We start from the raw sequence: 115,343 nt of genomic DNA, 5'->3' as shown, positions 1-115,343 counted from the left end.
TCTAAAATGGTCGCTTTCTTTATAAAAGCGCTTTACAGTAGCTTCACTATCTTCAGTCATGGCAACAACAATTTCGCCATTTTCAGCAGTGAATTGTTTTTTAACAATTACAAGATCGCCATTCAAAATACCAGCATTGATCATACTATCTCCTTCTACTCGAAGCATAAAAACTTGTTCGTTAGATGGAGCGACAGATGTCGGTAAAGGGAAATATTCTTCTACGTTTTCGACTGCTGTAATTGGAATACCTGCAGTTACTTTACCGATTACGGGAATGTTAATAATATCGTTATAGATTTCACTGTATGATGCTTGTACTTCATTTACAACCGCAGCTGTATCGCCAAGAATCTCGATTGCACGCGGTTTCGTAGGGTCTCTTCGAATATAGCCTTTTTGTTCTAGTCTCTCTAGATGACCATGTACTGTAGAGCTTGAAGCTAAACCAACAGCCTCAGCAATCTCTCGAACTGAAGGTGGATAACCTTTAATTTTTACTTCGTCTTTAATATAAGCTAAAATTTCTGCTTGCCTTTTCGATAGTTTGTTCATTCGAATTTCCCCCTTGCCTATAAAATAGATAATACGTTCCTCTTTATTTTTTTCATTATATCATGATAGGATATGATATACAAACGTTAGTTCTATTTTTTATTAAAGTAGTTTTCGTGTTCGTATGGAGGGAACAGTTAATGAATGCAATAATTTACGCGAGAGTAAGTACAGCAAAGGATTCACAAGAAACATCATTACATAGACAAATAAGTGAACTAACCGAACTAGGTGAGCGGATGGGAATGTGTATTCTAGAAACAATAGGCGAACAGGCAAGTGGGTATGAAGTAGAACGAGAAGGGCTATTCCAGCTATTCCAAATTATAAAAGAGCATCAAGTTGATGCTTTGTTAATACAAGATGAAACAAGATTAGGAAGAGGTCATGCAAGAATTGCTTTATTACATTTTTTAAAAAGGGAAGGAATAAGATTATTTACCTCTTCTCAAAATGGACAATTTCAATTAAGTGAAAGTGATGAAATGGTTTTAGAAATTTTAAGTATTGTAGAGGAATATCAACGGAAAATTCATAATATGAAAATAAAAAGAGGTATGAAAAAGGCGGTTGAAAACGGGTATAAGCCTCAAAAAAACTTAGAAGGTAGTTTAAACGCAGGTGGTAGAGATAAGTTGGAATTACCGATTTCCGAAATTGTAAGATTACGTCAAAACGATCTAACATTTGAGGAAATTGCAGCTACCTTAAAAGGATTTGGATATAACGTTTCAAAGGCAACTGTTAATAGAAGGTATATTGAACATATGAAAGAAATCTCCAATATTGAAAGCTAATGCAATTTATTGTAAGATGAGATACATTGAATAGAATATCAAACTCTGACTAACGATCGCTTTCTTCTTTGCATAGCCTGCTAAATGCGGTGCTCTTTTACACCAATGGTAAAACAGCACGACTTTAGACTTTCTCGCAAAGAAAGAACATACAATTAATCGTCTAATTATCAAAGTGATGGAACTAACAATGAATAGATAAGTTACAAATAAAGGAGAGGTTACTAATGGTTACTAAAAAAACTTTAGATAGAATAAATGAATTATCAAAAAAGTCAAAAGAAGTAGGGTTAAGTCCTGAAGAGAAAGTAGAACAAGATCAATTAAGAAAAGAATATTTAGCAGATTTCCGTTCTCGTATGGTCGATGAACTAACTTCAATTAAAATTGTTGACGAAAAAGGGAATGACATTACACCTGCAAAGTTAAAATATGAAAAAGCAAAGCGTAAAAATAACTTACATTAAAAAGTTTTATCAATATAAAAGTTCATATTTTGTTAAAAATAACAGAAAAAAGCAGAAGAAAATTCTGCTTTTTTCTATTTCTTGGAAAGAATTTGTTAAAAATGTCAAAACTAAGTGTTAGTTATTGTAATAAATCATGGTAAATTATATGATAATATCTATGAATAAGCTAAAGGAGCGAAATTTATGTCTAATAATATTGAACAATTAGCAATTAATACGATTCGTACATTATCAATTGATGCAATTGAGAAATCTAATTCTGGTCACCCAGGAATGCCAATGGGTGCTGCACCGATGGCATATGCATTATTTGCAAAATTTATGAATCATAACCCAAAAAATTCAAAATGGTTTAACAGAGACCGATTTGTGTTATCAGCAGGCCATGGTTCAATGTTACTTTATAGCATGTTACATTTATCAGGCTACGAAGTTTCAATTGAAGATATTAAAAACTTCCGTCAATGGGGAAGCAAAACACCAGGACATCCTGAATTTGGACATACACATGGTGTTGAAGCTACAACAGGTCCATTAGGACAAGGTATTGCAATGGCTGTTGGTATGGCTTTAGCAGAGCGTCATTTAGCAGGTACATATAATAAAGAAGACTTAAATGTAGTTGACCACTTTACATACTCAATTTGTGGTGATGGAGATTTAATGGAAGGTGTTTCTGCTGAGGCGGCTTCATTAGCAGGACATTTACAATTAGGACGCCTAGTAGTTCTATATGATTCAAATGATATTTCATTAGACGGAGAATTAAATCGTTCATTCTCTGAAAGTGTAGAAGATCGCTTTAAAGCTTATGGATGGCAAGTTATCCGCGTAGAAGATGGTAATAACTTAGATGAAATTACCTCAGCGATCCAAAAAGCTCAAGAAGAATTATCAAAACCAACTTTAATTGAAGTGAAAACAACAATCGGTTACGGTTCTCCAAATAAATCTGGTAAATCAAAATCTCACGGTGAGCCACTAGGAAAAGAAGAAACGATTTTAACGAAACAAGCGTATGCTTGGGGTTATGAAAATGCATTCCATGTTCCAGAAGAAGTGTATGCACATTTTAATAAAGTAATCGTTGAAGCTGGTGCAAAGAAAGAAGCAGAATGGGATGCTACATTTGCAAAATACGAAGAAAAATATCCTGAATTAGCAGCTCAATTAAAGAATGCGATTGAAGGTAATATTACTGTAGATTTAGAAACAGCACTACCTAAGTATGAAGTAGGTAAAAAAATTGCGACTCGTTCATCTTCAGGTGAAGCAATTAACGCTATTGCAAACGTATTACCTAGTTTCTTTGGTGGATCTGCTGACTTAGCTGGGTCTAACAAAACGTATATGAATGGTAAAGGTGACTTTACGAGAGAAAGCTATGACGGACGTAATATTTGGTTCGGTGTACGTGAATTTGCAATGGGTGCAGCCTTAAATGGTATGGCTCTACATGGTGGCGTTCATGCGTTTGGCGCGACATTCTTTGTTTTCTCTGATTACTTAAAACCAGCAATTCGCTTAGCAGCTTTAATGAATTTACCAGTTACTTATGTATTTACACATGATAGTATCGCAGTTGGTGAAGATGGACCTACTCATGAACCAGTTGAGCAACTAGCAGCATTCAGATCAATGCCTAATCTGAATGTAATTCGACCAGCAGACGGAAATGAAAGCTCAGCAGCATGGAAAGTGGCAGTAGAAGCCAAAGACGCACCTACAATGTTAGTATTGTCTCGTCAAGATTTACCAACTTTAGAGGGGACTACTACTGATATTTATAATAAAGTGTCTAAAGGTGCTTACGTTATTTCTCCTGCTAAACAAGATAAAATTGATGTTGTATTAATCGCAGCAGGTAGTGAAGTACAATTAGCAGTAGGAGCACAAGAAAAATTAGCGGCAGAAGGAATTTCTGCATCGGTTGTTTCGATGCCTTCAATGGACTTATTTGAAAAGCAATCTAATGAATATAAACAATCAGTACTACCTAAAGAAGTTACGAAACGAGTAGCAGTAGAAATGGGTTCTTCATTCGGCTGGCATAAATATGTAGGATTAGATGGAGAAGTCATTTCAATCGATACATTTGGCGCTTCTGCTCCAGGAAACCTATTAATGGAGAAATTCGGATTTACTGTTGATCATGTCGTTTCAGCAGCAAAAAAAGTATTACAATAAAAGGTAAAGTTGGGAAAAGTAGGGAAAGAATTTGAAATTCTTTTCCTATTTCCTAAACCTTTTTTCAATATAATGCTTTATTAAAGATTTTTCGACAAAACTAGTTGATTTTCACTCCTTAAAAATGACAAATATTTTGAATGGAATTTTATATAATTTTCCTTACAGATAGTTGTTGGGAGTGGACAAGATATGAGGGAATATAAAATTTTTTTAATTCGAGAACCACTGTCTATAGAATTTTATGGGAAAGAGCATAAAATATATCAACTAGTATATGAGTATTATTACTCATCTATTGAACTAAGGAAAATAATCGAAAAACAATTAGAATATATAACAGAACCAATACCATTATTCGAGCTACATACATTTATTCGCAAATTTGATTCTCAACAGATTTACTTTTATGAGGAAACTGGAGAGTATCTTCTCGAACTTGATGATGGGGCAAAGGCTCAGCTAAAACTATATCCTCACGAACTAATTTTATATGCAGAAGGATCATTAGAGGCAGAAACAATATTCTTTGAGCTATTAAGAAAATTTCGTTCAACATTCATTGCAATTGATGTGAAGGATCAGCGATTTGGCTGGCTACGACCTATCGCCTATCAAAAGTATATTTAAACGATTAAATTGCAGTTTGCTCTTGTATAAACTGGTTAGTTTTAGTAAAATTGTTTCTAGATGATTTTAAGGAGGAAGCAATAAAATGTGGGTATACTTTCTAGTCGGCATCTTAGCATTAATTGCAGGTGTAGCGATTGGATTTTTCATAGCTCGTCAATATACAATGAACTACCTAAAGAAAAATCCACCAATTAATGAACAAATGTTAAAAGTAATGATGGCTCAAATGGGACAAAAACCTTCACAAAAGAAAATTAACCAAATGATGAAGGCAATGAACAACCAAACAAAATAATAAATCCTTTTAACATATAAGGCTTTATAGCTTGTTACGAAATAAATATTGAACACTTTCTTTAGGAAACAGCTCTTTTAATACTGAATCCTTCATCAAGAATTTGTAATTATTTAAATCATGAATCATTTTACTAATCTGAAACCACTTATTCTGTTGGAATTAACCAATAGGAAAGTGGTTTTTATGTTTTTAGAGGAAAATTTTAATAATACAAAAGAAATTAGCCCTAAACTAGAGAAGAAATTAAAAAGTTTAAAACACCGACTTCACGTGAAGTGCACCCCAAATTTACACCATCTAACATTTGAGGCGCACTTCAGCGAAAAGTTGGTGTTTTTTAATCTTTTTTCATTTTGAATTTAGAAGAATTCGAAATTAATGCAACACTCCATTACAACTTGGTTAAGAAATGTAAATTCTTTAATCGTTTAGTACATCAGTAAATTATTTTAGAACAAATATTTTTATACAGAACACGCCAAAACCCACAAACAGTTGACAATAATTTAGAAATTTAATTGTTTAATACGTCGATTTCTAATTATTTAACAAGTTCCATGAAGAAGAAAGTCGATAAAAATGCTAAAGGTGGTTCCGATATTTGTCAAAATATTCATTATTAAAAGATTAGAATTATTAATAAACTATTAAATAATTTATTATGCTTCATCATATTAGTACATCTAGAAAACTATCAATGAAGTCTATTAATTAGTATAATGTTAGGCTTTTTCTAAATAGTAGATTTCAAGAAGGAGGAGTAAATTATAAGGGGGGATTAAGTACTTAGCATAACCAGAAGGTGACGTTAAAGAGCAAAAAAGAAATGATGACATCACATAATCGACACGGCAAATTCGAAAACGAAAGCTACATAAATTATAGGTTATTTTACAAGTGAGAGGAGAATCTATTTGAAGCGTAGATTTAAGATTGCTGTATTATCAACTACTTTTTTGATTTCGATGTATTCAACAGCCGCATTTGCTGCTGAACCAGGGCTAGATAAAATGCCGGGACCAGTAGATCCACAGTCTTGGGTGAATCCAGAAGATATGACATGGAATGATTATAAACCAGTCCCGGGTATTAACTGGAGTACCGATAAGAGTATTCAACCGGAAACAAACCTTAAAGGAGCATTGATTTTGGTTGACTTTCCAGGTCAGGATTTTATCTTGACTTTGCCTAAAGGTAAAGATCTTATCGGTAATCCACAAGTCGATGCTGTTCCCCGAGAAAAGCTTGGGGAGTTTTGGACGAATTACTTAAATGTACCGAGTGAGTTAAATCATTATCAGACAATCGATGGCTTTTGGAAAGAGAACTCTTATGGAAAATGGGGCGTAACACTTGATTCTTATGGTCCTTACCGCTTGGATAAATACGAATTTCAGTATGGGCTAGATAGTTTTAATTCTGGTTTTCTGCCAAGTAATTATAAAACCGGAAACCTCTTCCAAGACGGCATAAATGCGGCAACAGCTGATATTATAGCATCTGGAAAAAACTATGACTTTGCGTTTATTGTACATGCAGGCTATGATGAATCAACTGTTTGGCAAGAACTTGGTGAAATGAAGTTTATGAATCAGAACTCGGTACCTGCTGCATTTGGTCCTCCAAATTTAACAGGATTTGAAAATATGCCAACTTGGGCAAAAACCCGTTATGTACCTTGGACTTCTTGGTTTGCAGCTAAATCGATTTGGTCTGCTGCATCTAGTGCCACATTAAACGGCAAATCGATTCGTGTTTCTATTCAAGGAGAAAGTGATGGGATGTCCACATTTGCTCACGAATTTGGTCACCTTAAAGGACTAGGGGATAACTATAATAATGCAGCTTTAGATCCTCGAACCTATGCAGGGTATTGGGAAACGATGAGTCGTGGGTCTTTTAATGGTCCAGGTGGAACGCACACTCGCTGGATGATTCCAGCTACCCTAGGTTCTTCCTTACCGGCACCACATACGCTTCGAAATAAGATGAAACAAGGGTTTTTATCTAATGATGAAGTCCTGCAACTTAATCGTGATGAATTAAAAGTGTCTGGTCCGGCGTTTGCGGATATTATCGCGCGCGAAGTACCAATCGGCAGTAAATTCGGCAGAAACGGACTCCATGGGATTAACATCAGTATGACTGATTTAACTCCAAGTAATTACCTAAGCGGAGACTGGCGTAACGATATGATCGGTAACGTAAATAACGCTAAGTACAATAACTACACCCTTGAAGTTGTAGATCGAGTTGGAGCGGATTCCTTTGCTGCCGATTCAGGTGTATTGATTTCTAAAACGAAAAATGCGGAGACTGCACCGTTTATCTGGCCAATTGATTCACATCCTGAAGATATCGCATTGAAGGACTTTACAAAGCCCGACGGTACAACAGTTTCGGTTACAAAAGGTGACCCAAGGCAAACCTTGGATTCTTTATTCCATGCAGGGAATGGAGCTAGTTTGGTTAACGGAAAATTCGATGGGTCTATTGGCAAAGATGATGTAGTTAGTGAGTACATCGATCCTTACAATCATCTTCAGTTCTATATTTTAGGCAAATACAAAGGTAATGACGGCGTACTTCATTATCAGGTTGCAGTTCGTAACACGGAAGGATCAGGTACCTATAAACGCGGCGTTAATGTAAGTGCAGGCACAATACAACCGGCCATTGCGGGGAAAGTGGCAGTTTACCATTTTAATGTTACAAATACCGGCGAAGCAAAGGATCTTATTCGAGTTAACGCTTCAGCAGGTGAAGATTGGACGGTTCAACTTGATAATAATATTGTTGCAGTGGAACCGGGGAAAAGTGTTGATGTACCTGTGTATGTGAAAATTCCTAAAGGTATGACAGCTCCAGCAAACATTAACTTTACGGCAACTTCAGAAACAGACACAAACCAAAGCGCTACTGATAGCAATCTTTTGCTAAGCGATCTGAATGCAGCTGGTGTAAGTTCTCTAATCGACAGCTTCGACAATGTAGGAGCTTTCAAAGCAGGTTCAGCGCAAGCGTTGAAGGCACATTTGAGGTCTGTAGAGCAATTTGAAAAGAAAGGTTCTGCGGATAAAGTTGTCAAACATATTAATGATTTTAAAGGATTTTTAGATAATGAAAATGCTTCGAAAAAGGTTTCTGCAAAAGCGTACAATAGTTTAAAAGCGTACGCTGACGGAATGATTGAGGTTTGGAAATAGGTAGATTGACTGTTCAGGATAGATTACCTGTGACGGGGATAAACTAGTAAGGGTAGCAGCAAACTAAACCACTTTCTATTGGGAAACGAACCAATTTAAAGTGGTTTTTTGGTATAAATTAAATTTGTAAAAAACAAAATTAAAAGGTCTCTGGTTAAATATCGGTGCCCTAATAAAGTACCAGTTGAGAGGAATTCAACACTTAACTAATTATTTTTTTAAAATTTATCTATTTCATCTTTTATTTTTTATTCAAGTTTAGTAATAAACTATTATCTTTAGTACGTTTTGGTAAAGTACCTGAGGGCTTGTTCGTTAAAAAGGGGCTTTTTTGCTTTTTGTCTCTCATTCCATCATCTCCCATACAGAGCTTTATTCAAATATATTATTTGTATGGTCAAACTATGAAAGGTTAAAGTAAAAAGTAGAGTTTTATTCGTTGATACGATTTTCTTTTAAACGGTTTAAGGCTTCGTCACTTCTTTTAAATAATTTACTTGTGAAAAGAGATGGAGATGTACGTGGGGTTGTTCTTGTAGTCGTTTCCTGTAAGAATGGAGACTTAACTCTACCTTGTCGATTTACATTCTCCGCTAAATTTGTATTAGTTGATACTGAATTATTAGGCATTTTTCCACTCCTTTTCAAACTAATATTATAATTCTATCAAACTTACATTTTATTATCTATAACACTGTCCTCCATTCTGATTCCTCTATTCTCGAATATTTTCCATAATTCACCTCCGTACTTAAATTTTACCATATTCGTGAGTGGTTTTTATGCTAAGTAAATTCGGTTTTTTGTCTATGTATTTAATTTTTATAACGATAAATATCTTTAGTTTTACCGAAAATTAACAACCATTTTAAATAAGCAGATTATTAAAAATTATTTAATTTTTATGTTATAATGTACACTGTGTTTTGAGTTTTCTAAATATTGTAAAATTAAGTTTGATAGCATTGCGGGGGTGAAGGAATGTCAGTTTTTAAAGATTTGTTTTGGTTTTTTAAACAAGAAAAAAGAAGCTATGTATGGGGAATATCTCTTTTAGTAATCGTTGCAATTTTAGAGCTACTACCTCCGAAGGTTATTGGTTATGTAATTGATGAAATGGTAAAAAACTCACTTAATAGTAAAAACTTACTTTTTTGGGTAGGTTTAATATTTATTAATGGGTTACTTCTTTATGCATTTCGATATTGGTGGAGGAGATTAATTTTTGGTTCTTCTTTAAAGTTAGCCAGACAGCTTAGAGATGATTTATATAATCATTTTACAAAAATGTCTCCGTCTTTTTATCAAAAAAATAGAATAGGAGATTTAATGGCTCACGCAACAAATGATGTTCAAGCAGTACGCGAGACAGCTGGTGCTGGGATCTTAACTTTTGTTGATTCGATTATTTTAGGTGGATCGGTACTAATAATGATGGCAGTGTCAATAAGTTGGAAGTTAACGCTTATTAGTCTATTACCATTACCAGTTATGGCCATTTTGACTCAATATTATGGTAAATTATTGCATCAACGTTTTCATTTAGCGCAAGAATCATTTTCAGAATTAAATAATAAAGTTCAAGAAAGTATGAGTGGTTTAAAGGTTATTAGAAGTTTAGGGCAAACAAAAGAAGATGTAGCTGCTTTTAAAAATCAAGCAGATTTAGTAGTGAAATACAATATGAGAGTTGCTAGGATTGATGCACTTTTTGATCCAACAATTATGTTAGTTGTTTCGATTTGCTATATTATTGCGGTTGTTTATGGTTCTAGATTAGTTATAGCAGATGATATTACTGTTGGACAATTAATTACATTTGTTACTTATTTAGGCATATTAATTTGGCCAATGCTTGCAATTGGATGGTTATTCAATATTGTTGAAAGAGGGCGTGCTTCTTATGATCGAATCCGTTCTTTATTAAGTGTTGAACCTGAAATTAAAAATACAAAAAATGCATTAGAAAAACTTCCAATGGCTGAAATAGCTTATTCAATTGATTCATTTAAGTTTAATGAAGAGTCAAATTTTGAATTAAAGGATATCTATTTTAATGTGCAAGAAGGTCAAACAATTGGAATAGTTGGTAAGACTGGTCAAGGAAAAACAACGCTTTTAAAACTTTTATTGAGAGAATATGAAGTAGTAAACGGGAGTATTTCGGTTGGTGATTTAGATATTAAAGAGACAACTTTATTAGCTCTTAGATCACATATTGGTTATGTACCTCAAGAACATTTCTTATTTTCTTCATCGGTTAAGGAAAATATTGCGTTTAGTCAAATTGATTCTTCAATCGAAACAGTACACAAAGCTGCCGAGATTGCTAATATTCATGCAGATATTTTAGAGTTCCCATTAGGCTACGACACGATTGTAGGAGAAAGAGGGGTATCATTATCTGGTGGCCAGAAACAAAGAATTTCAATCGCTAGATCTTTAATTAAAAACCCTAATATTTTAATATTAGACGACTGTTTATCCGCGGTAGATGCAAAAACAGAGGAAAAAATATTACGCTCTTTAAAGGATGAAAGAAGTGGGAAAACAACATTTATTACTTCTCATCGTATGAGTGCTGTCATGCATAGTGATTTAATCATCGTTTTAGACGAAGGAAAAATTATTCAAAGAGGTAAACATGAAGATTTAGTTCAAATTGATGGTTGGTACAAAGAAATGTTTGAAAGACAGCAACTAGAAGAACTAGTAGAGCAAGGGGGGAGATAAAATGAATCAAGAGATTGAAATCGATGCAAAAAGGCAGAAAAAAGATTTAATTCGTCTTCTTTCATTTCTAAAAAAATATAAAGTTTTACTGACTTTTGCATTTATTTTCTTATTCCTTGCAACAGCATGTGAAATGTATGGTCCAATTTTAGTTAAAAGATTTCTAGATGATCATTTAATGAAAAGGTATTTTCCAAAAGATACAATCATAACGTTATTTTCTATATATGTTTCAATTACAATCGGCAAAATTGTATTATCATATTTACAGCTTTTAATGTTTCAACAAATTGCTTTTAAAGTTGTTCAAGATATAAGAATGAAAGTTTATGAGCATGTACATTCATTAGCTTTTTCATTTTTTGATAAAACGCCGATTGGAAGTATTGTATCAAGAATTACAAATGATACAGAAGCTATAAAAGATTTTTACGTTAGTGTACTGGCAACTTTTATCCAGCAAATTGTCTTTTTAGTGGGAATTATTATTGCGATGTACTCATTAGACGTTAAATTAGCAACGATTTGTGTTGGGTTAGTGGTAATTGTTTATTTTATTATACTAACCTATCGTAAAAAGAGTTTTCCATTTTTTATGGAAACTAGAGGGCAGTTAAGTAATTTAAATGCTAAATTAAACGAACACTTACAAGGTATGTCAATCATACAAGCATTTAACCAACAAAAAAGATTACAAAATGAGTTTGAGGGAGTAAATAGGTCTCACTATAATGCAGGTGTAAAAACAATACGATTAGATTCTCTGTTTTTAAGACCGGCAACAGATTTAATTTATACAATTGGAATCATGTTTGTTCTTAGCTTCTTTGGCATTACTTCCTTTAGTAATCCAGTTGAGATTGGTACAGTTTATGCATTTGTAAGTTACTTAGAAAGATTTTTTGAACCGATTACGCAAATGATGATGAAATTATCTTTATTACAGCAAGCTGTCGTATCATCATCTAGAGTATTTGACTTAATGGATGAAGAACAAAAAGCTCCTACTAAAGTTGGAACTGATTTACCAAAAGTAAAAGAAGGAAGTATTGATTTTAAAAATGTATCATTCGCATATGACGGAGTACACAATGTAATACATGATATTTCATTCTCCGTTAAACCTGGTCAATCAGTTGCTTTTGTTGGTCATACAGGAAGTGGTAAGTCAACAATCATGAATTTACTATTACGTTTTTACGATGTGAAAGACGGGGAAATTCAGATTGATAATCAAAAACTTTCAACATTTGAAGAAAGTGAATTACGTTCTAATATTGGTTTAGTTTTACAAGATCCATACTTATTTGTTGGAGATATAAAAGGAAATATCTCTATGTATAATAGCAAAATAACTGAAAGAGAAATTAAAGAAGCATCCGAATTAGTTAGAGCGAATGAATTTATTGAAAAATTACCAAATGGGTATGATGAGGCAGTTGTTGAAAGAGGTTCAACTTTATCAAGTGGACAGCGCCAATTAATCACATTTGCAAGAACGATTGCAGCTAAACCTACTATTCTTATTTTAGATGAAGCAACAGCAAATATTGATAGTGAAACAGAAGAAGCAATTCAAGAAGCTTTAACTGAGATGAGAAAAGGTAGAACTACTGTTATCATTGCACATCGACTATCAACAATTCAGGATGTTGATTGCATATATGTATTGCACAAAGGGAAAATCGTAGAAGAAGGCAACCATCAACAGCTTCTTGCCAAACAAGGATTGTACTATAATATGTATCTATTACAAAATAAAGGGTCTTTATTATTGGCCGAGTAATGAAAAGTAGCTAGATTTTCTAGCTGCTTTTTTTATAGAACCATATTCAGAGGGATATTAATAAAAATTAATGCATTATTAATATTTTCATAAAGTGGAGATAAATTAATCAAATCAGTAGTTAACAGTTTAAAGTGATAAATTATCCTAGTAAATAATACAATACATAAGTTTTTTAGTTGATCATAGAACTAATAAATTTACAAATAGTAGAATAGTACCAAAACGGATAGGAAAAAGAACTTAATAATAGTTCAAATATAGGGTGTCTTGAAGATTAGAAAGGTAGAGCGAAATAAAATATGTTAGTGTGAAAGCACCGATTTTTACTAGAATCTGCTTAAAATACTAAATGTTTATTATTTTATAATAGTTAATTTTTTGTTAGATTAAATAATTTTACGTAAAACCTTAATTAATTTTTTTTAATTAAGGTTATTTATGCATTATTTAAATAAGGAAAATATTACTAAAAAATATAAGGAATTTGTTGTAATTGTTCGAAAAGTGGAGATTTTTAGTGTTTTATATCGAATATTATTTCTTTTGTTAGACTATTTCGAGAATTATAATCGATATCAGAGAATAAATTTAATATATTTGAAATTAAAAATAAAAATAAAAGTGTATTAAATTTATTATTCTACCATACTAATATTTTTATTTAGGAGTTTTCGTACTCAACAAGGAGGAATATGCTTTGAAAAACTGGAAAAAACCATTAATGACAGTAGCAGCGGCAAGTTCTTTATTATTAGTTAATGCACCAACATTTAAAGTAGCCGCTCAAGTAAATAAGGAAGTAGCCCAAGGTACAGGGGCTGCTGTACTGGATGGAACAAATTATTTTGGAGACATGGATCCTACAACTACTTTATCAATCGATTTTGTTTTGAAACTTCAAAACAAAGATGATTTAGAAAAATATATTAAGGAAACAGTTACACCATACTCTCCTCATTATCGAAAATATTTAAGTGTAGATGAATTCAAAGCTAAATATGCACCAAATCCAGCTTATATCCATTCTGTTACGTCTTACCTGCAATCATATGGTATTAAAACTGATGTTCATGCAAATAATTTAACGATTACAGCAACAGGAACAGTTGCTCAATTAAATAAAGCCTTAAGTGTCGATTTAAAATATGCTAGTTTTAAAGGGAAAAGCATTCATGCTACAAAAAAGAACCCAACTTTACCAAAAGTAATTTCAGATAATATTTTATGTATTATAGGTTTAAATAATTATTCGAATTTAGAATCAAGAGCTGTTAAACAACCAGCAATAATTGATAAGCAGGACGTACCAACTGGTCCTCTTAGTTTAACACCGCAAGATTTACAAAGCCATTACAATGTTAATCCACTTTATAAAAAGGGAGCAACTGGTGCTGGTCAAACAATCGGTATTGTTACTTTAGCAGAATTTAATACAGATGATGCATATAAATTCTGGGATAATGTTGGAATAAAAACAAAGCCTAATCGTATTAAAGTAAATGAGGTAGATGGCGGTTCTGGGTGGGATGGCTATGAAGAAACTACTTTAGATGTTCAGCAAGCGGGTGCAATTGCTCCTGATGCAAATATTAATGTATATGTAGGTCCGAACTCGGATACTGGATTTGTAGATGCATTTTCAAATGCAATTAATAATAATGTAGCTAAACAAATTTCAGTAAGTTGGGGATCAAGCGAATTAAGTATTGATTCATACGTACAGCAGCAAATGGAAGCACCAGAGTATGAAGATACATTTAATCAATTATTCATGCAGGCAGCAGCACAAGGAATTTCAATGTTTGCTGCAGCTGGTGATGCAGGTGCTTATGATGAAACTAGAGGTTCAGATAAAGTATTTAAACTCACAGCTGATTTCCCAGCAGCAAGTCCGTACATTACAGTAGCGGGTGGAACGACATTACCTTTCCAATTCCACTCTAATTCAACAGGCGTCGATGTCAAAGTAGGGGAAGAACGTGCTTGGGGTTGGGATTATTTAAATGAATATTACAAAGCTAGAAAACTACCAGATACTAACTTAATTAATGGTGGTGGTGGAGGTTTTAGTACTCATTTTGATACGCCAGATTATCAAAAAGGTGTTAGCGGAGTTAACCAGTTTTCTGCAGTAGATGAGTTTACTATTTCACCAGATTTATCAAATGTAACATACAAACAACCAACTGTTATTTCAGGACAAGGTACAGGCCGTAACCTTCCGGATTTATCAATGGCTGCAGATCCATACACTGGATATTATGTTTATTTAAGTGAACCAGGTAAACCAGGTACAAATTCAGGATATGCTATATTTGGTGGAACTAGCTTCGTTTCACCTCAATTGAATGGTTTATCCGCATTAATTAATAGTGCAGATCATACTCAAGTAGGTTTCTGGAATCCACAAATTTACCGTTTTGCACAACAAAGTTCTTCGCCTTTCACACCATTAAATAAAGCAGGCGCTCAAAACGATAATCTATTCTATTCTGGTACACCAGGTACGCTTTATAACCAAGCTACAGGACTTGGAATACCTGATGTAGCAAAATTAGCTGATAATTTCAGTACTACAGAAAAATAAAGTTCAATTAGAAAAAGTCGCATCTTTATGCGACTTTTTTTATACTTGATTGATGAAACTTGCCTATGAATATAGAAAAATTACTAAATAAAATAAAGCTTCATCACTAAAACCGTTCCGATTGCTCCAAAAACAACGAAAATAATATGTAATCTAAGTAATGCTAGGATAATGGCAACTAATCCACCAATCAGTCCAACACTCATATTTCCTTTTTGAACACTTAATATCCCTGGGAAAATTAATGCACCCAGTGCAGCATATGGAACACCTTTTAACCAAGAGGATACCCAATTTGGAAATTGAATCCGATCAACAATAAATACAGGAATTATTCGGGGAATCATTGTCACTAGGCACATACCAAAAACAAGTAAAAAGACAATCATTCTTTGTGATCTCCTTTCATTAATCCAATTGCAAGTAAACTAGCAAAAATGGAAGACAAAATTAATGACCAGCCTTGACTTAAAAAAGATGAAAGGATGAAATTTAATAGCATACTCACTACTACGATTAAACATGCTCGCCAATTTGTACGAATGGCTGGTGTTAATAACCCGATAAACATAGCGTATAAAGATATTCCCATGCTTTCGCTAATTATCTTTGGAATAAGTTTGGAAAAAACTACTCCTAAAATAGTACCGCTTATCCAAGTACAATAAGCAATTGTATGTAATGTAATCAAATAAATAGACGAATAACTTGCTGAACTGCTTTTTTTACCTAAAGTAGTTACAGCAAAATTTTCATCAGTAAGCGTTATTGATAAGTAGACTCTATGCCAAAATGGAAGAGTTTTAAATTGATGATTAAATGATAGACTCATAACGAAGTTTCTAAAATTTAAAATAAATGTAGCGATATAGATTTGTAAAAAACTCACTCCAGCCAAATACATTGATAAACCCATAAACTGACTAGCACCTGCATAAACTAGCGCACTAAATGAGAGAGTATTTAGCACATCAATGTCAGCTTGCTTTGCAATTAATCCAAATGTAAAAGCAACAGGCAAATAGCCAATAATTAAAGGGACAGACGCTAAAAATCCTTCCTTCATTTCCTTACTACGATTCGCTTTAGTGTGTGTAGTTTTTGATTGTTGCAAAACAGTAGACATATTAAGTTATAAACTCCCTTCAATTAAAGTAACCTTTAGTAAGATTAGAACAATCATGTGATCTAAAATTAAAATGGCAGTTATCTAAAATGTTTTTAGACACTTTATATTTTCGAATTCATACTTGTTTAGAGTTTGGAAAACGATTGGACATAAAAGATTATCATATGATTATACTATATAATTAAGAGAATTTTCATAATACTAAAAATTTAATTTATCTACTATTTGGGATCAGTATTGAAATTAAAAAGCATTTGAAGATAAAAGTGGGGTTTTTGGAAATGCCATAAATAATTTTTGTCTTATTCATGAAATTTATAAATTATAGGTAATATTTTCCAATAGTATATGATAAGGATTAATAATAATAAAAAACTTGGCCATATTTTTTTAAACATGTTTCCACCTTAATAATAAATTAGTTTATTAAGAAGTGTGCCGAAATTTTAGTGAAAATATTCCAATTTAATCACTTTTCTTCATTTTTTTGGTAATGAATGAGTGATTAGAGATTCTTAAAATATGTGTATGATGCGGTCTATTAACTACTTTTAATACTAAATAAAAAGCAATTCTGTTATAATATTATCTAGAATGAAGATGGGAAGGGATGTAAGTTAATGGGGGATTTAAATATTGGTATTGCATTTGGAGCGGGATTTCTCTCCTTTATTTCTCCATGTTGTCTACCGATTTATCCAGCGTTTTTATCGTATATTACAGGGGTATCTTTAAGTGATTTACAAAATGAAAAAAGAATACATAAAAGTAAAATTTTATTACATACTTTGTTCTTTTTACTTGGTTTTACAATTATTTTTGTTGTTTTAGGTTTTAGCACTTCCATAGTTGGTTCCTTTTTTATGCGTTACCAAGATTTTATTCGTCAAGTTGGTGCGATTTTAATCGTATTTTTAGGCTTAGTCGTAACGGGTATTTTTCAACCGAAGTTTTTAATGAATGATCGTAGGTTTCAATTTTCAAAACGTCCTTCAGGATTTTTAGGTTCTACTTTAATTGGATTAGCATTTGCAGCAGGGTGGACACCTTGTACTGGACCAATTTTAACTTCAGTATTTGCACTTGCTGTAAGTAACCCAGGTTCAAGTCTATTTTATATGTTAGCATATACACTTGGATTTTCTATTCCATTTTTTGTATTGTCGTTTTATTTAGGATCACTAAGTTGGATTAAAAAGTATTCACATAAAATCGTCGTTTTTGGAGGATATATCATGATCATTATGGGAATCATGTTATATTTTGATTGGTTGACTAAAATTACAATTTATTTTACAAGATTTTTTGGCGGATTTACTGGGTTTTAAACATTATTTTTCCAATGTAAAAAATTGCAGGATTTGAAGTTATTGGATTTGCATCGATGTGGTAGAAGCAGTATTATATAATCAGTTTATATGATAAAAAGTGAGCTTTGTATTCACAAAAACTGTCGTTATCAGTTATTAAATGCATATAAGAAATTGTTATTCTTTAAGATTGAGAAAAAAGGTAGTGAAAAAAATGAGTAAAGATATGAGTATAATTTTTAGCACAGTATTAGCAACTTGTATGGCTTTAGGTGTAATTGTCGTTAGACTAAAGGCTGCTAAAAAGCCGACAAACCTTAAAAAAATAATTTTACCTCCATTTTTTATGAGTAGTGGAGCTTTAATGTACTTAGTACCAGAGTTTAGATTGACGGGATCTGAAGTATTAGAAGCTGTTTGTTTGGGAGTATTTTTTTCGTTATTTTTAATTAAAACATCTAAATTTGAAATTGTAGAAAATGAAATTTATTTAAAAAGATCAAAAGCGTTTGTTTTTATCTTACTTGGTTTATTAGTCGTTCGAATTGTGATGAAGTTATATTTAAGTTCATCGATCGATGTAGGCCAATTAAGTGGTATGTTCTTCTTATTAGCATTTTCAATGATTGTGCCTTGGCGCTTAGCAATGTACAAATCATATCAAAAAATGAGAAGACAGCTTCCTTCAAATACAATTATCACATGAAAAAACGTGTACCTTTTCGGGTACACGTTTTATTTTGCAAGTAAATGCTTAAAATCGGCAAAATCGATTTCTTTTTTCTTTAGTGTTTTAACTAAAAATGCATGATCTCGCTTAGGGGTTGCTTTAATATATCCTTCAATAATTAAGCCTTGTGTAATTTGCGAAGCGTTATTTAATAACGCCAATTCACCAATTTTTCCAGCTATTTTATCTCGAGCTATATCTCTAAATAATGATGGAACAGGTTTTACTAATTCTTCAAGCAATTCTTTCTGTTCAGTTGACCACAAATGTCTTGTTTTTTGTAAATATTCTTCCTGCCAATCTAAAATCGATTTCCCATCCTCTTTAGGTAATCTTTTCAAAAACTTTCTGAACATAAAGTATCCGCCGATTGACATCATTCCTAACAAGAAAATTGTCCATAAGACAATCATAATTTGAGAAAAGAACGAAAACATATGTATCCTCCTTGTATTAGGTAAACATACCACTATTATAGTAAGAAAATATGACAAGTATCAAGCAAGTACATATGTTTTTTGTCAAAAAATGACCATTTATTTTTAAGTACTAGTTTCATTTTAAGTATTTGAATCATATAGTAGAAAAAATAAAGAAAAAAGTCGTAGAGGAGGCGAAAGAATGTGAAACAAACTAAATTCTCTTCTCACTTTACTTTTCTAAGTATTTTATTTTATATGGCAGCCAGTTCAATATTCCTGGTCATTCTGTACAAGTTAATATCAATGCTTGTAGGAAACGGAAATGATTTAAAAACCTATCTGCAAATCGCTGTAGTCGTAATTGTTTTAAGTATTACAGCTTTCCGCCTAATAAGAAGCGATATTGTTTTAATCCAGGATGAAATTATTATTCATAAAGGCATTTTAACAGTTAAACTTAAGGTCAATGATATTACAGAAATAAAGCAACTAGTCGAAGTTTATGGAAAAAATAAAGAAATAATAACTTTATTAATTCATATTAACGAGTCAGTACAACCAATTATTTTAACCCTCGAAAATCCAAAAGCTTTTATAAGAGAACTGTTAATTTTAAACACTGACATTATATTTGATGAAGAATTGATTATTTTAGTCAATAAAAATAACTAATAAATGAAAGCCAAGTTTATTTAATTGTAGACTTGGCTTTTTTTTTTAGAAAATTGAAGTCTTTATTTAGTGAAATCTGATTCCAGGTTGGTTGGAAAAGAAATGTGTGAAAAATAATATACCAAGGTATTCAGATTTGATAAAATTGTACAAGAATAGGCATTATGCAAGAGGAAATGAAAATTGTAACGGATTTATAAAATTAATCTTTTATTTAAAAATAATATAGATAATAAAGGAAAATACAAAATGAAATATATTAAATTTTGTTATTTTTCAGTTCAAATTGATTAGTTGCATTATGAGCATAAATTTTTATATTGAAAAGTATCACAGCACTCCATTTACTTTTGATCGGATATATTTTGGAATTTTACAGGTACCATTCATTATTCTAATTATTAAATTATATAGTCGTTTCAAATTTAGAACGCAACGAATAAAAATCTTGTTAACAATGTTTTCTGGAATTACATCTATTTTTATTATTGGGATTATTTTTGGAAAAGTGATATTCAACTAAAGCATTGCTAAGTTCAATTTCATTCTTAATGTCTTAGAAAGGGTGATAAGTAAAATGCCCAAAGTAGGATTGTTCCATTAGGTTGAAGAAGGAGATTTGTTCGGTAGTTGCAATAGAACTAATGATGACTCAAATAATAATGACTGGTACGTACCATATGAACTAGAACTTGAGAAAGATGGTGTACCTATAGATTACTTCAATCACAAAATATTTAAGTATATGACTCATTGATACCACTAACACTATAATTAAATGGAATTAATAAGTTTTTTGCAGAGTGGTAGGTATTTTAAACTAAATATTGAAATGAAATGAATACCATTTAATGATGAATTATTTTATAAGTTTTTAATGTTTTTAGTGATATCTGCAAGGTTAAGCATTATAATAAGGTTTTCTACAGTAAAATAATGTATATTATATTTTGTTGAATAGATTCTCTTTAAAGACAGAAAAGTAGGTGAATAAAGTGGGAAAATATCAATTAGATACAAAAGGTCAGATGGCTGTGTCAAAGTTTCATGAAAAACAGACGCCTGCCAAATTTGATAAAAAGCAGCAACTTGAAAAAATGCGTGCGGAGTATTTGAAAAATAAGCAAAAACAAACAGATAAATAATTTGGATGAAAGCATAGGAAGACTAAAATCTTCCTATGTTTTTCTTTTTCGAAGTACTTTTTTCAATTATGATATAGTTTATTAATTCTATAAATTTTAGATTCGGTGACAAGAAACTCGTCCTCAGATAGCCATTTCCTCACAAAAATTTCAATTGAAGTTCAATAGACTAGTTGTGTTGGGTACTCCAGTAAACTCCAACAGGAATTTTTCTTTTAATGGGCTGTTTCTTTTTTATTTGTCGCTGCTTTTCCCGCTTTGTACATAAAAGTAAGATACAGAAGGGTCATAACGCGTTCAATCCATGTCAAAGAAAAGTTCACAAACAAAAAGGCAATGATTTCGACGATAAATGAAACGAACGTAAATGAGATCGCACCAACGAAAAATAATTTGTACCACTGGCGGTACGTTAAATGAATGTCCTTTTTTCGTGCAGCATACTTATACACAAGTGAAAACAAGACTGGCATCATCACTGGAATGATTAGTACAATAAGTGGGATGACAATCAGTAGAAACAGCTCAGCATTGTCTCCGAATCCATTTTCTAATACCGTCCATAACGATGTCGTATCCGATGCTATATCGAAATTCATCAAGAGTTCAAATAGCCCCGCACTTAACACGAAACTGGCGAGTAAATAGTAACCGATGATACTTCGTTTTTTCGAATGAAGCACTTCATTGTACTTACTCGGCTGAAAGCTTGATAGCATGATTTTAAACATAATTTTCCTCCAATTTTCCAAATCATTTTCCATTATACAGGTGAACAAGCTTTCACATGACTAGAAATTTTTAACATATCATTAAGGAAAAAAGCTTTGAAATAATTCTTATGGTGGATGGATGTTGTGTGACTAAAAAATAATTATTTTTAAGTTGCTACTTATGAATCAAATAAGAATTTTAAGTTTTTAGATGATCTATATATTAAGAATAATTTTCAATTACGAGGGTTATGAATAGTTAGCTTACTTTAGTTTATGTTACAATAATATACAGTACATAATCGTAGGGGGAATATAGCACTAATGAGTAAAAAGAAAAAATCTAATAGTAATCAAACGTTTGCTATTTCTGTATTTGTTGGAATAGTTGTTTTAGTTGGAGCATTATTTTTAGTTTCTAAAATGCAAGATAAAAAGACTGAAGAAGTATATCCAACAATTGCTGGAGTAAATCAAGTGAAAGTTGATGGATTTGACACAAAGGATCAACCAACATTTAGCAATAAAGATGCAAAAGTCGAAGTAGTTGAATTTGGTGATTATAAATGTCCAATTTGTGCTCAATGGAATAAAGTAGTTTTTCCACAACTTAAAGCCGATTATATCGATAATGGCTTAATCAATTTTTCATTTATTAACTATCCGTTTATTTCGAAGGATTCTAATTTAGCTGCACTTGCTTCAGAAGTAGTTTATAAAACTCATAAAGATTCATTTTGGAAGTTTCAAGAGCAAATCTATTTAAAACAAGAAGATGAAACTACTACTTGGGCTACACCTGATAAATTAGCAAGTATTGCAAAATCTGTTATTCCGAATTTAGACGAAAAACAATTTAAAAAAGATTTATACAAAAAAGATGCAATGAAACAAGTTGCTAACGATGTTGCAATTGCTAACCATTATGGTGTTAACGGAACACCTACAATATTTGTAAATGGTAAAGCAGTGGACAACCCTAGCTTAGAATCAATCAAAGCAGCTATTGACGCTGAAATAAATAAATAATTAAAAAAGGTATGCGAAACGTATTCGCATACCTTTTTTGTATAGCAAATTACATTTTTTTCTTTACTCGTGCATCCGCTTGAGCTGAACGTTCTTGTGCCTCTACATCATCATGATCTGCTAGTTCCGCTGAATACTCGACATCAAGTCCATCAGGCTTTACATTCTTATTAAAATTTGAATTGTAAGTACTTTTCTTGTTCTTCAAATTAAACCCCTCCATTATAACTAATTAATTTAACTTACATATCGTGGTGACTATGTTTTTTCTGTCTTGTATGATTTTGGTTCTTCACTTTATGAGAACCACTTAATGGTTTTGGTTGTCCACTTTCATGGTCAATCGGGCTATTTCTTTTTGACGATTTGTTTGTCATTCTTGTCACCTTCCTTTACAAATAGCTTTAGTTGTAATCAAAAAAATATGCCAAAATGAAATATTTACTAATTTATAATTGAAAGCGTTTTAATCATTTTTTTCTAATAATTTTCGATAACCATTTTCCATATATATAAATAAATTAATGAAAGGGAGGTATTTCTTATGATCTAATTCATCTTATATAAATTATAAAAAATGAATGTTGAGAAAATTATTTTTCATAATAAAAAACGACAAACAACAAATAAATCTAAGAAATTAATAGAGTAAAAGTTAATTTTTTTAGTTTGTCTGACTCTTTTGATGTATGAAACAAGTAATTTGACCAATACTAGTAATAGTCAAAATGAAAGAGGAGACTGATACTGATTATGCAAATACTAACAGTTTGTCTTATATATTCGGGTGTGATCGTACTCTATCTCTTGTTCAAGAAAGTTCAATATAATAAGAGACAAAAAAATGTGATTAATTTTTTCCTATACTATAATCGAAGAAAAAGTAATGTTAATAGAGATACGAAAAGAACAGGAGATATTATTTATTTAATGCCTCAATCGACGCTGAACAAAGGTGTTTTAAGAAAGCGGAAAGACGATTTTGAGTAATGATCAAAAAATATAAAAAATAGCAAGCAATTCCTATAAATTGCTTGCTATTTTTTTATTGTCTTTTTTTTGTCTTTTTATTGTTTAACTTATAATCAGCTGAAAGTGGCTCTTGCGCTGTTTCTTCATTAAACCCAGCTGCTTTCCCTTGCTCGATTGAAGCTGACATTCCGCTACCAGAATTATTTTTACGTCTAGACATGATTATACCTCCTTATATAAGGGCATTTTCGCCAACACTTTTAATGAATTGGTTTGAAAACTGCCTTTTATAATCGATATTCTTTCCTATATTTTTTTAAGTACACTAAAAAATCATTGGTAAATAATGTGATAGTCATTTTTAAATTGTTTAATGTCTGCATCTTACAATAGGTGTTTTTTATGTTTGTAGTTGATGGAATTGACTGGAATTTAACTAGGTTTCAAAAAATTAACAGGAATTAAGACTTTTCTGGGAAAAAAACGGAAACTTGTGGACTATTTATTCAAACGAAATTTCAATTTTGTGAATATATTGGCTTATGTGAACAATTAAATGGTTAGTTAGAAGTATTCAAAGTATGAAAGCAAGCGATGTTATTTACCGGGATAAGTCTTCCTAAGTAGATTGGCTTTTTAAATTTATTTAAAAGGAGAAATCATTAAATGACAAATCCAACTTATCACGAAAGAAATTTATCAAATATAAATAAGCTAGCTCCTAATACAAAGCAAGCAGCTTTAAAATGGTACAATTATTGTATAAAAAACAATATCGATGTTTTAATTTACGAAACGACACGAACAAAAGAACGTCAAGAAGAACTAGTTGATAATGGTAAGTCCCAAACTAGAAAGTCATATCATCTTGTAGGTCAAGCATTAGATTTTGTTCCAATTGTAAATGGTAAAGAAGGGTGGAACTCTTACGATACTGAACCATTTAAATCGGCAATTAAATATGCAAAATCCATTGGCTTCACATGGGGTGGGGACTGGAGTAGTTTTGTAGATGAGCCACATTTACAATTTGAATACAAAGGATATGGTACTGATAAAGTATTGGAAGCTAAACCACCTGCATATCCAGGAACGATATTAAAATCAGGTTCAAAAGGAAATAGTGTTAAATTAGTTCAAAAAGAATTAGGAATAACCGCAGACGGTATTTTCGGTCCAATTACGGATCGTGCAGTAAGAAATTTTCAAAAGAAAAATGGCCTGACCGTAGATGGAAAAGTAGGCCCAAAAACTTGGGCAAAATTATTTGACTAAGAAAAAATAAAATCTCATGACTATTTTTAGTTTAAACTAAAATTAATTTACCATTCGAAATTTCAAAATGTAAAAATAAAACTACATTCAAACCCTGTATCAGTATTATACAGGGTTTGTTTTAATATTTGACAAATCAAATCCTTGGCAGTAAATGGGTTTTTAACGGATAGAGCTTAATATAATATATGATTGTAAAATTTTACATCCTCCAATATGATGATAAATGGACAAAAAACTTATTATTGGTGCTTGAAGCATTTCAGGGGGATATGGATGAAACGATTTATCGAAATAGATATCGCAAGGGGGGTAACTATATTTTTGGTAGTAATGGGACATACGGCTATTCCAATCTGGTTAAATGACATTTTAAGAGACTTTAGAATGCCGTTGTTTTTTTTTGTATCAGGTTATCTTTTTAGTAGCCAGAGGTATTTAAATGATATGCGGCTATTATGGATCAACAAATTTTATGCTCTACTAGTACCGTACTTTACGGCAGGGATTCTATCTTATTTTTACTGGTTAATTTTAAACGCAGTAAACCCTTTAAAATATGAATTTATTTGGTATAAACCTCTTGTTGGCATTTTTTATGGCAATGGGGTTAATGGCTGGTTAGGATACAATACACCTATATGGTTTTTAGTTTGTTTATTTTGCGCTCAATTACTTTATTGTTATACTCAAAAAATCATTGGCAGTTTTAGCCTTTACATACAAATCGGTATTTACTTAATTTTAGGATATGTTGGCTATGCGATAAGTCGTTTTGTATTTTTACCGTGGGGATTAGATATCGCTTTGGTCGCTCTTTTATTCATGCATTTTGGAAATAAATTTAAGTATTATCAATTATTAAATAAACTAAAACCATTTGGTATTATATCAATTTTATCTCTCCTTATATTCGGAATTGCTACGTATTTCAACAATGCAGATATGAACTACAGGATTTATGATAACCTTTTTGTATTCTATACAGCTGGCATTTCCGGAAGCATAGCAACACTATCGATTGCAAAATTATTGTCTAAAATGAAGTTTCCAACAAAGTTTTTTACCTTTCATAATCATTTAAATAAAAAAGCCCTGTGTCCTTTTGGGATACAGGGTTGTTATTCGTAAGTCAGTTATATATCTTATAATTGCTGAAGCACTCAATATTGGTTGAGTGCGTTTACTAATTTTGATTCTTTTATAACTTGTCTACTAATAAGGGTAAGGTTTCTTTCTCATTCCCACATTATTAATTTGAACGTCGACATCCACTGACACTTTTGACTTTTTAAATGTATCATTCCAATTTCCTTCATATTTTTTATAAATTTTAGGATTAGACATATGTAATTTTTCTCCAAATCCAAATGCATCTCCACCGAGTTTTTTTACTTCAGATATTCCTATTTCGATTGTTCGTTTTATAACATTTTCAGCTAATTTTTCATATTTATCGAGCGTTATTGCCTTATCAAAATTGTCATTACAAAGTACTTCGTCAATATGACCAATCGAGTTAACTTTTATATTTATTATTGGAATATTACCCTTCATTTTAATTTCAGTCTTTGATTTTAACCGAGTAATCTCCATCGAATCATATTCTTTTTTATTGCATGGTATTTGTATATTCGTTTCCTTGATCAGATTATCAATAATTTGTATTGATTTTGCCTGTGGCCCATCTAACCAACCAACTAATTTCCCTTCTCTAAAAATACCAGTGCCATTTATCTTATCATAACTTGATTTGACTTTTTCCATATTTTCAAGTGTCTGTGATGTTTTACTTTCATTTTCTAAACTTGCACCATTTATTACTGGTTCTCTTCCACTACTAGAAATTGCAGAAACTGCCTCACGCATTAAGGTTTCTTGGTTTTCACCTAATAGAGATGATGTATTTTTAATTTTTCCTACAATTGATTTAGCCGATAGTTTATCAAGTGATGCTATGTTATTCATCACTTTATTTACGTTTTTATCTCTTGCAATAATAACTGGAATATTTACACGAATTTTAGAATCTCTTTCAAAAACATCGAAAATAAAATTTAATGATTTTTCTTTTGCTAATGTTTCTCCTATTATGACAAGTGCTACATGAGAATAAATATTTGTTCGAGATCCTTTCTTTGACACATTTCGTGCTGCTTCTGATATGGTTCTACCTTTTTCTTCTAATGCAATAACTGGAATACCTTGAGAACCTGTTTGTGTTGCAATTGCACTAGGATTAATAATTTGAATGATCACTTGATATTTTTTTTCTTTTGGTAAGTAATCGATCCCCATTGCATTCACAATCGATATTTGATTTAATTCTTTATAGTTAGAGCAACTACTTAAAAGTATACTTACGCTAAGAAATGAAACGATAAATTTCTTTTTTAACATTTTATTCTCCAATATATTGATTTTAAGCGTTTTATTTGATTCATAATATATTTTTCTATTTTTTTGTAATTTAATGTACCATTTTCCAAAATAGATATTATCTACATATAAATGCCTCAATAAAATCCTAAGGCTATTCTCACAAGTATTAACAAGTTGATCGCCTTTAGCATCAATTGCAATGTCTATAATTGGTTCTAAGATGTTAACAAATTAACAACTAATTAGGCAGACTGAAAAAAGTATATGAGGTTGCTGTCGTTAAAACTGCTTAAGATTAATTAATAGTAAAAGAAAAATTAAAATACAAGTAAGCCTACTGATGTAGAAAATTCATTTTTGGTAATCATGAAAATTTGAGGAATTAGAAGTACATGGAGCGTTATTGAGAATAGAGTAAGAATCGCAAATATGCCTATTTTATAGAAAATAACGCTCCGTATCTTAATAAGGTACATTGCGTTTTTTTCTTTGTACATTAATGTTTCTGATCCGATACAGTTTTTGTTATATAAATCATAATTTAGATTCTAAATGGTAAAAATAAACATGATATAAAAAAGAAAATAGAGGAAGTTAGGATTAAATGATGGTGCAATAATGAATCGTAAATTAAATGTAAGTGGTTTTCAATTATTATGTATGATTTTTATGTTTATTAACGGTACATCCCCACCAGTTGAAATATATTCTTTAGCCAAGCAAGATGCAGGGATGAGTTTATTATTAGGACTTACTGCGGGGTGTCTATTATTTTCTGTATATATAAAGTTATATTCTTTTTTTCCTGATGTACCATTTACAAAATATATACAATATATTTTAGGGAAATATATTGGAAAACTGTTAGCTCTAATCTATATATTATATTTTATTTATATAGGTGCACGAGTTTTGCGTAATTTTGAGGAATTAATGGTTATTACTCTTTACAATGCTTCATCACGTATTTCAATTGGAATATTAATGATGATTATAGTCATATATGCATGTCATAAAGGAATTGAAACATTTGCACGTTCGAATGAATTTATTTTTTTATTTATAATGTTTCTTATGTTTATAATTATTGGATTAGAAATTATTTCTGATTTAATCAAAATTAATAATTTAAGACCTGTATTAGAAAGTGGATGGAAACCAGTGTTAAAGGCAACTCCGATATTAATTGCAAATCCTTTTGGTGAGATATTTACATTTACTATGATTTTGCCATTTTTAAATAAACAAAAGAAAGTAGTACAAGTAGGAATAACATCATTACTATTTTCTGGGCTTATATTGACTTTATTTTCAATGTTAAATACTTCCATATTGGGTGTTTCTGAAATAGAAAGGATCATCTATCCACTTCTTTCAGCAGTTAGTTATATTAATATTGCTGATTTTGTTCAAAGAGTTGATACCTTTATTATAGTGATTTCAGTATGTAATTATTTCGTGAAGATTACGATCTATTTCCATTGTGCGGTGTCAGGAGCAGCAGATTTATTCGGCATTAAGGAAAGCAAGCAATTAGTTTATCCTACATCCGTTATAATGTTGGTTTGTTCAATGTGGATGACTACGAATTTTGTTGCATTACGTAATGAAGCAAGGGATGTTGTCCCCTTCTTACTACAAATACCTCTACAAATTATTATCCCAATTTGTTTATTAATAATAGTGCTAATAAAAAGGAAACTAAAATACCCAGCCTTATAAAAGAAAATCCCAGTATTTTGAATTGCACGCCAAATGTTAGACACAGTTTAAGACTAAATGCTGCAATAGTTTAAAGAAAAATAGCTAAGACCACATTTTTGTGGTCTTTTTCTTTTGCTAAAAAATCAATATTTGAATTTAACAAGGTCTTATTTTTAGAAGGGAAAAACTTATGAGTAATTATAGTGAAACTAGTAGTAATCAATTTGGAAATACCTTTTGTACTTCGATTTGTACTGCATTAAAACAATTAAAAGCAATGACTGAAAACCTTTATTTCAAATTGATGAATCGATTTCTAATCTAGATCCAAAAGAAATTAAAATTTACATGTACTGTGAACTTTTAGTTGATGCAAGAAATAAACAGGAAGAAGAGAGAAACTCACAAGTTAAGTTTCTCTAAAAAATAGGTGATATTGGAAAAAAATTAAAAACAAAATGTAATATTAAAATAATATCAATAGTTCTTGTTATATGCCTTATAATTTGGAAAATTATGTAAGTTGAACTGCATTATGATAAATAAGAAAATCAGTAAAATACAATGCTTGGAAAAAAATTATTAATTAAATACCTAAGAACTCAAAGTTATTATAAATTTTAAGGGAAAAATTGGAAATTTATGTTAAAATATTTAGGAATTAAAGAAGGTTCTGTCCCTTTAATTGGTTGTTATAATGAATGCATATTGAATAATAAATGGGAGGTAATATGAACAATCGGTGGAATAAGTTGATATACAAAATTTGGTCTCGTTTATATGATAATTTTTTTAACACTGGGCGATTCCTCCACGCAAGGAAAGAGGTTTTCAGTAATACAAATTTCTTGAAAAATCAAAAGATACTATTTGTTGGAGTAGGAACTGGTGCAGATTTGGAACTGATTAATCACAAACATTTAGATATAACATCTATAGACTATTCAGATGATATGCTTAACAAAGCTAAAGAAAAATTTAAAGACTCATCAATAAAATTTTTAAAAATGGACGCTCAAGACATGAGTTTGAGTGATTCCTATTTCGATGTTGTTATAGGCAGTCTTGTATTATCAGTTGTTCCAGATGCAGATAAGTGTCTTAAAGAGATGTTGAGAGTATTGAAACCAAGTGGAGAAATTATCATCTTTGATAAATTTGCACCAAAAAACAAAGGACTTTCGCCATTTAAAAAAGCAATTAGACCTTTAATAAAATTATTAGGTACTGACATCGGAGTTAACTTTGAAAAATTGTATGAGAAGAATAAAGATCATTTAATTGTTAAAGTAGATATTCCAATAATGTTTGATGGGATGTACAGAAAGATTATTATAAAAAAAGTGAATACTGATGATATATTATTATAGGACGCTATCAGGAAATATAAATAAGAAAAGCTCAGACCATAAAGTCTGAGCTTTTTGTGTAATACGTGGTGAGTTTACCTTTGCATTAATCATTTTAATCTAAAATCTTAATCTTAATTTAGAATAAATAGATTGTCTATTAAAATTATTCATCTACAAGTTGAGGTAGAAATTTTATTATTTAAATGAAAAAACTTTATTATATCTAAAATAAAAATAGCCCACCGAAGTGAGCGACATTAATTATTTAATGGTAATTTGATATGTGTTCTTTTGCAAAACCACCTTTTAATTCTTCTAGAACAAGCCTCATTTTTTTGCAATTTTAATAATTTCATTGGTATTAAAGTATATAGTTCAAAGAGGAAGAATAATTGTGTAACCTCTTATTTTATATTTTATTTAAATGTAGAGTGATATTAGTTTTAAAAGCATACTCTAATGCATCCTTAGTAAATCCTGAAGAAGTAATATAATATCCTCGTTTCACACGATCAGCACTCATGGCTCCTTCTAGTTTTTGGATAGCAGGTCTACCCACATTACCTTTCCAGTGCTTATTTTACAACTGAATAGTAAGTGCTTCTTGATCATAGCATTAAAATCTCTTAATTTTATACAAGTTTTTATACAAAAAAAGAAGGTAAATAAAATAAGTAATACTCATAGCCTTGCTATTATGTAAACTTCACATGAATACAACGTGCATAATTTTTATTCTTTTTTGGAAATGTAAAATTGTACCGTTTATAAGAAGAAATTGGAAAAATGAGAAGTTATAAGCCATCAGAAAGTATTTATCCTGAATTGTGAATAAGGAAGTGACCTGCGATGATTACTAGCCCCAAAGACCGTATTACAACAATTCAAGCAGTTATTATCATTAGCAATTATATACTTGGAACGGGAATTCTGACCTTGCCACGGGTAGCTACAGAGAAAGTGAATACACCAGATACATGGTTAACTGTAATTTTAGGCGGGCTGATTGCGATGGTGGCAGGAGTTATTATGGTCAAATTAGGACAACGGTTTCCAGGAAAAACCTTTTATCAATACAGCCAAGAAATTGTAGGGAAATGGATGGGGAAGTTACTAAGTCTAATCCTTGTATGTTATTTTGTAATGATGGGTGGATTTCATATCCGTGCATTAGTTGAGGTAACAAGTTTATTTTTGTTGGAAGGTACCCCATATTGGGCCATCGCGATGCCATTTATGTGGATAGGTCTCTATTTAATTATGGGCGGCATAAATCCGATGGCACGTCTGTTTGAAATTATTCTCCCCATTACGGTCGTCGTTTTTTTGGTGATTGCTTTTATGAGTTTTAAAATATTTGAAGTGGATAATTTGCGCCCGGTACTGGGGTTGGGGATCATGCCCGTACTAAAAGGAATAAAAACAACGGCTCTCTCATATATAGGTTTTGAAAGCCTGTTGATTATAATGGCGTTTATGAAAGAGCCAAACCAAGCAGTAAAAGCTGTTTTAGTTGGAATTTCCATCCCACTGATCTTTTACGTGATAACTATCGTAATGGTCATCGGTGCACTATCCGTCGATGGTGTGGTAACCAAAACTTGGCCAACGATTGATCTCATGCGAGGTTTTGATATGCCTGGTTTGCTATTTGAACGGTTTGAGTCTTTGTTGCTTGTAATGTGGATTATGCAAATGTTTACTTGCTTTAACGTGAGTCATTATGCTGCTTCTTTGGGGCTTGCCCAACTCTTTAAAAAAAACATTCATCCATTTATGTTTGGCTTACTTTCGGTTATTTATATCATTTCCATGACCCTGAAAAATACGAATGACCTATTTAAACTTGGGGATACAATGGGCAATGTTGCGTTTTTTTTATTTGGTATACAACCGCCGCTACTTCTGCTTGTCTTAAAATTGAAAAAGAGGAAGAGTAAAGCAATATCATAACAAAGTATGGTTTCTTTTAGTCTAACTGTGTAATGTAAATGGTGGTTCTGTTCAAAACAGTTACAGAAATACTGGTGAGTTTAGATATACTGAATCTGATTGTATTTATTACAGTGGTATCGGGTACAACATCACTGAGAGATGGGAAGAGGTGGAAGAAGAGTTTTCGGATTAAATGCAGTAATATTGATATAATAATTATATAAAAATAAAGACTCCTAGTAAGATTTAGGAGTCTTTATAAATGTTCACAGTTTTTTGTGCCTCACACACTCAATGCATACATTATGCTCACAAAATGCTCACTAACTAAAAATAACTCAAACGAATTAAATTTTGATTTAAAGGGTCATAAGTAATACTTATTACAAATGATAAGTTACTTGTTATTTACTTATGATATACATTGTAATAATATATTATTGTAAGGTATTGAAAAGTTTGGATATAAAATATATTCAGACATTTTTTGCTTAATAGGGGGAAGAACACATGGGGAAAAATGACGTTTTCCAATCTCGTTCGACATTTACTGCGAACGATAAAACTTATCATTATTATCGCTTAAAAGCAATTGAGGAAGCTGGAGTAGCTAAAATCGGTAAATTACCTTATTCGATTAAAGTGTTACTAGAATCAGTTCTTCGTCAAGTAGATGGAAGAGTAATTACAAAAGATCATGTTGAAAATTTAGCAAAATGGGGAACAAACGAGCTACAAGATGTAGATGTTCCGTTTAAACCTTCTCGTGTTATTTTACAAGACTTCACAGGTGTTCCAGCTGTAGTTGACTTAGCTTCATTACGTAAAGCTATGGCTGATATGGGTGGAGACCCTGAAGTAATTAATCCAGAAATTCCAGTAGATCTAGTAATTGACCACTCTGTAATGGTTGATAAAGCTGGTTCAGTGGATGCATTAGATTTCAATATGGATTTAGAATTTTCTCGTAACGAAGAGCGTTACCAATTCTTAAGCTGGGCTCAAAAAGCATTTAATAACTATCGTGCAGTTCCACCAGCAACTGGTATCGTACACCAAGTTAACTTAGAATACTTAGCAAATGTAGTACATGCAATTGCAAATGAAGATGGTGAAGTTGTTGCATTCCCTGATACATTAGTGGGTACTGACTCACATACTACTATGATTAATGGTATTGGTGTATTAGGTTGGGGTGTAGGTGGTATTGAAGCTGAAGCAGGTATGCTTGGTCAACCATCATATTTCCCAGTTCCAGAAGTTATCGGTGTTAAATTAATCGGTGCTTTACCAAGTGGAACTACTGCAACTGATGTTGCGTTAAAAGTTACTGAAGTTTTACGTAAAAAAGGTGTAGTAAATAAATTTGTTGAGTTCTTTGGACCAGGTTTACAAAGTATGCCTTTAGCAGACCGTGCTACAATTGCAAACATGGCTCCTGAATACGGTGCAACATGTGGATTCTTCCCAGTTGATGCTGAGGCACTTAACTACTTACGTTTAACAGGTCGTTCTGAAGAGCAAATTCAATTAGTTGAAGCTTACTGCAAAGCAAATGATTTATTCTATACAGCTGACTTAGAAGATCCTACATTTACTGATTTAGTAGAAATCAATCTTTCAGAAATTGAATCAAATCTTTCTGGTCCAAAACGTCCACAAGATTTAATCCCATTATCTGAAATGAAAAAAGCATTCCAAGCAGCAGTTTCTGCTCCAATGGGTAATGCAGGATTCGGTTTAACTGACGAAGCATTAAATAAAGAAGTAAACGTTAAATTTGAAAATGGTACTGAAACAACATTTAAAACAGGTGCAGTAGCAATCGCAGCAATCACAAGTTGTACAAATACTTCAAACCCATACGTTATGTTAGGTGCTGGTTTAGTAGCTAAAAAAGCTGTTGAAAAAGGATTAACAGTACCTGCTTATGTAAAAACTTCATTAGCTCCTGGATCTAAAGTTGTTAGTGGATATTTACAAGAAGCTGGATTAATTCCTTTCTTAAATCAATTAGGCTTTAACATTGTTGGTTATGGATGTACTACATGTATCGGTAACTCAGGTCCATTAGCTCCTGAAATGGAAGCAGCTATTGCTGACAATGATATGTTAGTAACATCTGTACTTTCTGGTAACCGTAACTTCGAAGGACGTATTCATCCTCAAGTTAAAGGTAACTACTTAGCATCACCACCATTAGTAGTTGCTTACGCGTTAGCAGGTAATGTAAATATCGACTTCTCAGTTGAGCCAATCGGTCAAGATAAAGATGGAAACGATGTGTTCTTAAAAGATATCTGGCCAACATCTGCAGAAGTTCAAGAAGTAGTTGCATCTACAGTTACTCCTGAATTATTCAAAAAAGAATATGAAAGAGTATTTGAAGATAACAAACGTTGGAACGAAATTCAAACAACTGATGATTCTTTATACAAATGGGATAGCGAATCAACTTATATCGCAAATCCTCCATTCTTTGAAGGATTATCAAAAGAGCCAGGTGTAGTTAAACCATTAGCTGGTTTAAAAATCGTTGGTAAATTCGGTGATTCAGTAACAACTGACCACATTTCACCAGCTGGTTCTATTGGTAAAACAACTCCTGCAGGACTTTACCTACAAAGTAAAGGTGTTAAACCTGTAGACTTTAACTCATACGGTTCTCGTCGTGGTAACCACGATGTAATGATGCGTGGTACATTCGCTAATATCCGTATCCGTAACCAAATCGCTCCAGGTACAGAAGGTGGATACACTACTTACTGGCCAACTGGCGAAGTTATGTCAATTTATGATGCAGCAATGCGTTATAAAGAAGATGGTACTGGATTAATGATCTTAGCTGGAAATGACTACGGTATGGGAAGTTCTCGTGACTGGGCTGCTAAAGGAACAAACCTTTTAGGAATCAAAACAGTTCTTGCTGAAAGCTTCGAGCGTATCCACAGAAGTAACTTAGTATTAATGGGTGTTTTACCACTTCAATTTAAAGATGGCGAAAATGCTGAAACATTTGGATTAAACGGTAAAGAAGTATTTGCTGTTAATGTAGATGAGAATGTTAAACCACGTGATCTTGTAAAAGTAACTGCAACAAAAGAAGACGGCACAACTGTTGAATTTGAAGTAGTTGCTCGTTTCGACAGCGAAGTTGAAATCGACTACTACCGTCATGGTGGTATCTTACAAATGGTATTACGTGATAAATTAAATAATTCTAAAGTAACTCATTAATATAGAAAACACGGTCTTTTTTGGACCGTGTTTTTTTGTTTTGGGTAAGTAGCATCGCAATTTAAACGATGTCATTGCAAATAAAAATCAGAAATCGCAATTAAAATATGTCATCGCAAATAAAAACCAGTAATCGCAATTAAAATGATGTCATCGCAAATAAAAACCTGTAATGGCAATTAAAATGATGTCATCGCAAATAAAAACCTGTAATGGCCATTAAAATGATGTCATCGCAAATAAAAATCAGAAATCGCAATTAAAATATGTCCATCGCAAATAAAAACCGATAATCGCAATTAAAATGATGTTATCGCAAATAAAAACAGGTAATGGCAATTAAAATGGTGGCATCGCAAATAAAAACCAGTAATGGCAATTAAAATGATGTCATCGCAAATAAAAATCAGAAATCGCAATTAAGTTATGTCTTCGTAAATAAAAACCGGTAATGGCAATTAAAATGGTGGCATCGCAAATAAAAACCAGTAATGGCAATTAATATGATGTCATCGCAAATAAAAACCGGTAATGGCAATTAAAATGGTGTCATCGCAAATAAAAACCAGTAATCGCAATTAAAATGATGTTATCGCAAATAAAAACCGTTAATCGCAATTAAAATGATGTTATCGCAATTAAATTTGTAAAATCACAATTAAAATCAGAATATCAGTAATTAATCGGATTGAAGCGATCAACCTAACACTAAAATGGACTAAATGGATAAAAAAATTACGAATTAATAGGCCATTCCTGTAAAAAATATAATGAAAGTGGATCTATATTAAGATAATTTGAATGGAAAATAGTAGTTAAAAGATAATCCAAAGAGATATTGTCTAAGAACATATGTGAGCATGTTCCACTTTTGTATTTATTATGGTTAAATAGAGATAGTTCATTAAAAGGGTGATTTGTATGAAAAAAGTAATTCCTTTGCTGATTCTTTTTGTAGCGTTAGGGTATTCAATTTTTCAATTATATGAGAAAAAAGAAGAAGAGAAAAAAGTCAGTAACAATAATGATGCTTATATTGCTTCAATTGAAAAATTAGGTGTTCAAGTTGGACAGCAGGCACCTGATATACAATTGATGACTTTGGATGAAAAGAAGGTTAATTTGTCTTCATTTAAAGGTAAGAAAGTAATCTTAAACTTTTGGGCTACTTGGTGCCCTCCTTGTCAAGACGAGATACCAGCATTAGAGAAATTCCATCAAGAGCATAAGGATATTGAAATGATTGGTGTTGCGGATTATATTGGCGAGAAAAAGGATTTAAACTTTATCAAGAATTTTGTTAATAAAAATAGTATGAATTATCGAATTTTAATTGATGAAAACGGTGATAATTTTCGTAAATATGGTGTAATTTCAATACCAACTACATACTTTATTAATCCGAATGGAGAAGTAGTTTTTAAACAAATTGGACCATTAACTGAAAAACAATTAAATGCATTTTTAAAATAAGAAAAAATTTACTAAAATGTAAGAAAACTCTTTTTTTTGGCAATACTAACATAAAAAGAAGAGGTGATTGTTTTGAGAAAGAAAAGACATAAATCGTTTCAAGAATTAATTCTAGAAAATAAAAATTCACTATTAAATGATGAAGAAGCTTTGAATAAAATATATGATCGACTAGAAGAACGTTTAGAAAGAAAAGCTAAAGCGGAGTAAATTAGTCATTATAAAAATCAAATTTTGTTTATACAAAAGAAGGAATTATTTCCTTCTTTTTTTGTTGTCAAAATTGGTCATTTTTTAATTTCCTTTTACATATTTACAGCAACAAAACTCATACTATCGCTAGGGGGCGATAAAATGGGAAATCCAAAAAAACATCCTAAAGATTTTGTACCAAATCATGTAGGTACTCAAAACAAAGCAGCTGGTGGGAATAAGGGTAAACAAATGCAGTATAAAGATCCTACTGGCAAACAACCAATTGTAGATAACGGGTAAAATCAAAAACACAAAAACAAATTTTGAATTGGAGTGATTTATGATGGAATATACAAATACACCAAAGCCAGATGATCGTAGTGATAATGCAAGAAAAATTCAAGATAATATAAACAATACGAGGGAAAATATTAACGAAGCAGAAGCTTCTATGAAATTCGGAAATGAGCAAGATCGTCAAAATGCATTAGCTAAAAATCAACGTCGCGAGGAAGCTATAGCAGCATTAGAAAGTGAACTAAAAGACGAGCAAGCATTTAATAATACAAATGACTAATTAAAAAAAGCTAGGTATTTTGAGTTAGCCTCATAAATACCTAGCTTTTCTTTATGCTCTTTTAACTACATTAAAATTAGCTTCAAGAAGCTCCCAATTTTGAATAAAAGGTAATCCTAATTTCCAATACGAGATCCCACGTATATTCTCTTGTTTTATTAAGTTAAACTTGGCTTGAATTGATCTTGCATCTTCGAACCAAACTTCATGTTTTTGACCATTTGATTCTGTATATCGGAAATGAGGTGCTTTTGCTTTGTTATCAAAAAGGATTTCGTTTGTCATTTGAATTGCTAAATTTGTCGCAGCTTCAGCACTTAATGCTTTAGCCATGGTACCTTGTTTAAATGGAACTTTCCAGTCAAATCCATATAGATTTTGACCCATTACAATTTTTGGTACAGGAATTACGGTCTTTGCATAGTTGATTACTTTACGAACTTGATCAATAGGTGATACGGCCATAGGAGGACCGCCTTGCCAGCCCCAATCATATGTCATGATGACAACGAAGTCCACAACTCTACCTATGTTAGCATAATCATGAGCTTCGTAAAATCTACCTTTTTGGTTTGAACTTGTTTTAGGTATTAATGTAGCACTCAAAATGAATCCTTGAGGCAGTCTTGATTTTACTTTATTTAAAAAATTAATATAAGCTACACGGTCAGTTGAGGCAACGTCTTCAAAGTCTATATTTACTTCTCTAAATCCATATTTATTAGCAGTACTAATAATTGTATTTATCAATTTATCTTGAACTGCTGGACTTTGTAATATATCGGTTGCGAGTGATGTTGAAAACTGTCCATTTTCAAGATTAGAGACAACCATCATATATATACAGCGATTATCCCTTGCGATTTGAGGAATGTTTCCAAGTGGTGGTTCTGTTAATGTACCATCTCTTTTCGCATCAAAGCTAAAATGTGCTAAATAGGTTAAAAACTTACTTTCTGTTCGAGCCGATTCTTCAAGTGCTGGTTTAATTGGGTTTGAAGTAGGTTGTAAATAGCCAATTGATTCGATATTTCTTTTTTTTCGTGGTGGAAGATGTAGCTTTTGGCCGACATTTAATGTAGCATATGGACTAATTCCACTTAAAGTTGCAATTTGACTTGATGTTACACCATAGGTTAAAGCTAAATCATATAAGTTATCACCGGGTTGAACAAAATATTCATTTCCTGTAGTTGGTACAACAAGCGATTGACCTTTTATTATTTTATAAGGAGCTACAAGAGCATTTGAATTAATGAGTGCTTGGCGTTCAACTCCATAAAAATCTGCAATACTCATTACTGTTTCTCCACTTTTTACAACATGAATTTGCATCAAGTTTATCTCCTTCCATTAAACGTAGATATTCGTCTCTATTAAATATATGCCAAAGAGTTTGGATTAGAAGAGAATAGGTGGAAAAGCAAATTGAAAATAAAAAACCTAGCCGAAAGCTAGGTTTTTTAGCACGAATATTTATTTTTTTGATTCTTTATCGCTATTTGGATCAAGTGGGAATTGAATGATATTTGAGTTACTTCCTGAAACAGTAGGGAGTTTTCCATCCCATTTTTCTGCTTTTTTGTATTCAATTAATTCATTGGTTAACGTTTGTTGGATTACTTGGTTCGCTTTTGCTTGACCTTGTGCTCTGATTAGTTGTGAATCAGCATCAGCCTTTGCTTCTACTTTTTTCTTTTCTGCTTCAATTCTAGCCGTTTCTAGTTCAATTTTTTTACGATCATTTTCTTGGGCAGCTTGAACACGTGCATCAATTGCATCCTGCGTTTTTGCATCGGGTTTTGGCGTTCCTAGTGTTAAATTTTCAACAAAGAATCCAAGTACTTTTACATCGTCTTTATAGATTGTTTCGATATCAGCTGAGGCATTACTTGATTTCTCGCCGTATAATTGTAAAACTGTGTATTTTGATACTGCAATTCGTGCTGCATCTTGTAGACGTTTCTTTAAATATGTTTCCTCAATTTCCTCGATCGACACAGGTCCAAACTCGTTAAACATGGATACTACTTTAGAAGGGTCAATTTTATATGTATAGGATAAATCCATTTCGATTCTTTTACCGTCTGAAGTAGCTAATGCCACGTCTTTATATTCTACTGTACGAAGACGGACTGGATACTCGGTTACTTTATCGAATAAACCAACGAAATTCCAACCTTGTGATAATGTGTTTTTCTGTATTCCTCCATTTGGTGAGTAGACAACTCCTACATAACCAGGTGTTATTTTTTCAATAAATAATGTTGGAATTGTTGTGATTAAGATCAGCGCAATACCCGCGATGATTCCTCCAATTAGTTTACGATTGAATAATGATTTCTTTTTTTCATTTGGACGAATTTCCATTATTTTTGTCCCCCTTATCCTTTAAAATATTTTTTACTTTCGCTGATTTCTCGCCAATTTTTTCAAATGTTGGAGAAAGAAGAAGCCATACTCCGAATAAAAAAAGAAGGATGATTAAGATTGAGCCTACTAGAACCTTCAAGAAGTTCGACCTCCTAATTTCTAATGTTAGAAAATCATTAGATTATTATAAGAAAATTATAACATTTAGGATAAGTTAAAAAATAGAACAATTATTAATTTTTTGGTAAAGTATTCTGTAGAAGAATAAGAGGTGACTTTATGTTTATTTCAGAAAAATTAGTTGAAGTAAGATATGTAGAAACAGATGCAATGGGTGTTGTCTACCATGCAAATTATTTAGTGTGGTTTGAAATTGGACGTACTCAATTAATAAAAGATTTGGGCTTTAATTATGCAGAAATGGAATCACAAGGTGTTATTTCTCCAGTGATTGATTTGAATGTTTCATACAAGAAGAGTCTTCGTTATGGACAGACTGCTATAGTAAAAACAAAAGTAAAATCACTCACACCACTTAAAGTGATTTATGAATATGAAATCCTTAATGAAGAAGGGGATATTTGCTGTATAGGAAATTCAACACACGTCGTTGTTCATAAAGAAACATTTAGACCGATTAAATTTAAGAAGGTGTTCCCTGACTGGTATGAAGCATATGAGAAGGCGATGGGGCAAGATTAAAGGTTAGAAGAAGCAATAAGAGCATGAATAAATAAAAGATTAGAGAGGGAGATCATTCATCTTCATTCTCTAATCTTTAGCTAATCATGCTTTTAAAATTTTACTTTTGGTTCTGTTTTGTCTTTAATTCGTTTTATATTTGGACGATGTTTATATACGACAAAGATTGTAAGTACGATTAAAATATAAGTTATGATGTACCCATTGTCTTTAATTAGACCAGTGTATTCCATTATAAAAGCTAAAATTGTACCTAAAAATGCTGTTAACATTGACGAAAGTGAAACATATTTTGTTGTTTTTAAACTAATTGCGAAGATAATGATTAAGCAGACAAAAAGTAGTGGTGATGCATATAATAAGATCCCTGCAGAGGTTGCTACCGCTTTACCACCTCTAAATCCGGCAAATATTGGATACATATGTCCAATAACAGCAACTAGACCGATAATTAATGGGTGAATTCCATGATAATGGAATAATACAGGTAATGAAGCTGCTAGTGTTCCTTTTAAAATATCTCCAAGTGTTACAATAATACCTGCTTTTTTACCTAATGTGCGGAATGTATTTGTCGCACCAAGATTTCCACTACCGTGTTGACGGATATCTACTCCGTAAAATATTTTTCCAACTACTAAACCGAATGGTACAGATCCGATTAAATAGGCTAGTACAATAATGACCAAACTCATTTTCTAGCTCCTTTTCAAACAATAATAAATTAGTGCAGTATCATATGATTTTATCACAATTTTAAGCGAATATATAGATAGTTGCTTTAGAATATTAATTCAAATCAGGAAACAAAGGACATTTTATTTTAGGTAAAAGTTCTAATATCTATCAATTTTAATGGAAGGAAAAAAATATGAACCCGACAGTTTTAATCATTGAAGATGAAAAAAGATTAAGAGAAATCGTAAAAGAGTATTTTGAAAACGATCAATTTACTGTAATCGAAGCAGAAGATGGAGAACAAGGTATAAAGAAATTTAACGAAAATCAAGTAGATTTAATTATTTTAGACTTAATGCTACCAAAATTAGATGGATGGGAAGTTTGTAAGTTAATTAGAGAGCAATCAAGTATTCCAATCATTATGACCACTGCTCGCTCAGAAGAAGAAGATCAATTACTTGGTTTTGATATTGGAACAGATGAATATGTGACAAAGCCATTCAGTCCTAAGATTCTAGTAGCGAAAGCAAAAAGTGTACTTAGAAGAACGGCTGATTTAAAAGAAGATGATAAAGAATCTAAAACGATTTGTGGAATTACGATCAATACGTCGTCAAGGACAGCTTCAATAAATAATGAATTATTACAACTTACGAATAAAGAGTTCGAATTACTATGCTATTTAATTGATAATAAAGGCATCGTATTAACAAGAGATCAATTATTAAATAATATTTGGGGTTTTGATTATTTTGGTGATGGAAGAACGGTTGATACACATATAAAAAAACTTAGACATAAATTGGGAGACAAAGCAAAGCATATAGCAACAGTTATTAGAGTAGGCTATAAGTTTGAGGAGTAGAAAATGAAAAATAGTATAGTCCGTAAACTTTTTTTATCCATAACGTTATTATTAGTTATATTTTTATTAATTGTATTTGTTGGTCAATCAATCTTTATGCAATCTTTTTATACGAATAAGAAAGTAAATATTGTAACAGAGGAACTTACACAATTTGCTAAAGGTTATAAAGCGGGTAAATTTAACAACAATCAGTTTCAACAAGAGCTATCTAAACTATATTCCAAATACAATACAACTTTAGCAGTTTTAGATAAAAGAGGCGTATTAAAAGCTGAGAATAATTTTGATTTAACCGTCCTTACGAATGAAGGAAAAAAGGTATATGTACCTTTAAATAATTTATTATATTCGGATCAAATAGACAGTATTTTAGGGCTTAATATTAAAGAAAATTCAAGGATTACAATCCGAGGTTATGTTCAAGATGATTATTTTATTCCACTTTATATAAAAACGAATATGGGTGTTTGGCAAGAGGAAAATCAACCTTCTAACACGATTCAACTGTCAACTAAAAATAATCTTCAGGAATTGGTGAATATTGAAATTAAAGGGAAAGTTGTTAATTTACATTTACCAATTGCAAATCAATATACATATTCAGCTCAAATGAACTCATTAATGGGTGCAATAACTGATTGGGCAAAGAGTAATGAAGATTTTTCTAACTATTCTGAGGAGGATTTCCCGTTAATTTATCGTTACTTAGACCGCGCAAATGGATTAGAAAATAAAGTTTTTATTTACCCAATTAATACGAATAAAGGTTCAAAAGAAGTTATTTTTGCCATTACTTCCCTACAACCAGTAAATGAAGCGATGTACGTTTTAAAAGATTTTTATATTTACGCTTTTATTATTGCTTTATTGCTGATTGTGATCGTTTCTTTTTACTATTCGAAATTGATTACGAAACCATTATTGAAAATGAATTCTGTAACAGATCAATTAGCAAAATTAAACTTTAACGAGAAAATTGATATTCAATCCGATGATGAAATTGGACAATTATCCAAATCAATAAATTCATTATCTGAGAATTTAGCTAGTACGATTGAAAATTTACAGCAGGCAAATGTTAAATTAATGAAGGATATTGAAAAAGAAAAACAGTTAGAACAAATAAGAAAAGAGTTTATTAGTGGAGTATCTCATGAGCTTAAAACGCCATTAAGTATTGTGCAAAGTTATGCAGAAGGTTTAAAAGATGGATTAAATATTGAAAAAAATGGTTATTATGCAGATGTAATCCTTGAAGAAGTTGATCGGATGAACGGGTTAGTTGTCGATATGTTAGAACTTTCCAAACTTCAATCAGGAACATATACACTAAAAAGTGAACCTTTTTTAATTGTGGATTGCATAGAAAATGTGATTATTCGCATGTTTGAAAATAGTAATATTCATTGTCATTTCAATTTTAATCTTGATGAGGATACGCTCGTAATAGGTGAAAAAAGAAAAATAGAACAAGTAATTATTAATATCCTATCAAATGCAATCCATTATGGGAACCCAGGTAGTGTTATAAAAATGAATTTATTAGATGAAGGGGATAATGTAAATATCTCTATTTTTAATGAAGGTAATCCAATCCCTGCTGATAAAATTGATAAAATTTGGGATCGCTTCTATCGTATTGATGAATCTAGAAACAGACAAAATGGTGGAACAGGTTTAGGTTTAGCAATCGTAAAAACAATCCTAGACTTACATCATTCAACTATAAAAGTTCATAATAAGGAAGATGGAGTTGAATTTATTTTTAATTTGAAAAAATATTTGAATTAAATCAAAAAGTTCACAGCAAATACACATGAGTGGGTTAAATTAATATCAATAAAAGATACCTACATATTGGAGGAATGAATTATGGGATATTATGATGAAACAGATTTATACGATGATAATAATCATAAAAGACAAAAGAGAAGTAGACGTGGAGGATATCCACTTGTTACAGGCTTTATTGGAGCGATAATAGGAGCTGTAACGATCTCAATCGTATCCCCGGATATTTTTAATTTAACTAATAAACCTGCAAACTTAAATAATGATACTAATACAGTACCAACACAAGTTATTAATGTATCAAGAGAAGATTTAACAACTACGATCCAAAATGCTCGCAAATTTGTAGTAGGAGTTAATAATTATCAATCATCAAATCCATTTTCAATGGAAACTGAAGAAGCTGGATCTGGTTCAGGTGTAGTTTATAAAAGAGTAGGAAATAAAGCTTTAGTAGCGACAAATAACCATGTTGTTGCTGGTGCAAAACAATTAAAAGTAAAAATGGCAGATGGTCAATTAATTGATGCTAAGCTTGTTGGAACAGATGAATTATTAGATTTAGCAGTTGTAGCAATAGATGCAAAATATGTTACAAATATCGCTAAATTAGGTGATTCAGAAAAAATTAACGTTGGTGAAACTGCTATTGCAATTGGAAATCCACTTGGATTTTTAGAAAGTACTGTAACAGAAGGAATTGTAAGTAGTAAAGCTCGTGAAATACCACAAGATATCGATGGAGATGGAGTTGCAGATTACCAAACTCAAGTAATTCAAACGGATGCAGCGATTAATCCTGGTAATAGTGGTGGTGCTTTAATCAATGCAAAAGGTGAAGTAATCGGGATTAATTCAAGTAAAATTGCCGAACAAGCTGTTGAAGGAATTGGATTTGCAATCCCAATGAATATTGCAAAACCAGCTTTAGATCAAATCGAAAAATTTGGTGAAGTGACTCGACCTGTAATGGGTGTAGGCTTAAAATCACTTGATGAAATACCGCAATTTAATATCGAAGAAACATTGAAATTACCTGGTTCAGTGACTAAAGGTGCAGTTGTTACACATGTTGATCCAAATACTCCTGCTGCTAAAGTTGGAATGAAACAATTAGACGTTATCGTTGCACTTGATGACAAGCCAGTAAGTGATGTCATTACTGTCAGAGAATACTTATATTCACATAAAAAAGTTGGAGATAAGTTAAAGATTACTTATTACCGTGATGGTAAGTTAACTAATTCAACATTAACATTAGCTTCTAGTCAATGATTGACAGGCAATTGACTTAGGAAATATGATAAAAGAATACAAAATAAGCGAAAAGTTAATCTTTTCGCTTATTTATGCAAACAGAAAGGGTGACTAGCAAATGAGTAAATACCCATCAAGAGAAGAAATTGGCAAGATTTTAAAATCAAGTAAAGTAATTGCAGTTGTTGGATTATCAGGGGACCCGTCTAAAACGTCTTATATGGTAAGTAAGGCTATGCAAGATGCTGGATATAAAATTATTCCAGTAAATCCAACAGTTGATACTGTTTTAGGAGAAAAAGCAGTAGCAAGTTTGACTGAAATAAATGAAAAAGTAGATATTGTAAATGTATTTAGAAGACCTGAACACCTATTACCTGTAGCACAAGAGTTTCTTAAAATTGATTGCGATGTTTTCTTTGCGCAGCTTGGTATCGAAAACGAAGAAGCATATCAATTGTTAAAGGAAAATGGTAAAACGGTCATTATGGATCGTTGTATTAAAGTTGAGCATGCAATGACAAGATAGTCCGTTAAAAAAGCTCACTGTTTTATACTGGTCATCAGAAGCTCGTTTTCTTCGTGCTTTACCTGGCTGCAATGCTAAATTACCGCATAAGGTAAATTTGGTCACCACTTGCCTTCGTGACTCGAAAGTAAAGCGTTTTCGACAAGTCTGATAATCAATTTTTTTAATTTGTTTTAAAATCTGGCTCACTGTTAATCAGTGAGTTTTTTTAACGGAAGATCGAGTAGGGAATAAGTACATTAGGGTAAGCTTAAGAAACTGTACAGATATGCATCAATTTAGAAACGCAATTAGTCCAATTTGCAAGTTCTGTAAAATAGAATTTTGTTAAGTTAAATTATCAATTTTCAACCTTAAACCTGCATTTTCTTGATTCTAAAATCCAGTTTCTTATAAAGTTTTCCGATATTTTTTTTCATGTTCGACTTGTAAGTTAGGAAAAAAACCATTAACATGAACGATTAGAAGAAACATTTTATTTATAATATGATATAATGGAACAGATGTTCTTATGTAAGTGTTTAGTTAGAAAGGAGAAATGGTGTTGGCAAAGAATGAAACAACATATAACGAAGATGCGATACAGGTACTAGAAGGTTTAGAAGCTGTACGTAAACGACCTGGAATGTATATTGGCAGCACAGATAGTAGAGGTCTGCACCATTTAGTTTATGAAATCGTAGATAACTCTGTAGATGAAGCATTAGCTGGTCACGGGACTCAAATAGATGTGGTTATTCATAAAGATAATAGCTTAAGCGTAAAAGACCATGGTCGTGGGATGCCTACTGGAATGCACAAAATGGGAAAACCAACTCCAGAAATTATTTTAACTGTATTACACGCAGGTGGTAAATTTGGACAAGGCGGCTACAAAACAAGTGGTGGTCTACATGGTGTTGGTGCATCAGTAGTAAATGCTTTATCAGAATGGTTAACAGTTGAAATTCACCGTGAAGGAACAATTTTCAAGCAACGATTTGAAGCTGGAGGTAAAGCAGTCACTTCATTAGAAATCGTTGGTAAGACAAGACGAACTGGTACGACGATCCATTTTAAACCAGATCCGACTATTTTTAGTACTACAAATTTTAACTTTGATACTTTATGTGAAAGACTTAGAGAGTCAGCATTTTTATTAAAAGGCTTAAAAATTACAATTAAAGATGAACGACATGATACGTTCGAAGAGTTTTATTATGAAAACGGTATCGAAGCATTTGTATCGTATTTAAACGAAGAAAAAGAAGCATTACATCCTGTTGTATTCTTTGAAGGATTACAAAATAAAATTGAGGTTGAATTTTCATTTCAATTTAATGACGGTTATTCGGAAACGATGCTTTCTTTCGTAAATAATGTTCGTACAAAAGATGGTGGTACGCACGAAGTTGGTGCAAAAACTGCTTTAACAAGAGCGTTTAATGAATATGCAAGAAAAGTAAGTCTCTTAAAAGAAAAAGATAAAAATCTAGATGGAGCGGATATTCGTGAGGGATTAGCTGCAATTGTATCAGTACGAATTCCTGAAGAGCTGCTTCAATTTGAAGGACAAACAAAAGGTAAATTAGGTACTAGTGAAGCAAGATCAGCTGTTGATTCAGTTGTTTCGGATCAATTAGCTTATTTCCTGGAAGAAAATCCAGACATTGCAACTTCATTAGTAAAGAAATCGATAAAAGCTTATCAAGCAAGAGAAGCAGCAAGAAAGGCACGTGAGGAAGCAAGAAGTGGTAAAAAGAGAAAACGCACAGAAACTTCATTAAGCGGTAAGCTCACACCTGCACAATCTCGTAACCCACAAAAAAACGAATTATACCTAGTTGAGGGTGATTCAGCTGGTGGTAGTGCTAAACAAGGTCGTGATCGACGATTCCAAGCAATCTTGCCCCTGCGTGGTAAGGTTATTAATACCGAGAAGGCAAAACTTGCTGACATAATGAAAAATGAAGAGATTAATACGATTATTCATGCGATTGGTGCAGGAGTAGGTAGTGATTTTGATATTGAAGATGTGAACTATGACAAAATCGTTATTATGACCGATGCTGATACAGATGGAGCGCATATTCAAGTACTATTACTAACATTCTTTTACCGTTATATGAAGCCTTTAGTAGAGGCTGGTAAAGTTTATATTGCCTTACCTCCTTTATTCAAAGTAAGTAAAGGTTCTGGAAAAAAAGAAGTAATCGAATACGCTTGGTCAGAGGTAGACTTACAAGATGCAATCAAAAAAATCGGTAAAGGGTATATGATTCAGCGTTACAAGGGACTTGGTGAGATGAATGCTGACCAACTTTGGGATACAACGATGGATCCAGAGACTAGAACGCTTATTCGTGTGAAAATTGATGATGCTGCAAGAGCGGATCGTCGTGTAACTACTTTAATGGGTGATAAAGTTGAACCTAGACGTAAATGGATTGAATCGAATGTAGTATTTGATTTAGATGAAGAGGACAAAATTTTAAACAATGAGCAAGTTGAAGTAGAATCAGAAGGGAGCAAAGTCTGATGCAATCATCGGAAAAATTATATAATATCCCTTTAGAAGACATAATTGGTGACCGCTTTGGTCGATATAGTAAGTATATTATTCAAGAACGTGCATTACCTGACGCTCGTGACGGGTTAAAGCCAGTTCAGCGCCGTATTTTGTATTCAATGCATGTTGAAGGAAACACGCAAGACAAGCCTTACCGTAAATCTGCTAAAACAGTCGGAAATGTAATTGGTAATTACCATCCTCATGGTGATACTTCTGTTTATGATGCGATGGTACGACTAAGTCAAGATTGGAAATTAAGAAATGTTTTAATTCAAATGCACGGAAATAACGGTAGTATCGATGGAGACCCTCCAGCAGCTATGCGTTATACGGAAGCTAGGTTATCAGCGATAGCAAGTGAACTATTAAGAGATATTGATAAAGAAACAGTTGATTTTGTGCCAAACTTTGACGATACGAGTATGGAGCCAGTTGTTTTACCATCAATGTTTCCAAATTTATTAGTTAACGGTAGTACTGGAATCTCTGCTGGATATGCAACTGAAATACCTTCGCACCACCTTGGAGAAGTAATCGATGCGACCATTATGCGCATTGAAAATAAAAACTGTTCAGTAGATGAATTAATGACCGTAATCCACGGACCAGATTTTGCTACTGGAGGGATCATTCAAGGTGTAGATGGAATAAAAAAAGCTTATGAAACAGGTAAAGGTAAAATCATTATACGAAGCCGTGTTCATACCGAGGATTTACGTGGTGGTAAACAGGCATTAATTATTACAGAAATTCCTTCAGAAGTGAATAAAGCGAATTTAGTAAAGAAAATGGACGAGGTTCGTCTTGATCGAAAAGTAGATGGAATTACGGAAGTACGTGATGAAACAGATCGTACTGGACTACGTATTGTCATTGAACTGAAAAAAGATGCAAATAACGAAGCGATTTTAAATTATTTATATAAAAACACTGAGCTTCAAATACCTTATAACTTCAATATGGTTGCGATTTATAATCGTACACCAAAACAGATGTCATTACCGGCAATTCTTGATGCGTATATTGAACATCAAAAAGAGGTCATTACAAATCGTTCAAATTTTGATTTAAGAAAAGCTAAAGCTCGACAGCATGTTGTAGAAGGTTTAATGAAGGCTTTATCAATTTTAGATGAAGTGATAACAACAATCCGTTCTGCAAATGATAAACGTGATGCAAAAGATAAGTTAATTGTTCAATTTGCGTTTACTGAACAACAAGCTGAAGCGATTGTTATGTTACAGTTATATCGTTTAACAAATACTGATATTACTGCATTACAAGAAGAAGCAGATGAGTTAGATAAAAAGATCAAACAGCTTGAAGCAATTTTAAACAGTGAAGCAAAATTATTGTCAGTTATCAAAACAGACTTAAAGAAAATTAAGTTGAAATATGCAGACGACAGACGTTCGACAATTCAAGAAGAAATCGAAGAAATTAAAATTTCTAGAGAAGATATAATTGCTCAAGAAGACGTTATTGTCACCGTTACTAGTGAAGGATACGTTAAACGAACAAGTCCAAGATCTTATTCAGCTTCGAATGGTAAAGATTACGGTATGAAAGAAGGCGACCGTTTAATTTATCAAATAGAAAGTACAACGACAGATACACTAATTTTATTTACTTCAAAAGGTAACTATTTATATTTACCAATTCATGAAATGCAGGATATCAGATGGAAAGATATGGGGCAACATGTTGCTAATATTATTCCTATTGAGCGTGACGAAGCAATTCTTTCTGCTACAGTCGTAAATAATTTTGAAGAAAATAAAGATTATATATTATTTGTCACTAAAAATGGTGTTGTAAAACGTACAAGTATACAGCAATTAAAAGTACAACGATATTCTAAACCACTTGTCGGTATGTCAATTAAGTCTGATGATTCCTTAATTTTTGCTGGTGTCACTTCAGAAACTGATCAAGTGTTATTGGCTACAAGTTCAGGATACACATTGGTATTTACTGTTGAAGAAATTAGTATTCAAGGATTAAGAGCTGGTGGAGTTAAAGGAATAAATTTAAAAGATAATGATTTTGTTGTTTCTGCAGATACGATTAATAATGAAGTGAAAGAAATTTTCTGTGCAACACATCGAGGGGCAATTAAAAAAATGAAACTTGATACGATCCCTCAAAGTTCTCGAGGTACTCGAGGTGTTAAAGTACTTCGTGATTTAAAAAATAATCCTCATTTGTTAATTGGGGTATACGCAATAAACCAAAATGATATGTTTGCTTTATTAAGTAAATCTGGTCAATTTGAGACAGTTGACCCAACTGATTTAAGAAATAGTGATCAATATAGTAATGGATCATTTGTTATGGATACAGATGATTCTGGTGAAATAAAGACGATCATTCGATATAAAAAAGAAGAAAATAATTAAAATTTGGCCTATTCCGAGCTTTTTGGAATAGGTTTTTTTGTCGAATTTGTCGAAAAACGTAAAATAATACTAGGAAAATATTTTTTTAAGATTAACCTAGTAAAATACATTAAAATCTTTTAATTTTATATTTCGAAAATAAGGAAATAAAGTTTTTAATGATATTTTAATGGGAATAATTACCTAAAATAACGAAGAATCGACAGAATTGTCGAAATATTTTGAACCAAAAGAACTTGTCTAACGAAAAAATATAGCTTACTATTTTCTTAAGAATTTTAAATTTTCAAAAAAATAGGTTTTTAAGGGGGCGTACATATGGTTTTCAAGAAGGGATTTGCAATTTTAGCATCAGTATCGTTAACTGCGGGTATTTTAGCAGGCTGTGGTAGTAATAGTTCAAAGGATGGGAACCAGGTCATTAAAATTGCGACAAATACACCATTATCTGGTAATAATGCAATTTTAGGTGAATCCATTAAACTTGGAGCTCAACTTGCATTAGAGGATCAAAAAGCAGCTTTCAAAAAATTAGGCTTTGATTTAAAGATTGTACCTTATGATGACCAAGGGGATCCAAAAAAAGGTGTAGCAAATGCTGAGCAGTTAGCTGCAGACAATAAAATCCTTGGTGTTGTAGGACACTTAAACTCTGGTGTAGCAATTCCTTCTTCTGTAAAGTATGAGAAAGATCATATCGTAATGGTATCTCCTTCAAATACTGCAAATGAAGTAACTGATCGCGGATTAGGAGTAGTTAACCGAATTTGTGCTCGTGATGACTTCCAAGGTCCTGCAGGTGCAAATTTCGCTGTTAATACTTTAAAAGCTAAAAATATTTTTATCATTCAAGATAAAACACCTTACGGAACTGGTTTAGCAAATGAATTCAAAGCTGCTGCTCAGAAATTAGGCGCTAAAATCTTAGGTGAAGAAGGGATCTCAATCGGAGATAAAGATTTTAACGGAGTACTAAATAATGCAATTGCGAAAAAGCCTGATTTAGTATTCTTCGGTGGACTTTATGCTGAAGGTGGAATTTTATTAAAACAAGCTCGTGAAAAAGGGTTAAACATCCCATTCATGGGTGGAGATGGAATGGACTCTTCAGGTTTAGTTGATATTGCTGGAGATGCTGTTAAAAACTTCTACTATACTTCAGTAGCAGGTGATACGTTAAAAACAGATAAAGGTAAAGCTTTTGCTGACGCATATAAATCTAAATTTAATAAAAACATCGAATCGTTCTCATCTTACGGTTATGATTCTGCAGGCGTTTTATTAGAAGGATTAAAAAATGCGATCAATGATAATAAAGGAAAAACGCCAACACGTGAACAAGTCGAAAAAGCAGTCCGTGCGATTCAAGATTATGATGGAGTAGTAACGAAGGTTGGCTTCGACGATAAAGGAGACAACAAATACGCGAAAGTATTTATTTATACGTTTAAAGAAGCTAAATATCCTGGTACTCAAGAAGGCGAAGTTACTAAACCTTAATTAGGAACTATGCCAACCAGAAAAAGAAAAGAGTATCCCGTAAAAAACGAGATACTCTTTTTCTCTCAATATGTTGAGAAAATTGTAAAAATTTGGAAGTTACTAGGAAGTAAACTACATTATTTATAGGAGGTCTTATACATGAATGAAGTAATCCAAACTCTACCTCAAGTTCTAATAGACGGTCTTGTTTTAGGAGCAGTATATGCAATCGTAGCACTCGGTTACACGATGGTTTATGGGATATTGGAACTAATTAACTTTGCACATGGTGAAATATTCATGGCAGGTGCGTTTATTGGTACTGCGATATTAATTACATTTACTGGGTTAGGTTTATTAAGTAGTTTACCTGCAATTATCGTATTAGCAATTGTTCTAATTATTGCTTCATTAGCAACTGGATTCCTTGGAATGGGGATCGAAAGGGTGGCGTATCGCCCATTACGTAAAGCACCAAAGTTAATTACATTAATTACAGCAATCGGTATTTCATTTTTACTACAAGATATCGTCCGTTTTATTGCTGAATTAAAAGAAGGAAATTACATTATTACTGGCCCATCACTATTTTCAGGACAACACCAAATTAAAACTAGCTCAATTCTTTCTTCATTTGGAAATGCACAAATTAAATCAGCATCAATTATTATTTTAGTCGTTGCAGTTGTAATGATGATTTCATTAGATTACTTCATCAATAAAACAAAATGGGGTACAGCAATGCGTGCAGTAGCACAAGATCGTGAAACTGCATCATTAATGTCAGTTAATGTTAACAAAGTCATCTCTTTAACATTCTTTTTAGGTTCTGGATTAGGTGGTGCAACTGGCGTGCTCTTTGCATTACAATATAACACAATTGATCCATACATTGGTTTTATTTTAGGCCTAAAAGCATTTACGGCAGCAGTATTAGGTGGAATCGGAAATATCCGTGGTGCAATGTTTGGTGGTTTATTAATCGGTGTAATCGAAGTGTTTGCGGCAACAAATTTATCAACTTTAACACATGGTATTTTCCCATCAGAATATAAAGATGTTGTTTCATTTGGAATATTAATTCTAGTTCTAATATTCAAGCCAGAAGGTTTACTAGGTAAACCAGTAGCTGAGAAAGTGTAGGTGAATTTGATGAAGAGCTTATTAGAAGGGTTAAAACAATCAAACAAACTACAAGGAATTTTCTTAGGAGCATATATCGTTGTTACATCATTGGGATTATACCTTTTACAAGAATCCGTAACGGCATTTCTACTAATCTTGTTCTCACTTTACTTATTATACAAAACAAATTTTCCAGTCAAATTAAAATGGAGCATCGGAATTCTAGTTTTAACAGTGATTATGCCTTATGTTGCATCACAAGGAACAGCATTTGAATCATATATGGGTGTAGCGACTTTAGTTGGAATCTATGTTGCAATGGCGCTTGGATTAAACGTAGTAGTTGGGTTAGCGGGGCTGTTAGATTTAGGATTCGTTGCCTTCTTTGCAATCGGTTCATATACTTATGCAATTTTTTCGACTAAACAAGTTACGAATTTCTTACATTTTGATTTCCTTCCTTTTTCAGGAAACTCATTCTGGGTATTTATCATAATCGGTGGTATTATCGCTGCAATTGCAGGCGTATTATTAGGTATTCCAGTACTACGTGTAAAAGGTGACTATTTAGCAATTGTAACACTTGGATTTGGAGAAATTATTCGAATTGTATTCAATAACTTAGATAAACCGATCAATATTACTGGAGGGGCACAAGGTATATCTTCTATTCCAGCTCCTACTATTTTTGGATTAGAGATCGATAATTCTGGTCAATTTTATTATGTCGTGTTAGTTGTTTTAGCAATCGTCATTTTAGCAGTAACTAGATTACAAGATTCTAAGCTTGGACGTTCTTGGAAGGCGGTACGTGAGAATGAAATCGCTGCACAAGCATCAGGTATCCACTTAGTACGTACGAAATTAATTGCATTTGCAATCGGTGCATCTTTCTCAGGAATGATGGGAGTAGTTTTCTCTGCAAAGCAAATGTTCATTGACCCAACAAGCTTTACACTACTTGAATCGATTACGATCTTGGTAATGGTTATTTTAGGCGGAATGGGTAGTGTTCCAGGTGTGATCCTTGGAGCTGCACTTGTAACAATCTTAAATCTACAAGTATTAACAGAAGTAACAAACTATTTAAACCAATTAACATTAGATGGAGTTATTAATTTACCACCGGCTCTATCACCTTCTAAAATGCAACGTATGATTTTCGGACTTATTTTAGTACTTGCAGCAATTTTCAGGCCAAAAGGATTATTGCCTGCCAAAAATAAGGTTGTTCCAAAAGAAGACGTCGTAGATCAAACTGTAGTCGAAGAAAAAACACGCACAGTTTCATTTTAGAGAGGAGGTTATCAAATGTTAAAAATAACGAATTTAACGAAAAGCTTTGGCGGTTTAACAGCTGTGAATAATGTAAATATTGATATTAAAGAAGGCTCAATTACAGCGGTAATTGGACCAAATGGAGCTGGAAAAACAACATTTTTTAATATGATTACAGGTGTGTACACTCCTAGTAGTGGCGAAATTTTGCTAGGGAATGAGAGTTTAGTAGGGCTAAAGCCGCATACAGTAAATAAAAAAGGGATCGCGCGTACATTCCAAAATATTCGTTTATTTAATAGTATGACTGCATTAGAAAATGTCATGGTTGGAATGCATCAGCATTTAAAGTATGGTGTTTTTTCAACAATATTCCATTTACCTAAATTTAAAAAAGCAGAAAAATTGGCAATGAAAGAAGCGTATAAATGGTTAGAATACGTCGGATTGGCTGATGTTTATAATGAGGAAGCATCGAGTCTATCATACGGTGCACAAAGACGACTTGAAATCGCTCGTGCATTAGCTTCTCAACCAAGAATATTACTTTTAGATGAGCCAGCTGCAGGGATGAATCCGAAAGAAACGAAAGAATTGACTGATTTAATCTATCAAATGAGAGATGACCTTAACTTAACAATCGTCTTAATCGAGCATGATATGAAGCTTGTTATGGAAATATCCGAGTATCTATTTGTACTTGATCATGGCGAAAAAATTGCAGAAGGAAAACCTCTTGAAATTCGAAATAATCAAAAAGTAATTGAAGCATATTTAGGAAAAAGTGCAGTGACTACTGCATAGTGAAAGGAGTACGAAAAGATGACGCTATTACAATTAAAAGATATTAACTCTTTTTACGGTGGTATTCAAGCACTGAAAAATATCAACATTGAAGTAAATGAAGGTGAAATTGTAACATTAATTGGAAGTAACGGTGCTGGAAAATCTACTACTCTAAAAACGATTTGTGGCCAAGTTAAACCAAAATCTGGAACGCTTATTTATAAAGGTGAAGAAATTATAAAGCTACAATCTCATGAAATTGCCTTAAAAGGAATCGCTCATGTACCAGAAGGAAGAAGAATTTTTTCTAAATTAAGTGTAAAAGAAAATTTAGAGATGGGTGCATTCTCTGTTAAAGATAAAAAACTAATCGCTGCACGCATGGAAATGGTATTTGATTATTTTCCAAGACTAAAAGAGCGTCTAAGCCAAAAAGGCGGTACGATGAGTGGAGGAGAACAACAAATGTTAGCGATTGGTAGAGGATTAATGATGGGACCATCATTGCTAATGCTTGATGAACCATCTATGGGTCTTGCTCCAATTATCGTTGAACAAATATTTGAAATCATTGAACAACTAAACAAACAAGGAATGACAATCTTATTAGTCGAACAAAACGCATACCAAGCATTACAAATTGCTCACCGTGGCTATGTAATTCAAACTGGTGAGATCCAAATGGTTGGTGAAGGTAAGACATTAATGAATAATGAAGAAGTGAAAAAAGCTTATTTAGCTTAATGAATCTGCTAATCAAAAATAGATAAATGAAAAGGGGATGTATCATGAGTCAGGTCAACTGACATGTGAACATCCCTTTTTTGATGTGAATGCTTGGAAAAGTTATAGACAGAGAGTATCTGAGAGGTACTGATCATTTTAAGTCTATTTTATAGACTTTATTAAAGATAAAATGCAGATTTGAATTAATATTTTATTGCTTAAGAAGAAATATGCTAGAGTTATACTCGATCGTATCCACATTGATCAAATAAATCAGCCGATATACCTTTACGGGTATAGGTAATTATTTTTTTAAATTGCAGATAAGCTGATTTTAATTGCAGTTTCGGTAATTTTAATTGCAGATTCACTGATTTTAATTGCAGTCCGCCATTCATTTGCAAGTTTTCAACGTTTGTTTGCATAGATAGGCCTCTTATTTGCTGCTCTCTATGTTTCATTTGTAGCTCAGTCGTTCAGTATTTACTACAGTTTCTCAACACTAATAAAAAGAGGGAACCCCTTATGGATTCCCTCATTAATATGAAATTATTATTTATTAGAAATAAATTCCGAAACTTTTAATTGCTCTTCACTTGACGCATTGTTAATTGAAGATTGAAGTGATTCCTCTAGTAAACTACGATTCTTGTAAAAATCTTCATGTTTACTATTATAATAGTACTTCACTGCTTCTAAATCTGAGAAAAACTCTTTTCCAAGCTTTAGAAGAAATGTTACTGGAAGTCCTTCGATCACTACTGTATTTACATTTTCAGAAATTTCATTTACCGTACTGTTTGAAGTTGAAATCATTTCCTCGTTTAATTCTTTAACAAGTAATTGTTCGAACCCTTTTATTTTATTGTTTCTTTTGTTCACGATTCGCTTTTTGTTTGTCTTTAATAAACGAATGGAATGATGTTTATCAAGCAATACTGCTGAACGTTTCTTTTTCTTTAGAAAAATGCTGCTACTCAAAACTAGCACTCCCTTCTGATAGTATAGTATATAAATAAAACAACTTTTCTATCATACCAAGTAATGCTCATACTGTAAAGGTTTTATCTTTACATGTTAGCTTTCCAAAAATAATTCAAAAAATTCACGGTATTTTTTTATCAAAATTGTTCATAATAATATTTGACTTAATCATTGACACTTTGTTAAAATAACAACATATTATTTATTACATATAACGTTGACGGAAAGAAGTAACTAAAGATTATTTTGTAAAGCGAATTGAGGATGGTGTGAGCTCAATCAAAACCTTTGGCGAAAGGCATTCCCGAGTTAATTTTTAAAGTGGACAATTTTTTTAATTGTCAACTAGGGTGGAACCGCGGGTGCAAACACAGCTCTCGTCCCTAGGCAGAAAATGCCTAAGGATGAGAGCTTTTTTATTTCATTCTTGCATTTTCAAAAAAACAATTGAAAATTGGAGGCAAATGAAAATGTCAGAAAAATCGATGGATGTCGTAGTAAGTCATGCTAAACACAGAGGTTTTGTATTTCCAGGATCTGAAATTTACGGTGGTTTAGCAAATACGTGGGATTATGGACCACTAGGTGTTGAATTAAAAAATAATGTGAAAAAAGCTTGGTGGAAAAAGTTTGTTCAACAAAGTCCATACAATGTTGGATTAGATGCTGCAATCTTAATGAATCCACGTACATGGGAAGCTTCAGGTCATATAGGTAACTTTAATGATCCAATGATCGATTGCAAAAATTGTAAAGCTCGTCATCGTGCAGATAAATTAATCGAAAATGCACTTGAAGAAAAAGGAATGGAAATTATCGTTGATGGTCTTCCATTTTCAGAAATGGCTAAATTGATTGAGGAGCATAAAATTGCTTGTCCTGATTGTGGTAGCCATGATTTTACAGATATTCGTCAATTTAACCTAATGTTTAAAACATTCCAAGGTGTTACTGAGTCAAGTACGAATGAAATTTTCTTACGTCCAGAAACAGCACAAGGTATTTTCGTAAACTTCAAAAATGTTCAACGTACAATGAGAAAGAAAGTACCATTTGGTATTGCTCAAATCGGTAAAAGCTTCCGTAACGAAATTACACCAGGAAATTTCACGTTCCGTACTCGTGAATTTGAACAAATGGAACTTGAATTCTTCTGTAAACCAGGTGAAGAGTTAGAGTGGTATTCTTATTGGAAAGAAACTGCTAATAAATGGCTTTTAGCTTTAGGTATGAATGAAGAAAATCTTCGTTTACGTGAACATAGTGCAGATGAATTATCACACTATAGTAACGCGACAACTGACTTTGAATATAAATTCCCATTTGGTTGGGGCGAATTATGGGGCATTGCGTCTCGTACAGATTATGATTTAAAACAACATATGGAATATTCAACAGAAGATTTCACATATCATGATCCAATTACAAATGAAAAATACGTTCCATATTGTATCGAGCCATCATTAGGTGCAGATCGTGTTACATTAGCATTTTTAATTGATGCATATGAAGAAGAGGCATTAGAAGATGGTACATCTCGTACAGTAATGCGTCTACATCCTGCGTTAGCACCATATAAGGCTGCGATTTTACCGTTATCTAAAAAATTATCTGAAAATGCACAAGAAGTGTTTGCTTCTTTAGCAGAAGATTTCAATGTTGATTTTGATGAAACTGGTTCAATTGGTAAACGTTATAGACGTCAAGATGAAATCGGTACTCCTTTCTGTATTACTTACGACTTCGAATCAATTGAAGATGGTAAAGTAACAGTTCGTGACCGTGACACGATGGAGCAAACTCGTGTTGCAATAAGTGAATTACAATCATTTTTAGCAAATAAAATTAAATTTTAATTTAGTTTTTTGAAATAAGGTGTCCTTTTGGACATCTTTTTTCATATATTTTACTAAAGCTTGTTTAAAGTTTAAGAAATTTACTAAAAATGGTAAAATAAAGGTATAAAATAAAGGAGGAGTTTAAATGAGGAGTTCAAATCCTATCTTAAATTCTGAACGATTAACGAAATCAAGGCATGCTGCTAAAGCGATGACGATCGGTGGCACAATTGGCAAAACAATTATCGCATTAATCTTACTAATCGCAACTGCAGGATACTCATTTTATCTAACGGCAACTGGAACACTTAATTCTAAAGTGTTTATTGGATGTTTAATCGTTGCATTCATTATTGGGTTAGTAACATCTTTTTCTCCTAGAATTGCGCCGATTACTACACCTATTTATGCAGCAGTTGAAGGGATTCTAATTGGTAATATTTCAGCAGTTTACGAAGCAACATATGGAATGATTGTTCTTCAAGCAGTTCTATTAACAATTGCAATTATAGCAGGAACATTAATTTGTTATGCTACTGGACTAGTTAAAGTAACGCACCGTTTTAGATCGATTGTTTTCGGTTTAACAATCGGAGTGTTTATATTTTATTTACTAACGATGGTCCTCCAACTTTTCCATGTCCCAATTCCATATATCCATCAATCTGGTCCAATCGGAATATTTGTTAGTTTAGCGATACTTGTTATTGCTTCATTAAATCTATTCTTGGATTTTGATCTAATTACAACAAGTGTTAGACAAGGTGCACCAAAAGAGTTCGAGTGGTATTGTGCTTTTGGTTTATTAGTAACAGTCATTTGGGTTTATATTGAAGCACTTCGATTCCTATCGAGGCTTCGCGATTAAAAAATTTTAGTCAGTCAGACCTTACTCTCAAATGAAAGTAAGGTTTTTTACTATATTTTGATTAGAATTCGATCATGTTTAGATAAATGACTATAGTAGAAAGTAGGGAAATAGATGAGTAAGAAAAAATTTGAAGTCTTTGAAAATGAAACAATTAATGATTGCTTAGAGAGAATGGAAAAAGAAGGCTATATACCTGTTAAAAGAATGGAAGTACCAATATTTTCAGAGCAAATGGTTAATGGAAAGGTAGAAATTGAACCGACTGGAAGAAAGATCGTATTTGAAGGCAAATTAAATACGAATTAATATGAATAAAGATAATAATTTAATGGAATAGTAACCTTATATGAATAAAATGAGGTGAAAAAATGCATAAATTAGCATGTCCACGCTGTAAAACAAACAAAAGTAGATTTTATTTAATCGAACAAAACCCAAAAGCAGTTAAATTAAATGCTCAAAGCGGAGATGTTGAAATAGAAGAATATGTTTCAAGTGGGCTAGATCCATTTTTTGTTCCATATAAAGGTCCAGAATATTTAGTTCAATGTGGAACTTGTGGTTTAATTGATCAAAGTGTAATGTTTGAAAAAACAGCGGATTCATTGAAATTTTAAAATCAAAAAACTAAGTGCGAAGGCACAAATAGAATTAAAATAAGATGATCTCTATCCAGAGATCATCTTATTTTTGTTGGTTAGCTTTTGAAGTAGATAGTTTTTCTTTTTATAACGAGTATTTTTAGAACCAATCTTTTTTCTTGAACCACATCACTAATCCAAACACGATCAATAGCATAATCACCCAACAATAATAATAACCATATTTTAATTGAAGCTCGGGGATGTGAACAAAATTCATTCCATATACTCCAACGATGAATGTTAGTGGCATGAACACAATTGAGACAGATGTTAACATTTTCATCGTTTTATTCATTTTGTGTGAGTTTGTTGAAATATAACTTTCTCTAATGTCATTTGCCATTTCCCTGTTATCTGCTATGTCATCTATTAATTTTACTAAGTGATCGTAAACGATTCGCAATTTTTTTGTCGTTTCTTTGTCAATTTCAACGTGGGTTGAATTTAAAATACGATAAATTAAATCTTTTGTTGGTTTAACTGTTTTTCTTACTTTTGATAACTTGCTTAATTGTGTTTTAATTCCATCAATCATGCTTAGATCGGAATTAGATCCTAATTCATCAATCTCTTCGATGTCATCTTCAATTTTTTGGACGATCGGAAAGAATTTATCAACAATTTCATCACAAATGTGATACAGAATTCTTTCTGGTTTTATTCCTTTTATACTCTTTAAGCCTTTTAATTTATTCCACACAATTTGTATCGCATTTGACTCCTCCCAACAAAATGAAACGATGTACTTGTGGGACAAAAAGAGATCGATTTCAGCTTGTTCCATATTCTCCTGTAATGATTGTAGAATGATAAAACGATAGCCATCGTAATAATCCATTTTCGGTCTTTCTTTATAACTGACACAATGTTTAATTGCGATTTCATCGAAGTGGAATTGAGTTTTCAATAAGTCAATTTCTTCTTTTTCAGGTTTTCCAAAATCGACCCAAACCCAATCAATTTGTTCGGAATTTAATTCTTCAATTGATACATCAAACGCATGGGTTCCGTCCTTGTATACAGCCATCGTTTTGATCATTTTGGCACACCCTTTTTCTCGTTAATTTTCTCAAAATCAGTTTAACACAATATTCTTCAATAGTTTTTAAAAAAATTATGAGAAAGTTTTAACGATTAACAAAAGATTGTCTAAAAATAATAGCTGCTTTTCTTTCCATATTGGCGGAAAATAGTGAAGTTGATAAAAAGATATTTTACTATCAAAAGGATCATTAACTTTGTCATTTAGACGTTTTTGTTACCTTTGTAATACGGAACTTAAATTAAATAAAAAATAAATTTAAGAAAACTTTGACTTTTTAGTTGTCGATGGATATAATAAATAACAATTAAAGCACACAAATGAATTCAATGACGAGAAAAGTAATTTTCGTTACTGTTCTACAGAGAGCCGGGGAAGCTGAAATCCGGTGAATAGTACTTAAATGAAGATCCTCTCCGAGAAGTCAAACTGAAAACATAAGTAGGTTTGAACGGGTGTCTACCGTTAAAAGGAACGCGTATGATTGTACGTGACTAGAGTGCTATTGAAGAGCGGACTGTTTTCAATAGAATTAGGGTGGTATCGCGGTTAAACCCGTCCCTTATTATAGGGGCGGGTTTTTGTGTGCTTTAAAAAAATAAGAGAGGCGATATCATATGAAAAAAGAAAATATGAAAGAATCTGTTCAAAATCGTGAAAAAAGGATTAGTGAACTTTGGTCTAAAGAAAATATCTTTATTAAATCAGTTGAACATAGAGAACATAATCAATCTTTTGTTTTTTATGAAGGTCCCCCAACTGCAAATGGACTGCCACACGTTGGTCACGCATTAGGTCGTACGATAAAAGATGTTGTAGCTAGATATAAAACAATGGCTGGTTTCCAAGTTGTTCGTAAAGCTGGATGGGATACTCATGGTTTACCAGTTGAACTCGGTGTTGAAAAGATGTTAGGCATTTCAGGTAAGGCAGAAATTGAACGATATGGCGTAAAAGCTTTTCTTGAGAAATGTAAAGAAAGTGTTTTTACTTACGAGAAACAATGGCGAGATTTTACTGAGCAATTAGGTTATTGGGTGGATATGGATGATCCATATGTAACATTGGATAATTCTTATATCGAAAGTGTATGGAATATCCTAGGGACAATTCATGAAAAAGGCTTACTAGTAAAAGGTCATCGTGTTTCACCTTATTGTCCTAGCTGTCAAACATCGCTAAGCTCACATGAAGTAGCGCAAGGATATAAAGACGTTAAGGATTTATCTGCAACCGTTAAGTTTAAATTGCAAGATGAAGAAAATGTCTATTTCCTTGGATGGACGACAACTCCGTGGACACTTCCTGCTAATGTAGCGTTAGCTGTAAATCCAACAATGGAATATGTTCGTGCTAAAAAAGGTGAGGAAGTATATATTCTTGCTAAGGCATTAGTAGATAAAGTACTAAAAGCGGATTACGTCATTTTATCTGAATTTCTTGGGGCAGATCTAATCGGTATTAGTTATTTACCACCATTTAATTTCGTAAAAGTTGAAGTTGGTCATAAAGTTGTGAAAGCAGATTTTGTAACTGAAGGAAGTGGTACTGGAATTGTTCATATTGCACCTGCATACGGTGAAGATGACTATAAAGTTGTGCAAGAAAATGGGTTATCTTTTGTAAATGTAGTGAATGAAAAAGGCCAATATACTGATGAAGTACCTAATTTTCAAGGTCGTTTTGTTAAAGAGTGTGATGTAGATATAGTGAGGTATTTAGCCGAAAATGAATTATTATTTAGTAAAGAAAAATATGAGCATAGCTATCCGCATTGTTGGCGTTGTGATTCACCTTTACTCTATTATGCGAATGAAAGTTGGTTTATTAAAACGACCGCATTAAAGGAACAGTTTATTAAAAATAATGAGGAAGTAACATGGTATCCAGATCATATAAAATACGGTCGATTCGGTAATTTTTTAGAACAGATGGTAGATTGGAATATTAGCCGAAAAAGATATTGGGGCACTCCATTAAATGTTTGGGAATGTGATTCATGTCATCATCAATTAGCACCAAAAAGTATTAATGAATTATGTAGCCATTCGGTAGAAGAAATTGACAGCTCAATTGAACTGCACAAACCTTTCGTTGATGAAGTTACACTTAACTGTCCAAATTGTAAAGGGAATATGAAAAGAACACCTGAAGTAATTGATGTCTGGTTCGATAGCGGTTCAATGCCATTTGCCCAATATCATTATCCTTTTGAAAATAAAGAGAAATTTACAAAACAATTCCCAGCTGATGTTGTCATTGAAGGGATTGATCAAACGAGAGGCTGGTTCTATAGTTTACTTGCAGTATCTACTTTATTTACCGGGAAAGTACCGTATAAACATGTATTATCTCTAGGCCATGTATTAGATGAAAATGGACAAAAAATGTCTAAAAGTAAAGGTAATGCACTTGATCCAGTAGAATTAATTCAAAAATATGGTGCAGATTCATTACGATGGTCTTTATTAGTAGACAGTGCGCCTTGGAACCCGAAGCGTTTTTCTGAAAGGGTTGTTCAAGAGGCGAAGTCGAAACTCATCGATACATTCGACAATGTGTATAGTTTTTACAGTTTATATGCAAATTTAGATGGATTTAATGCAAAAAAACTATATGAGTATCAATCAAGTACATTGGATAAATGGATCATTTCACGTTTGCAAAGCACAATCCAAAATGTAACAAAAAATTTAGAGGATTATCAATTTACAAATGCTGCACGAGACATCGCTAAATTAGTAGATGAAGTAAGTAACTGGTATGTAAGAAGGTCAAGAGAACGTTTCTGGTCAAATGGAATGAATAACGAGAAGGCGGCCGCTTACTATACACTGTTTGAAGTATTAACAAAAGTAAGTCAATTATTAGCACCTTTTACGCCATTCCTAGCGGAAGATGTTTATTTTAATTTAACAAAACAAAGCGTCCATTTATCTGATTTTCCAGTTTTCGATGAATCATTAATCGACGCTCAGCTTGAGAAGGAAATGGATGCAGTTCTAAAAGTTGTGGAACTTGGAAGAAGCATTCGAAATGCAAATTCATTAAAGATCAAACAGCCACTAGCTAGTTTAACTTTAGTTAGTAACAATGAGGAGATCAATTGGGATTTATATAAAGAAATTGTTTTAGATGAGCTAAACTTAAAAAAATTCCAACAAGTTAACAACGAAAATGAGTTTTCAATCTTAAAACTGAAATTGGATTTTAAAAAATCAGGAGCTAAATTTGGTAAGCTTTCTAATCTAGTCAATAAATCACTTCAAACATTAACAAATGAAGAAGCAAAAAGAGTGATTGAGAGCGGGTATGCTAATGTATTAATTGAGACAGGAGAAACTGTTAAAGTTGACGCACAAGATATTTTAATTGAAAAAAGCGCAAGAGAAGGTTTTGCATCAGCGACGAATGGAGAATATACAGTGACCCTAGACACATTATTAACAGAAGATCTTATTCAAGAAGGTACTGTAAGAGAATTAATTAGGGCTATTCAAGGATACCGAAAAGAATTGGATCTACCAATTAATATGCGCGTAGACATTGGCATAACAGCTAAACCGGAGTTTATTGAAATCATTGAAAAGTTTAAAGGAATGCTTGAGGAAAACTTATTAATGAGAAAACTAGTTGTGAAGAATCATGTGAATGGAAAAGAAATTAAAGTTGGTGATTACCAGTCCGAAATTGAATTAGTTGCTTCTAATTAATTAAATAGCTTAAGTGAAATGACAGACTAATAACAATTTTTAGTCTGTCATTTTTCTTCTTAATTGACATAGGCAACGGTTCCTATTTTTTAAAATCAATAGTTTTTAAAGGTTTATTAAAATAGCTGTTGAATTAATTAGTGTAGAGTGATTTAAGGAGAGGGTTAGATGATTTCTAAAAAGAGCATTTATATATATTTGATATACGCATTTTCTTTTGCAATATCGTATTTTTTAGTTAGAGTATTCTTATTTCATGGCGAAATTAACTCAGCATTTGCCGGTTCTATTGCCGGTGGATTTGTTGGATTTTTAGTATCTATTATTTTTGCTAAACCTATTGAAAGAAGATAATTTTGATAATCGGTTTAGCAACTACTCTAAGCCTAAGTTGAACTATGAAAAAAGGATGATCTTCAAGATCATCCTCTAGTCTACATTAAGTTAATCCAATTAAAAGATAAATGCTAGTTCCCCAAATAAACAAGGCGGAGAATTTGTTGAATATTTTCATTAAACCTCCTGTACTGTCTACCTTCTTCATGATTGAGCCCGCAACTGTTAATCCAAAAAACCAAATCCAAGATACTGTAATACATGCAATCGTAAAGAAAACTTGTTCCTTTCCGACATATTTTAATGCACTTGTTCCAATTACACCTATTGTATCTAAGATTGCATGGGGGTTTAATAAGGAAACTGATAAGGCAAAAATGATTTGCTGTCGGCTAGGTAATGCATTATTCGATTCATTTACTACCGGTTTAGATTTCCAAATAACATACCCCATGTATACTAAAAACAAAATACCAGCAATCATCAAGCTAATTCTTAGCCATTCAAATTGTAGAACGATCGTGGAAAGTCCAAAAACAGCTAAAAGAATTAAAAAAGTATCGCATACAGCAGCAGTAAAAGTCGCTGGAAGTGCTCGAATTAGTTTTGGCTGTGTGGCACCTTGTGAAAATACAAATACATTCTGTACCCCTAAAGGTAAAATAAGTCCGAATGCTAAGACTAGACCATGAATAATAGCTTCCATCAAATCAACTCCCTTTCAATTACAATCGTACTATGATAAAACTAAAAGAAAACAACCAATTGGATGGTTTTATATCCACCCAATTTAGGGGGAGTTAGATGAAATGGAAACCAAATCGTGATTCTCATTTGACTGTGCAAGAGCAAATTATAGATTGGATAAAAACTCGTATTGAACGAGGAGATTGGTCTGTTGGCACTAAGATTCCTACCCAGCGTCAATTAGCAACGCAATTTAATGTGAACCGCAGTACCGTACAACTTGCACTTGATGAATTAAGGGCAGATGGTTTGATCGAATCAAAAATGGGTTCAGGGGTATATGTGGCTAACAATTCTTGGAACGTACTTTTGAGCAAAAATCAACCGAATTGGCACAGACATATTGAATCAAGTATTCATAAACCAAACTACCATACGATTCAACTCATAAATGAATATGAGCAAATAGATCATATCATACGTCTTGGAACAGGTGAATTATCACCTGAATTACTACCAACTAAGGAAATAGAAGATTCGTTAAGAAAGATTTCAATTGATTCAAAAGCAATTGGTTATTCATCTCCGCAAGGAAGTGAAAAGCTCCGAGGAATTTTATGTAATTATTTAAAAAAACGTGGTATTGAATCAGCACCAGAGAACATTTTAATTGTTTCGGGTGCACTTCAAGCACTTCAATTAATAGCAGTTGGATTATTGGAAGAGGGATCCATTATTTTTCAAGAACAATTTTCGTATTTAAATTCAGTACATCCCTTTCAATCTAATGGTATGCGAATGTTTTCAATTTCAAGGGAACATCAATTAAAAGATAATTTACGAGCACATAAAGGGAAGAGGCAATCATTATTCTACTGTGTTCCAACACTAAACAATCCAACGGGCTATAATTGGTCGTTGGAAGAAAAGCAAAATCTATTTAATACATGTAAAGAACTACAAATTCCGATTATTGAAGATGATGTGTATCACGAATTGCTTTTTGAAACATCTTCACCAGCTATCAAATCGTTTGATACTTTAGGACAAGTTCTTTATATAGGAAGTGTTTCCAAAACACTAAGTCCAGGGTTAAGAATTGGTTGGGTTGTTGCACCTTCACCTGTTATTGAACGATTAGCTGATATAAAAATGCAAACGGATTATGGTTCAAGTGCCTTTTCGCAAGAAATCGTATCACACTGGATCTCAAACGGTCTCTACGAAAAGCATCTTGTTAATCTTCGTGATCAATTGCAAAAACGAGCTATATACGTAGAAGAAATTTTAGAAAAGAAATTTAAAAAGATAGCTTCATGGAAAAAGTCTGAAGGTGGTTTCTATATATGGCTCAGATTTCATAATCCAATAGTAAATAAGACTTTATTTTTAAAATTACTTAAAGAAAATATATTGATCAATCCAGGTTATATTTACGAACCAAGAGATTTACATCATATTCGTCTTTCCTATGCCTACGCTTCGTTGGAAGATTTAAAAAAAGGTTTAAATATTTTATTACAAATAAGTCAATTGTGATTTCATTTAGAACTTTATTTTTTTGGTCCCTTATAATGAAGGATTTGGAACAGTAAAGAGCATCGAAATCTCGATGCTCTTTGTTATGTTATAAATTGTTTTATTTTCGAATACTACAGCTAGAATTTTAAAATTAAATTTCTATCCTGAAAAGTACACAATTTGCTAGAAACTTCATTGTATACTTGCCTGAATCTTCAAGCTTTCAAACCCACGAAAAGCAACATTTTTACGGCGAGTTGGCTCCTCAATTAGAACTGGATTAACTAAATGTCTAATCAGTTTTTCAATTGCAATTTGTCCTTCTAATCTAGCAAGGGGGGCACCTAAGCAGAAATGCGGGCCGGATGAAAAGGATAAATGTTTTATATTTTTTCGAGTAATATCAAATGTTTCAGGATTAGTAGTGACGTTTGGATCGTAATTGGCGCCGCCTAAGGAAACCATAAAGTAATCGCCTTTTTTAATCGCATTTCCAGCGAACTCAAAATCTTCTCTAGCCCACCTAGATGTAAAAATAACGGGTGATTCGTATCTTAATATTTCTTCAATTGCTGAAGGAATTAACGTTAAATCATTTTTTAAAAGCTCAAATTGCTCAGGATGTTTTAATAATAAATAATATCCATTCGTGATTAAATTAACAGTAGTTTCATGACCCGCTATTAATAAAAGAAGACAACTTGCGATCATTTCATCTTCACTTAATTTATCACCAAATTCCTCTGCTATGATTAAATTACTAATTAAATCCTCTTTAGGTTCTATTCTCCTTAAAGATATAAGATTTCTGAAATAATTAGAAGCATCAATAATATCCTTTGATACTAATTCTAAATCTTCCATAGTCGTATTAAAATCAATAAATTTAATAAATGCCTCTGACCAATTACGAAATAAATCCCGATCTTCTTTAGGAACACCTAATAGATCAGTTATGACAAAGACAGGTAATAAATATGAAAAATCATGTATTAGTTCGTGGGTAAATTTTCCCTTCATATTTGCTAATAAATAATCAGCAATTTCATTTACCGAAGTTCGTAAATTTTCAACCATTCTTGGAGAAAAGGCTTTGTTCACGAGGTTTCTTAATCTTGTATGATCAGGAGCATCTCGAAATAACATCATTTTTCGATTTATTGCAATAGCAGGCATAACACTTTCAGGTATTTTTTCAGGTGGAGTGACTTTGGTTGCCTCTTTTATAAAACGGGGGTCTTTTAGCATGATTTCTGCTTCTCTATAGCCTGTTACTAGCCATCCAGATCTCTGAAATAGCTCCGTATAAAGCATAGGACTTATTTTTCTAGCGTTACTAAAATACGAATATGGGTCTTTGTAAAATTGCTGTGGATTCACTTTTAATTGATTATTCATGTAAATGTTCTCCCTTATGAATGAAATGAGTCTATTTATTTCTATTTCTGTGAAAATGGATTATTCCCAAATTTTGGATAACACAAAAAAAGGATACGATTGTACAAAATGTTTTTCATGAGGAATTAGGTATAAATGAATCAGAAATAAATCAAATAAAAATTAAGAAAATTAAATCATGATTATGGTAAAATAAGGTACTTCAAGTAATCAAACTGAGTTTATGAAATTGTTCGACAGAGAAGAAAGGGGTAACATGATGGATTTTCCAATTTTAGAAACAGAAAGATTATCTTTAGTGCAAATTACACAAAAAAATGTAGATGAGATTTTTTCCATCTTTTCAAATGAAGAGGTAATTAAATACTATGGTATGGACCCTTTTACTGAAAAAGATCAAGCGGTTAAAATGATCGATTCCTTTCAAACTAGATTTGAAAATCAACAAGGGATTCGTTTTGGAATAGTTGAAAAAGAATCAAAAAAATTAATCGGGACAATTGGTTTAAATAATTTAGTCTTACATGCAAGAAGAACGGAAATTGGATATGATTTATTACCTAAATATTGGCGAAAAGGATATATGTCAGAAGCAATAAAGGAAATTACATCATACTGCTTTAATAAGCTAGGAATCTATCGAATTGGAGCTAATATTTTTCCAGATAATACTGCTTCAGCTACTTTAGTTGAGAAGTTAGGATTTCAAAAAGAAGGATTACTGAGAGGCTATTTAGTTCAAGGGAATCAGTCTCATGATTTAAACGTATTTTCTCTCATTAAACCTGATTGGCAAAAATAAAACGAAAAATAGTAAACTGAGATAACCATAATATAGTAAATCTGTCTAATTAAGGAAAAGGAGAAATGGAATGATTAAAGCTGTAATATTTGATTTTGATGGTTTAATTGTCGATACTGAGTCTGTATGGTTCGAAGCATATAAGGAAGTACTACAAAGGTATGAAGTGGAGTTAACTCTTCAAAAGTTTTCAGAAGTTGTAGGAACAAGTGATGAAATTTTATTCGATTTTATCAATACAAATTTAAAAGAACCAATTGAAAAAGAACTGATTGAACAAATGGCTAAAGAACTAGTTGATGAGAAACTACTCGAGCCGGCACTTAGAGAAAGTGTAGAAGACTATTTAATTTCAGCAAAAAATACTGGATTAAAAATAGCTTTGGCTTCTAGCTCCTCAAGAGAGTGGGTAGAAAGCTTCTTAAAAAAATTAAATATTTATGAATACTTTTCAGTAATTAAGACAAAAGATGATGTAAAGAAAGTTAAACCTGATCCGGAGCTATATTTAAAAGCAATTGAGGAAATCGGGGTTCAAGCATCAGAGGCTGTCGCATTTGAAGATTCGTTAAATGGATTAATCGCTGCAAGGAAAGCAGGTTTACACTGTGTAATTGTTCCGAATCAAGTTACTTCACATTTAGAGTTTGAGAATCATAGTTTAAGATTATCATCAATGGCAGAAAAATCTTTAGAAGATGTAATTAAGCATCTAACTAACAAGTAATTTCGGTTAAAAAAAGTAAAACCATTCCAAAAAAATTGGAATGGTTCTTTTAATTAAATAGAATTTACTTCTTTTACTTCACTTGCTTCATCTTTCTTTATTAAAATTTCCTTTTTCAGACCCCAACAAATTAAAAATGTTAATATGGCAAGTACGAAAGATACCCAATATAAATCCTGGAATGCATGAGTAAAGACTGTTTTTACTTTTTCAAGTAAATTAGGATCAAGATTAGATGGAATCATACCATTTTGTACATTTTTTAATTGTAGCAATTGATCTACGGAAAGACTTCCAGCTAGTGATTTCATCCCTGATGTAATTTTAGAAGCTAATAGAGAACCAAATAAACTAAAGCCAATCGTCATACCAATGGATTGAAATAACATGACGGCAGATTGAGCAATCCCTACATTTTCCTTTTCAACTGATTCTTGAACAATTAATGCATTGTTAAATAGTGCACCGAATCCAAGTCCAAGAATAATGAAATAAATAACGAATGTCATTATTGAAGTGTGGGCCGTAATACTTGTAAGTAAATAGAAACCAATCATTGGTATAATAAATGAAACACCGTAAATATTTCGATAAGAGAATCTATTCATTACTCGCCCAGCAATTACACTTGCACCCATTGCACCAACCATAATTGGTAAATTTAAATAGCCAGATTCAGTAGGTGTTAAACCGAGTACATTTTGCGAGAAGAATGGGAATGATGAAAGTGACCCCATGATCGCAAGGACAAAAACAAATACTAGAGCCGAAATGACAACAAAGTTTCTATTTTTAAATAAGTGTAAAGGGATAATTGGTTCTTTTGCTTTTGACTCTACAAATATAAATAATCCAAGTAAAATGGTTCCTAAAATTAGTAAACTAATTATTTTAGGATCACTCCATGCATATCCTTCTGTTTGATGAAGTACAGGCGTAAGCAGATAGCTGATTAACGTGATAACTAGTAAAATCCCACCAAACCAGTCGATATTGATTTTTTTATCAACTCTCGTTTCATTTAGTCCTATTGCTAATAAAATTGCAGCTAAAACGCCAACTGGAATATTTACTAAGAAGATCCAGTGCCATGAAATATGCTGTACAAAATATCCTCCAATGAGCGGTCCAAGTAGCTGAGGTATAAACATGACAGCTCCGAAAATACCTTGAAGCTTAGCACGCTGTTCAACTGGGAAACTGTCTCCGAAAATGACCATCGCAAGTGGCATTAACCCACCGGCACCAATCCCTTGAATTCCACGACCAATTAAAAGGACTTCCATAGAATGAGCAGTACCACTAATAATTGACCCAGCCATAAATAATCCCATACTAAATAAATATATTTTCTTTCGACCATATAAATCCGCAAGTTTGCCGAGTATTGCCATAAAGGAGGTCATCGAAAGCATGTAAACTCCACCAACCCAGCCGTAAAGCGCTAACCCTCCTAAATCCCTAATAATTGTTGGCATAGCTGTTGCAACGACTGTCTCATCAAGCTCTGAGAAAATGACTCCAATCATTAGTCCTATTAATATAAGAGTCTTGTTATTTTCTTTCATCCTTTACCTCCCTATGACCTTTCAATATTATTCAATTGTTTCATTGAATACTTAAAAAAGAACAACTTTTAATATTTAAAAGCTAATTTGAATGAAGTTTTTATAGTTAAAAGTCAAACATTGTGATTATCGATTCGATTCTTTATACCTATATTTAAAGATGAAATTCAAATTTCAAGTAAAAAATTCAATTCTATCATTTTCTTTTACTTTATTTTATTCTTTACTTTGTTTAAAAATCCTTTAGGTAGTAACTAGCTTCTTTGTGGTTATTTTAAATTTATAAAGGATCTTATTCATCAGAATGGCGGTATAGTTTAGCTAGAAAAAGAGAATTTATGATTAATATAACTTAAGAGGCAATATACGATATGAGGTTGTTTTATTTTATAGTCAGAAAATTCTTGATTGAGAATAAAATATTGTATACAATGTTAATAGGTACTATTATCCTGGTTAATAGTACATGCTTTATGGCGTGTAATGTTAATAAATTCATACTTTGGGAGAGGTTTTTTACATGAAAAAGGCAATAGGTGGTTTAATATTAACAGGGTTATTAACTTTAGGTGTAGCAACATCTGGTGCTCAAGCAGCAGTAAATTTTGATTCAACAACAGGAACAGGATTTGTAGGTAAAGGTGATGTACAATTAGCATTTAATTGGAACAATGCTTCTTTACAGAAGAATGCAGGTGCTACTACTTTTACATACGATGTTAAAGATACTTATGTTGTTACAGAGTATTGGGAAACTTTAACAGGTGGTAAACAACCTAAAATCGTTACACATGAAATCGAAGTTCCTAAACACGCATCTGTTAGTGCAAATGTAGATTATGATGCACGTAGAGCTAATCAAATCAATGGTTTTATAATAAAAGGATTTGGGAATGTAGTAACTGAAGGAACAGTACCAGTTGTAGGAGATCCTTTAACTGGTAACCGTGAAGTTTATGATACTGAAGCTGGGGAATGGGTACATGCAACAGTAACAGCTGTTGAAAAAACTAAGAGCGAAGGCGGATTATTTGTAAACTTTAATGGAACAAGAATTGCAATGCCAAATACTCCAGTTAATCCAATTGTAATTCAATAATATTTAAATCAAGTTAATATTATAGTCGATTTCCAAATATGGAATTCGGCTTTTTTTTCCTTTACACGTAAGTTTAAAGTCATAAACTGCTTAGTTGCAGTTTTTTTATTTCAGTAAATGGGAGGATCGTTTAATAAATAAAGGATTTTATAATCTTAAATGGAATTATAAAAATTACAGATACATTTCGATTACCAACTCAGACGGTTGAAAGTTGAAAAAAACAAAAGAGGAATACTTTTATACTCATCGTGAACTTGAAAAAATACTTGCAAAATCAGAACATGAAGATTTATATAGACAGATTCCAGGAGAAAGATGATTAGTACTTGAACTGAAGAATCTAGCAATGCACGGCGCATATCATATTGGGCAAATTGTATTAATGAGTAAAATGCAAGGAATTTGGGCAGGGAAACAAAGATTATAAAAAAGGAGTCTATAACGATGATCGACTCCTATTTTACTACTGGCAGATTAGTTCATCAAAGGATTTAATGTACTTTTGTTTGAAAAGGAGTGTGCCTAATGGATAATTTTAGTTTAATCATTACATTACTACAATTGATCATTCTAATTGTAGTAGTATATATCGTGATTATCATTATTAAAAAAGTAAAATTATTTGCAGCAAATAATTTGTTTATTTCAAATAAAAAAATTGAGGAATTGGAGCAAAGAATAAGCAATTTAGAGAAAAAATAGGGATATTCTCTTAAACAAGCTAGCAAGAGTAAGTTATACAATAATCTACTTTAAATTAGCCATATTACTCAGTTATTTCATTTTTTTTTGATGGAAATTTGATAATTCATAACTATATTGGTAAAATTAGGGTATTACAATGTGTGTAAGCCACACTGGGAGGTTACAAAAATGGAACATGGTAAAGTAAAATGGTTTAATGCAGAAAAAGGATTTGGATTTATTGAGCGAGAAAATGGTGATGATGTATTCGTACATTTCTCAGCAATTCAAACTGATGGATTCAAATCATTAGACGAAGGTCAAGCGGTAACGTTTGAAGTAGAACAAGGTCAACGCGGACCACAAGCAACTAATGTTAAAAAAGCTTAGTTGAAAAAAGAGTCGGAATCTATAAAGTAGAATCCGACTCTTTTTATGTCTTTTAAATTTAAAAACCCCTATCCCAAAAAGAATAAGGGTAATATCGAACGTGGATCTTGGTAAAGAAAATGGTTTAAAGTATGAAAGACCATATAATATTGAAGAAACAAATAATTATCGAAAATAATTAGCCATTTGAATTATTATTAGTTGTTTTGGAATTGCCCTTATTTTTAGTACCTTTGCTAACATATGGCTTCGCATTCTTTGCTTTTTTTGCACTAGCTTGCCATCTATTCCAACCCTTCTTATCTGTACCTCTACCTGTACCCTTACCTGTACCGCTCTTAGCTTTAGCTTTCATATAAACACCTCATAGCTATTATACACTAAGTACCATACAGTTTTTCAGTAATTTCCAATTAACTTTTGAGTAAAACAAGAAATAGAGCAATAAATATATTCAAAAAGAGCACTTATATATCTTTATTGTTGAATGAAAGTATACATATATCTCTAAAAACTATGATAGTGGGAGAATTGGGTGTCTGTAAATCTTATATTTATTAATTTGATAGTTTTTAAGTAGCATGCTTTAGTTGAATCAATATGATTGACTATAAAGTTATTATTTATGGAAATAAATGACAGATTAGAAATTTATTGTAAAAAAGGACCAAATTCCCCAAATACAAAACCTTAACTAGTTGATACAATTAAAGGAACATTAAAAAATGGAGGATAAGGTTTCAACATGAAAACTACGAAAAAAGTATTTGTCAGAAATTTAATAGTCATTTTTTCAATGATTATTATGATCGGATTGGGAATTTTGGTTTATGTTAAATCGAATTCATCATATCCAATAACAAAAATTAATGAAACTAAAGTAGAAAAAATAAATTCTTCTCTAATAATTGTAAGATCAGATTTAAATCAACTAGAAAAAATAGTAGGAAAAAATGACAAAAATAAAGTAATTGATTTGGAACAAAAAACGATGGAGGATATCGAGAAACTAGATGAAGTATTAGAGAATTTTAAATTTAAAAAAACGCCTGATAAGGGGCTTTTATTATGGATTATTTGTGCAACTTCATCTAAAGATGCCTATTTAATGGATTTGATGAGTTATAGTAGCGGTGATACTAAAGGAAATGAAGAATTTTCTAAAAGTACAATCGATCATCTAAATGATAGTCTTAGAGAAATGAAAAATAAACATAAAGAAGCTTATAGATACTTCAAGCGAAATGATTACTTAGAAGGGTTTTACAATCAATAAGTAAATCATTTAAAAATATAAATTAAGATATTTTTATAACTATAAAAAATCATAGTTAGTTCACAGCATAAAAAAGGAAATGATCCTAGGAGGGGTAAAATGTTTGAAGGCGGAGATTTTATGTTTACGTTCGGTCCAATATTCATTGGTATCACTTTTGTAATTGTTATATCCATTGTAGTATTCTCAATCATAAAAGGAGTTACACAGTGGAATAAAAATAATAACTCACCAAAATTAAATGTAAATGCCAAAGCTATAACGAAAAGAACAGCAGTACATGGTGGTAGGGAACATTCGTCATATAGTAATTATTTTGTAACGTTCGAAGTAGAAAGTGGAGATCGGTTAGAATTACAGGTAAAGGACACTGAATACGGAATGATTGTTGAAGGTGATGTTGGAGAACTCACATTTCAAGGTACAAGATTTCAAGGTTTTATTAGAAGCAGATAAGTTTAAAGTGCTTCATTAATTTTAGCAGGCCACATTGGCAACTTATTTTATAGAACCTATTGAACTTACGCTACATTAGTTGAGTAAAAATAGCAGCCATAGGCTGCTATTTTATTAAATTAATAACTACTTCAGTCACAAATTACTTAACTATTTGAATATCAAGATATTTAATTCGTAATTAAAGGTGTTCACAGGGATCAAGCTGAATAAAATTCAAATAAAAATCATCAGGAATTACCGCGTTATCAGCAAGTATTACTGATTTTAAGTATAAAAAACACTCTCACAAGGAGTATGCAATAGGTGTTACATTACGTGGTATTCAACAATATAATCTGAATGGAAGTTTACAGTTATCACATCAAAATGGTGTCATGCTTTTTAATCCAGAACAAGCACATGATGGAATGGCACATGATAAGTCTGGCATTGATTATGTCATGCTATATATTGATCCGCAATTGCTCTTAGAAGTGAATGGGAACAAGGACTTAGTTCGTTTTTCAACTCCTATAGTGTACGATCAAATTCTTGAGCAAAAAATATTAAGTCTTTCTAAAGCTATTTTAAGTGGTAAAGATGAGGCATTTTGTAGTGAATTATTAGTATCTCTTACAGATCGCCTAATTAGAACTAATCTTTCATTAAATTATAAAAAAGATAACGCGCTTATGAAAAAAGCGAAGAATTTGATTCATACCAATTTGGAAAATGTTCTTAGACTTGATGAGATATGTAATGAACTTAATTTATCGAAATTCAAGTTTATCAGATACTTTAAAACTCATACCGGAATTTCACCCTATCAATACTTTCTTAACTGTAAGATTGAACGCGCAAAGCAGTTGATCGAAAAAAATAGAGATATTTATTCAGCAGTATCAGATTGTGGCTTTGTAGATTTAACCCATTTAAATAAACATTTTAAGAGCGTATACGGAACAACAGCATATGAGTATATGTCTTATTTAGATTAAGGAGAGTTTATGATTGTCCTTTGAGGAGTTGGGTCGATCTAGAAAGAGAAATGATAATTTTAAAGAATGAAAGTCTAAAAAAATTTGAGAAAACAAGAATAAAAAGCCTGTATCAAAGATTGCCAAGTAATCTTTGATACAGGCTTTAATAATATTTGTTAATTCAACTACCCTACATCTAATAAGACTTTATGCTGGAGATTTCATTGCTTTCTTTACAATCCTTTTGCTTTTAGACGTTCCATTTGTTTTAAAGTGTGTGAATAAGAAACTACCAAGTATTACAATAATGCTTCCAAGTACTTGAACCCATGTCATTTTTTCATTTAATAGGAAAAACGCCAAAATGGCTGTGAAAATAGGATTGAAGTTTAGGAAAATACCTGCTGAAGTGGCTCCAATTTTTTGGACACCAATATTCCAAAAGAGCATACATAAGACAGTTGAAATAATCCCAGTATATAAAATTGAGAAAATAAATGAGCCATTTATTTTTACAAGAGTAAAATCTGTGAGATTAAAAGGGATGACTACAAGGAGTCCAAATATGCCTGAATATAGTGTAGACATCATTGGTGATATATGTTTTGTTGCCCATCTACTACAAACCGAATAGATCCCCCATATGCATACGGCAATGACCATCCATAAATCACCTAAATTCAATTTCATTGAGAATAGTAGATTCATATCTCCTTTTGAAAGCACAAGAATTACACCAAAGAAAGAAATAATCATCGAAAATATTTGTAAAAAGTTCAGTCTTTCTTTTAAAAATAAAGATGAAAATAAAGCAATGGAAATTGTATTTAGGGTTGAAATTAATCCAACATTCGTTGCGGATGTCTTTTCTAATGCCATAAATTGAAAAAGATTAAAAAGAACAACACCTGTTACTCCCATCATGAAAAGTGGAAGAATAGCTTTACGTGGAGGTAAAATCTTTTTTTCTTTCCACCATACTATTGGTAATAATACGATAATAGCAATTCCCCATCTTAGAGTCGTCAAGGTCATTGGAGAAGCATGACCAACAAGGGATTTTCCAACGACAAAATTTCCTCCCCATAACAAACTTGTTAATAATAACAACAGTATATATAAGATTGGCATATCTAAACCCCCTAGTTCACTGTTCTTTAAGTTTAAAAACGATTTTACACAGTGATTTCTTACTATTTTTTAAATAGTTTAACATAATTGTTTATTTTACCGTAGATTATTTTGTATAATGTTATAAATACAAAATAATTTTAATTAAATGTATCATTTTAAAGAATATAATTCATTTTAAGTGTGAGATCCAAACCATTTGCCGAATAATTGAAAGGGAGTAGATATTAGTGGAATACCAAGGAAATAAAGTGTTAGATGAAGTAGATCTTAAAATTTTAGATAAGTTACAAAAGGAAAGCCAAATAAGCAATACGGAACTAGCGCGACATGTAAATTTGTCGCCACCAGCTACACATGCAAGAGTTAAACGATTAGAAAATGAAGGATATATCGATCGGCAAGTTGCAATCTTAAATCAAGAAAAGCTAGGTTTTGATTTACTTTGTTTTATTTTTATCAATACAAACATCCACCAAGCCGATAAATTAGAAGTGTTAGAGAAACAATTAAAATCCATGCCTCAAGTTTTAGAGTGCCACTTATTAACTGGGGAGTATGACTATCTATTGAAAGTTGCCAACAGAGAACGAAAAGAATTGGAGAGCTTTATTCGTAAGTTAAATCAGTTCGGAATTACAAGAATTCAAACAAGTTTAGCTTTAAGAGAAATTAAAAATTCTACTGTTTTGCCGTTATGTGAAAAGGAAGAATAATATTTTATAAACCTTAGACCAATGGTTTTAATATGAAATCACTTATTAAAAAAGGGTAATGTTCACCTCTGTTGAATTAAACCAACAGAGGTGAATAAATGAAAAATTATAGTATAGCTATATCAATATTTCTTTTAGGGGTATGTATCGTAATTGGAAGTTGGAAGATTTCTAATGGAATTGGTTCAAAAGCTACAACGAGTCGTGCTGAGCAGCATCAACTATTAACACAGACGGAATTAGTTGATTATTTAGGATTAAGTAAAGAAGAAATTAAAAAACTAACTGAGTTATACGATGGAGACGGTGGTTATTCAAGTGAACTTCCTCATATAAAAATTGGATCTGAGTTCTACTATCCTAAATCCGCAATTGATAAATGGTTAATAAATGTAGATTTAATAACAGTCCCTTAAAAATAACATATTAATTATCGTATTTTTAAAGAGGTAGAAGTTATTGTTGATTTTCTTTGGCGAAGAAATTTTCAATAATTAAATCTTTTTCTTATTTAATTACCATACAATAGTAAAAGAGTATAAGCTGCATAAATGCGGCTTTTTCTTTTGCATTAAAGATAAAGAAAATAAAATATGCAATTATGAGTAAGGGCGTTATGTCATTTTTTTGCTTTAGTGTATGTACTTCCTTTTGGGAGAAGATCGTAAGCAAAACAAATGAAAGGATGTTTGGAATGAAAAAAAAGGCATTCGTCACCATTCCATTTTGTATCGTGTTGGCGATCTTAATCGCTACATCGTTTGTGCTAACTTCGAAGAAACCATCTGCCCCTTACATACTCAAACCTCAACAATTAGCTGAAACGACAAAGCCAGCGGTTGTTCGAATTGTTGATTATGCGATTGTGAAATGGACGATTACTTTAGATGATAAACGCGTAACGAGTGTATTGAAGAAATGGGATTATAAAACTGAACTGGACGGTTTTGGATCTGGCGCTATCATTAATTCGGACGGCTATATTGTAACAAACGCTCATGTTCTAGTTTATTCTCATCAAATGTCCGATCATGATATTGTTTCTGAGGCATTTTCAATTCTTGTGGATGATGTTGCAACGGAAAATAATTGGACGCACAAATACACAGATGCGTATTTGAAACAGTATACTAGTTACGAAATCTACCAAAAAGGCGTCGACGTCTACTTACCGACAGTAGATGATCCTATTAGCGCAGTCGTCAAAAGGTATCAACAACCTACCGATCATGGAAAAGATGTGGCCCTTTTAGAAATCGATGGCTCCAACTATCCTACTATTCCCCTTGGAAACAGTGATTCTATTCAAGATCAAGACAATATTTGGGTGATTGGTTACCCAGCTGCAGCAGATTCTGAATTGCTATCCATGCATAGTTATGTAATCCCCACGATGAATAAAGGGCAAATTTCAGCGGTCTCAAAAACTACATTAGCAGGTAGCCCGGTCCTTCAAATCAATGCAGCATCTACCCATGGAAATAGTGGTGGACCCATCATCAATAACAAAGGACAATTGATTGGCTTACTCACCTTCCGAGGAGATACGGTGAATGACCAAGAAGTGCAAGGATTTCATTTTGCGGTACCTGTGAACACGTTGAAAAAAGTTTTCAATAAAGCGGACGTACATGAAACAAAAAGCCAAACTGATAAATTGTTCATAGAAGGGTTAACTTTCTACTGGGCAGGCTATTACAAAGACGCACTGTCAAAATTTGAAGAAGTCCAACAAATCTATCCGAACCATCCAGAAGTAAAGCGGTACATTCATGAATCAAAACAAAAAATGGGCTCAAGCAAAACACTTTGGGCTAAACACAAAACGAGTTTTTACATTCAAGATATTGTCGCAAGTATACTAATCCTCATTCTTCTTCTTTATACTTTCACGTATAACAGTAAACCAAAATCAAATACTACATCGAATCCACTATCAACCGATCATGAATCCGACTAAACTTGAATTTCAAACAGTTCCTGAGAAATAAATAATGAAAAATTTATTTGAATAGTGCTTCATGGAAAATACGGCTCCATTTGCTGATCGTAGGTTGCAATTGGAACGAATAAGTGGGATAAAAATCCTACCTAAACCAATTGTAGAGCTACAAACAAAAGGAGTCGTATAAATCAAGGATGGTCAATAATTTATTAGTTTAAACAATTCAAAAGTTTTTTTATAGTTAGATTTACCTGGAAATAGACGTTTTAAATCGTAACCAAAACTAAAATAGTAAGCAAATCATCTAGTAAATATGGATAAAAAGTAACATAAAAAATTTAAACAGTATTTCATATTGAATATTCAGAATTTTTCTTGTATTATCAAATTAACAAACATACCGACTGGTTAGTATCTAAACGTTTGTTTAAAAATGAAGCGAAAGTTTTGTGCAAAGATAGGACCGTTATGGAATAAATACTAATTTTAGGAGGATTTGAAATGCACGTAAAAGAGTTATTTGATTTAACAGGGAAAGTAGCCATTGTAACTGGTGGTGGACGAGGTCTAGGTGAACAAATTGCGAAAGGATTCGCTGAAGCAGGTGCAAATGTTGTACTTTGTTCTCGAAATGTAGAAGCATGCCATGAAATTAGTGAAGAATTGAAAAGTTTAGGTGTAGAATCTATCGCATTGAAGTGTGATGTAACAAACAAAGAGGATGTCCAAACAGTAGTTAACGAAACGAAAGAGAAATTTGGCCGAATAGATATTTTAGTAAACAATAGTGGTGCATCTTGGGGAGCACCAGCTGAAGAAATGCCTTTAGAGGCATGGAATAAAGTAATGAATGTTAATGTAACTGGTACGTTTTTAATGTCTCAAGCAGTAGGGAAAATCATGTTAGCACAAAAATCCGGAAAAATTATAAATATTGCTTCGATTGCTGGCTTAGTTGGAACGAATCCAAACGTAATGAATGCTGTTGGTTATAGTGCAAGTAAAGGTGCAGTGATCAGTTTTACAAAAGATTTAGCTGCCAAATGGGGTCCAAGTGGAATTTATGTAAATGCATTAGCTCCTGGATTTTTCCCGACAAAAATGTCTAAAGATGTTATTTCCCACGGAACAGATGAAATATTAGAATCTATCCCACTTAAGAAATTTGGAAATGAAGACGAGTTAAAAGGTGCAGCTTTATTTTTAGCAGCACCAGCATCGAATTATGTGACTGGGTCAGTTTTGGTTGTTGATGGTGGAACATCGATCGTTTAAAGTTTGAAACACCATAATCAAAAAGGAGTTTTGTAAATGGGCAAACTTCATCTTTTGATGAAAAAAGAAGAAATTGATGATCAAAAACTAAACGATGAAAAGATAGTAGTCGTTTTTGATGTATTACTTGCTACTTCGACAATTACAGCGACATTAGCCTTTGGTGCTAAAGAGGTTATACCTGTAATGAATGGACAAGAGGCAGTTCTTTTCACAAATAAAAATGTGGACAAAGAATATCTATTAATAGGGGAATATGAAGGGAATACAATTGAAGGGTTTCTATCACCTAATCCACTAATGTTAAAGAAAATTGTTTCTGATCAGTCAATCGTTTTATCGACAACGAATGGAACAGTGGCATTAAAAAATTCTCAAAATGCAAAGAGAGTATACGCTGCATCGATTTTGAATGCAAATGCAGTTGCAAATCACTTGAGACAATCTTACAAAGATGAGTCTGTTATTTTAGTATGTTCGGGGTCGTCAGGACAATTTAATATGGAAGATTTTTATGGAGTTGGTTATTTTATTGATTGCTTAGTTAATGAATCATATCCTTTCGATTTATCCGATGCAGCTAAATCTGCCCATTATTTTTACTTAGGATTGAAAGAAAAATGTTATGAGATTTTAGCGGAATCGAATGTTGGTAAAATGTTAATTCGTTATGGCTTTGAAGAGGAATTAAAATTTGTTTCTAGTAAAAGTATTTTAAATGTTGTACCGATATTTGTAGATGGTAGAAGCGTAATTAATGTTAATTTTTCAAAGGAAACTATCTAAATATTACCCTATTAAACACTGTAACTTGTTAGGCAAAAACTAGTTGTGAAAGGGATGATTGAATGGATTTTTTATATTCGCAAAAAAGTAAAGAGCTTCAATTAATATTAACAAAATTTATGGAAACGTATGTTTATCCTAATGAGCAAATATTTGAACAGCAGTTAAATGCACAAGAAACTCGGTGGAGTGATGTACCTCCGATTATGGAAGAATTAAAACAAAAAGCAAAACAAGCAGGATTATGGAATTTATTTTTACCTGAAAGTGACCTTGGAGCAGGTTTAACGAATTTAGAATACGCTCCATTATGCGAAATTATGGGACGATCTATGATTGGACCAGAAGTGTTTAATTGTAGTGCACCAGATACAGGTAATATGGAAGTTTTAGAAAGATATGGTACGAAAGAGCAAAAGGAAAACTGGTTAGTACCACTTTTAAATGGTGAAATTCGCTCATGTTTTTCAATGACTGAGCCTGAGGTCGCTTCTTCTGATGCAACAAATATTGAAGCGAGTATCAAAAAAGAAGGTGATTTTTATATCATCAATGGTCGAAAATGGTGGTCATCAGGAGCAGGGGATCCTAGATGTAAAATTGCAATATTTATGGGCAAAACGAACCCAGATGCACCTAAGTATGAACAGCAATCTATGATTCTAGTTCCGTTAAATACACCTGGGGTGAAAATTGAAAGGGTATTACCTGTTTTCGGTTATGATCATGCGCCTCATGGACATGCAGAAATTACATTTACAAATGTAAAAGTTCCTGCAAGTAATATTTTATGGGGAGAAGGGAAAGGATTTGCAATTGCACAAGGTAGACTTGGTCCAGGTCGTATTCACCATTGTATGAGATTGATTGGTGCTGCCGAACGAGCACTCGAAGAAATGTGTAAGCGTGTTCAAAATCGAGCAGCATTTGGTAAGCCAATTGCAAATCAAGGCGTAGTTCAAGAATGGATTGCAAATTCAAGAATAGAAATTGAGCAAGCTAGATTACTAACCTTAAAGGCCGCATATATGATGGACACAGTTGGTAATAAAGAGGCGAAAGCAGAAATTGCTATGATAAAAGTCGTCGCTCCTTCAATGGCTTTACGAGTAATTGACCGCGCTATTCAAGCCTTTGGAGCTGCGGGTGTATCTAATGATTATACGTTAGCAGCTCAATGGGCAAATGCCAGAACGTTAAGATTAGCTGATGGTCCAGATGAAGTACATCGAGCGCAGTTAGCAAGATTAGAATTAAAAAAACATGCTACAGAAAAAAACTTCTCTACAATAAAAAGTTAATTCAAATTAAATGACAGATTGAGAGAGGATCGATATGAGACTAAAAGATAAAGTCGCAGTTATTACCGGCGGAGGTAGTGGTATCGGGCGTGCAACTGCTATCCGCTTCGCAAATGAGGGAGCAAAAATTGTTTTAGCAGACATTAATGAAGTTACTGGTGAAGAAACACTAGGTGTAATAAAAGAACAAAATCCAGAAGCTATTTTCGTTAAAACGAATGTTGCTGAAAGCAAAAGCATCCAAAATTTGATGAAGCAAGCTGTTGAACATTTTGGTAGCATAGATATTTTGTTTAACAATGCTGGAATTGGGAACTCCGAAGTAAGAAGTGTAGATTTAGCAGAAGAGGAATGGGATCAAGTAATCGATATTAATCTGAAAAGTGTATTTTTAGGTATAAAATATGCAATTCCAGAGCTTAAAAAATCTGGCAATAGTGTGATTATCAATACAGCTAGTTTACTAGGTTTAAAAGGAAGGAAATATGTTAGTGCTTACAATGCTTCTAAAGGTGGAGTAGTATTATTAACGCAAAATGCAGCATTAGAGTATGGAAAATATAATATTAGAGTAAATGCAATTGCTCCAGGAATAATTGATACAAATATCATTAAGGAATGGAAAAATGATGAAAGAAAGTGGCCGATTTTATCCCGTGCAAATGCACTTGGTAGAATAGGGACTCCAGATGAAATTGCATCAGTTGCACTATTTTTAGCATCTGATGAAGCATCGTTCGTGACTGGAGCAACGTTATCGGTTGATGGTGGAGGATTAATATTCTAATCTATTAGGTTTGAAAAGTTGTTTAAAACAATATTCATGATCAGAAATGGAGAGTTATGTATGTCAACAAATAAAGTTTGGTTAGCTCACTATCCTGAATATATTGCAAAAGAACTATCAATTCCGACAAAATCAATACCAGAAATGTTTAACGAAACTGCAGAAAACTATCCTAATCATTCTTGTCTAACATTTTATGGTAAAAAAAATACTTATAAAGAAGTGCAGTCGGCAGTAAAGAGATTTGCTTCTGCTTTACAAAAAAATGGTATTCAAAAAGGTGATCGTGTAGCAATCATGCTTCCAAATTGTCCACAATATGTAATTTCATATTATGGCATTCTAACTGTAGGTGGAATCGTAACCCAAGTAAATCCAATGTCAGTTGAAAGAGAGCTAAAAGAATTATTAATTGACTCTGGAGCTGAAACGATTGTCGTATTAAACAGTTTGTACCCAATCGTCAAAACATTAAGTAAAGAAACAAAATTACAGAAAATTATCGTAGTAAATTTTACTGGTATAGAAGAGAATTATGACGAAGCAATAACATTTGGAAACTTTTTGCAAAGCGGAAATCAAGAATTAAAGCCAGTTACGATTGATTCTCATGAAGATGTTGCAATTCTTCAATATACGGGTGGAACAACTGGACGTTCAAAAGGAGTAATGCTATCCCACCGAAATCTATACGCAAATATAATGCAGCAAGGTGAATTTTTTAAAGGTGCATTTAATCCTGGTTGTGAGCGGGTCTTATCCATCATTCCATTTTTCCATGTTTATGGAATGACCGTATGTATTAATTTAAGTGTTTTCATGGCTAACGAAATGATCATCCTACCACGATTTGAAATTGAAGAAGTTTTAAATACGATAAAAAATGAACAACCTACGCTATTTCCAGGCGTCCCAACAATGTATGTTGCATTAATTAACCATCCTGAGTCTGAAAAATATGGGATCGATGCAATTAAGCTTTGCAATAGTGGCAGTGCACCGATGCCAGTAGAACTAATGAAGCAATTCGAAACAAAGACAGGTGCTACTATTTTAGAAGGCTATGGATTATCTGAAGCGTCCCCAACGACTCATAGTAATCCTGCATTTGCAGCAAGAAAGCCTGGTACTGTGGGAATCGCTTATCCATCTACTGATTCAAAAATTGTTGACATAGCTACCGGATTAGACGAAGTTCCAGTAGGAGAAATTGGTGAATTAATCATTAAAGGTCCTCAAGTAATGAAAGGCTATTGGAATTTGCCAGAAGAAACGGCAAATACAATCAGAGATGGATGGTTATATACTGGTGATATTGCGAGCGTCGATGAAGATGGTTACGTCTCAATTCTAGATCGAAAAAAGGATATGATTATCGCAAGTGGCTTTAATGTATATCCTCGTGAAATTGAAGAAGTAATTTATGAGCATCCCTACGTAAAAGAGGCTGTAGTAATAGGGGTACCCGACTCCTATAGAGGTGAAACAGTAAAAGCAGTGATAGTCCTTAAAGAAGATAAATATCTTACTATAGAAGAAATGAAGGAATACTGTAAAAATCATTTAGCGACCTATAAAGTTCCTCGAATAATCGAATTCCGAAACGAACTACCGAAAACGAATGTTGGCAAAATATTAAGAAAGGCAATTAGAGAAGAGGAAAGCTCTATCTATCAAGGGTAATTGAAAGAACGGTCTCCTGTGGGATATGTTGGAAGACTGAAACCCCCAGGAACGAACTTGACGAGGAAGCTAAAGAATCTCGCTACACAAAAAAAGCGAGCATCCTGCAGTGGACATCAACCACACATACTTATTTATAAACATTAATAAATTGAATTTTGATAAAACCTTCCTTGTACTATGATATAATTCTATTGAATTTTTAAGATTGCGAGGACATCTAATGAAACAAAAAATAAAGGAACACTCTATACAGCTATTTGATAAAAAAGGATTTACGAGTACATCCATTCAAGATATCGTCGAATCGATCGGAGTGACAAAAGGAACTTTTTACTACTATTATACAAGCAAAGAACAGCTTCTTATGGAAATTCACCTTCAATTTATTGATGAAGTATTAAATGAGCAGGAAGAAGTTATTAATGATTCAAAGAAAAGCTTTTCAGATAAGCTATTTGAAGTCATTTATTTAAGTTTAATGGACATTAAAAAGCAAGGTCCAAGTGCAAAAGTGTTTTATCGTGAAATGAGACATTTAAATCCTGAAAGTTTAACAGAAATTAAAGCCAAAAGGGATTTATACAGATTTAATATTGAGAAACTTCTTAATGAAGGAATTAAAAATGGTGATTTAAGATCAGATTTAGACGTACCAATCGTTTCATTTGGTATTTTAGGTGTTATGAACTGGAGTTATGAATGGTATAACGCAGAAGGACAAAAAAATGCATTTGAAATAGCGAAGTCATTCCAAGATATGATCTTAAAAGGGATTAAAGTAGAGGAGTAATCTTTTGTCTCCTTCTCCTTTACATACCGACCAGTTAGTATTGGTAAATAATTGATAAAGGTAGGTAGTTTTATGGAAAAATTCACCGTTACCCCTAGATTTTGTGAAACCGATGCATTAGGTCATATTAACAATACTAGTTACTTTATTTATTTAGAAGAAGCGCGAATTAAATTCTTCCAATCGCTTGGCTATTCAATGAATCTAGATGATTGGAAGTTTATTCTAGCGTCAACAAAATGTGATTTTGTGAATCAAGGTCACTTCAATCAAAAATTATCAGTATCAACCTATATTTCAAAAATAGGAAACAAAAGCTTTCATCTCGAACATGAAATTTGTTGTGAAGAGACAAAGCAAATGATTGCTACAGGTAATGCGATCATCGTATTTTTTAATTTTAAAGAACAGCGTAGCGAAGTACTTCCTGAGTTATTTAAAGAACAGTTAGAAAGGCATTTAGTTGTTAAATAAACTGAATTTTCTAAAGTAAAGGAGGGGGAATATGGCTGAAAAGATCGAATTGGAAACGATTCAAGTTCGCAAAGGTGAAGAGTTAAATCCTCATGTTTTACATAAATTTTTAGCAAAAAATATTGAGGAACTACCAGATGGAGAATTAGCGATTCGTCAGTTCTCATCGGGTCATTCAAACTTAACCTATTTACTAAAAATTGGAGAATGGGAAGTGGTGTTAAGACGGCCGCCACTTGGCCCAGTTGCTCCAAAAGCACACGATATGAAAAGAGAATTTCGTATTTTATCAGAAATTCATCCTCACTTTTCGGCTGCTCCTAAGCCAATTTTATATTCAGAAAATGATGTAATTGTAGGTAGTCCATTTTTCATTATGGAAAGAAAAAATGGTGAAGTATTTGACTCATCATTTCCTCCACATTTAAACGTAACAATTGAAGATCGTAAAAAATTATCTACTGTAATGGTAAATAAGCTGGTTGAGTTACACTCCATTGATTATACAAAAACAAAACTCCTAGAAATAACAAAACCTGAGAATTTTATGGAAAGACAAGTAAACGGCTGGATTGGACGGTATAACAGGGCAAAGACTAGTGAAATTGCCGAAGTTGATCGACTAATGAGTTGGTTAATCAATAATGTACCAAAAAATCATCAGTCATCAATTATTCATTATGATTTCAAATTGAATAATTCGATGTTTAGTCACGATTTAAAAGAAATGATTGGACTATTTGATTGGGAAATGGCAACAATTGGTGATCCATTAGCTGATTTAGGTGTTGCTTTATGCTATTGGATTCAAAATGATGATCCTGATTTATTAAAATTTGGCTTAGGTAAACCACCTGTTACGATTCAAGAAGGATTTATTACAAGGAATCAATTTATTGAAGGCTACGCAAAGAAAAGTGGCAGAGATTTATCAAACATTAATTACTATATGGCATTCGCCTATTTTAAATTAGCAGTAATTGTTCAACAAATCTTCTATCGATTTAAAGCTGGACAAACAAGTGATCAGCGATTTGCAAAATTTAACCAATTCGCTGAAAATCTGATAAGGATTGCCAATGATCTAGCAGTTAAATAGATTCATATAAAAGGAGTGTAATAAATGAGTAAACAACATTTAATAGTAGAAATTAATGAGCGGATTTTAACTTTAACACTAAATAGGCCTGAAAGCTTAAATTCTTTTAGTTATGAAATGTTAAATGGTATTACTGAAGCGCTTAATCAAGCAAAACTGAATCCGGAAATTAAAGCAATTGTACTAAATGGTGCAGGTCGTTCATTTTCAGCTGGTGGAGATGTAAAAACGATGGGAAACGTCACTCCAAATGCAGTATATGAGCATATAGGAATCCTAAATACAGTTATTAAAACGATTCGTGAGATCGAAAAGCCTGTAATAGCTTCAGTTCATGGTTTTGCAGCTGGTGCTGGTTTTAACTTGGCTTTAGCATGTGATTTAATCATTGCAGCAGACGATAGTAAATTTGCTTTAAGCTTCTCTCAAGTTGGATTAATCTCTGATGGAGGCGGTTCTTATTTCCTACCAAGGTTAATCGGTCCATATTTAGCAAAACAGTTTTTCTTTACTGCAGAGCCAGTTCCTGCTGAAAGAATGTATCAGCTTGGTATGATTAACGCACTCGTACCAGCTGAAAACTTAGCTGAAGAAACAGTAAAATTTGCAAATAAAATAGCCGCAGGTCCTGGTAAAGCAAATGGTATGATGAAAAAACTAATTAATCAATCTTTTACATCAACTTTAGATGAAATGCTAGAACTTGAAAGAATTACTCAGCCACTAATGGTAGCAACTGAAGACCATCAAGAAGGTGTTTTAGCATTTAAAGAAAAAAGAAAAGCGATTTTTACTGGTAAATAAAAAACTGAAAGGAAGTTTACGATGCAATCAATTCAATTTAAACAATTTGGTGGTCCTGAGGTATTAGAGAAGGTCGAACTTGAAAGACCAGTTCCAAAGGGGAAAGAAGTATTAATTGAAGTGCATGCAGCAGGTGTCAATTATGCTGATACAGCGCGAAGAGAAAATCAATATGTAGTTAAAACTACTTTGCCGTATGTACCTGGTGCTGAAGTTGCAGGAGTCGTAGTGGAAATTGGAGACGAAGTTACTTCAGTAAAGATTGGTGATCGAGTAGTTTCAATGTTAGAATGTGGTGGATACTCAGACTTTGCTCTGACAGATGAGCGTTCAATTATTCCTTTACCGAACGGAATGGATTTTAAAATAGCCGCTGCATTACCCGTCCAAGGATTAAGTGCTTACCATATCTTAAAAACAATGGGTATGTTAGAACCAGGAGAAACCGTTTTAGTTCATGCGGCAGCAGGTGGTCTAGGTACTTTAGCTGTGCAACTAGCGAAGCTTTTTGGAGCAGGTAAAGTAATCGCTACAGCAAGTACAGCCGAAAAATTACAGCTAGCAAAAGAGATGGGCGCAGATGTATTAATCAATTATACAGAAGCAGGCTGGGAACACAAAGTACTTGAAGCTACAAATGGAAAAGGTGTAGATGTTGCCTTAGAGATGGCTGGAGGCGATGTTTTTTATAAAACGTTAGATTGCTTAGCTTATTTCGGAAGATTAGTTATTTATGGTGTAGCAAGTGGCCAGCAAAGTAAGTTTTACCCATCCTCTCTAATGGCAAAAAATCAATCAGTAATTGGGTTTTTCTTACCACCACTTTTGAGAAAAAAGGCATTAATTAAACAAAGCTTAGAAGAGTTATTTACTTATTTAGCTGAAGGGAAATTAACGATCACGATTGGAGAAGTATTTCCATTAAGTGAAGCTGCCAATGTCCATACGATATTGCAATCAAGGAAAACTGTTGGAAAAGTGATTTTAGAGCCGAGAACATAATGAATTTTTGATATGAAAAGATTTGATCAGATGAAACGGGGGAAATTTAAATGCATTTACGCCTGACTGACGAACAAAAAATGATTCAAAAAACAATTCGAAAATTTGTTGAAAAAGAATTAATCCCTTTAGAGAATGAAGTACTTAGAAATGAACGTGAGGGCAGACCAAGCTTAGATCCCGCGGTTGAAAAGGAACTACAATTAAAAGCAAAAAAAGCTGGTTTCTGGGGAATTAATACACCTACTGAATATGGTGGTGCTGATTTAGGCCAAATGATGTTAGCAATTATTTATATGGAAATTTCAAAAACATTCGTTCCTTTCAAATTTGGTGGTTATGCGGATAATATTTTGTTTTATTGTAACGAAGAACAAAAAAAGAAATACCTTATTCCTACAATAAATGGAGAAAAAAAATCATGCTTTGCCATGACGGAACCTAATGCTGGCTCTGATACTCAAAACATTAAAATGACCGCTGTAAAGGATGGGAATGAATGGGTATTAAACGGTGAAAAAACATTTATTACAGGTGGAAACGAAGCAGATTTTGTAATGGTCATTGCAATAACGGATAAAGAAAGACATCAAAAAACGGGTGGAAGAGAAGGTGTAACTTGTTTTATAGTCGACCGGGACATGGGGTGGAGGTCTGAATTTATCCATACAATGGGCGAATGGGGACCAGCTGGTTTAGTATTTGATAATGTCCGTGTGCCTGAAGAAAATATTTTGGGTGAATTAAATGGTGGCTATAATTTAGGACTTGAATGGATCGGATTTGCACGATGGATTGTAGGGGCCACAGCAGTTGGAGCTGCTGAACGTTTATTACAAATGGCCATTGACTACTCAAAAGAAAGGGAAACATTCGGAAAACCAATTGCCGAACGACAAGCAATACAATGGCAAATAGCAGATTCTGCTGTTGAAATAGAAGCTGCCAAATGGCTTGTATTAAATGCCGCATATACACTCGATCAAGGAGAAGACAATCGACATTTAGCATCAATGGCAAAACTATATGGTTCGAATATGGGAAATCGAGTTGTAGACCGCGTACTTCAAATACATGGTGGAATCGGGTATACAAAAGAACTTCCTATTGAAAGATGGTACCGTGAAGCAAGATTATGGAGAATATACGACGGTACGGATGAAATTCAACGCTTAATCATTTCACGTAATTTACTAAAAGGACATGTTAAATTAGGACAGTACGTTTAAAAGATGGGAGAGAAGTGAAATGGCTGGAAGATTTGAAGGCAGAGTAGCCTTTATTACTGGTGGTAGTCGAGGTATCGGAAAGGGAATCGTAGAATTATTTGCAAAAGAAGGAGCGAAAGTAGCGATTATTGATGTGAATGAAGAAGCACTATTACAAACTGCTTCAGAATTTAAGCAATATGAAATATACACGAAAGTTGCAAACGTTACTAATACCAATGAAGTTGAAACTGCTATGAAAGAGGTTCATGATACATTTGGTTCATTAGATATTGTAGTCAATAACGCAGGTGTTATTCGCGATAATTTATTATTTAAAATGACAGACTCAGATTGGGATACTGTTATGGATGTTCACTTGAAAGGTTCATTTAATGTTGTACGTGCTGCACAAACCTATATGGTTAAACAAAAATATGGAAGAATCATTAATATTTCTTCAACATCTGCACTTGGCAATCGTGGACAATCAAACTATGCAACTGCAAAGGCTGGTTTACAAGGTCTAACGAAAACACTTGCAATTGAACTTGGTAAATATGGAATCACATCTAACGCTGTGGCACCAGGGTTTATTGAAACTGAAATGACGAAAGAAACAGCAAATCGCATCGGTATTACGTTTGAACAACTAGTTGAGGCAAGTTTAAGCCAAATACCAGCCGGCAGAACAGGTAAACCAGAGGATATTGCAAATGCAGTTGCATTCTTTGCTGACGAAAAGTCTTCTTATGTAAATGGGCAAGTTTTATATGTTGCAGGTGGACCTAAAGCTTAAAAAATTGAGGTGGATGAAATGTTTAAATCGTTTATTGGTAAACGCTCTAAATCAGTAAAAAATACTGTAGAACGCGGTGCTGTAAAAAAATTTGCCGAAGCAATTGGGGATTTACATCCAATTTATGTTGACGAAGAATATGGAAAACAATCTAGATATGGACAAAATATTGCTCCGACGACATTTCCTAGAGTATTTGACTATGGAAAAATAGAGAATTTTAACCTACCAAATGTTGGTCTAATTCATGGTGAGCAAACATTTGAATATAAAAGGCCACTTTTAGTTGGTGAAACCATTTATTGTTATACAGAGATTAAGGACTATTATGAAAAACGTGGTGGGCATGGCTTTATGGGGTTTCTAGTACTGTCAGATATCGGAGAAGATCAAGCTGGCAATGTTATTTTTACTACTAAATCAGTTGTTATTATAACTGAAGAGGTTAGGAAGGTGCTAACGGTATGACAGTATTATTAGATTTACAAATTGGCGACTCGTTGAAACCAGTCATACTTGAACCAGTATCTCGAATGGATTTAATAAAATACGCAGGAGCATCAGGTGATTATAACCCTATTCATACAATTGATGAGGAAGCAAAAAAAGCTGGATTACCTGGAATTATAGCACATGGCATGTGGACAATGGGAAATTTAGCTAAGCTTTTTTCCGATTATTTAGAAGTTGGCTTTATTGAAAATTACTCTATAAGATTTAAGAATATGGTATTTCTAAATGATGTCATCACATTAAATTCAACACTTGATAAAGTTGATCAAAACATACTACATTTTAAAGTAAATGCAAAGAATCAGAACGATGTAGTCGTTATTACTGGTAAAATTTTATTTAAATTATATGAATGATACTGAATCTAATTGGGACTTCTAAAAGGAGTCCCTTTTTTGTATTTTACAATTTCAACTTCGACTAATGTAAATTTTACATTAAAAAGGATTTGGATACAGTGGATTTACACATAATATTAAAAAACGAAATAGGTGAGAAAAATGGATCTTTCATTTGATAAATTATTAGAGCAATTTGATTTGAAAAAAAATGAACACCAAAAAAATTTGCATAAGGTTAACAAAAGAATAGATGAAATAGAATCTCATATGGAAGAAATTAAAAAGCAATTACATAATTTTGACCATCAAATTGTTAATATAGAAAAAGAATTAAAAACTACTCTATCAATGATTAGCAGTGAAAATGAATCAAACTTACACCATGATATAGAACATAATAAAGGGCATCATAACGAGCATCAAGACCATCAAGACCATCAAGACCATCAAGACCATCAAGAGCAAAACAGACATCACAAGCATCACAAAAGTCATGAACACCATCCTGATCATCCTAATTGGGCTGAAAATTTAATCCATAATGTGGAGGAATTTTCAGCAAGTATTTTTGAGCCTAAAAATGAAAGTCATAAAAATCATCAAGAGCATCATGATCACGAAAATCATCAAGAACATTATGAACATGAAGATCATCAACAAAAACAAGAGCATCAAGAACATGAACATTTCGAGGAAAAGCAACAAAACTCAAGAGTAGCTAATAGGAAAAAGTATAATAATCAAAATATAGAAGAGATAAACCAGTATTCTGCAAGTACAATGGACGAAAGTCAATCGAGCGGCATAATAACTGGATTAACGAGTATTAATGAGAAAAATTATTCGGAATTATCATCAGATTTTACAAATCATAAAGAAGAACAACACCAACAGTACAATCATGGAAACGACTCTAATCAAAAGAAGACTTCTGAACAATTATTAGAAACGGATTTTTCTGATATGTCAATTGATGATTGGGAGGATTCTACTACCAACTTATCGATGTCAGAATGGTTTGAAGTTGATCCTAATGATAAAAGATAAAATCATTGATCTAATTAATTGAAGTTGGTGCGAAGTCTATCCATTCCAATACATGAGCCAGACCAGTCATGAAATACAAGAACATATCTGAAAATCAAATTTAAATACTTTGTCTATACACAAAAATGCATTACTTCTACAATGTGAAGTAATGCATTTTTGTTTTTTAGAGGAAATACACTCTGATTTGGTGAATTTATCAAGAGAATACTTTGCCTAATTATGCATTTTTTAGCTATGAAGGCTCATAAAGATATAAAATTGAGTATAAATAGAGTGTTAATATAGTGGGGGCGATAACGATATTCCAGTAGGCTTTTTTGGTCGCAGTTTGGACTTTGTGAAAATTTGTGATTAGTTAATTAGTTTGAAAAAGAATAGATAGGAGTTAATATGTCTAAGAAAAGAATCGTATTTACCGGTGGTGGCTCTGCGGGGCATGTAACACCAAATATCGCCATTATAAATGAGTTAAATAAAAATGATTGGGATATTCATTATATTGGATCTAAAAAAGGAATTGAAAAGGAACTAATAAATAAAATTGAATTACCTTATTATGGGATTTCAAGCGGAAAATTAAGACGATATATAGATTTTGAAAATATTATTGATCTGTTTCGAGTAATAAAAGGTTGTCTTGACGCAAGAAAAGTATTAAAAAAAATTAAGCCGAGTTTAGTTTTTTCAAAGGGTGGCTTTGTTTCTGTACCAGTAATCATTGCTGCTAGCACATTGAAAATTCCAATTTTTATACATGAAAGTGATATGACACCAGGACTTGCAAATAAAATTTCTCAGCGTTTTGCTACCAAAATATTTACATCATTTGAAGAAGCAAAAAATTATTTTCCAAAAAATAAAACAACAGTAATTGGTTCACCTATAAGAAAAGAGCTATTAAATGGCTCAAGGGAAAAGGGCTTAGAATTTCTTAATTTTAAAAGCTATATCCCAATCTTAACAATTATGGGTGGAAGTTTAGGTGCAAAGAAAATCAATGAAACTGTTAGAGAATCATTACAGGATCTAACGAAAAAGTATCAGATTGTTCACCTATGTGGTAAAGGAAATGTTGATGAAAGTTTAAAAAATATTCAAGGCTATAAGCAATTTGAATATGTTCATGACGAGTTAGCAGACGTACTGGCCGCATCCCAAATGATTATTACAAGAGGTGGGTCAAATGCCATATTTGAGTTTTTAGCGTTACATAAACCGATGATCATCATCCCACTTACGAAAAATCAAAGTAGGGGAGACCAAATATTAAATGCAAATTCTTTTAAAGAAAAAGGCTTTGCATTGATGTTGGAAGAAGAGGATTTAACGAATAAATCACTTCAAGAATCAATTGAAGAACTTCAAACTAAAAAGGAATTTTTCATTACGAATATGAAATCATCGAATCAAAGTAATGCACTTGATATACTTCTTGAGGAAATAAATAGTAATTAATTCGATTAAAGCATTCTTCTAAATAAAGGAAGAAATGCTTTTTTGTTGAATAACTCTAAAGGGAATAACAGAAATATTGTAAGAAGTAGGTGGAAAATTTGATTTCAGAAAAACAATTAAACGAAATTAGCATTTTACAAGATGCATGCGAAAAATTTGATGAAATAACTTTAAAGTTAAACTGGGAAATGTTAAGAAATCGAAGAAAAGATGTAAAAGAAGATTTCTTTCACTATGAAGAAAATCAATTAGTTGGATTTTTAGCGACTTACTATTTTGGAGAAAAAGTTGAAATCTGTGGTATGGTTCACCCGGATTTTCGACGAAAAGGAATTTTTTCTAGTTTGTTAACTGAAGCACTGAATTCAATCGCTCCAACCACTACCATTTTATTAAATGCACCTGAAGCTTCAGCATCAGCAAAAGAATTTATTCGAAATCAAAAAAATTGTACCTATTCTTTTTCGGAATATCAAATGGCTTGGAAAGACCAAGAGGTAAAAGAATTTACTCCAATCGTTAAATTCACGAAAGCAGAGCAATTAGATTTCGCATTTATTTCAAATTTAGATGTTGTATGTTTCGGATTTGAAAATAGTGATGCAGAGAAGTACAATCAACGGATCTTAAATGAACCAGATCGAGATTTATTTATAATAGAAGTAAATGATGAAAAAATAGGTAAAATGAGTTTGCTTCGTGAAAAGAATGAGAGTTGGATTTATGGATTTGCAATACTTCCAGAATACCAAGGTAGGGGATATGGAAAAAATGCATTACTCCAAACCATTCAAAAAGAAAACGAGATTGGAAACGAAATTCATTTAGAAGTTGCGCTAGAAAATAGTAACGCGAAGAAATTATATTTAGATTGTGGATTTAGACAATATAACACTCAAGATTATTATAAAATTGGCCAATAAATTAGTAAAAGGCTGTCTGTTTTTTAAGACAGTCTCTTTTTTTATGGACTATAATAATTTTATCATTATGAAAATATCTATGTTAAACTAGAAATGGATTAAATGGAAAAGGGTGAAAGTTTTGGAAAAAATAAGAGGGTTTGAAGTAGCAAAAGGATTCGAAAATTGTGGAGTGAATCTTCCGAAAAGAGCAACGACACATGCAGCTGGTTATGATATCGAATGTATTGAAGAGACAATTATCAATCCAAACGAGATCAAACTTGTTGGTACAGGATTAAAAGCGTATATGCAAAAAGACGAATTTTTAGCATTATTTGTACGCTCGTCTACACCGTTAAAGAAAGGTTTAATGAAAGGAAATGGAGTAGGGGTAATTGATTCGGACTACTACAGCAATCCTTCAAATGATGGCCATATCATGATGCAATTAATAAATGTATCAAAGGAGCCTGTTATCATACAAAAAGGTGAGAGAATTGGACAAGCTGTTTTCCAAAAGTTCTTATTAGCTGATGATGATTTCGCAGGGGAAGAACGAGTAAGTGGTTTTGGTAGTACTGGCAAATAAAAATGTAGAAATAAAAAAAGAACTCGAGTGATCGAGTTCTTTTAATTTTGTAATTAGTCTAACATTTTTGCAAGTTTTGGTGATAAAGCAAGTAAGATTAAGCCTGCAACGATTGCTGCTCCACCTACTGCTAAGAATACTTGTAACATACCAAGAGTTGTTGTAAATGCAGCTAATTGTCCACCAACTAAGTTTGCAATGAAACTTGATGATAACCATACACCCATTAATAATGAAGCAAGTTTAGCAGGTGCATAACGAGAAACTGCTGATAAACCAACTGGTGAAAGTACTAATTCAGCAATTGTATGGAAGAAATATGTCATAACCATGAATAACATGTTTGCTTTTACAGTAATATGATTTGGATCAGAACCTGTTTTCATAACCGCCATAATTGTGAATGCAAAACCAACACCTAATAGGATAAGACCCATTGCCATTTTCGCAGGAACGCTGATGTTTTTACCATTTCTTGCCATTTTAATCCAGATCATAGAAAGAACTGGAGCGAAAAGCATAATGAATAATGGGTTAACAGATTGGAACCATGCAGATGGTACATTGAAGCTACCAACTTTAAGATCTAAGAAACGCTCTGTATAAAGTGTTAATGATGAACCAGCTTGTTCAAATCCAGCCCAGAAAAATACTACGAATGCAGCTAAGATAAAGATAACTGTTGTACGTTGTTTTTCTTTTTTAGTAAGAGGAATATCCTTAACTGAAGCGCTGTTACCCTCTTTCACAACTTTTGCATTAGGTTTTGTACCTAAATCACCAAGATATTTTGATGCTAATAAGTTGAAAATAATTTGACCAATAATCATACCGATCGCTGCTGCTAAGAAACCATAACGGTAACCGAATAAATCATCACCAGCAGCATTTTTTGACATAAATAAAGTTTGTGCTAAATAACCAGTAACAAGTGGAGCAAAGAATGCACCTAAGTTGATACCCATGTAGAAGATTGTGAATGCACCATCACGACGTGGGTCATCTCCTTCATAAAGTTCACCAACAATTGTTGAAATGTTTGGCTTGAAGAAACCATTACCGATAATCATTAAAATTAAACCAAGATATAAACCTGTTGAAGAATGAATACCGAATAATGCGATATTACCAGCTGCCATAATAATACCACCAAGTGTTATAGCAGCACGCTTTGCAAGGAAATTATCTGTAATCCAACCACCAATGATTGGAGTGAAATATACAAGACCAGTAAATAATCCATAAAGTTGTAGTGCCCAAGCATCTTTAAATCCAAGTCCACCTTGAACTACTGAAGTTGTTAAATAAAGAACTAAAAGTGCACGCATTCCATAATAACTAAAGCGCTCCCAAGCCTCAGTTGCAAAAAGTAAGTAAAGGCCAGGTGGGTGTTTCGTTTTTTGATTTTGCTCGTTTGATGAAACGTTTTGTTTTGCTGCTACGCTCATTCAAATTCCTCCCTCATAAGTGCTATTCTGTGTAATTTTCTGTATGAATATTTATTGTCGTCAATTCATATACTATTCTGTCAATTTACTGTAAAAAATAATTTCCGAATTCAACAAATTTCGACAATTTAAGTTAAAAAAAATTTCTAACTATTTTCAACAGAACAATGCTACTAAATTTATATCTAGATCCGCAAAAAAAACTTGGGACCAATTTACTATTTTAGTATAACACACAATAGCGTATCTCTGTAAAGTTTTTTATATTGTCAGACAAATCTTGCAATACTGATTTTTCTTATTAAATTAGTATTTTTAGACTTTGTCGATTGACCTGTATTAGTACAGCCTGAACAAAAAGACCTATATCTAAATAATAATAAGTTTTTGAAATATTTCAAGGGTTTTTATAATTTTTTACTTTAATATTAAAAAAGTTTAATTAAACAAAAGAATGGAAATTGTCAAAAAATGTCGAAACGAAAATAGAATGTTTCGTCCTTTTTTAATATTCAATTAATTCATATGGACGATTTTCTAAAATTTGGATATACTAAAAGTACTATATATGAAACGGAGTGATGGATATGGGAAAGTTAATTAATTTAGTTCAGAAGAAGGTAAATAGTAGAGGACAAAAAATGGAGTAAATCTTCATTATTGTCCTTATATAATTGGAGGACAAAATGAATTTAAAACAATTAGGTTGGAACGAAGCGTTCGGAGAAAAGGATCAAAATACTGTAGTTGCAAGAGTTATATCTGAACAAAGACAAATTTATAAATTGCATGATGGAGAAAATGAACTAACTGGTGAAGTTTCTGGGAAATTTCAATTCCAGGCAAAAGTAAAAAGTGATTTTCCATCCGTTGGAGATTGGGTTGTAATTGAACCGTTAAAAGGTGAAAACAAAGCAATTATTCAAAAGGTATTGCCGAGAATAAGTCAATTTTCAAGGCAATCTGCAGGAGAAAAAATTGAAGAACAAATAGTAGCTGCTAATATAGATTACGTGTTTTTAGTAATGGCATTGAATAACGATTTTAATATAAGAAGATTAGAACGTTATTTACTTGTTGCCTATGATAGTGGAGCAAATCCAATTATTGTTTTAACAAAAAAGGATTTATGCACTGACCTACCAACCAAAATTGCAGCAGTTGAAGAAATTGCATTTGGTGTACCGATTTATTCTGTAAACAGTACAAATGGAGAAGGGATTGAAGAACTGAAACAGCTCATTTCAGAAGGGAAGACTGTTTCCTTACTTGGTTCTTCTGGTGTCGGTAAATCTACATTATTAAACGCGTTAATCGGTGAAGTAATACAAATAACACAGGACGTCCGTGAAGGTGATGATCGCGGTAAACATACAACTACACACCGCGAATTATTTTTCCTACCATCTGGCGGAATGGTCATCGATACACCAGGTATGCGAGAATTACAGCTTTGGGGCGGAGAAGAGCATATAAGCTCGACATTTACAGATGTCGAAATATTAGCTAAATCATGTAAATTCTCAGACTGTACACACGAAAACGAACCAGGATGTGCAGTTAACCTGGCAATCGAAAACGGCGAACTAGATCAACAAAGACTCACAAGCTATCGTAAATTAATGAGGGAACTAGCGTATGCAGAACGTAAACAAGATGCATCACTAGCTAGACAAGAAAGAGATAAGTGGAAAAAAATTAGTAAAATGATGAATACTAAGTCTTATAAGTAAGAGAGAAGAGTATTTATACTCTTCTTTTTCTTTTGAAATTTTGTGATACAAAAGCGGTCAATGAGGCAAGAATCCTTGAACTACTAACCCATAATAGGTTCATGAGGTAGTAGAAAGGCAAGAAAGAACGATAGTGACTCATAATAGGTTCATGAGTAAGTAAAAATGAGAGAAATCGCGATTTAGTAACTCATAATAGGTTCATGAGTAAGTAAAAATGGAAGAAATCGCGATTTAGTGACTCATGATAGGTTCATGAGTAAGTAAAAATGAGAGAAATGGCGATTTAGTAACTCATAATAGGTTCATGAGTAAGTAAAAATGGAAGAAATCGCGATTTAGTGACTCATAAGGGGTTCATGAGTATGTAAAAAGGCAAGAAATCGTGATTTAGTGACTCATAATAGGTTCATGAGTAAGTAAAAATGGAAGAAATCGCGATTTAGTCACTCATAATAGGTTCATGAGTATGTAAAAAGGCAAGAAGTCGTGATTTAGTGACTCATAATAGGTTCATGAGTAAGTAATAAAAGAAGAAATCGCGAAATAGTGACTCATAAGATGTTGATGAGTATGTAAAAAGGCAAAAAGCCGCGATTAACTTACTCATAACGAGTCCAAGGATCGTTAATCGTTACATAATTCTATAAAAAAATCTCAGTCTTAAGACCGAGATAAGACAATACTTAAGTTTGTATCAAAACAAACAAAAAATAGATAAACTACATAGTAGAATAGTTAATAACAAAAGCTTTCGATTGCTATTAACAAGCTAGTTTAGTGAATAGAGGAGAGCTATATGAAGCGATTTAGACGATTGTCTAGCAATGAATTAACTGGATTATTATTTATAATTGCAGGCATAGGATTATTATTTGATCTATTTTTAAATCCTTTTGCAATAATCGCAGCTGGGGTAGGTATTTATTTATTTCAGTATGGGGCAAAAAAACGTAAAGTTTACCCTTCTACATCTGCGAATATCGCGTTTTTTGGAGGAATCATTTTATTTATCAGTAATGTATTTCAATTGAAATCAATCTTAGGGGTATTATCCTTTATTGTGATTTATGTTGGATATTTAATATTTGTTAATTCTAAATTTAATGCAAAAGTCATTATACCTAACATAGTTGAAACAACGAATACAGGTGTCTTTGAAACAAATTCTCTCATTTCAAATCGATTTTTTACAAATATTCATCTTAAAAATGAATCATTTGAGTTAGAAGATGTAGATTATTATTTTGGAATTGGAGATGTCATAATCGATCTTTCGGAGTCATTTATTCCTGAAGGAGAGACTGTGTTGGTATTAAATGGAATCATCGGAAATATTACTTTGTATGTGCCGTATGATTTGGAAGTCTCGATCCAGCATTCTACTTTATATGGCAAAATTAATATCCTTAAAAATAAATTGAACGGGTTTAACAAGAATTGTAAGTTCACTTCTAATGATTATAAAGAAGCATCAAGAAAGTTAAAAATTGTCACTTCTTTAGCAATCGGAAATATTGAGGTGACAAATAAATGAAAATTGACAAAGGTATCTTTTTATCAATCTGTCTTGCTGCATTTACATCTAGTATTTTAATTTGTGGCGTTGTTTATTATTTCGTTGATCATACTTTCCTTGATAAATTGCTTTTGTATAAAATTGGAAATTTTTCTTTACTATTAATATTATTTGTAGCAATCATAATTATATCAATTGTCTATAGTACAGCTGTTTTGAGCACGATTCGTCATAATGAAAAAGCTTTATTGGAAGGTATAGTAAAGGCAGAAAATGGAATTTATCATAAAGAATCAGAGCATTCAATTCGGTCCATTGATAACGAAATTGAATCAAAACTTCAAAAAATATCTAAACAAATTGAAGATTCAAGGAAGACTGTTCAAAAATTAGTAGATGAAAAGAAATTAATTGAATCTCAAACAATTGAAGATGTCGTAACGAAAGAGCGACATAGACTAGCAAGGGAATTACATGACTCAGTTAGCCAACAATTATTTGCGATTTCGATGATGATTTCTGCGATCAATGAACTAGGTGAAACTACGTTTAAAGAACAATTACAATATATTGAAAAAATGGCGATTAATGCTCAATCAGAAATGCGTGCACTTTTATTACATTTAAGACCAGTTCAGTTAGAAGGTAAAAGCTTAAAAGAAGGCGTAGAAAAGCTTCTAACTGAATTAACCAATCGTCAAGCTCTTCAATTAAAATGGAAAATCGATGATATTACACTATCAAAAGGTGTAGAGGATCATTTATTTAGGATTATTCAAGAAGCTTTATCGAATACTTTAAGGCATGCAAATGCAAAAACTTTTGAAATACGAATTAGAAAAATTGAAGATTTTGTATTAGTTCGAATGATTGATGATGGAATTGGTTTTGATGTCGAAAACCGAAAAACTGGTTCGTATGGTTTGCAATCAATAAGTGAACGTTCTTCCGAAATTGGTGGAACGGCAAAAATAGTAAGTATACCAAAAAGAGGAACGCAGATAGAAGTAAAAGTTCCAGTAATTGAATAGAGGTGGGAAATTTGATCAAAGTCGTGTTAGTTGATGATCATGAGATGGTAAGAATGGGTGTTTCTACATATTTAAGTACTCAATCTGATATTGAAGTGGTTGGTCAAGCAAGTAATGGAAAAGAAGGCGTAGATCTTGTATTAGAAAAACGTCCTGACATTGTATTAATGGACTTAATTATGGAAGTTATGGATGGAATTGAAGCGACAAAACAAATTATTTCAAAATGGCCAGAAGCAAAAATCATCATTGTTACAAGTTTTATTGATGATGAAAATGTATATCCAGCAATTGATGCTGGTGCAATCAGTTATATGTTAAAAACATCTAGAGCTAGCGATATCGCAAATGCAATACGAACGACACATAAAGGTGGCTCAGTTTTAGAACCAGTTGTTACTGGCAAAATGATGAATCGAATGAGAAAATCTACTCAACGCGAATTACATGATGATTTAACGGCTAGGGAACAAGAAGTACTTCATTTAATGACTGAAGGTAAGTCAAATCAAGAAATCGCCGATACTTTATTTGTTTCACTAAAAACGGTAAAAACGCATGTTAGTAATATTTTAACGAAATTAGAAGTGGTCGATCGAACTCAGGCAGTAATTTATGCTTTTAGACATGGAATTGTAGAACAAAAATAGATTTATTTACAAAAAGAAGTCAAAAATGACTTCTTTTTTCTATTTTTATAAGAAGATTTAAAGCAATATTTTAGATAAATAAATAATTAATGGTAAGATAGTTATATTCGTTTTATTTATTTTGGAAGGAGCAGATAATGAAGATAAAATTGAATCATAAAATCATAAAAGAACGCTGCGGTACAGTCTCCTTCAAAAGGGGTGACTCTTTTTATCGCGCAAATAAAGTACAAATCGAAAAATATAATGAAGTTGATTGTACGGCAACAGTTTTAGGGAATGAAGATTTTACCGTTCATATTATAAAAGAAGATAATGGTGATTTTTATTGTAAGTGCACTTGTCCTAAACTAGCTTCAATTAAAACGGATTGTCAACATATAGCTGCAGTTTTAATTTCGATTTTTGAACGTCAGAAAAACGAGGGAAATCCTTCAGAAATTGATATTTTTATAGAAAACTCCCACTTAAATAGATCGAATGGTATTTTAGAACTTTTTCACGATAAACCATTTCGTAAAAGCGGACAATTAAAACATTTTGACGAGCGGCAAATAATTGATTTCGAGTTTATTTGTGAAGTGGTTGAGATGAATGAAGGCTATAAAATACCTGGAATTTCTATGGCATATGGAAAAAAGAAGGTAGAAAATCTACGAAACTTTTTAAAGGATGTTAAAGTGGGGAAACCAAGTAAAATTTCAGCTGAGACTCATTTTGATCCTAATATACATTGTGTTCAAAATGAAGTTAATCGTATTTGGGATCTTTTAATAAAGTTGCTGGATGATGAAATAATGTTTAATGATCCTCTAACTAAGAAAAATGAATATATGTTCATTCCTCCGACAATATGGAGCCAAATTATTAATTTATTAACGGTTACAGAAAACGTCAAAATAATTGAAAAGGGAATACCATTTAATGGAATTTCATTTACCGAAGATAAATTACCATTGGAATTTGAAATAGAGGATTTAAATGGTCAATACTTTTTAACTGCAAAGGGAATCGAGCAATTAACGATAATGGAAACATATTCAACAGTCTTATACCGTGGAAGAATTTATCATCTTAAAGTAGAGGAATTTAATCAACTTGTTGAGTTAAAACAAATCGTTAAAAACACAGCAGATGAAAAAATAATTATTCCAACAGACCAAATCCATCTTTACGTTGAGAAAGTAATTCCAGGTCTTATCAAGCTTGGTAAGGTGCATATACCTACTTCATTATCAAACCGATATTCAGAAACCCCATTAAGCGCAAAGCTATATTTAGATCGTATTAAAAATAAATTACTTGCTGGGCTTGAATTTCATTATGATCGCATCGTTATAAATCCGCTAGATAAAAAAGAAATTCAACTTAGTAAAACGTTAATTAGAGATGAAGAAAAAGAATTAGAAATATTACAATTAATGGAAGATAGTTCATTTTCAAAAACTGAAGGTGGCTATTTCTTACAAAATGAAGAACTTGAATATGAGTTTTTAAGAAATATAGTACCGAAACTTGAAAAACTTACCGAAATTTATGCAACAACCGCTGTTCGAAATAGAATTTTTAAAGAAAATAAGAAACCTCAAATACGCGTTAATTTAAAAAGAGAACGAACGAATTGGTTGGAATTTAAATTTGAATTAGACATTCCTGAGAAACAAATCAAAGAAGTATTATTAGCACTAAAAGAGAAACGGAAATATTATCGGTTACATGATGGCACTTTGTACTCGCTTGAAACGAGAGAATTACAAGAGATAAAACGATTTTTAAATGCAGTACCTGAGCAAGAGTTTGATTATGAAAGTGTTTTAAACTTACCTATAAAAAACGGTCTATATTTATTAGATTCTGCGGAAGAAACTAGTTTGTTTAAAATTGAAGATCGATTGAATCATTTTTATAAGAGTTTAATCAATCCAAATGAAATTGTAGATGAAGTACCTAAAGCATTTAAAAATCTGTTAAGAGATTACCAAATTTTTGGATACAAGTGGATGAAGAATTTAGCAAAGTTCGGATTTGGAGGAATTTTAGCAGATGATATGGGATTAGGTAAAACAATTCAAAGTCTTGCATATATACAATCCTTATTAAACGAAATCCGTTCATTTAATACACCAATCCTAATTGTTTGTCCTACCGCATTAACGTATAACTGGTTAAGTGAGGTATTCAAATTTGCACCTGAAATTCAAGCGCTTGTAATTGATGGAAATAAAAATGAAAGATTGAAAATACAAAAGGAACTAGCAGGTATCGATGTAATCATTACCTCTTATTCGGTGTTAAGAAATGATATAAAGTGGTACGAAAAGCAAAAGTTTCATACAGTATTTTTTGATGAGGCACAGAGTTTTAAAAATCCATTTACTCAAACAGCGAAAGTTGTTAAAAAGCTAAATGCTGATCAACGGTTTGCATTAACAGGTACGCCAATTGAAAATTCACTAGAAGAACTTTGGGCAATTTATCATGTAGTTTTTCCTGAATTATTTGGAGGGTTAAAGGAATTTAGCAATTTGACTAGGAAAACAATTTCTAAAAGAGTGCGACCTTTCTTATTAAGAAGATTAAAAGAGGATGTACTTAAGGAACTTCCAGAGAAAATCGAATCGAAGGAATCTGTTGAATTGTTACCAGAACAAAAAAAATTATATGCAGCTTATTTAGCAAAACTACGACACGATACACTAAAGCATTTAGCAGTGGATAAATTTACATTAGGCAAAAATCATATCAAAATTTTAGCTGGTTTAACGCGTTTAAGACAAATTTGTTGCCATCCAGCGTTATTTATAGATGGTTATGAAGGTAGTTCAGCTAAGTTTGAACAGCTATTTCAAATCATTGAGGCATCAAAAATAGCCGGTAGAAGAGTATTGATCTTCTCTCAATTTACGAAAATGTTAGATTTAATCGGTAGAGAACTCTCAATCATGGGAGAACAATTTTTTTATCTAGATGGACAAACTCCTTCAGAAGAACGTCTATCTATATGCAATCGATTTAACGCTGGTGAACATAACTTCTTTCTAATTTCATTAAAGGCAGGCGGAGTAGGACTCAATTTAACTGGAGCTGATACAGTTATTCTTTATGATAATTGGTGGAATCCAGCGGTTGAAAACCAGGCAACAGATCGAGCATACCGTTTCGGTCAAATGAATGATGTTCAAGTGATCAAGCTAGTCGCTAAAGGAACGATTGAAGATAAAATGAATGAGCTACAAGAGAAGAAAAAGCAATTAATAGGAGAAATTATTGAAACGAATGGAAAACCTTCATTTAATTTAACAGAAGAAGACATTCGTGAATTATTAATGTTTTAAAATAAATTGCCGCTCGAATGAGTGGCTTTTCCATTTCCCTCGAAAAAGCCCTTGGCCTAGTTTTATTTCATTCTTAAATGTTTGAAAACGAGTATATTAGTAATGAAGCTAATTATTTAATAATTTTATAGATTGAAATGAAATTATTTTTTAAGAGAGGGAGAGTTAGCATGAGCAATAATCGAAAATTTGTTAATGTCTCAGCAGGAGTTCCAGGACCAAAGGGAAAAGAACTCATTGAATTACGTAATGAGTTTATTCCAAATGGAGTTGGAAATAATACACCTGTTTTTGTAGAAAAAGCAAACGGTACGATCGTTGAGGATGTTGATGGAAATAAATTTTTAGATTTTGCTGGAGCGATTGGTACGTTAAATGTAGGACATACTCCAAAGAATGTTGTACAAGCGATTAAAAATCAATCCGAGCGATTAATCCACTCTTGCTTTCATGTAGGAATGTATAAGTCTTATATTGATTTAGCTAAAAAATTAACTGAAATAACGCCTGGGGATTTTTCTAAAAAAACAATTCTATTAAATAGCGGTGCTGAAGCAGTTGAAAATGCTGTTAAAATTGCGAGGAAGTATACTGGTCGTTCAGGAATTATTTCGTTTACTCGAGGATTTCATGGGCGAACTTTATTAGGAATGTCTTTAACAAGTAAAGTAAAACCATATAAATATAAAATGGGACCATTTGCTCCAGCTACATATAAAGCTAAATTCCCTTATTTATCAAATAGACCAAAAGAGTTATCTGAAGAAGAATATATTAATTTTTGTATCTCTCAATTTAAGGATTTTCTTTTAACAGATGTGTCTCCAGAAGAAGTGGCTGCAGTTATTATGGAGCCCGTACAAGGAGAAGGGGGATTTATTGTACCTCCAAAGAAATTTGTAAAAGAAGTCTATATGATTTGTAAGTCACATGGAATTTTGTTTATAGCGGATGAAATTCAAACAGGATTTGGGCGAACAGGTGAATTATTTGCATCAACGATTTTTGAAATTGAACCAGATTTAATCACAATGTCAAAATCAATCGCAGCGGGTGTACCAATTAGTGCGGTGACAGGTCGTACTGAAATAATGGATGCTGCATCACCAGGTGAACTAGGTGGAACTTATGGCGGAAGTCCTTTAGGTTGTGTAGCAGCGCTCGAAGTGATTAGAAAAATTGAAAATGAAAAATTATGGATTCGAGCTAGAGTAATTGGAGAAAAAATTAAATCATGTTTTGAACAATTAAAAAATAATTTTCCAATTATTTATGATATTCGAGGATTAGGAGCAATGGTGGGTATCGAATTTATAGATCCTACTTCTGGTCAACCAGCAAAAGAGTTTGTTGCAGCATTAACAAAAAAATGTTGTGAAAATGGGATCATTATTCTTAGCGCAGGTGTTCATAGTAATATTCTTCGTTTCTTAACGCCTTTAATTATTTCTGACGAGGAATTAGATGAAGGACTGGATATTATAAAACAATCAATACATCAAGTTGCTAGCCAGCTTGTAACTGAGGTGAAATAGAATGAAAAAACAATTTTATATAGATGGAAGTTGGGTTGAAGGGGAAAAACATGAAAATCTTGTTGCCCCTCATTCTGGTGAAGTTTTAGCCGAAATACCAATCGCGACTATAGAGAATTTGGAAGAAGCGATTAAAGCGGCTAACAACGCGAAAACCCAAATGGAAAAGCTCAGCTCATATGAAAGAAGTGTCATTTTAGAGCAATTAGTTGAACAGTTTAAAGAAAATCGTTCAAAACTTGCTGAGCTTTTAGCATTAGAGGCATCCAAACCTTTAAAGGCAGCTTTAGGTGAAATCGATCGAACGATTGCAACTTATAAAATAGCTGCTGAAGAAGCAAAAAGAATCTACGGGGAAACAATCCCGTTAGATGCAGTAGCAGGTGGCGAAGGTCGAGTCACTTATACAGTCAGAGAGCCAGTTGGAGTAATTGGTGCAATTACCCCGTTTAATTTCCCATTTAATTTAGTCGCACATAAAGTTGGTCCAGCAATTGCTGCAGGAAATACAGTTGTTTTAAAACCTGCTAGTCAGACTCCACTTTCTGCGATCGCATTAGCTGAAATGATCGATAAAACGAATTTACCTAAAGGTGCGTTTAACCTAATTACCGGAAAGGGCTCCGAAATCGGTGATGCTTTAGTCAAACATCCTGACGTGAAAGCAATTACATTTACCGGCAGTCCTGAAGTCGGCATCTCATTAAAAAACAAAGCAGGATTAAAAAAAGTAACGTTAGAACTAGGTTCAAACTCAGCGTTGATTATCGATGAGGAAGTCCAGTTAACTGATGAATTAATCAATCGTTGTGTATGGGGAGCCTTTATTTATAACGGTCAAGTTTGTATTTCATTACAAAGAATTTTTGTACATCATACACTTTATAATGAATTCATTTTAAAGATGAAAAATGCTACTGAATTATTAAATATAGGTTCGCCATTAGACCTTCAAACAGATATTAGTGCTCTGATTTCTAAAAAAGATGTTGCTAGAATAGATGAATGGGTTAAGCAATCACTTAAAGATGGAGCGGATCTAGTAACTGGTGGCGATATAATTGAAGAACGTCTTTATAAACCTACTATTCTATCAAACGTAAAGAATAGCAGTGATGTATCTTGTAAGGAAATTTTTGGTCCAGTTGTCGTCATCAATTCATATGAACAGTTTGATGAAGCAATAAATGAAGTAAACAATAGTCGATTTGGATTACAAGCTGGAGTCTATACAAACAACTTACAAAGAGCATTATATGCTACTAAAAAATTACATGTAGGTGGCGTGCTAGTAAACGATGTTCCTACATTTAGAGTAGATTTAATGCCTTACGGTGGCGTAAAAGAAAGCGGATATGGAAGAGAAGGCATAAAATATGCAATACAAGAGATGACTGAATTGAAACTAGTTTCTATTAAACTTTAAGAAATTGTATGCAAGAACTGATCATGTATTAATATGATCAGTCTTTTTTTTATCTAAAACTTCAGAATTATATGTTATATTTGTATGAGGCAAAGTAAATTGGTTTAAGTGAATTGTAAAAAGTGCCTTTAAAAATTTGGCACTTCTAAGAGATTCGAAGGGAGATTATGTATGGAAATTCGAAAATTAATAATTGAAGATTTACCTGAGTTTATTCGATTAAGAAGTGAAGGATTAACATTATCACCAGAAGCATTCGGAGAAAGTTTAACTGAATATGAGAAAAAATCAATCGAACAGCACACAAATAATTTCCCTAAGACTTTCGATAATTTTATTATAGGTGCTTTTGACAAAGGCTTACTTGTTGGAGTTGCTGGCTTCTTCCAAAAAAGATCTGAAAAAATGAAACATAAGGGAACAATTTGGGGAATGTATGTTACACCAGATTACCGTGGTAAAGGTGTAGGGAAAAAAGTTTTAAGTCAAGCAATACAGGATGCTATGGAAATTGAAGAAATTTTACAAATTGAATTGGCTGTTATTTCATCAAATCAATCTGCAAAAAAACTTTATGAATCTGTAGGCTTTGAAAGCTTTGGAACAGAAAAAAGAGCATTATTTGTTAATGGTGAATTTTACGATGAGGATCATATGGTTAAGATGATTAAATAAGAGGAAAGAGATGATCAAATGAATGTTTTGATCGTCTTTTTATTTTAAATGCTCTGTTTTAGTAGATTGTTGATACTTATTCAACTGAATGCTAGTTAGGTGAAGAAGGATTAATTTTATAATTTCGGTTGTGCTTAATGAAGGAAGTGCATTAAAAGGCGAAAAATATCTAATCGAATTTTAATAAAAAATGGTAAAATATAGTAAATAGCATAAGGTAATTAAATTAAAAATAACTAAAAAGGTAGGTGTAATCTATGGAAAGAACGCACGAATCAGAAACGACTGAAAGCAAAATTTACCTGGATGATCAGAAAGTATTTTCACCAATAGAAGATCTACAAAAAATAGAGGGTGTTATTCCTTTAAAAAGAAAAAGCTTCGAACTAGGGAAAAAACCAAAGCTAATAAGATATTTAGGATATTTCTTTATTACATTTATCGTATTAACAATGTTATTTGGATTAGTTGCAAGCTTCTTAGACTAATAGAATATTTAATCCGGAAAGAACTATATAACAAGCCAGGGAGAGAAAATTATGAAGAATCTAATCATTGGAGGAATTGGAGTTTTAACCAGTATTTTATTTTTTGGATTTACTCTTATTTCGGCATCAATCTATTCTTTGTACCTATCTCATCCGGCTGGAGATGGATGGGACTCAAATTTAGGAGTTTTCGGAACAGCGTTGTTTAATATTGGAACAATTCCATTGTTAATAAGTACAGTATTCTTTATCATTGGTATTCGTTATGTATATAAGGGAATCAAGGAGTAACAGATTAAAGGGAGGATTCATTTGGAAAACTTAATGTTATTTATCCCAATTATTGTATGGTTTTTAATCTTTGCTGGTATTGCCTTTGGAATTATCTTTTTTGCAAAAAAAATAGTAAGAAAATAAGAAAATGAGCAAGTAAAAATCACAAAATATTTTGGAGGTCTTCTTATATGTTTATAGGAATATTACTCATTTTATTTGGATTTTTACTAATATTGAATCCAGAAGCATTTTGGGTTGTTACAGAAAGCTGGAAATCCGATGGTGCAACAGAACCATCTTCTTTTTATAAGTGGAGTACACGGTTTGGAGGAATGATGTGTGTTTTAGTTGGTGCTGCTAGTATCATCGTGTCAACGTTTTAATATAAGAATTAATGATCACAATTAATGTGGTCTTTTTTTGTGTGAAAAAAGAATGTTGGGTTAATCCTTATGTAACTATATGGCAGTTTAGTTGCATAAGGAATGTTATAATTACTTGATATATCAATCGGATGGGGGAAGTTAAAATTGTTTGTAAAAATTGAATTTGAATACGAAAAGGATACAGTTTATTTTAGATGTCCTGCAAAAGTGGGAAGAAATATCCGTCAACTGCAACAAGATTTTTTTAGATGGTTAAATGATAGAAATAATGACCATCCTTTCTGGGTATCTTTTGGTGTTGATGAGGACGGAAATGAGGAATTTGGACTGAGTTATAATGAAGATGCGTTTATTTATTGGCTTAATAATGTAAGATTTAACAAAGGGAAGAAAGTTGCAGTTCTGATAAAGAACCCAAAATTTTTACCAAAGAAGACAATAAGTTTTTAAATTCTTATTGAACTAAAGCATGCATTAGTTTAAGATCACTAGTTGTTCGCAGCTCGTTTTTTTATGCAACAAAATGGCAGGATAGTTGCTTAAGGTTTGATATAATAAAAGGGTGTAAATCGTATTTTAAATTGTTTCTATTTATGGGAGGAAAGAATGGTAGCACAAAGTCATTATTTCACTTTTGGTGCAGAGATGGGAGATCCGTATGCAAGTGATGCTGTATCTCCAAAGCTTATTCAATTAAGAAAATTATTAGTTCAGCATTGTAATAAAATTTATTGTAAAGAAATTGACGAAATTGCACCAATTCTTCGAGTGGATGGTATGTATTCTGATTTTAATTTTGAAGGATATGAAAAACTACGATTAAGTAAAAAATTTAGATATATTACTATTGATGTTGGTATGCCCCAATCAAAATGGGAAAATAAAACAGATACTGAAATAAAAGAGTATTTAATTGTTAATCTTAAAAGTGCTTTAGAAGCTATGGTAAAATGTTTGAAAAAAGAAAAATATGGGTTAAATGAAACTGATTTATGGGAAGACTTTTGCAAGGTTGAGAAACAATTCTTATGCAACTAACGAATGCATTAGTTGAATAAGAACTTAGGAGCTGATCTTTCACTCAGCTCCTATTTTTTATTTGGCAGTTTATTCAATGAGCAGTAGGAATTTTAAGATAAAAACAGAATAAATCATTAAAAGTGGATTAAAAAGTAAGGGGTATTGTTTATGAAAGATTCTATTTATAAAATTCTTCATATAGTGTTGTTGATTGGAATTTGTATTTTGCTATTTCGCATTGGAACTGAGCTGGATAAAATTGCTGATACAATATGGCGAAGTAATTTTGAATAAAATATTTTTCTCTTGTTCAACTAACGCAATGCGATAGTTGAACAACTTAAAAGGCTGCTATGTAGCCTTTTTATTGTGCTAAAATAAAACTTAGTGTGAATAAGGTATAGGAAATGGTTTCTTTGAATATTGACCAAGAAATTATAAAGTTAAAAAGTAGTAGATTACTTAAAAGTGAACAAGAGGTTAATGATTTTGAAGAAGCCATTGAACGTATTGTTGCATATGGAGAAATAACTTTTATCAAATATTTGTGTTATGGTTTTCATGATAAAACTGAACGTGATGAGGTTACGTTTGGTTTAATCCATGCAATTGAATCATTCGATCAAAAATATCCCTTAGATGATACCTTAAGAGAATTAGCTAAATCTGTATATGTAATGATACCTGATGCTATGGAATGGGCGAAAACATTACATAAGCGAATATTAAATCATAGACCAACGCTTCAAGTATATATAGAAGTTGTAAAAAGTTTAGATACTAATTCAAAGAATATAATTGCAAATATCGTTTCTTCTATAAAGGATAAAAATCCAACAAGATTTGAAGAGAAAGGAGAAATGTTTTTAAGTTCAATAAATTAGGATTAGCTTATTCAACTACCATGGGAGTGCATTAAAAACTCCCATTCACTGTTGTGAATCCGAGGAATCATGTTTGGCTAACGCATGCATTAGTTGAATCAAACATTAAAATGACTGTTTGGTGAAAATAGTCTTTTTTAGTACTCAAAAATCAACATTATAGTTTAACAGGGCCTATTTCTAAGATATGCATAGTAAAATAGATATTATAGAATTTAAGGAGGAATAAATGAAGAAAATTACTTTTTTATTAATTATAATGTCTGTAGTTGGTCTATTATTAACCGGTTGTACTGAAAAAGAAAATTTAAAAGCATTTGATTCGGAGAGTGAAGCCATAGAATATGGTATAAAAAAATCACCAGAAATTGTAGAAATCCTTGGAGAATCAAAATATGTATACAATGAAAAAATTATTGTTTATTTATTCCGTACCAATAAAGGGGAAGGTTTAGGGACAGCGAGTTTAATTCAAAAGAAGAAAAAAGTAAGTTGGATTACTAACGGAAATGGCGCATTAGTAAAACAAACTAAAGGAAATACCACAATAGAAAAAGTTATTGAAAGTGCATCAGGAATTAAATATGATTTTTATGCAGGTGTAGCCAAGAATTCTAATATAAGTATCGAAACTCGTACAGATTATGATGTTAAGCCTCATATTGATAAAAAATCAAATATTTATTATTACCTTTCTCCATTACCAGTAAAAAAGGGAAAATGAATACAAAAACAAAATATCTAACGCGATTTTAATTATGTCCTAAGTGAGTTTTCTTCACTTGGGACTATTTTTCTCTCGTAGCATTGTGAAAACAACAATAAGGACATTCAAACTCTACTTCTTCATGTTTCTTTTTATCTATTTGTGTACGACAAAATGAGGGAAAATCGTCTTCTTGATAGGCTTGGTATTGATGATTTTAAGCTTTGTCATGAATGGTTTACCTAATCAGCCATGAAGCAAAAAATAATTATTAATAACGAATCCTTATTCAACTAAAGCATGCATAAGTTGAATAAAATTTAAACTAATTTAGGCATTTTGAAATCTACTAATATTTTTAATGAGTGAAGGAGCAGATAAGTTGAGTAATAATTTTCCATTACGAATTAGACCAATTCATGAAGAAGATTTATTTTCACTTTGGACATTGATGTATAAAGAGAGTTCACCAGAGTGGAAGAAATGGGATGCACCATATTTTGAACATAAAGCTGTCAC

The 115,343-nt window shown here is 32.4% G+C and carries 111 protein-coding genes, 2 pseudogenes and 2 other annotated features (1 of these 115 running past the window's edge); of the genes and pseudogenes, 89 read left to right on the top strand and 24 right to left on the bottom strand.

What is annotated here, in order from left to right; genetic code table 11:
* Positions 1-555: the 5' portion of a transcriptional repressor LexA gene (gene lexA / locus COE53_RS00560; RefSeq protein WP_069032343.1), read on the bottom strand. 93 nt of this gene lie to the left of the window's left edge; 555 of the gene's 648 nt are visible here — the first part of the coding sequence; the start codon lies at positions 553-555; the stop codon falls past the left edge of the window.
* A gap of 140 nt (positions 556-695) precedes the next feature.
* Here lexA and COE53_RS00555 point away from each other — a divergent pair, with 140 nt between their 5' ends.
* The 6 genes from COE53_RS00555 (at position 696) to COE53_RS00530 (ending at position 8,146) form a co-directional block, all read left to right on the top strand.
* Entirely contained in the window at positions 696-1,352 is a 657-nt protein-coding gene (locus COE53_RS00555) for a YneB family resolvase-like protein (protein ID WP_069032344.1), read from the top strand.
* Between the two features lie 227 nt (positions 1,353-1,579).
* On the top strand, positions 1,580-1,819 hold the full coding sequence (locus COE53_RS00550) for a DUF896 domain-containing protein (RefSeq protein ID WP_069032345.1): 240 nt from the start codon (positions 1,580-1,582) through the stop codon (positions 1,817-1,819).
* A 186-nt stretch (positions 1,820-2,005) separates the two neighbouring features.
* Entirely contained in the window at positions 2,006-4,009 is a 2,004-nt protein-coding gene (gene tkt, locus COE53_RS00545; protein ID WP_091021579.1) for a transketolase, read from the top strand.
* A gap of 192 nt (positions 4,010-4,201) precedes the next feature.
* Positions 4,202-4,639 (top strand): sporulation inhibitor of replication protein SirA, encoded by a 438-nt coding sequence (sirA, locus tag COE53_RS00540; protein WP_069032347.1) that lies wholly within the window; start codon positions 4,202-4,204, stop codon positions 4,637-4,639.
* Between the two features lie 85 nt (positions 4,640-4,724).
* Entirely contained in the window at positions 4,725-4,937 is a 213-nt protein-coding gene (locus COE53_RS00535; protein ID WP_056476721.1) for a YneF family protein, read from the top strand.
* 917 nt (positions 4,938-5,854) lie between these two features.
* Complete coding sequence (locus COE53_RS00530; protein ID WP_180242375.1) at positions 5,855-8,146, top strand: FIMAH domain-containing protein; 2,292 nt, start codon at positions 5,855-5,857, stop codon at positions 8,144-8,146.
* 432 nt (positions 8,147-8,578) lie between these two features.
* Here COE53_RS00530 and COE53_RS00525 read toward each other — a convergent pair whose 3' ends face one another.
* The gene (locus COE53_RS00525; protein WP_069032349.1) at positions 8,579-8,776 is read right to left on the bottom strand and encodes a hypothetical protein; all 198 of its coding nucleotides are present in this window, start codon (positions 8,774-8,776) and stop codon (positions 8,579-8,581) included.
* Between the two features lie 351 nt (positions 8,777-9,127).
* Here COE53_RS00525 and COE53_RS00520 point away from each other — a divergent pair, with 351 nt between their 5' ends.
* From COE53_RS00520 to COE53_RS00510, 3 genes are all read left to right on the top strand, one after another.
* Positions 9,128-10,879: an ABC transporter transmembrane domain-containing protein gene (locus COE53_RS00520; protein WP_069032350.1), complete on the top strand. Its 1,752-nt coding sequence runs from the start codon at positions 9,128-9,130 to the stop codon at positions 10,877-10,879.
* A 1-nt stretch (position 10,880) separates the two neighbouring features.
* Positions 10,881-12,665 carry an ABC transporter ATP-binding protein gene (locus tag COE53_RS00515; RefSeq protein ID WP_069032351.1) on the top strand — a complete coding sequence of 595 codons (1,785 nt, stop codon included), beginning with the start codon at positions 10,881-10,883 and terminating at the stop codon, positions 12,663-12,665.
* Between the two features lie 700 nt (positions 12,666-13,365).
* Positions 13,366-15,255, top strand: a complete 1,890-nt coding sequence (locus COE53_RS00510; protein WP_069032352.1) for a S53 family peptidase — start codon at positions 13,366-13,368, stop codon at positions 15,253-15,255.
* Positions 15,256-15,338: 83 nt separating this feature from the next.
* Here COE53_RS00510 and COE53_RS00505 read toward each other — a convergent pair whose 3' ends face one another.
* Both COE53_RS00505 and COE53_RS00500 read right to left on the bottom strand, forming a co-directional pair.
* Entirely contained in the window at positions 15,339-15,644 is a 306-nt protein-coding gene (locus COE53_RS00505; RefSeq protein ID WP_069032353.1) for an AzlD domain-containing protein, read from the bottom strand.
* Complete coding sequence (locus COE53_RS00500) at positions 15,641-16,381, bottom strand: AzlC family ABC transporter permease (protein ID WP_069032354.1); 741 nt, start codon at positions 16,379-16,381, stop codon at positions 15,641-15,643. The genes COE53_RS00505 and COE53_RS00500 overlap by 4 nt, the downstream gene beginning before the upstream one ends.
* Before the next feature lie 623 nt (positions 16,382-17,004).
* Between COE53_RS00500 and COE53_RS00495 the strand changes: the two genes are divergently transcribed.
* Positions 17,005-17,712, top strand: a complete 708-nt coding sequence (locus COE53_RS00495; RefSeq protein WP_069032355.1) for a cytochrome c biogenesis CcdA family protein — start codon at positions 17,005-17,007, stop codon at positions 17,710-17,712.
* 208 nt (positions 17,713-17,920) lie between these two features.
* Positions 17,921-18,400, top strand: coding sequence for a CcdC family protein (locus COE53_RS00490; RefSeq protein WP_069032626.1), 480 nt, complete (start codon positions 17,921-17,923; stop codon positions 18,398-18,400).
* Positions 18,401-18,429: 29 nt separating this feature from the next.
* Here COE53_RS00490 and COE53_RS00485 read toward each other — a convergent pair whose 3' ends face one another.
* Positions 18,430-18,861, bottom strand: coding sequence for a DUF2621 family protein (locus COE53_RS00485; protein ID WP_069032356.1), 432 nt, complete (start codon positions 18,859-18,861; stop codon positions 18,430-18,432).
* A 186-nt stretch (positions 18,862-19,047) separates the two neighbouring features.
* On the opposite strand from COE53_RS00485, the gene COE53_RS00480 reads away from it, so the two are divergent.
* Positions 19,048-19,518 (top strand): hypothetical protein, encoded by a 471-nt coding sequence (locus COE53_RS00480; protein WP_069032357.1) that lies wholly within the window; start codon positions 19,048-19,050, stop codon positions 19,516-19,518.
* Positions 19,519-20,513: 995 nt separating this feature from the next.
* Positions 20,514-20,663, top strand: a complete 150-nt coding sequence (locus COE53_RS23780; protein WP_091021567.1) for a hypothetical protein — start codon at positions 20,514-20,516, stop codon at positions 20,661-20,663.
* Between the two features lie 215 nt (positions 20,664-20,878).
* On the opposite strand, the gene COE53_RS00470 is transcribed toward COE53_RS23780, so the two are convergent.
* Positions 20,879-21,262 (bottom strand): hypothetical protein, encoded by a 384-nt coding sequence (locus COE53_RS00470; protein WP_139116332.1) that lies wholly within the window; start codon positions 21,260-21,262, stop codon positions 20,879-20,881.
* A 438-nt stretch (positions 21,263-21,700) separates the two neighbouring features.
* Here COE53_RS00470 and COE53_RS00465 point away from each other — a divergent pair, with 438 nt between their 5' ends.
* Positions 21,701-22,405, top strand: a complete 705-nt coding sequence (locus COE53_RS00465) for a DsbA family protein (RefSeq protein WP_069032359.1) — start codon at positions 21,701-21,703, stop codon at positions 22,403-22,405.
* 49 nt (positions 22,406-22,454) lie between these two features.
* Here the strand turns inward: COE53_RS00465 and COE53_RS00460 are convergent, their stop codons facing one another.
* From COE53_RS00460 to sspO, 3 genes are all read right to left on the bottom strand, one after another.
* On the bottom strand, positions 22,455-22,613 hold the full coding sequence (locus COE53_RS00460) for a YfhD family protein (RefSeq protein WP_254664537.1): 159 nt from the start codon (positions 22,611-22,613) through the stop codon (positions 22,455-22,457).
* Positions 22,614-22,647: 34 nt separating this feature from the next.
* Positions 22,648-22,782, bottom strand: a complete 135-nt coding sequence (locus COE53_RS00455; RefSeq protein WP_084006741.1) for a small acid-soluble spore protein P — start codon at positions 22,780-22,782, stop codon at positions 22,648-22,650.
* Positions 22,783-23,450: 668 nt separating this feature from the next.
* Positions 23,451-23,597, bottom strand: a complete 147-nt coding sequence (gene sspO, locus COE53_RS00445; RefSeq protein WP_069032362.1) for a small acid-soluble spore protein O — start codon at positions 23,595-23,597, stop codon at positions 23,451-23,453.
* 446 nt (positions 23,598-24,043) lie between these two features.
* Here sspO and COE53_RS00440 point away from each other — a divergent pair.
* The 3 genes and pseudogenes from COE53_RS00440 to COE53_RS00435 form a co-directional block, all read left to right on the top strand.
* Positions 24,044-24,433, top strand: a pseudogene (locus COE53_RS00440) (M15 family metallopeptidase); the annotation flags it as partial.
* A gap of 6 nt (positions 24,434-24,439) precedes the next feature.
* Entirely contained in the window at positions 24,440-24,652 is a 213-nt protein-coding gene (locus COE53_RS24545) for a peptidoglycan-binding domain-containing protein (RefSeq protein WP_483295416.1), read from the top strand.
* A gap of 276 nt (positions 24,653-24,928) precedes the next feature.
* A complete protein-coding gene (locus COE53_RS00435) occupies positions 24,929-25,783 on the top strand; it encodes an acyltransferase family protein (RefSeq protein ID WP_069032364.1) in 855 nt (284 codons plus the stop codon).
* An 84-nt stretch (positions 25,784-25,867) separates the two neighbouring features.
* Here COE53_RS00435 and COE53_RS00430 read toward each other — a convergent pair whose 3' ends face one another.
* Positions 25,868-27,052 carry a Ger(x)C family spore germination protein gene (locus tag COE53_RS00430; protein WP_069032365.1) on the bottom strand — a complete coding sequence of 395 codons (1,185 nt, stop codon included), beginning with the start codon at positions 27,050-27,052 and terminating at the stop codon, positions 25,868-25,870.
* 600 nt (positions 27,053-27,652) lie between these two features.
* On the opposite strand from COE53_RS00430, the gene COE53_RS00425 reads away from it, so the two are divergent.
* From COE53_RS00425 to COE53_RS00420, 3 genes are all read left to right on the top strand, one after another.
* Complete coding sequence (locus COE53_RS00425) at positions 27,653-28,756, top strand: GerAB/ArcD/ProY family transporter (RefSeq protein WP_098947257.1); 1,104 nt, start codon at positions 27,653-27,655, stop codon at positions 28,754-28,756.
* 172 nt (positions 28,757-28,928) lie between these two features.
* Positions 28,929-29,063 carry a hypothetical protein gene (locus COE53_RS24225; protein WP_286143684.1) on the top strand — a complete coding sequence of 45 codons (135 nt, stop codon included), beginning with the start codon at positions 28,929-28,931 and terminating at the stop codon, positions 29,061-29,063.
* Between the two features lie 406 nt (positions 29,064-29,469).
* Positions 29,470-30,108: a class I SAM-dependent methyltransferase gene (locus tag COE53_RS00420; protein WP_069032367.1), complete on the top strand. Its 639-nt coding sequence runs from the start codon at positions 29,470-29,472 to the stop codon at positions 30,106-30,108.
* A 391-nt stretch (positions 30,109-30,499) separates the two neighbouring features.
* Here COE53_RS00420 and COE53_RS00415 read toward each other — a convergent pair.
* A pseudogene (locus tag COE53_RS00415) lies at positions 30,500-30,655 on the bottom strand (restriction endonuclease); the annotation flags it as partial.
* Positions 30,656-30,939: 284 nt separating this feature from the next.
* Here COE53_RS00415 and COE53_RS00410 point away from each other — a divergent pair.
* The 6 genes from COE53_RS00410 (at position 30,940) to tlp (ending at position 37,507) form a co-directional block, all read left to right on the top strand.
* Positions 30,940-32,043, top strand: a complete 1,104-nt coding sequence (locus tag COE53_RS00410; RefSeq protein ID WP_069032368.1) for a spore germination protein — start codon at positions 30,940-30,942, stop codon at positions 32,041-32,043.
* A gap of 492 nt (positions 32,044-32,535) precedes the next feature.
* On the top strand, positions 32,536-35,262 hold the full coding sequence (gene acnA / locus COE53_RS00405; protein ID WP_069032369.1) for an aconitate hydratase AcnA: 2,727 nt from the start codon (positions 32,536-32,538) through the stop codon (positions 35,260-35,262).
* Between the two features lie 921 nt (positions 35,263-36,183).
* The gene (locus COE53_RS00400) at positions 36,184-36,735 is read left to right on the top strand and encodes a TlpA family protein disulfide reductase (RefSeq protein WP_069032370.1); all 552 of its coding nucleotides are present in this window, start codon (positions 36,184-36,186) and stop codon (positions 36,733-36,735) included.
* A gap of 72 nt (positions 36,736-36,807) precedes the next feature.
* A complete protein-coding gene (locus tag COE53_RS00395; RefSeq protein ID WP_082459651.1) occupies positions 36,808-36,945 on the top strand; it encodes an FbpB family small basic protein in 138 nt (45 codons plus the stop codon).
* A 144-nt stretch (positions 36,946-37,089) separates the two neighbouring features.
* Complete coding sequence (locus COE53_RS00390) at positions 37,090-37,230, top strand: acid-soluble spore protein N (RefSeq protein WP_069032371.1); 141 nt, start codon at positions 37,090-37,092, stop codon at positions 37,228-37,230.
* A gap of 43 nt (positions 37,231-37,273) precedes the next feature.
* Positions 37,274-37,507, top strand: a complete 234-nt coding sequence (tlp, locus tag COE53_RS00385; RefSeq protein WP_069032372.1) for a small acid-soluble spore protein Tlp — start codon at positions 37,274-37,276, stop codon at positions 37,505-37,507.
* Positions 37,508-37,558: 51 nt separating this feature from the next.
* Here tlp and COE53_RS00380 read toward each other — a convergent pair whose 3' ends face one another.
* The 3 genes from COE53_RS00380 to COE53_RS23775 form a co-directional block, all read right to left on the bottom strand.
* Complete coding sequence (locus COE53_RS00380) at positions 37,559-38,845, bottom strand: glycosyl hydrolase family 18 protein (RefSeq protein ID WP_069032373.1); 1,287 nt, start codon at positions 38,843-38,845, stop codon at positions 37,559-37,561.
* Between the two features lie 138 nt (positions 38,846-38,983).
* Positions 38,984-39,877, bottom strand: a complete 894-nt coding sequence (locus COE53_RS00375) for a prohibitin family protein (protein WP_069032374.1) — start codon at positions 39,875-39,877, stop codon at positions 38,984-38,986.
* Complete coding sequence (locus tag COE53_RS23775) at positions 39,858-40,019, bottom strand: hypothetical protein (protein WP_165347184.1); 162 nt, start codon at positions 40,017-40,019, stop codon at positions 39,858-39,860. Before COE53_RS23775 ends, COE53_RS00375 begins: the two co-directional genes overlap by 20 nt.
* Positions 40,020-40,159: 140 nt before the next feature.
* On the opposite strand from COE53_RS23775, the gene COE53_RS00370 reads away from it, so the two are divergent.
* On the top strand, positions 40,160-40,582 hold the full coding sequence (locus COE53_RS00370) for an acyl-CoA thioesterase (RefSeq protein ID WP_069032375.1): 423 nt from the start codon (positions 40,160-40,162) through the stop codon (positions 40,580-40,582).
* Positions 40,583-40,674: 92 nt separating this feature from the next.
* On the opposite strand, the gene plsY is transcribed toward COE53_RS00370, so the two are convergent.
* Complete coding sequence (plsY, locus tag COE53_RS00365; RefSeq protein ID WP_069032376.1) at positions 40,675-41,277, bottom strand: glycerol-3-phosphate 1-O-acyltransferase PlsY; 603 nt, start codon at positions 41,275-41,277, stop codon at positions 40,675-40,677.
* Between the two features lie 176 nt (positions 41,278-41,453).
* Between plsY and COE53_RS00360 the strand changes: the two genes are divergently transcribed.
* The 11 genes from COE53_RS00360 to COE53_RS00310 all read left to right on the top strand — a co-directional run bounded on the left by COE53_RS00360 (position 41,454) and on the right by COE53_RS00310 (position 56,073).
* Positions 41,454-42,128, top strand: a complete 675-nt coding sequence (locus tag COE53_RS00360) for a response regulator transcription factor (RefSeq protein WP_069032377.1) — start codon at positions 41,454-41,456, stop codon at positions 42,126-42,128.
* 3 nt (positions 42,129-42,131) lie between these two features.
* Complete coding sequence (locus COE53_RS00355) at positions 42,132-43,922, top strand: sensor histidine kinase (protein WP_069032378.1); 1,791 nt, start codon at positions 42,132-42,134, stop codon at positions 43,920-43,922.
* An 81-nt stretch (positions 43,923-44,003) separates the two neighbouring features.
* Positions 44,004-45,197, top strand: a complete 1,194-nt coding sequence (locus COE53_RS00350; protein ID WP_069032379.1) for a S1C family serine protease — start codon at positions 44,004-44,006, stop codon at positions 45,195-45,197.
* 100 nt (positions 45,198-45,297) lie between these two features.
* The gene (locus COE53_RS00345) at positions 45,298-45,708 is read left to right on the top strand and encodes a CoA-binding protein (protein WP_056476782.1); all 411 of its coding nucleotides are present in this window, start codon (positions 45,298-45,300) and stop codon (positions 45,706-45,708) included.
* A 544-nt stretch (positions 45,709-46,252) separates the two neighbouring features.
* Complete coding sequence (gene parE, locus COE53_RS00340) at positions 46,253-48,226, top strand: DNA topoisomerase IV subunit B (RefSeq protein WP_069032380.1); 1,974 nt, start codon at positions 46,253-46,255, stop codon at positions 48,224-48,226.
* Complete coding sequence (gene parC, locus COE53_RS00335) at positions 48,226-50,658, top strand: DNA topoisomerase IV subunit A (RefSeq protein ID WP_069032381.1); 2,433 nt, start codon at positions 48,226-48,228, stop codon at positions 50,656-50,658. Before parE ends, parC begins: the two co-directional genes overlap by 1 nt.
* A gap of 318 nt (positions 50,659-50,976) precedes the next feature.
* The gene (locus COE53_RS00330) at positions 50,977-52,158 is read left to right on the top strand and encodes a branched-chain amino acid ABC transporter substrate-binding protein (RefSeq protein WP_069032382.1); all 1,182 of its coding nucleotides are present in this window, start codon (positions 50,977-50,979) and stop codon (positions 52,156-52,158) included.
* Between the two features lie 141 nt (positions 52,159-52,299).
* Positions 52,300-53,283, top strand: coding sequence for a branched-chain amino acid ABC transporter permease (locus COE53_RS00325; protein WP_069032383.1), 984 nt, complete (start codon positions 52,300-52,302; stop codon positions 53,281-53,283).
* 9 nt (positions 53,284-53,292) lie between these two features.
* On the top strand, positions 53,293-54,561 hold the full coding sequence (locus tag COE53_RS00320; protein ID WP_069032384.1) for an ABC transporter permease subunit: 1,269 nt from the start codon (positions 53,293-53,295) through the stop codon (positions 54,559-54,561).
* 15 nt (positions 54,562-54,576) lie between these two features.
* On the top strand, positions 54,577-55,347 hold the full coding sequence (locus COE53_RS00315) for an ABC transporter ATP-binding protein (protein ID WP_069032385.1): 771 nt from the start codon (positions 54,577-54,579) through the stop codon (positions 55,345-55,347).
* Between the two features lie 18 nt (positions 55,348-55,365).
* Positions 55,366-56,073 (top strand): ABC transporter ATP-binding protein, encoded by a 708-nt coding sequence (locus COE53_RS00310; protein WP_069032386.1) that lies wholly within the window; start codon positions 55,366-55,368, stop codon positions 56,071-56,073.
* Between the two features lie 221 nt (positions 56,074-56,294).
* Here the strand turns inward: COE53_RS00310 and COE53_RS00305 are convergent, their stop codons facing one another.
* Entirely contained in the window at positions 56,295-56,480 is a 186-nt protein-coding gene (locus COE53_RS00305; protein WP_069032387.1) for a hypothetical protein, read from the bottom strand.
* Between the two features lie 127 nt (positions 56,481-56,607).
* Positions 56,608-57,036 carry a hypothetical protein gene (locus COE53_RS00300; protein WP_069032388.1) on the bottom strand — a complete coding sequence of 143 codons (429 nt, stop codon included), beginning with the start codon at positions 57,034-57,036 and terminating at the stop codon, positions 56,608-56,610.
* A 211-nt stretch (positions 57,037-57,247) separates the two neighbouring features.
* Positions 57,248-57,427, top strand: a binding site (T-box leader).
* A gap of 82 nt (positions 57,428-57,509) precedes the next feature.
* On the opposite strand from COE53_RS00300, the gene COE53_RS00295 reads away from it, so the two are divergent.
* From COE53_RS00295 to COE53_RS00280, 4 genes are all read left to right on the top strand, one after another.
* Positions 57,510-58,895 carry a glycine--tRNA ligase gene (locus tag COE53_RS00295; protein WP_069032389.1) on the top strand — a complete coding sequence of 462 codons (1,386 nt, stop codon included), beginning with the start codon at positions 57,510-57,512 and terminating at the stop codon, positions 58,893-58,895.
* A 127-nt stretch (positions 58,896-59,022) separates the two neighbouring features.
* Positions 59,023-59,745, top strand: coding sequence for a Bax inhibitor-1/YccA family protein (locus COE53_RS00290; protein ID WP_069032390.1), 723 nt, complete (start codon positions 59,023-59,025; stop codon positions 59,743-59,745).
* 114 nt (positions 59,746-59,859) lie between these two features.
* Positions 59,860-60,054: an NETI motif-containing protein gene (locus COE53_RS00285; protein ID WP_069032391.1), complete on the top strand. Its 195-nt coding sequence runs from the start codon at positions 59,860-59,862 to the stop codon at positions 60,052-60,054.
* A gap of 62 nt (positions 60,055-60,116) precedes the next feature.
* Positions 60,117-60,365, top strand: coding sequence for a DNA alkylation repair protein (locus COE53_RS00280; protein WP_069032392.1), 249 nt, complete (start codon positions 60,117-60,119; stop codon positions 60,363-60,365).
* A gap of 124 nt (positions 60,366-60,489) precedes the next feature.
* Here COE53_RS00280 and corA read toward each other — a convergent pair whose 3' ends face one another.
* Positions 60,490-61,431 (bottom strand): magnesium/cobalt transporter CorA, encoded by a 942-nt coding sequence (corA, locus tag COE53_RS00275; RefSeq protein ID WP_069032393.1) that lies wholly within the window; start codon positions 61,429-61,431, stop codon positions 60,490-60,492.
* 323 nt (positions 61,432-61,754) lie between these two features.
* Positions 61,755-62,000, top strand: a binding site (T-box leader).
* A 66-nt stretch (positions 62,001-62,066) separates the two neighbouring features.
* Between corA and ileS the strand changes: the two genes are divergently transcribed.
* Positions 62,067-65,147 (top strand): isoleucine--tRNA ligase, encoded by a 3,081-nt coding sequence (gene ileS / locus COE53_RS00270; RefSeq protein ID WP_069032627.1) that lies wholly within the window; start codon positions 62,067-62,069, stop codon positions 65,145-65,147.
* Between the two features lie 168 nt (positions 65,148-65,315).
* On the top strand, positions 65,316-65,501 hold the full coding sequence (locus COE53_RS00265; protein WP_069032394.1) for a hypothetical protein: 186 nt from the start codon (positions 65,316-65,318) through the stop codon (positions 65,499-65,501).
* A gap of 85 nt (positions 65,502-65,586) precedes the next feature.
* On the opposite strand, the gene COE53_RS00260 is transcribed toward COE53_RS00265, so the two are convergent.
* Positions 65,587-66,189 carry a LysE/ArgO family amino acid transporter gene (locus COE53_RS00260; RefSeq protein ID WP_069032395.1) on the bottom strand — a complete coding sequence of 201 codons (603 nt, stop codon included), beginning with the start codon at positions 66,187-66,189 and terminating at the stop codon, positions 65,587-65,589.
* Positions 66,190-66,287: 98 nt separating this feature from the next.
* On the opposite strand from COE53_RS00260, the gene COE53_RS00255 reads away from it, so the two are divergent.
* A complete protein-coding gene (locus COE53_RS00255; RefSeq protein ID WP_069032396.1) occupies positions 66,288-67,709 on the top strand; it encodes an aminotransferase-like domain-containing protein in 1,422 nt (473 codons plus the stop codon).
* Positions 67,710-67,883: 174 nt separating this feature from the next.
* On the opposite strand, the gene COE53_RS00250 is transcribed toward COE53_RS00255, so the two are convergent.
* Complete coding sequence (locus COE53_RS00250; RefSeq protein ID WP_098947255.1) at positions 67,884-69,089, bottom strand: cytochrome P450; 1,206 nt, start codon at positions 69,087-69,089, stop codon at positions 67,884-67,886.
* A 259-nt stretch (positions 69,090-69,348) separates the two neighbouring features.
* On the opposite strand from COE53_RS00250, the gene COE53_RS00245 reads away from it, so the two are divergent.
* Together COE53_RS00245 and COE53_RS00240 are read left to right on the top strand one after the other, a co-directional pair.
* Positions 69,349-69,891 carry a GNAT family N-acetyltransferase gene (locus COE53_RS00245; protein WP_069032398.1) on the top strand — a complete coding sequence of 181 codons (543 nt, stop codon included), beginning with the start codon at positions 69,349-69,351 and terminating at the stop codon, positions 69,889-69,891.
* A gap of 70 nt (positions 69,892-69,961) precedes the next feature.
* Positions 69,962-70,618: an HAD family hydrolase gene (locus COE53_RS00240; protein ID WP_069032399.1), complete on the top strand. Its 657-nt coding sequence runs from the start codon at positions 69,962-69,964 to the stop codon at positions 70,616-70,618.
* Positions 70,619-70,671: 53 nt separating this feature from the next.
* Here COE53_RS00240 and COE53_RS00235 read toward each other — a convergent pair whose 3' ends face one another.
* Entirely contained in the window at positions 70,672-72,186 is a 1,515-nt protein-coding gene (locus COE53_RS00235; RefSeq protein WP_069032400.1) for an MDR family MFS transporter, read from the bottom strand.
* Between the two features lie 520 nt (positions 72,187-72,706).
* Between COE53_RS00235 and COE53_RS00230 the strand changes: the two genes are divergently transcribed.
* The 3 genes from COE53_RS00230 (at position 72,707) to COE53_RS00220 (ending at position 74,362) form a co-directional block, all read left to right on the top strand.
* Positions 72,707-73,285 (top strand): hypothetical protein, encoded by a 579-nt coding sequence (locus COE53_RS00230; RefSeq protein ID WP_069032401.1) that lies wholly within the window; start codon positions 72,707-72,709, stop codon positions 73,283-73,285.
* Between the two features lie 528 nt (positions 73,286-73,813).
* Complete coding sequence (locus COE53_RS23770; RefSeq protein ID WP_175403441.1) at positions 73,814-73,990, top strand: hypothetical protein; 177 nt, start codon at positions 73,814-73,816, stop codon at positions 73,988-73,990.
* Positions 73,991-74,161: 171 nt separating this feature from the next.
* On the top strand, positions 74,162-74,362 hold the full coding sequence (locus COE53_RS00220; protein WP_069032402.1) for a cold-shock protein: 201 nt from the start codon (positions 74,162-74,164) through the stop codon (positions 74,360-74,362).
* Between the two features lie 178 nt (positions 74,363-74,540).
* On the opposite strand, the gene COE53_RS00215 is transcribed toward COE53_RS00220, so the two are convergent.
* On the bottom strand, positions 74,541-74,717 hold the full coding sequence (locus COE53_RS00215) for a DUF3934 family protein (protein ID WP_084006746.1): 177 nt from the start codon (positions 74,715-74,717) through the stop codon (positions 74,541-74,543).
* 390 nt (positions 74,718-75,107) lie between these two features.
* Between COE53_RS00215 and COE53_RS00210 the strand changes: the two genes are divergently transcribed.
* From COE53_RS00210 to COE53_RS00200, 3 genes are all read left to right on the top strand, one after another.
* On the top strand, positions 75,108-75,638 hold the full coding sequence (locus COE53_RS00210) for a hypothetical protein (protein WP_069032403.1): 531 nt from the start codon (positions 75,108-75,110) through the stop codon (positions 75,636-75,638).
* 99 nt (positions 75,639-75,737) lie between these two features.
* Positions 75,738-76,094: a DUF2500 domain-containing protein gene (locus COE53_RS00205; RefSeq protein ID WP_069032404.1), complete on the top strand. Its 357-nt coding sequence runs from the start codon at positions 75,738-75,740 to the stop codon at positions 76,092-76,094.
* A gap of 236 nt (positions 76,095-76,330) precedes the next feature.
* Entirely contained in the window at positions 76,331-77,074 is a 744-nt protein-coding gene (locus tag COE53_RS00200; RefSeq protein ID WP_091021444.1) for a helix-turn-helix domain-containing protein, read from the top strand.
* A gap of 189 nt (positions 77,075-77,263) precedes the next feature.
* Here COE53_RS00200 and COE53_RS00195 read toward each other — a convergent pair whose 3' ends face one another.
* Positions 77,264-78,187, bottom strand: a complete 924-nt coding sequence (locus tag COE53_RS00195) for a DMT family transporter (protein ID WP_069032405.1) — start codon at positions 78,185-78,187, stop codon at positions 77,264-77,266.
* Positions 78,188-78,417: 230 nt separating this feature from the next.
* Here COE53_RS00195 and COE53_RS00190 point away from each other — a divergent pair, with 230 nt between their 5' ends.
* The 21 genes from COE53_RS00190 to COE53_RS00090 all read left to right on the top strand — a co-directional run bounded on the left by COE53_RS00190 (position 78,418) and on the right by COE53_RS00090 (position 97,712).
* On the top strand, positions 78,418-78,903 hold the full coding sequence (locus COE53_RS00190; RefSeq protein ID WP_069032406.1) for an Lrp/AsnC family transcriptional regulator: 486 nt from the start codon (positions 78,418-78,420) through the stop codon (positions 78,901-78,903).
* 98 nt (positions 78,904-79,001) lie between these two features.
* On the top strand, positions 79,002-79,319 hold the full coding sequence (locus tag COE53_RS00185) for a helix-turn-helix domain-containing protein (RefSeq protein WP_069032407.1): 318 nt from the start codon (positions 79,002-79,004) through the stop codon (positions 79,317-79,319).
* Positions 79,320-79,519: 200 nt separating this feature from the next.
* On the top strand, positions 79,520-80,863 hold the full coding sequence (locus COE53_RS00180; RefSeq protein WP_175403442.1) for a S1C family serine protease: 1,344 nt from the start codon (positions 79,520-79,522) through the stop codon (positions 80,861-80,863).
* A gap of 486 nt (positions 80,864-81,349) precedes the next feature.
* Positions 81,350-82,123: an SDR family oxidoreductase gene (locus tag COE53_RS00175; protein WP_069032409.1), complete on the top strand. Its 774-nt coding sequence runs from the start codon at positions 81,350-81,352 to the stop codon at positions 82,121-82,123.
* Positions 82,124-82,159: 36 nt separating this feature from the next.
* A complete protein-coding gene (locus COE53_RS00170; protein WP_069032410.1) occupies positions 82,160-82,909 on the top strand; it encodes a 2-phosphosulfolactate phosphatase in 750 nt (249 codons plus the stop codon).
* 62 nt (positions 82,910-82,971) lie between these two features.
* Positions 82,972-84,210, top strand: coding sequence for an acyl-CoA dehydrogenase family protein (locus tag COE53_RS00165; protein ID WP_069032411.1), 1,239 nt, complete (start codon positions 82,972-82,974; stop codon positions 84,208-84,210).
* 34 nt (positions 84,211-84,244) lie between these two features.
* Positions 84,245-84,997, top strand: coding sequence for an SDR family NAD(P)-dependent oxidoreductase (locus COE53_RS00160; RefSeq protein WP_069032412.1), 753 nt, complete (start codon positions 84,245-84,247; stop codon positions 84,995-84,997).
* 60 nt (positions 84,998-85,057) lie between these two features.
* Positions 85,058-86,680 (top strand): long-chain-fatty-acid--CoA ligase, encoded by a 1,623-nt coding sequence (locus tag COE53_RS00155; RefSeq protein WP_069032413.1) that lies wholly within the window; start codon positions 85,058-85,060, stop codon positions 86,678-86,680.
* A 223-nt stretch (positions 86,681-86,903) separates the two neighbouring features.
* On the top strand, positions 86,904-87,473 hold the full coding sequence (locus COE53_RS00150) for a TetR/AcrR family transcriptional regulator (protein ID WP_069032414.1): 570 nt from the start codon (positions 86,904-86,906) through the stop codon (positions 87,471-87,473).
* A 72-nt stretch (positions 87,474-87,545) separates the two neighbouring features.
* Positions 87,546-87,947: an acyl-CoA thioesterase gene (locus COE53_RS00145; RefSeq protein ID WP_069032415.1), complete on the top strand. Its 402-nt coding sequence runs from the start codon at positions 87,546-87,548 to the stop codon at positions 87,945-87,947.
* A gap of 31 nt (positions 87,948-87,978) precedes the next feature.
* Positions 87,979-89,046: a phosphotransferase family protein gene (locus tag COE53_RS00140; RefSeq protein ID WP_069032416.1), complete on the top strand. Its 1,068-nt coding sequence runs from the start codon at positions 87,979-87,981 to the stop codon at positions 89,044-89,046.
* A 24-nt stretch (positions 89,047-89,070) separates the two neighbouring features.
* A complete protein-coding gene (locus COE53_RS00135) occupies positions 89,071-89,850 on the top strand; it encodes an enoyl-CoA hydratase/isomerase family protein (protein ID WP_069032417.1) in 780 nt (259 codons plus the stop codon).
* A gap of 21 nt (positions 89,851-89,871) precedes the next feature.
* A complete protein-coding gene (locus COE53_RS00130; protein ID WP_069032418.1) occupies positions 89,872-90,852 on the top strand; it encodes a quinone oxidoreductase family protein in 981 nt (326 codons plus the stop codon).
* Positions 90,853-90,902: 50 nt separating this feature from the next.
* Positions 90,903-92,081, top strand: a complete 1,179-nt coding sequence (locus COE53_RS00125) for an acyl-CoA dehydrogenase family protein (protein WP_069032419.1) — start codon at positions 90,903-90,905, stop codon at positions 92,079-92,081.
* Positions 92,082-92,100: 19 nt separating this feature from the next.
* The gene (fabG, locus tag COE53_RS00120) at positions 92,101-92,859 is read left to right on the top strand and encodes a 3-oxoacyl-ACP reductase FabG (protein ID WP_069032420.1); all 759 of its coding nucleotides are present in this window, start codon (positions 92,101-92,103) and stop codon (positions 92,857-92,859) included.
* Positions 92,860-92,877: 18 nt separating this feature from the next.
* On the top strand, positions 92,878-93,327 hold the full coding sequence (locus COE53_RS00115; protein ID WP_091021427.1) for a MaoC family dehydratase N-terminal domain-containing protein: 450 nt from the start codon (positions 92,878-92,880) through the stop codon (positions 93,325-93,327).
* On the top strand, positions 93,324-93,728 hold the full coding sequence (locus COE53_RS00110; RefSeq protein WP_069032422.1) for a MaoC/PaaZ C-terminal domain-containing protein: 405 nt from the start codon (positions 93,324-93,326) through the stop codon (positions 93,726-93,728). The genes COE53_RS00115 and COE53_RS00110 overlap by 4 nt, the downstream gene beginning before the upstream one ends.
* Before the next feature lie 144 nt (positions 93,729-93,872).
* Positions 93,873-94,760, top strand: a complete 888-nt coding sequence (locus tag COE53_RS00105; RefSeq protein WP_069032423.1) for a hypothetical protein — start codon at positions 93,873-93,875, stop codon at positions 94,758-94,760.
* 393 nt (positions 94,761-95,153) lie between these two features.
* Complete coding sequence (locus COE53_RS00100) at positions 95,154-96,218, top strand: undecaprenyldiphospho-muramoylpentapeptide beta-N-acetylglucosaminyltransferase (RefSeq protein ID WP_069032424.1); 1,065 nt, start codon at positions 95,154-95,156, stop codon at positions 96,216-96,218.
* Between the two features lie 98 nt (positions 96,219-96,316).
* Positions 96,317-97,141 carry a GNAT family N-acetyltransferase gene (locus tag COE53_RS00095; protein ID WP_069032425.1) on the top strand — a complete coding sequence of 275 codons (825 nt, stop codon included), beginning with the start codon at positions 96,317-96,319 and terminating at the stop codon, positions 97,139-97,141.
* Between the two features lie 121 nt (positions 97,142-97,262).
* A complete protein-coding gene (locus tag COE53_RS00090) occupies positions 97,263-97,712 on the top strand; it encodes a dCTP deaminase domain-containing protein (RefSeq protein ID WP_069032426.1) in 450 nt (149 codons plus the stop codon).
* 53 nt (positions 97,713-97,765) lie between these two features.
* On the opposite strand, the gene COE53_RS00085 is transcribed toward COE53_RS00090, so the two are convergent.
* Positions 97,766-99,160, bottom strand: coding sequence for a peptide MFS transporter (locus COE53_RS00085; RefSeq protein WP_069032427.1), 1,395 nt, complete (start codon positions 99,158-99,160; stop codon positions 97,766-97,768).
* Between the two features lie 686 nt (positions 99,161-99,846).
* On the opposite strand from COE53_RS00085, the gene rsgA reads away from it, so the two are divergent.
* The 15 genes from rsgA to COE53_RS00010 all read left to right on the top strand — a co-directional run bounded on the left by rsgA (position 99,847) and on the right by COE53_RS00010 (position 114,842).
* Complete coding sequence (gene rsgA / locus COE53_RS00080) at positions 99,847-100,893, top strand: ribosome small subunit-dependent GTPase A (RefSeq protein ID WP_069032428.1); 1,047 nt, start codon at positions 99,847-99,849, stop codon at positions 100,891-100,893.
* Between the two features lie 799 nt (positions 100,894-101,692).
* Positions 101,693-102,430 carry a cell wall-active antibiotics response protein LiaF gene (gene liaF, locus COE53_RS00075; RefSeq protein WP_069032429.1) on the top strand — a complete coding sequence of 246 codons (738 nt, stop codon included), beginning with the start codon at positions 101,693-101,695 and terminating at the stop codon, positions 102,428-102,430.
* Positions 102,427-103,443 (top strand): sensor histidine kinase, encoded by a 1,017-nt coding sequence (locus tag COE53_RS00070; protein ID WP_069032430.1) that lies wholly within the window; start codon positions 102,427-102,429, stop codon positions 103,441-103,443. The genes liaF and COE53_RS00070 overlap by 4 nt, the downstream gene beginning before the upstream one ends.
* 11 nt (positions 103,444-103,454) lie before the next feature.
* Positions 103,455-104,093 (top strand): response regulator transcription factor, encoded by a 639-nt coding sequence (locus COE53_RS00065; RefSeq protein ID WP_069032431.1) that lies wholly within the window; start codon positions 103,455-103,457, stop codon positions 104,091-104,093.
* A gap of 137 nt (positions 104,094-104,230) precedes the next feature.
* Positions 104,231-107,428, top strand: coding sequence for a DEAD/DEAH box helicase (locus COE53_RS00060; RefSeq protein WP_098947253.1), 3,198 nt, complete (start codon positions 104,231-104,233; stop codon positions 107,426-107,428).
* A gap of 170 nt (positions 107,429-107,598) precedes the next feature.
* Positions 107,599-108,963, top strand: coding sequence for a 4-aminobutyrate--2-oxoglutarate transaminase (gabT, locus tag COE53_RS00055; protein ID WP_069032433.1), 1,365 nt, complete (start codon positions 107,599-107,601; stop codon positions 108,961-108,963).
* Position 108,964: 1 nt separating this feature from the next.
* Positions 108,965-110,389 carry an aldehyde dehydrogenase family protein gene (locus COE53_RS00050; RefSeq protein WP_069032434.1) on the top strand — a complete coding sequence of 475 codons (1,425 nt, stop codon included), beginning with the start codon at positions 108,965-108,967 and terminating at the stop codon, positions 110,387-110,389.
* Between the two features lie 171 nt (positions 110,390-110,560).
* Positions 110,561-111,064: a GNAT family N-acetyltransferase gene (locus tag COE53_RS00045; RefSeq protein ID WP_069032435.1), complete on the top strand. Its 504-nt coding sequence runs from the start codon at positions 110,561-110,563 to the stop codon at positions 111,062-111,064.
* 257 nt (positions 111,065-111,321) lie between these two features.
* Positions 111,322-111,552 carry a hypothetical protein gene (locus tag COE53_RS00040; protein ID WP_069032436.1) on the top strand — a complete coding sequence of 77 codons (231 nt, stop codon included), beginning with the start codon at positions 111,322-111,324 and terminating at the stop codon, positions 111,550-111,552.
* A gap of 51 nt (positions 111,553-111,603) precedes the next feature.
* Entirely contained in the window at positions 111,604-111,843 is a 240-nt protein-coding gene (locus COE53_RS00035) for a hypothetical protein (protein WP_069032437.1), read from the top strand.
* A 173-nt stretch (positions 111,844-112,016) separates the two neighbouring features.
* Positions 112,017-112,211 carry a DUF6199 family natural product biosynthesis protein gene (locus COE53_RS00030; protein ID WP_069032438.1) on the top strand — a complete coding sequence of 65 codons (195 nt, stop codon included), beginning with the start codon at positions 112,017-112,019 and terminating at the stop codon, positions 112,209-112,211.
* A 147-nt stretch (positions 112,212-112,358) separates the two neighbouring features.
* Entirely contained in the window at positions 112,359-112,664 is a 306-nt protein-coding gene (locus tag COE53_RS00025; RefSeq protein WP_069032439.1) for a hypothetical protein, read from the top strand.
* 156 nt (positions 112,665-112,820) lie between these two features.
* Positions 112,821-113,252 (top strand): hypothetical protein, encoded by a 432-nt coding sequence (locus tag COE53_RS00020; RefSeq protein WP_069032440.1) that lies wholly within the window; start codon positions 112,821-112,823, stop codon positions 113,250-113,252.
* Positions 113,253-113,650: 398 nt separating this feature from the next.
* Complete coding sequence (locus COE53_RS00015; protein ID WP_069032441.1) at positions 113,651-114,118, top strand: Imm30 family immunity protein; 468 nt, start codon at positions 113,651-113,653, stop codon at positions 114,116-114,118.
* A 229-nt stretch (positions 114,119-114,347) separates the two neighbouring features.
* The gene (locus COE53_RS00010; RefSeq protein WP_069032442.1) at positions 114,348-114,842 is read left to right on the top strand and encodes a hypothetical protein; all 495 of its coding nucleotides are present in this window, start codon (positions 114,348-114,350) and stop codon (positions 114,840-114,842) included.
* Positions 114,843-115,343 lie beyond the last annotated feature (501 nt).

Origin of the sequence: Bacillus sp. AFS029533 (assembly GCF_002585125.1) — a bacterium.
In the GTDB taxonomy this organism is placed as follows: domain Bacteria; phylum Bacillota; class Bacilli; order Bacillales; family Bacillaceae_G; genus Gottfriedia; species Gottfriedia luciferensis_B.
This window is presented reverse-complemented; position numbering and strand designations above follow the sequence as displayed.

Bases quoted from the DNA above. Each gene is read 5' to 3' on its own strand.
- COE53_RS00555 (WP_069032344.1), top strand. From the start codon at position 696: ATGAATGCAATAATTTACGCGAGAGTAAGTACAGCAAAGGATTCACAA.
- COE53_RS00550 (WP_069032345.1), top strand. From the start codon at position 1,580: ATGGTTACTAAAAAAACTTTAGATAGAATAAATGAATTATCAAAAAAG.
- tkt (WP_091021579.1), top strand. From the start codon at position 2,006: ATGTCTAATAATATTGAACAATTAGCAATTAATACGATTCGTACATTA.
- sirA (WP_069032347.1), top strand. From the start codon at position 4,202: ATGAGGGAATATAAAATTTTTTTAATTCGAGAACCACTGTCTATAGAA.
- COE53_RS00535 (WP_056476721.1), top strand. From the start codon at position 4,725: ATGTGGGTATACTTTCTAGTCGGCATCTTAGCATTAATTGCAGGTGTA.
- COE53_RS00525 (WP_069032349.1), bottom strand. From the start codon at position 8,776: ATGCCTAATAATTCAGTATCAACTAATACAAATTTAGCGGAGAATGTA.
- COE53_RS00520 (WP_069032350.1), top strand. From the start codon at position 9,128: ATGTCAGTTTTTAAAGATTTGTTTTGGTTTTTTAAACAAGAAAAAAGA.
- COE53_RS00515 (WP_069032351.1), top strand. From the start codon at position 10,881: ATGAATCAAGAGATTGAAATCGATGCAAAAAGGCAGAAAAAAGATTTA.
- COE53_RS00505 (WP_069032353.1), bottom strand. From the start codon at position 15,644: ATGATTGTCTTTTTACTTGTTTTTGGTATGTGCCTAGTGACAATGATT.
- COE53_RS00500 (WP_069032354.1), bottom strand. From the start codon at position 16,381: ATGTCTACTGTTTTGCAACAATCAAAAACTACACACACTAAAGCGAAT.
- COE53_RS00495 (WP_069032355.1), top strand. From the start codon at position 17,005: ATGGGGGATTTAAATATTGGTATTGCATTTGGAGCGGGATTTCTCTCC.
- COE53_RS00490 (WP_069032626.1), top strand. From the start codon at position 17,921: ATGAGTATAATTTTTAGCACAGTATTAGCAACTTGTATGGCTTTAGGT.
- COE53_RS00485 (WP_069032356.1), bottom strand. From the start codon at position 18,861: ATGTTTTCGTTCTTTTCTCAAATTATGATTGTCTTATGGACAATTTTC.
- COE53_RS00470 (WP_139116332.1), bottom strand. From the start codon at position 21,262: ATGAATTTCGATATAGCATCGGATACGACATCGTTATGGACGGTATTA.
- COE53_RS00465 (WP_069032359.1), top strand. From the start codon at position 21,701: ATGAGTAAAAAGAAAAAATCTAATAGTAATCAAACGTTTGCTATTTCT.
- COE53_RS00455 (WP_084006741.1), bottom strand. From the start codon at position 22,782: ATGACAAACAAATCGTCAAAAAGAAATAGCCCGATTGACCATGAAAGT.
- sspO (WP_069032362.1), bottom strand. From the start codon at position 23,597: ATGTCTAGACGTAAAAATAATTCTGGTAGCGGAATGTCAGCTTCAATC.
- COE53_RS00435 (WP_069032364.1), top strand. From the start codon at position 24,929: ATGAAACGATTTATCGAAATAGATATCGCAAGGGGGGTAACTATATTT.
- COE53_RS00430 (WP_069032365.1), bottom strand. From the start codon at position 27,052: ATGTTAAAAAAGAAATTTATCGTTTCATTTCTTAGCGTAAGTATACTT.
- COE53_RS00425 (WP_098947257.1), top strand. From the start codon at position 27,653: ATGAATCGTAAATTAAATGTAAGTGGTTTTCAATTATTATGTATGATT.
- COE53_RS24225 (WP_286143684.1), top strand. From the start codon at position 28,929: ATGAGTAATTATAGTGAAACTAGTAGTAATCAATTTGGAAATACCTTT.
- COE53_RS00420 (WP_069032367.1), top strand. From the start codon at position 29,470: ATGAACAATCGGTGGAATAAGTTGATATACAAAATTTGGTCTCGTTTA.
- COE53_RS00410 (WP_069032368.1), top strand. From the start codon at position 30,940: ATGATTACTAGCCCCAAAGACCGTATTACAACAATTCAAGCAGTTATT.
- acnA (WP_069032369.1), top strand. From the start codon at position 32,536: ATGGGGAAAAATGACGTTTTCCAATCTCGTTCGACATTTACTGCGAAC.
- COE53_RS00400 (WP_069032370.1), top strand. From the start codon at position 36,184: ATGAAAAAAGTAATTCCTTTGCTGATTCTTTTTGTAGCGTTAGGGTAT.
- COE53_RS00390 (WP_069032371.1), top strand. From the start codon at position 37,090: ATGGGAAATCCAAAAAAACATCCTAAAGATTTTGTACCAAATCATGTA.
- tlp (WP_069032372.1), top strand. From the start codon at position 37,274: ATGGAATATACAAATACACCAAAGCCAGATGATCGTAGTGATAATGCA.
- COE53_RS00375 (WP_069032374.1), bottom strand. From the start codon at position 39,877: ATGGAAATTCGTCCAAATGAAAAAAAGAAATCATTATTCAATCGTAAA.
- COE53_RS00370 (WP_069032375.1), top strand. From the start codon at position 40,160: ATGTTTATTTCAGAAAAATTAGTTGAAGTAAGATATGTAGAAACAGAT.
- plsY (WP_069032376.1), bottom strand. From the start codon at position 41,277: ATGAGTTTGGTCATTATTGTACTAGCCTATTTAATCGGATCTGTACCA.
- COE53_RS00360 (WP_069032377.1), top strand. From the start codon at position 41,454: ATGAACCCGACAGTTTTAATCATTGAAGATGAAAAAAGATTAAGAGAA.
- COE53_RS00355 (WP_069032378.1), top strand. From the start codon at position 42,132: ATGAAAAATAGTATAGTCCGTAAACTTTTTTTATCCATAACGTTATTA.
- COE53_RS00350 (WP_069032379.1), top strand. From the start codon at position 44,004: ATGGGATATTATGATGAAACAGATTTATACGATGATAATAATCATAAA.
- COE53_RS00345 (WP_056476782.1), top strand. From the start codon at position 45,298: ATGAGTAAATACCCATCAAGAGAAGAAATTGGCAAGATTTTAAAATCA.
- parC (WP_069032381.1), top strand. From the start codon at position 48,226: ATGCAATCATCGGAAAAATTATATAATATCCCTTTAGAAGACATAATT.
- COE53_RS00330 (WP_069032382.1), top strand. From the start codon at position 50,977: ATGGTTTTCAAGAAGGGATTTGCAATTTTAGCATCAGTATCGTTAACT.
- COE53_RS00325 (WP_069032383.1), top strand. From the start codon at position 52,300: ATGAATGAAGTAATCCAAACTCTACCTCAAGTTCTAATAGACGGTCTT.
- COE53_RS00320 (WP_069032384.1), top strand. From the start codon at position 53,293: ATGAAGAGCTTATTAGAAGGGTTAAAACAATCAAACAAACTACAAGGA.
- COE53_RS00315 (WP_069032385.1), top strand. From the start codon at position 54,577: ATGTTAAAAATAACGAATTTAACGAAAAGCTTTGGCGGTTTAACAGCT.
- COE53_RS00310 (WP_069032386.1), top strand. From the start codon at position 55,366: ATGACGCTATTACAATTAAAAGATATTAACTCTTTTTACGGTGGTATT.
- COE53_RS00305 (WP_069032387.1), bottom strand. From the start codon at position 56,480: ATGCAAACAAACGTTGAAAACTTGCAAATGAATGGCGGACTGCAATTA.
- COE53_RS00295 (WP_069032389.1), top strand. From the start codon at position 57,510: ATGTCAGAAAAATCGATGGATGTCGTAGTAAGTCATGCTAAACACAGA.
- COE53_RS00290 (WP_069032390.1), top strand. From the start codon at position 59,023: ATGAGGAGTTCAAATCCTATCTTAAATTCTGAACGATTAACGAAATCA.
- COE53_RS00285 (WP_069032391.1), top strand. From the start codon at position 59,860: ATGAGTAAGAAAAAATTTGAAGTCTTTGAAAATGAAACAATTAATGAT.
- COE53_RS00280 (WP_069032392.1), top strand. From the start codon at position 60,117: ATGCATAAATTAGCATGTCCACGCTGTAAAACAAACAAAAGTAGATTT.
- corA (WP_069032393.1), bottom strand. From the start codon at position 61,431: ATGATCAAAACGATGGCTGTATACAAGGACGGAACCCATGCGTTTGAT.
- ileS (WP_069032627.1), top strand. From the start codon at position 62,067: ATGAAAGAATCTGTTCAAAATCGTGAAAAAAGGATTAGTGAACTTTGG.
- COE53_RS00265 (WP_069032394.1), top strand. From the start codon at position 65,316: ATGATTTCTAAAAAGAGCATTTATATATATTTGATATACGCATTTTCT.
- COE53_RS00260 (WP_069032395.1), bottom strand. From the start codon at position 66,189: ATGGAAGCTATTATTCATGGTCTAGTCTTAGCATTCGGACTTATTTTA.
- COE53_RS00255 (WP_069032396.1), top strand. From the start codon at position 66,288: ATGAAATGGAAACCAAATCGTGATTCTCATTTGACTGTGCAAGAGCAA.
- COE53_RS00250 (WP_098947255.1), bottom strand. From the start codon at position 69,089: ATGAATAATCAATTAAAAGTGAATCCACAGCAATTTTACAAAGACCCA.
- COE53_RS00245 (WP_069032398.1), top strand. From the start codon at position 69,349: ATGGATTTTCCAATTTTAGAAACAGAAAGATTATCTTTAGTGCAAATT.
- COE53_RS00240 (WP_069032399.1), top strand. From the start codon at position 69,962: ATGATTAAAGCTGTAATATTTGATTTTGATGGTTTAATTGTCGATACT.
- COE53_RS00235 (WP_069032400.1), bottom strand. From the start codon at position 72,186: ATGAAAGAAAATAACAAGACTCTTATATTAATAGGACTAATGATTGGA.
- COE53_RS00230 (WP_069032401.1), top strand. From the start codon at position 72,707: ATGAAAAAGGCAATAGGTGGTTTAATATTAACAGGGTTATTAACTTTA.
- COE53_RS23770 (WP_175403441.1), top strand. From the start codon at position 73,814: ATGGATAATTTTAGTTTAATCATTACATTACTACAATTGATCATTCTA.
- COE53_RS00220 (WP_069032402.1), top strand. From the start codon at position 74,162: ATGGAACATGGTAAAGTAAAATGGTTTAATGCAGAAAAAGGATTTGGA.
- COE53_RS00215 (WP_084006746.1), bottom strand. From the start codon at position 74,717: ATGAAAGCTAAAGCTAAGAGCGGTACAGGTAAGGGTACAGGTAGAGGT.
- COE53_RS00210 (WP_069032403.1), top strand. From the start codon at position 75,108: ATGAAAACTACGAAAAAAGTATTTGTCAGAAATTTAATAGTCATTTTT.
- COE53_RS00205 (WP_069032404.1), top strand. From the start codon at position 75,738: ATGTTTGAAGGCGGAGATTTTATGTTTACGTTCGGTCCAATATTCATT.
- COE53_RS00195 (WP_069032405.1), bottom strand. From the start codon at position 78,187: ATGCCAATCTTATATATACTGTTGTTATTATTAACAAGTTTGTTATGG.
- COE53_RS00185 (WP_069032407.1), top strand. From the start codon at position 79,002: ATGAAAAATTATAGTATAGCTATATCAATATTTCTTTTAGGGGTATGT.
- COE53_RS00180 (WP_175403442.1), top strand. From the start codon at position 79,520: ATGTCATTTTTTTGCTTTAGTGTATGTACTTCCTTTTGGGAGAAGATC.
- COE53_RS00175 (WP_069032409.1), top strand. From the start codon at position 81,350: ATGCACGTAAAAGAGTTATTTGATTTAACAGGGAAAGTAGCCATTGTA.
- COE53_RS00170 (WP_069032410.1), top strand. From the start codon at position 82,160: ATGGGCAAACTTCATCTTTTGATGAAAAAAGAAGAAATTGATGATCAA.
- COE53_RS00165 (WP_069032411.1), top strand. From the start codon at position 82,972: ATGGATTTTTTATATTCGCAAAAAAGTAAAGAGCTTCAATTAATATTA.
- COE53_RS00160 (WP_069032412.1), top strand. From the start codon at position 84,245: ATGAGACTAAAAGATAAAGTCGCAGTTATTACCGGCGGAGGTAGTGGT.
- COE53_RS00155 (WP_069032413.1), top strand. From the start codon at position 85,058: ATGTCAACAAATAAAGTTTGGTTAGCTCACTATCCTGAATATATTGCA.
- COE53_RS00150 (WP_069032414.1), top strand. From the start codon at position 86,904: ATGAAACAAAAAATAAAGGAACACTCTATACAGCTATTTGATAAAAAA.
- COE53_RS00145 (WP_069032415.1), top strand. From the start codon at position 87,546: ATGGAAAAATTCACCGTTACCCCTAGATTTTGTGAAACCGATGCATTA.
- COE53_RS00140 (WP_069032416.1), top strand. From the start codon at position 87,979: ATGGCTGAAAAGATCGAATTGGAAACGATTCAAGTTCGCAAAGGTGAA.
- COE53_RS00135 (WP_069032417.1), top strand. From the start codon at position 89,071: ATGAGTAAACAACATTTAATAGTAGAAATTAATGAGCGGATTTTAACT.
- COE53_RS00130 (WP_069032418.1), top strand. From the start codon at position 89,872: ATGCAATCAATTCAATTTAAACAATTTGGTGGTCCTGAGGTATTAGAG.
- COE53_RS00125 (WP_069032419.1), top strand. From the start codon at position 90,903: ATGCATTTACGCCTGACTGACGAACAAAAAATGATTCAAAAAACAATT.
- fabG (WP_069032420.1), top strand. From the start codon at position 92,101: ATGGCTGGAAGATTTGAAGGCAGAGTAGCCTTTATTACTGGTGGTAGT.
- COE53_RS00115 (WP_091021427.1), top strand. From the start codon at position 92,878: ATGTTTAAATCGTTTATTGGTAAACGCTCTAAATCAGTAAAAAATACT.
- COE53_RS00110 (WP_069032422.1), top strand. From the start codon at position 93,324: ATGACAGTATTATTAGATTTACAAATTGGCGACTCGTTGAAACCAGTC.
- COE53_RS00105 (WP_069032423.1), top strand. From the start codon at position 93,873: ATGGATCTTTCATTTGATAAATTATTAGAGCAATTTGATTTGAAAAAA.
- COE53_RS00100 (WP_069032424.1), top strand. From the start codon at position 95,154: ATGTCTAAGAAAAGAATCGTATTTACCGGTGGTGGCTCTGCGGGGCAT.
- COE53_RS00085 (WP_069032427.1), bottom strand. From the start codon at position 99,160: ATGAGCGTAGCAGCAAAACAAAACGTTTCATCAAACGAGCAAAATCAA.
- rsgA (WP_069032428.1), top strand. From the start codon at position 99,847: ATGAATTTAAAACAATTAGGTTGGAACGAAGCGTTCGGAGAAAAGGAT.
- liaF (WP_069032429.1), top strand. From the start codon at position 101,693: ATGAAGCGATTTAGACGATTGTCTAGCAATGAATTAACTGGATTATTA.
- COE53_RS00070 (WP_069032430.1), top strand. From the start codon at position 102,427: ATGAAAATTGACAAAGGTATCTTTTTATCAATCTGTCTTGCTGCATTT.
- COE53_RS00060 (WP_098947253.1), top strand. From the start codon at position 104,231: ATGAAGATAAAATTGAATCATAAAATCATAAAAGAACGCTGCGGTACA.
- gabT (WP_069032433.1), top strand. From the start codon at position 107,599: ATGAGCAATAATCGAAAATTTGTTAATGTCTCAGCAGGAGTTCCAGGA.
- COE53_RS00050 (WP_069032434.1), top strand. From the start codon at position 108,965: ATGAAAAAACAATTTTATATAGATGGAAGTTGGGTTGAAGGGGAAAAA.
- COE53_RS00045 (WP_069032435.1), top strand. From the start codon at position 110,561: ATGGAAATTCGAAAATTAATAATTGAAGATTTACCTGAGTTTATTCGA.
- COE53_RS00040 (WP_069032436.1), top strand. From the start codon at position 111,322: ATGGAAAGAACGCACGAATCAGAAACGACTGAAAGCAAAATTTACCTG.
- COE53_RS00035 (WP_069032437.1), top strand. From the start codon at position 111,604: ATGAAGAATCTAATCATTGGAGGAATTGGAGTTTTAACCAGTATTTTA.
- COE53_RS00030 (WP_069032438.1), top strand. From the start codon at position 112,017: ATGTTTATAGGAATATTACTCATTTTATTTGGATTTTTACTAATATTG.
- COE53_RS00020 (WP_069032440.1), top strand. From the start codon at position 112,821: ATGGTAGCACAAAGTCATTATTTCACTTTTGGTGCAGAGATGGGAGAT.
- COE53_RS00010 (WP_069032442.1), top strand. From the start codon at position 114,348: ATGAAGAAAATTACTTTTTTATTAATTATAATGTCTGTAGTTGGTCTA.